Genomic DNA, 115,343 nt, shown 5'->3' with positions numbered 1-115,343 from the left:
ACGTGTTTAACTCCATAACCAGATATACAATTATTATCCCATCCATTTGAATAAATTGCACCGCGAAGTTACCTATTTTCATTATCTTCAATTGAAACGGATACAATATACAAATATAGTATGGGTAAAATAACGAAATTCACTCACTGACAGCTTTATCTTAACCCACTCCAGTAGCATTTCACTTGTTACAAGTACAGTGCGTTAAAGACCGAGCTGCAAAGCCTGTGCATATTAGCTTTACCTTTGAATGGCTAATATCGGTGATCATAGAAGAGCCTGTAATTATGACAAATATCTATCAGATAAGAAGAGAAGCTCTATTTAGACAACTACCGGAGAATAGCTTAATCATTCTTTCCGGCTACCAACAAAAAGTCAGAAGCAAAAATACTAAGTATCACTTCAGGCAAGACAACGACTTTCTTTACCTGACAGGCTTCGATGAGCCTGACGCTGTCGCCATACTCGTAGCCGATAAAAGTGCAGTATCGGGTTTTAGCTTTACCTTATTTTGCCGCCCTAAGGATCCGACCCAAGAGGTCAGCTTCGGTAAACGTGCCGGTATTGAAGGTGCCATTGCAAACTTCGGCGCCGATGACGCTTTCGATATCGCCGAGCTGAATAAAATTGTCTTATCAAAAATAGTCGACCATGAACATATCTATATCAGTGATGAGCTCAACCGTTTCTCTGCTCAGATAGTGGACTGGCTAAATCATCAAAGAGTGACGACCCCTTTTGATACGGTCAAACAGTACCGAAGCCTTACTCCGCTGGCGAAGTACTTACACCCCATGCGCGTTATTAAAAATGAGAAGGAAATTACACAGATAAAAGCCGCCGTTGCTGCATCGGTCGACGGCCATAAGGCGGTTATGCGCGCATGTAAGCCCGGTATAAATGAAGCACAGTTATCTGCTACGTTCGATTTTACCCTCTCTCAGTTCGGCTGCACCGATGTCGCTTATCCAAACATCGTCGCTTCGGGTAATAATGCCTGCTGTCTTCACTATGAGGAAAACTGCTGCACAGCAGAAGACGGACAGATATTGTTGATCGATGCCGGGGGTGAGTTAGACCATTACGCCTCCGATATTACCCGCAGCTACCCGGTGAACGGTAAATTTACCGACGCTCAGAAGACCATCTATCAACTCGTGTTGAGTGCACTCGACTCCGCCATCGCAAAAGTTCAGCCCGGTACCCCCTGGAATGAACTGTATGAAACCTGCGTTGAGGTGATGGCCAAAGGGCTGTTAGAGCTGGGATTCTTAAGTGGCAGTATCGAAGAGATAATGGAGAGCCAGAGTTATAAGCGTTTCACGGTACATAAGACCGGCCATTGGCTCGGCATGGACGTCCATGACGTCGGTCCTTATCACGACAGTGACGGTAATTGGCGCATGCTCGAACCCGGCATGGTGTTTACCATTGAACCCGGGATCTATATCCCGCTCGATGCCATCGACGTACCTTCGGCATACCGGGGTATGGGTATTCGTATCGAAGATGATATTTTAGTCACCGGATCCGGGCATGAAAATCTATCGGCTAATGCCCCCCGTACCATCGAAGAGATCCAAGCTATGATGATGAATTAGCCTCTCGCTCACCAAAGTTGGAGGCTTGCCTATTTGATGCCTCCACTAATTGTGAGTTATCCGCCTTGAATCGATAAACCAGATGCAGCCCTCTTTGACTCGGCTGAACCTTTATCGCACCGTATAGGCGTTGCACAATAAGGTTATATACAATCGACAGCCCCAATCCGGTCCCTCCCTTATCTCGAGCCGTCGTATAAAATGGTTCAAAAAGGTGTTCGACGCTGTTATCGGAAAGTCCAAAACCATTATCGATAAAATCGACCTCTATCTCATCTGCTGAGATCTGTTTTATCTCTATGGTGATTATATTGTCCTGCAGACCGTTAAAACCATGAAGTATGCTGTTATTGACAAGGTTAGTAATAATTTGTGCATGTAAACCCGGTAATGTCCTGATGAAAATATCCTCTGCACTCGAAAGGACGACTTTCACCTCTTTGGGACGGCATAATGGCTTCAGCGTTGTTAACATCTTTTGGTAATAGTCTTTAATATTGATTTTTTCTACTTCAAGATAGTGCTGTTCGGCAGCCATCCGTTTAAAAGATTCAATTAATTTTTTAGCCCTTATTAACGTATCCCCTTGTAACTGTAACGCTTGACCTGTTTTACTCAGATATTGATTCATATCATCGACTGATAATTGACCTTGAGTAATTTTTTTATCGAGACGGCTTAACTCAAGCTCCATCATGCTATGAGTGGTGATCGTTAATCCAAGCGGAGTATTAACTTCATGTGCGACACCGGCAATCAACTTACCTAATGCCGCCATTTTATCGGCTTCGACCAACTGATCCTGAGTCTGCTTCAGCTGAGTTATGACCTTCGACAAGTCTTCTGTACGCTGCTGAACTTTAAGATCTAAACTATCGTTAAGCCTTTGCAGTGACCTTTCATACTCGAGTCGTTCCATCTCCGCAGCAACACGGCCAGAGAAAATTTGAAACAGGGTGATTACCGACTCTTGTTTGATAATGGGGGCCTTGTATAAAGCGACAATGATCCCCATGACCTTCCCTTTGGAGTCATGCAGTGGCGTCCCTACATAGGCCTCTATCGCTAAGTCGATTAAAAACTGATCATCGGGATAAAGCGAGCACACTTTACTGGGGAAACAACAGACACTATTACTGGCAACATCGGCACATGGCGTATCAGTTAGCGAATAAATTAAATTATTAGCTAACTTGCCGTTTTCAACCAAGGTGATAGTTTTTGATTGGTGTTTATTCTCATCAATTTGCGCAATAAAAGTAAAATCTGCACCGATAACCTGATCGAGTTTTATTGTTAACCTTTCAAAAAAATCCAGGCCATAAGCGTTAGATACGCCTTCAATGATGTGCTTAACATGCTTTTCCATCAGTATTTCCTAATCCGGATAATCTTGTCTTATCTGCATCAAAACATCGAAATTCTCTATGGTCTTATCGACCAAGAAGGGGTCAAATTTTTTGCCTCTCTGCTCCTCGATATAAACCAGAATCTGCTCATTCGACCAGGCATCCTTATAACTCCGGTTAGAACCCAATGCATCTATCACATCGATAATCGCCATAATACGTGCTTCAATCGGAATATTAGTGTTGCTCAAGCCTTCAGGATAACCACTACCATCCCAATTTTCATGGTGGTAGCGGGCCAATCGAGAACCCAATCTGGCAACCGGTAGATTTGACTTCTCCAACAGCGTACCGCCAACGGCAGCATGGCTCTTCATCAACTCCCACTCACCTGGATTCAAGGTTCCCTGCTTATGTAAAATATTATCGGGAATGGCAACTTTGCCAATATCGTGCAGTGGTGCAGCCACTTTAAGCGCTTGAACAAATGAATGAGATAAACCCAGAGAAATGGCAAGCAGTTCACACATCAAAGATACACGTTTGACGTGTAAACCCGTTTCTTTACTACGGGCTTCAATAGCATCACCAACGATATAGAGCAGTTCGCGCTGGCTCTTATGAGTTTGTTGCTGCTGGACCAAGCTTTCCAGAGTCAGCGCAATATTGGTGGCATACATCTCCATCAAGCTCCTTTTAAAGTGTGTCGGAGCATAATCAAACTCGATATAAAGCACGCTCGATGCCTCTGCTGACGCCTGATAGAAACCAATAAAATGTTCCTGATTAAACTTGTTCTCTTTATTTGCAAATGCTTGCTGGATCTTATCGTTTACATTAGCGGGGATGCTATCTAAGCTTTGGGGCGTTTCACCAAATCGGCCGGTGCACGCCAAATATGTCTCTTGGCAATCGTCATAAAAATCGGTTTCCTGCCTGACGATGTAAACTGCTGAACTCTCTAATTTCATTAAGGTTAATAAATTATTAAGAGCCGCAGTGGCAAAATCTGCTAAATGGGTGACTTTTAGGACATTAGTAGATGATGTGATCAAACGCTGAAAGGCATTTTGGCTTTTTAAGATAGTCTTAATATCACGATAGCCGCGAATACCCGCATAGACCGAAGTGATCATCTTAGTTGCCGTAAATTCTGTCTTGGCTTTGTAGTCATTGATATCGTACTGGCTGATCACCTGCTCTTCGGGCGCTAATCCCGCTTGGCCGGTGCGTAAAATAATCCGGATACTGATGTTTTTTAACACCTCTCTTATCCAGGTTACTAATTGTAAACCAGCGTCATCACTTTCCATCACGACATCGACAAAGGTCATCGCGAATGGGATCTCAGACTCGAGTAAAGACTTAGCTTGTGCCGCGGAATAGGCACTGTGAAGTTGAATTTTCCGGCCTAATACCTCTAGATCAGCCAATATCAGGTGAGTCACATCATGGACAGCTTGATCATCATCGACGACGAGAATATGCCAAAACCGTTTTACAGGCTGGTCATTAACAGCATCAGAAACTTGAGAAACTGGCTGAAAAACAAATTTATTCATAGATATCCATATCGACAATAATGTATAGCAGAATAAACATATTTATTGATGTAAGCAAGCTTAAGGCAAGATTCAATAAACAGAGCTAGCTCATTGAATTTAATTGAGATAATAAAAATCTAATTAATGATTTTTGAATTTTTCATGTAGCAGTTTAGTCACCTGAATTTTGGTCTTTATAAGAAAGAAACAGCCAAAATTAAGGTATTAACATGAGTTTTACCTATGGCACATATCCCTACTCCCCCATAAACCCACGTGGCTATATCTACATTTACGTTTAATTGCAGACAGAGCCCATGTACTACACTAAAAGGAGAACATTTAAAGACAGATACCCGTTCTGATGAAACATACCGAGACCGGCCCTAAAGAGTTCCCCCTGGCCAGACGTATCGGCCTACCTTTACTGACATTTTATGGTCTGGGGACCATGCTTGGTGCAGGCATCTACGTTCTGGTGGGAAAAGTGGCTGCCAGCGCAGGCATGCTCACCCCTCTTGCTTTTATGGTCGCAGCAATCATCGCTTATTTTACCGCCCTGAGTTACTGTCAATTGGTTGCTCGCTACCCCTTAAGCGCCGGCGAGGCCTGTTATGTGGAACATGGGTTTAACAGCAAAAGATATGGCATTATCGTCGGCTATCTGGTCATTTTTACAGGAATCATCTCTTCCGCCACCTTGATCAATGGTTTCGTGGGTTACTTGACCCATTTTATCGACCTACCCGACTACGTGACTATAACCCTCATGCTCATATTATTGGGTCTTATCGCGGCATGGGGAATCGCTGAATCCCTGTGGCTGGCAGCCGTATTCACCGTAATCGAAGTGTTTGGCTTATTGTTAGTCATTGTCGTAGCCGGAGGTGCTTTACCAGACTCAATCCCCTGGCAACAGGCCTTTATTCCCGACAATACTCTCATCTGGGGAGGCGTATTAAGCGGCGCATTTTTGGCTTTTTATGCCTTTATCGGCTTCGAAGATATGGTGAATATTGCTGAAGAGGTTAAGGATCCCAGACAAACCATGCCCAGAGGAATAATATTGGCCCTCATCATCGCAAGCTTGCTTTATCTCATGGTGGCATTTGTCGCAGTTTTCTCACTCCCCCAGAGTGAACTTGCCGCCTCAGCTGCGCCGCTCAAAGATATACTCGAACCCCACCACCCTATGGCTGGTACCTTGATAAGCTTAATTAGCCTGTTCGCCATCCTCAACGGACTATTGGCTCAACTCATAATGGCCTCCAGAGTGCTGTACGGCATGGCATTTCAGGGGCGAGCTCCCGCTTTTCTCGCAGCGGTCGGTAAGAGGACACAGACGCCAATCATTGCAACGATAATCATCACCGCAGTGGTGTTGATTTTTGCCCTTTGGCTGCCTCTGGTCACGCTGGCCAAAACCACCAGCTTTATCATTTTGATCATTTTCGCCCTGATTAACCTTTCTCTATGGCGAATTCAGCGAAAAGAGCCTGAAGATAAGGCTCACAAGAAAGGTGGCTGGCCCCTCATCGGTACCCTACTCTGTCTGTTCTTGATAGGCGTACAGAGTTATAATCTTCTTTTTAGTGCAGGCTGAGCAACCACGGATAGAGGCTTAGTTTCTTCGCGCCCCATATGTTCAAAATTGTGCTCCCTAACACCGGAAACAAGCGCATCGAAGACAGTCATATCTTCTTCATTGATAACTTCAACTTTTACCCAAACTCCTCCAATGAGTATATAGCGCCCCAATAAACGGCTAAGTAATGTTTACAAAAATGGTGAAACCAAGCGGAACCGAGCAAGCTTTAGGTGTCCGCTATTTAATTGCTTTGTTTCATGACCCACTCAAAATGCACTTTTCCATTGCTCAGTATCGACGAACCACCGTTCCTCGTAGATTTTGTCACCTTCGAACTTGAACAAGACTGACAGTTGAGAGCCTGCAACCTTATCGGATTTCCACTCAACAATAGAGACGACTTCACCTTCTCCTTCAATCTGACGAAGCCCAGTGATTTCGAAACCTGGCGGAAGGATCTCCCCAAGGCCATCCAACGCAGAGCGAAATGCTTGCCGCCCCTCAAGGACATCGGCTTGACCCGGCATGATGAATGCCATCTCTTCCAGATAATCAGCCACTAAGGTATCGAAATCTCCGGCACCAACGGCTTCCCAACCACCTTGTACTATATTCGCTAAACTCATGACTTGTACCTCCTATATGATTTAGTAGGATCTAATTATAGGAGATATTAACTACTCTTTTGGTGGCACTGAAACATAAGGCTCATAGTTTATGAGCCGAAGACTTCATGTAACTGCTAGTTCTTTACTTAGGAGAGAGGAGGAGTTCGCTATTCGAACTCCAATCCAAGTGCCAGTTAATAATACCTAGGCTATTTACACTCGCACGCCAATCGAAACTGGAACCTCTGAAACAGGAATGTCTAATACTTGATGTTCCGTCTGCTATCAGCTATCAGCTTCGCATCAATTCAGCCATTTCAAGCAACGACTGCTCGATATAGAGTTGCATCTGCTCGAGTTTGTCCTGCATTGCGCTTCGACTCGTCATATTAAAACAGATGGAGTCATTGCGCTTAAAGTAGCGGATCCCGTAGCCGTCATCAACAATCGGCCCGTAACCCGCCAGCTCAACACCGTAGTCTGACGTGGTGCTGGTACAAACCACGCTGTGATTGAGTGTCTGGTATCCTTTATCAGTAAATATTTCTGGCAGCGTATCAATTCCGATGTTACGGCCAGCCTCTTTATAGCGATACTTTAACGCCAAAAAATGGGAGTAAACCCCTTGACCCAATCTGCACTCGTTTGCCCTTTCGATGTGCTTTCTGGCTGCTTTAATGAGTGAATCGATTTTAGTCTGCCTACTGCAGCCAGCGTCGAGTATATTGTGAATAAATGCCGTCGACTCGGGCGAAACGGTATACAAGACATCGATGCGTCCGTCGAGAAATGTTCTGGTCATCACGGCTTCATAGGCACTGTAGCACTTTCCATAAAGCTTATATTCAGCCAGCTGTAGTGCCAGCTGAACGAACGCATCGGGACTCACACCAAACTGCTTTATCTGATTTTTACCAAACTGAGTAAAATTTAAAACCCGGGTCTGGGTATTTGCCGTGTGTTGACTAAACGAATCTGCGGCGGTACGAATTGTCTGTTTCAGCGCATCATCTAAATCAAACTCAATTTCTTCGACGCTTGGGGAAACGGCCTGCATTGTCTGTGCAGAAACGATCCTTTCATCGAAAGAAACCTTATCAATCGTGTCATAGATATGTGCAATCAGGCGCAGCATCACAGAGCCGTCCACCCCGGTATGCTCGAAATTCACTCCGGTCTTACCGTTTTCGAAGATGATAAACTGCAGCGACTTATCGAAGAAGCGATCCCTGCCACCTCCATGAAGTAACTGTTTTGATACTTGGGTTATCTCTTCCGGGTCGCTTTCATCCAGGCATAAGACAAAAGCTGCTTCTTCGACAGCAGTCATCGCTTTTTTATTATTTGTCGAGATCTGCAGCAGATCTGCCCGGCTTGCTGCCCAGACATCTCGCTGCATTGTGGTTAGCAGACCTAAGTTTTGCCCTTTCCCCGGGATAGAGATAATGCATTCAAGATCGAATTCAATCGCCGCCGGAGTTCTGATACTCCCTGCTGTATCCAGAGTATCGATCTTATACATCCGCTGATTATGCATTACCACAATATGCTTTCTGGATGATGAAACCTTGAATTCATCTGTTCCCGGCTGCGCAATTCTGATTGAGGAAAAAAGATTGTTGTACTGATTCATGCAAAGCGGCAACTCTTTCTGCATGTCAACCGTAAGCTCTTCATTATCAACCAAAGCGATAAAGTTATAAACGCTGACAATAAGCGCGGCGGCAATATTTGCCTGTGAGCTGGCCTTCTCATCAAGCTTACTTTTCAGGTAATAAAATACATTGCTGTTAATCACCAGAGAATCTCGTGACTCCAGATAAAGATTACGCCAGACGGGCGCGGACCAGTTGGATTGAGCATGTTGATGACTCCATTCAATCAGTTCACTCTGCAGTTTTTCGCCCTCTCCGCCCGACTGCAGAAACAGCTCAATCACCTCTCTGGTCCTAATTGACTCTTCTTGCGTTAATAACGGTTCGGCCCATTCTATGAGTTTACGGCAGGTTATCTTTAAGTCCGGCACCGGCATTAGCGGTAACTCTTTTTGACTGCTAAATGTGTTTCCAATCAAGCTTACAACTCCTTGGTACAAAATAAATATTTTCTTGCAAACTCTCACAAATGAACGCTGACAAATGAACACTGATTGATGAACCCAGGCAAAATCACGCCTAATTTATGTTTGAGTGATATGCCGGGTTATTGGAAGTCATTCATTGAGCCTAGTTGATTACCCGGGGCTCAATGAATGTAGCTGCGGCTACTGGCAGCAAAGACGGTGAGTGTTCCTCTCTTTCCTTCCTCATGTTAATCAGCGCAGCCTGAGTGGTTTGCCTGGAATAAAGCCTACTGTCGAAATCGAATGTTTATCTACCACTTAACAAATAATTACAGCTAAAATAATTTTAGCTGTAATTACCGAGATATTTTCATACCTACAAAAACAACCTAAACCCCGTTTAAACCCTGTAAACCAGCGCGTTTCGAGCAGTATATTACGCTTTATCTGCTCCATTTCCACTTTAGTTGATTATTCCTCAACACTGATCACGTTCGAGCCTACACTTGATAGTTAGAGCACTAATCATTAGAATCGTTATTAATTGATTATTCAATTAATAACGCATTCAAGAATAAAATGAAGCTATTTATGCCGAGAACACCGATGAAATGCGTCCGACATCAGCAGCTTATTGATGAATAAAAACAGGCATTACTGATAAGGACGTCAGACGAAGTACAGTCCCCTACAACAAGTTCAGGGTACGCGGCCAGCCTAAGCGAAATGCGCGAAATGGCCTACTTAGCCAGGTTCAATCTTTCAGGGCTTAAGTATCGTTATCACGATACTTAAGGGTTGAGGGAATAAACCACCTTTAAAATTGCACTTAGCAATTTTAAACCAACAAAACAAGAAGTTAACTATGCTTTCCAACAATATCTATCCAGGGGTCAAATAATGACTACTTGGTTATCAATCGGCATTTTATTTACCTTTGCCGCAATTGCGTTTGTTATTTACCGTTGGGGAAATATCAAGTGCATTGGTGTCACCCCTGTACGTAAATTTACCTTCATCGCCATTCTCTTTACCTCTGGTTTAGATGTTGGATTAATCATGTTCCCGCTAACCGAATTTGCAGGTTATGCTGATTTGGCCACCAGCCCCGAATATGGTTTTAGTAACCCCTTAGCCATTGAGTTTGGTTTTTGGGCTTTCTTCATCTGGGCATTCTACTTTTTAACCTGTTTCTATTTTTGTGTTATTGAACCAAGAGTTAAGTTTTTCGAAATCCCTTTAATCAAGTTTATTAATAACTTAGTCATTATCGGTACCTGTGCCTTTACTGCCTACTTGTTACTCACTAACCTGCCCTGGTATTTACCTGACTTAGGTGACGGGGAAACCATTGTCGGCAGTTTTTACTTAATTGTATTTCTGGTTATTGCCGCAGCCGTGTATTCGAGTACAAATATTCGTTACGTCAGAATTTTAAGCCTGGGAAGCAGCTGGTTATTCTTAGGCTTAATCGCAATAATGTGGGCAGGTGCATTTTTATCTGATAACTCGAGTGTTGGTGAATTCTTCACTACGTTCGCTTTATTAGGCGACTACTTCACCAATCTGCATAACTTTATATTACCGATTAATGATTACCATGAGTTTTACCTATTCTGGTGGTTTGCCTGGAGCATCATGATTGGTCAATTTACCGCTCGTTTTGTTGGCGGAATGAGAACCTATCAGGTCTTAATCGCGATGATGGTATTCCCCTCCATACCGATCGCAATCTGGTTTACCGTACTCTATTACTACAGCGCGAACGCCATTCCGACAGCTGGTTTCTATAATCTGGCAATGGTGATTGTTGGTGTCACATTTGTCATCAACTCACTCGATTCTTTAGTTCGCCTGTATACCGACAACTTAAACCTGACCGTGCAGCGTTTCGGTAAAGTGCGTTATATCATCGGCAATATCGCTCTACTGAGCGGACTAACACTGCTGTTCAAATTAGATTTCCTACAAATTCAGTGGGTTGGAGCATTAGCCATAGGATTAATTTTAGGATGCTTTGGTTATATCCTATTGAGTCATTTTCAAAAGGTCGTTGAGATTGAGCGCTCACCAAAAGCGAACAAAATTGACTTTACTAAGATTGAACTTGCAAACTGACAAAGCTTATAGCCGTTGGGGTGTTGTTTTTAAACTGCCGGGATAAATTAGACTTTAACCCGGCATTTAAAGATAGAGGTAAGAGCAGTACTTTCTGCTTCACAAGCCTCTAGTTTATAAGCAAATTTTGTACATAGACTGAAAAATCAGAATAATGTCTGGCATTATTCTGTTTTTTTTAATTTTGCGCATGAGTCTTATGATAATTTCTGTTATTGTACGCAAAAATTCAGGGGGGATTATGGAAAAGTACGACCAACTATTAATTTCATTGCGCCGTGTGATCCGAGCTATCAGCATACACTCTCGGCAGTTAAATAAAGAATCTGGATTAACCGGTCCGCAATTAATGGTAATGCGCAAAATTGGTGAGCTTGACGCACCGCTTGCAAAACAGGTTGCTAAAGAGATCACCTTAAGCCCGGCAACCGTTACGACGATTCTAGATAGACTCGAAAGCCGTCATTTAGTCATCAGAACACGCAGTGAAACTGATAAACGTAAAGTGCATTTATCGTTAAGTGAAGCTGGCCAGACGTTATTAGTCGACTCACCAAGACCACTTCAAGAGCATTTTATTAAGCGCTATCAAAATCTTGAAGAGTGGGAGCAAAGCCAGTTGCTCTCAGCCGTAGAACGTATTGCTTCAATGATGGATGCAGACGAACTCGATGCTGCACCGGTATTATTGGTAGGACAAATTCAAGCCGATGAGACCTTGTAATAGATATTACAAAGACCGTCTACTTATGCAGCGGGTAATACACCCGCTTCAGTGATTAACAGCTTCCTCTTTAAGTTCTATTGTCAACTTATAAACATATCTCCTATGCAAAAGGTGGACAGAACCCTAGGCACCTAGCACCTAGCACCTAGCACCTAATTATTCTACGTGCATAGGGTCCCAGTTATAAAAGTTAAACACTTAACCAGTCCCGGTTATCACTTACCAAAATTACTTTCTTCGGCAAATTTCATTGCCCCTGCGCACAATTTGATTTTTTGCTCTTTATTTGAGGAGTCGAACTGTTTAATGAAGCGGTCTAACTCGGCACTGGTTTCTGCCGTCATCATCATTTTATCAATACCAGCGTCTCTATGTTCCGTTGCTGCTTGGCCAACAACAGAGCCTTCGACTAGCATATTCGTTTCGCTGTAAAAAGTGCTGCACATCATTAAGCTGGCCATACCAATCGCCACCTCTGATTCAAGATACTTTGCTGTCGCCGAACCGATAAATAGACAGCTGATAACACCGGCAAGTACTGCTTTTTTCATTAACTTTATTCCTTCCTATATGGGATTATTTGACCTGTTTTTTCCAGCGTTGTTTGCTAGAAGTTGCTTGCTTGAAATAGCCGCTGATGATGTTAGCACGGCCATATTTTTGGCGTATGTTACCTTGCGCAGACAGGGGGTAGGCGAATGATTTTTTCACAACAATTTAGATCTAAAAACTCCTGGCACTCCCCTTTTGACAAAGATTCAACCTTTTTGAGATAGAAGAACGGGGGTCAGCAAGTGCTCACAACCACAGAACTGGGTCAATGATTTCATGACATCCCTGCCTCTCGCTCAAAGCGGTCATTCGACCTTCGCCGTGCCTCCAGAAACATCTAAAATCGAACATTTCAAGTGTAGACATCAATGAAAAAGCTAGCCAAGTAATAAGAGTGATCTATTAGAGTGGAGGGATCTCAAACAAACTATTATGGGAGCTTAGTTATTTATCTCTTAGTCATTCATTAGTTTTGTCTTTGAACCTTGCTTTTGTCACTATTTGTAGCTTAAATAATATTTAACAATAATTTGTAAGGAAATGATTGTGCTTAAAAATATCATCCTCCTGTTACCCATTATCTTTTTATTTTCCTGTGCTAGTCTGCCGGACAATACCAGCAGTAAAAGTTACGCGATGAGTAAATCTCAAGAAAGTCAATTAACAATGGAACTTGATGAGGAACGTAGGCTGCTCGGCTTAAACAATGATGATGCGTTAATGATGCTGCTTGAAGATGGTGTTGATGCTTTTGTAGCTCGAGTTTCCCTGATTAATGCGGCGCAAAAGAGCGTCGATCTGCAATATTATCAATATCATTCTGACTTAAGTGGAAGACTATTAACGGCAGCCTTATGGCAGGCTGCTGAGCGAGGGGTGCGCATACGTTTACTTGTAGATGATATGGATTTAGCCGGCAAGGATATTGATATAGCTAAAGTAAATTCTCACCCAAATTTCGAAGTGCGCATTTTCAATCCGTTTCTACGTGACAAAAAGCGCACTCGGCAATTAATTACAGGCTTTGGTGCAGTAACACGTCGAATGCACAACAAAACATTCACGGTAGACAGCAGCATATCCATTTTGGGCGGGCGTAATGTAGGTGACCAATATTATGGCGCGCACTCAGATGTAGCTTTTGGAGATTTAGACATTGCTTTTACAGGCGGCGTTGTACAAGAGGTTCAAACTTCTTTTGACTTATATTGGAACAGTGAAATCACCTACGGCATCAATTTATTAAATGATTACCAACCATCAAAAAATGACGTGCATGAAGTCAGTCAAATTTTAGAGTCCTTTATAGAGGAGCAGAAAAACTCTCAATATGCACGCGCACTACGTAAAAACGACTTATTAAGTTTAGTAAAAAAAAATAAAGTAAATGAATATATAGGTAATGCAGAAGTCTTATATGATGATCCATTAAAAATTGTCTCTTCACGTGACAAAACTGAATACCACTTAACTCCCAAATTACGCCCTTACGTGGAAAATGCAAAAGATGAAATCGTAATCGTTTCACCTTACTTCGTGCCTGGGGATGAAGGTGTTGCACTATTTTGCGATCTGGTAAAAAAAGGCGTAAAAGTTAGAGTTTTAACCAACTCGATGAAATCTAATGATGTCACCATAGTACACTCTGGATATTCAAAGTATCGACAAGAATTATTATCGCTTGGTGTGGAATTATATGAAGTAGACAGTGCCCGTATAGGTATATTAAAAAAATATACAGATGAAGCAGATTCTTCAACCGCATCGAAACTCACCTTACATGCAAAGTATTTTGTCATTGACCGCAAAATTACTTTTATTGGGTCAATGAATCTCGACCCTCGTTCACGCAGTGAAAACACAGAAATTGGTGTAATTGCAGAGTCCAAAAAATTAGGTGCTTTTATTGTTGAAGATTTTGACAGTATCGTTAAAGATGGTGCTTTTACACTATCACTTAAAGAAGGTGAGATTATCTGGACTCAAAAGGTTGGAGACGAAATAAAGACCTATGACAATGATCCTTACAGCAGTTGGTGGGATCGCTTCAAAAACGGTTTATTGCAATGGTTACCTGTCGAGTCACAACTTTAAGGTATTAACCGTCATGAAGGTAGCATTCTGTCGAGAGGCATGGCGAATGAGGTATCTGAACTTGTTTCTGCCTCGAACTCTTACCAAAGCTCCATAAGCTTTTCATCTTGATTTTCAAGTAGAAGAGCAACTATACGCCTTGCAACCTTTGGATTTTGTTATTCTTAAGCATGTTTTCCGGGTGAAATCACGCGAGCTGTTTTCTATTCATTCCCGAAATATAAAGACGACATTGGTAATGCAAAGAAGAGAAATACCCCCTAAAATCTACTTATAATGAATTTTATTTGATTAGGTAGAATAATGAAACTGCTAGTCAAGTCAGCGCAACACTTTGCAACCCAAGCTCACACCCAAATAAACCACTTAAGGAAGTATACAAAACAGCCTTATCAAATGCATTTGAAGAGGGTGGCACAAACCGTATCTGAAATAACAGATGACCCAGAGATCATTGCAGCAGCCTGGTTGCATGATACCGTTGAAGACACCCCAGCAACATTTGAAGATATTGAATTAAATTTTGGTTCTCGGGTTGTACAGTTTGTTTTTGATCTGACTGATGTGAGTCGCCCAAGTGATGGCAGTCGTGCCCTACGTAAAGCAATAGACCGCGAACACCTTAGCCAAGCATCCCCTGCAGCCAAAACTATAAAACTTGCAGATTTAATAGATAATTGCGCCGACATTTGTAAACATGATGAACGATTTGGACGAGTGTTTGTTGTTGAAATGCAGCAATTATTGCCTCATTTAGTTGACGGGGATGAACGTCTTTATCGACGGGCAGAGCGCCTTTGCAGTAAGTGGGCTGAAAAATGGTCCATACCACCTTCTTCCGGGGCTGCATGGGTAGAGCCCCCTGCTCTCCATGCGACGAGAGATCTATTTTCAAATCGTAAATTACAACGGCTGTTTGGTGAAATGTTTAGCGCACGGGATGTTGCTGAATCTCTCCCTTCTTATGACTGGGATATTTCCGAAAATGAATTGTTGCATCTCCTGAACAACAGCGATATTTCTGTAATAGGTTTAAGGAAGTCAGGGTTTGTTTATGGTTATGTTTTGTTGGATGAAACAAACAAAAAGCCAGCATGTCTTAAACGACGTTTTATGGATGCCCAATTAGTTGATATAGATACCCCTTTATTAAATGTTATTGCCACTCTTGTGCATCATCAGTTTTGTTTTGTTAGCAGTATGGGACAGGTGGCAGGTGTTATTTCCAGAAATGATATTCAAAAACCTGCCGTCCGTATGTGGCTCTTTGGTTTAATCACCTTAACCGAACAATATATGGCCGAGCAGATTAAGCTTATTTGGCCTAATGATAAGTGGTTTAAGTTTACAAGCTCAGCTAGGCTAGCGAAAGCCAAAGAACTTAAAGAAGAGCGAGAACGTAGAGGGCAGAAGTGTGACTTGCTTGATTGTGTCCAGTTATCAGATAAAGCCCTCATTCTTATTGAAGACCCAGATTATATGGAACTATTTGGTTTTAGTTCAAGGCGAGAAGCCAAAACCGCAATTAAAGAAGTCGAATCTCTGCGCAATAATTTAGCTCACGGACAAGATATTATTTCATATGATTGGCCACAAATTATTAGAATGACATCAAGAGTAAATGAAACACTATCTAATCGTTAAGTTAAATATAGTGAATAACAGGGCTGCACAACAGTGACATCATCGATGGCGTCAATTTTCAAAGTGATTACCAACTGTAAAAATGACTTAAAGGAAGTCATACAAAAAACCATCCCTCATTGTACAACCTGTAAATTAAAATAGTTTCCAAGCACTACTTCTGTGCTCCCCTATAAGCCTCCAACTCTGTTAAAAGCCAATCCCGACTTTTTATTGAAGGTTTTTTGCTACAGTGAATTTTATAAAACTTACCAGACATCTTACTTTTTGTCGCTGAATACTTTATAAAGTCTTCAGCTGACTTAATATCATCGAAAAAATACTCATACTTTTTATTTATATGTTCAGCCGCTTCAGCCCCATTGTGCATAGTACCATTTCTCTCATATTTGCAGTCCGTCGCAGCCACAAAATTCATAAGGTGGTCAATTTCATCTTGAGTTGAGGCAAACAGATTTAAAGAAAATATAGATAACATAATTAATAATACTTTGTTCACCTTCAGCTCTCCATCTCGGTTATGTAAACCCGTAAAGTAATCGCATTATATTATAGTACTTTAACGGGCTGTAAATCGTATTATAGTTTGAATTAAGGCAAACAGTTTGGCGTTGTTGATCAAATACTCTTTTTAAACACAGTTTCCCCAAGGGTTTTAGCGGGTTGTGCTGCTTAGTTCCTAACCGAAACCCTTAATCCTATGACCTTAGAATTGTAGCAAGACCAGATCGGTTTCGACGATAAGCTTCATCATATCGGTGATGAATACGTGCATCATTGTTAGTATTGAGAATGTCCTCAAGGATCCTAAAGTCGGACATTGAGAATGTCCGGCTTTTAAGAAGTTAAGTTATGGTAACTTCGGAATATTCGCATTTTTTCGTTAAAAAAAATCAGTTCATCATATAAGTTATGTTGAGCGAATACATTTCACCTTCAAATCGAGACTCTGCGCTGTATTCTTTGGCGTAATTAAACGCAAGGTTCCATTGATTATTGAACCAATACGCAGCCTGTATGCCCACTCCATGTACTTCTGATTTATTCCCGATATCAGTGCCTAAGAGTTGATTCAAGTTGTTGAGGGTGGACGGCAGGTCATCCCTTTGCATTTGCCACTGACTGTAACCACGGATACCGATTTCAAATTGCGCGGTGAGATATTGGCTCCATCCATACTCGATGGTGAGGTGGTCACCCGGAGTCACGTTGGTCTCATCAACTTCGCTGTGAGTTTCATAGGTTGCGGCAAGCATTAAGGCTGTCGCCTGGTCCATCAGGTAATAATATCCGGCAAGTTGGAACTGAGTTGTCCACATATCTAAAGTCACGTCCTCATTACCCACTGGAGCGTATACGCCGATCCCCAGAGTCACGTCGTAATTCTTATTCAACCAGCTAAGCCAAATTGGTTGAATGTACAGGTCACCCAGTCCATGGTCTTCTTCGTCGTCGAAGTCGTTAGACAGGTAAACGGGGTTGAAGTAAAAGCTGTAACGTGCCCCAAGTACTTCCCTGTCAGTCACCCACAAAAACAATGGTGCGATACCGCCAGAGCTAAGTTCGGCATTGATATCTTTACCTGAGCTTGTGACGAGAGTGTCACTTGTGTAGTAAAAGTTGTACTGTTCGTATATAAAACCGGCTTGGTCAGGCACCGTAAGGTCACGGATATTGGCAATTGCCGGGGCATAATGGCCAGCACCTACGATTCCATCCGCAAGTGTAGGGCAGATAAAACCTGCAGCAAGCAGGCCGAGCAGCAGTTTCAGTTTATTACTTTGAGAAATGCGCGTGCCAGCCTTAATTTCTGTTTCTGTAAACCGTATGTTAATTATGCTCATACTTTTCCCTCAACCTACTTAAGTGATTATTTTAGTTTAAGCCATAATGAGGAAAGTATTAGCAAATTGAATATTTAAAGAACATTTAATGGTTTCATCGAGCAATGCCTGGCTCTTAAAAAAGGAAATAGATAAATCTTCCCTCCCTGAGCCTCCCTTACACCTATCTTCTGCATTGGCTTTTCACGCAGCTGATAGCCCGCATAAATCAAGAAATATCCATTAGCGGTAGGTGGCACTCTTTAACTCACTTTATGAGCAATAATCTATTGATATAATTCAAGCTCCCCCCCCTTTAACAAAGTCGTGATAAAGTCCATCACCCTTAAAAAGCTTTTGCCATTGAGTAACCGCTTCGACATCTGACCAAATTCAAACTGACTAAAGCTTTTCTTGATGTTGGCATCACTAATCCCTCTCTATAGCTTTAAATGAAGCCTGGTTGAGAGGGCACAAATCGACAATTATGGATGTCTTGGTTATTTATCCTGGTTATTTTATGTTCTTGCTTGTTGAAGTAACTTTATGCTGCCATATTAAACTGTCAGGGAAATAGACAATACCGAACCACAATCGGAGATTTTTTATCTCTGTTAGTCATTTCTTTCAAGGGCATTTAGATAGTTGCCTAAAATGTTAAGGTGTTAAAAATTGGCAGACAGATAACCTTGAGCCTTCTCAAGGTTGATGATGAATGTAAATAGACTCGAGTATGAGGTAGGTTATGAATGGTTGTACTTTAAATTATAATATGTACAAATTTCTTTTATCTAGTTCGTTAATTTTGTTTTCCAGTTCTTCTTTTGCCACTGAACCTTTGATGAAACCTGAAAATAACAGCTATTTTTCCGTTACTGGTGGTTCAGGTGTCTCACAAGTTAATGAGACTGATAACCGTGAAGACAATCGACAGCATTTACGCTCATTTGATATCCGCTTTGGGCAACACTTTTCCCCTAAATGGCGAATAGACTTAATTCACGCCAATGAAGGCCATCCTTATAATCATCATCGAGACGGTTTTGCCGTGCAAGCAGCTTATGTCTTTGATGCTTTTGAATCATTTCGTCTTGAAGTGGGCACGGGGCCTTATCTCTCTTTTGATACTTACAATGATGCCAATGGCGTTGAATTAAACGAGAAACGTTTGGGTCTCATGAGTACTGCTGGATTTGTATTTCCCGTTGATTTTCTAGGGGAAAATGGGCATTTCAAATTTCAATGGAATAACTATGTAATGTCAGCAAGACCCAATGCCAATTCATTTTTATTCGGTGTGGGCTTTGATATTGATAATAGTAAGTTTCAATATCAACCCAACCGTAAGTCATTTTTCAATGAAGCATGGCTATCTATTATTAACGCTAAAAATAACCATGGTGGCCCTGACACTACCGTAGGCGCAAGTATTGATGTAGCAAAACGGTTTGATAGTAATATTGCACTATCCGTGGGCTACATTTATGAGGGAGGATATAACGGTGCGACCGATCGCCAAGGTTTCTCGGCTCAAGTTTGGAAAGTCGTACCGTTAGCCAGTGGTTTTGAAGGTCGTTTAGGGATTGGCGGTTACTTTGCAAATGATAAAGTTGAAGATAAGCATGGTTATGATCTGAAAGGATTATTTACTTTCGGAATTAACTATTACCCTGAGTGGGAAGGTTACGATGGACTATATTTAGGTGGCAGCATTACCCGAGTAGCAGACCGCAAAGGTTATGAAGACGATGCAGATTTATTCCGTTTTAGTCTGGGTAAAAAATTCTGAGCCGCTGATTGAGTCATCATAAAAATGATGAGAAAAGACTGGCCTATATAAAACTATTATCGACATCGCAGCAAGAAACAGTGACAGCGCCTGTTATGTTTTTTGGTACACAAGATGAAATTCTCGATTTCCCGTACCGTCATACACGTAAATTAGATCAAATACCTTCACCGACTTTTTAGTAACCAAGCTTTTTATGCTGTCTTTTTCTTCCTGTGCAACTTCGCGAGCCGTGCTAAACGGAGTGAATACCCCTACCAAGAGAATACCTGGGCCGTTAGTTGATGCAATGGTCTGCATTGAACCTTTGTCATATTTTTTCTCAATGACAGTTAAAAGCGATTCTCTGAAAGTTTCTTCAGGCTCAACTATCAGCCGCCTACTATCAGGTATGTGAGTCACGTCGTCGGCTGCACCGGATGTAAGCCCTATGGCATGAACCTGATCCAAGAATGCATCAGTGACTTCAATCCAGTTTCTTTTCTGATTGATTTCGACTATTGCTTCTGGTGGCTCTGGCTTTTCCAGAATTTCCAATAGAGACCCCTGGGCCTTAAGGTACTCACCAAAGTCTCGGAGAACAGCGTCTTCATGAGCATATTTTAGATTTCTTCGACTAACCATTAATACCTCTTTCTTGCCGACTGAAAACATAACAATCATAATTCATGAGCCTTAGGTCTCATGGAACGGCTTGTTCTTGCTCTTTAGAAGTGATGACGGAGAAAGGAGCTTGTGGCGACTCAATCCGTGAGTTCACTTTCCATATCATGGCCATGCTCTTGGGCTGCCTTGAGGCCGCCTTGAGGCCGCCTGCGGCGTGAGGGAAGCATCGCTTTCATTTTTCAAGTACCCGCAATCAGATCTCGCAAAGATTAGCTTTACGAGCCTTAAACTGCCTTCAAGCTAACCTAAAATGGCTATTATCATCTGCTTTACTATCGCTTATATTGCTTACAATTTAGCATTTAGTTATCTGAATTTACGCCTGTTTTTCTCTTACCTCAATAGCAAAACACGCACCGTTTTACATTTTCGACCGAAAATCGGCCTAAATCAAATATGTGCAGATGCGGCTGCACATATTCTCGCAGGAAGCGCCAGATAACAATGAAGCTATGAGCTTCATTAACTAATCAACGAACGAACCAACTAACCAAACCTATCGATCCGATAGGGGCTCAAGTCGATATCCGGCTGCTTACCCGTCACCTCCTGAGTGAGCAGCTCGGCTGTGATTGCCGACCAGGTCAATCCCAGGTGTTGATGACCGAATGAGAAAAACACATTTGACTGCTTTTGGCTGCGACCAAGCACCGGCAAACTGTCCGGCAACGAGGGGCGAAAACCCATCCAGCGCTCACCGTCGGACGCAGACGCATCACGAAACAACTCAGGCAAGAGCGCTTTACCGTGAGGGAACAGGCAATCGGCACGGGCATCCACCGGCGGGGCCTTCAACCCGCCAAACTCCACGGTGCCGGCTAAACGGGTCCCCTCAGCCATAGGCGTGATGATAAACTTTCGATTATAGGAGGTTACCGTACGAGACAGCTTGCTCTTATGGGGCATCATCAGATGATAACCCCGCTCCGTCTCTAGCGGCACGGAATAACCTAACTGCTTGGCAAAAGGCTTAGACCAGGCGCCGGATGCGATAATAAGCCTGTCGGTATGCCTGCTGTCACCCGAGTTCATCTCCAGCGCTATGGTCGAGTTGATTTTAGCGGCTTTAATCTGTAATAACTCATCGGTCACCACTTGCCCACCTATCTCTTCGAACTTGGCTTGCAGAGCCAGGCATAATCGATAGGGATCTTCTGTGTGCCCGACATTAGCAAAATAGAATCCATGGGTGATATTTTCGCTTAAAGAGGGCTCAAGGGCTCTCACCTCATCGCCGCTGAGAAGCTGTACCTCGACACCAGCATCGACATAGGCTCGAAACTCTTTTTCTACTTCCGCAACAGGCGTGCCTTCAAATACCAACAGGCCACCATTGAGTGTCAGCAAGTGCTCACAACCACAGAACTCGGTCAATGACCTCATGGCATCGATGGCTCCAAGGTTCAGCGCCTTAATCGCGGCACTATTATGCGCCCTTCGACCCGGCATCATATTTTGCAAGAAGCGCATAAACCATGGCAGAGCCTTGAAAAAATAACGGGGCTGGATCCGAAAGGGTCCGAGTGGATCGAGCAACATCCCCGGCAGCTTAGGCAGCATAGTCGGATCGGCCAAAGGGAAGGTGTGCTCGGTCGCAAAATGCCCCGCGTTGCCCTTCGATGCGCCGGCGCCAGCGCCCTCTTTGTCTATAACCGTCACATTGAAGCCTGCACGCTGTAGCTGTATTGCGGCCGACAGTCCCACTATCCCTGCCCCTATCACGGTCAGAGATCCAAGCCCACTGGTGTTATTCATCTACTCTTCTCCACAGAATATTTACCACTGATTCTTCTGCATTTTTTACCGCAGATCCTTTCCACTCTTCTTTTTTTCACGATAACTCTTTCCACTCTCTTTTACCAAGCACTGTTTGCGCTAATTCTTTCGACTAATTCATTCAACTAACGCTCTCCAGAACGATTAGATTAACGCAGCATAAAACCATCCTGAAATAGGTCGTCGGGGTCGATGAGAAACTGATGATACCCGGTAATAAAGGAGCGGCCTGAAACCTCGGGGATCACCGATGTTTTACCATGGAATTCAGATTTTGACAGGGCACTGACTATCATTCTGCCATCGACGATACTCTCTATCATCAAGGGGGTGTTCAGTTCGACTTCACCTTTCGCGTGTAGCAGCGCAATTCGGGCGGCAACGCCGGTACCGGTGGGTGAGCGGTCCACCTCACCGTCGGCAAAGATACAGACATGACGCGAATGGGCTTCAGGATTGGTCACCTGCTTTGAGGTAAATATGGTGCCGTAGAGAAAACTCAAATCCTCCTCGAGCGGATGAACCAGAGGGTGAGCCGCCATCACGGCATGCTTAATCCGGCGGCCGACATCGATAAGCTGAGCCACATTATCCTGTGCGCAACTTATCCCGTGGGCATCGGCATCCACATAGGCATAATAGGCACCGCCGAATCCTATGTCGTAACCTACCTCACCTACCCCTTCTACCATAACGCTGCAATCGAGCGCCTCGGCCCAGGAGTCTACATTTTGAAAGCTAGCGTGGATTTTACCTTCACTGTCTCGGTGCGCCTTAGCGGTGATAAGTCCCGCAGGTGCATCTATCTTAATGACTCTGGCCTCCCCGGCCAGTTCGATAGCGCCCGTCTCACAAGCCACTTTTACCAGTGCCAGAATGCCATGACCACACATGCTGCTGTAGCCTTCGTTATGTAAGAAGAGTACGCCGAAGTCGGCCCCTTCAGTAATAGGCGGTGTAATGAGTGCACCGTACATATCGGCATGGCCTCTGGGCTCGTGCATCAATAGCTTTCTATAACGATCCAGATGCTCGGTGACATATTGACGCATCTCAAGGATGTTATTGCCCTTAAGCTCTGGGTAGCCAGAGGTGATGATACGCAGGGGTTCCCCCTCGGTGTGGGCATCGAGCGTTATGAATTGTTGACATCTGTCGGTGATTTCCGAGGGCAAATTGTTAAGCAACATGTCGTATTCCTTTCTTATACTTTGTATGCAATATATAGTATTTGGTAGTCGCGAATACAATTAAACATGAAATGGGGTTTTCTTTCGCGAATAATTGTATACAATATACCATAAGTTTTTGGAAGAATCCAAAATTCGACATGAGTTAATCTGTTTATATAAAGCACAAATAGCGCAAAGAGGTCTTAAACATGAAAGTAAATTGGCAAGGTGTATTCCCGGCAATCTCAACACAATTTAACGATGATGGTTCTATCAACTATGAATCGAATGCACGCATGCTCGAAGATCTCATTAACGATGGTATCGACGGCATTATTGCGTTGGGAACGATTGGTGAAAATGCCTCTTTGAGTCATGAAGAAAAGCGTGAATTTATCAAACATACCGTCGAAACCGTCAAAGGTCGTATTCTGGTACTTTCAGGTTGTACCGAAAACACCCCAGAACAAGCCTCTGTATACGCACAAGATGTCGAGAAGTTGGGTGTCGATGGTCTGATGTTACTTCCGGCCATGGTCTATCGCGGAACGGATCGTGAAGTTGTCGCCCATTATCAGTACGTCGCTCGCTCAACTTCGCTACCTATCATGATCTACAACAACCCTGTTGGATATGGCGTGGACATCAATCTTGAGATGACGGCCACTCTTGCCGAAGAGGAGAACATCGTCGCGATTAAAGAGTCGACGACCGATACTCGTCGTCTGACAGAACTGCAGACTCGTTTCGGTGAGCGCTTCAGCATTCTTTGTGGTGTGGATGATATTGCCCTTGAAAGTATCTTCCTGGGCGCAACGGGTTGGATCTCAGGCCTGACTAACGTCTTCCCTCGTGAATCTGTAACACTTTTCAAGTTGGCTCGTGCCGGCCGTATCGAAGAAGCCCGTGAAATCTACCGTTGGTTCATGCCTCTGCTACGCTTAGACACGATTCCGACTCTGGTTCAGTGCATCAAATTTGCGGAGCAAATTGTGGGACGCGGCAGTGAAAACGTACGTATGCCACGCATGACTTTGATTGGTGAAGAGCGTGCATACGTTGAAACACTGATCAAAGAAGCGATGGCAACCCGCATCGATCTGGATAAGTACAACTTAGACTAATTCTGAATCAGATTAAGATGTCAAAATTAGACTAATTCTAAAATAGCCAAAAGCCTGCTCCCCTCATTGAATATTGGGTGAATAAAATCAATAAACTATCACCCAATTTCACTGCTTACCCTACCTAAGGGGGAGAGGCAAAATGGAGTAAGAGTGAGATGTTAAAAGGTACCTTCTTTTGCGTCGATGCTCATACCTGCGGCAACCCGGTTCGTTTGGTCACCAGTGGCCATCCGAATCTTAAGGGTCGTACTATGAGTGAAAAGCGACAAGACTTTCTAAACCACTATGATTGGATCAGAAAGGCACTAATGTTCGAACCCAGAGGCCACGATATGATGTCGGGGGCTTTTTTGTATCCTCCCTGCAGTGACAATGCCGACGCCTCAATCCTCTTTATCGAAACCAGTGGTTGCCTGCCTATGTGTGGACACGGCACCATCGGCACCATTACCGCCGCCATCGAATCGGGTCAGTTAACGGCCAAAGAGCCGGGCAAACTGACGATAGATGTCCCCGCGGGTCAGATTAATATCGAGTATCAGCAAACCGGTGAAAAAGTCGACTGGGTCAAGATCTATAATGTCCCGGCTTATCTGGCTCACCGCGATGTGATCTTAGATATTCCAGGCCTTGGGCCACTTAAAGTAGATGTATCCTACGGTGGTAACTACTATGTCATCGTCGAACCTCAGACCAATTTCCCCGGTTTAAGGCAGTGGACCGCCGCAGATATTCTTCGCTGGAGTCCCGTCGTTCGTCAGGTGGCCCATGAACAACTCAGCTGTGTTCACCCGGATGACCCTACCGTCAACGGTATCTCTCACGTGCTTTGGACGGGAAATACCATCAGTGAAGGTTCCGACGGGGCTAATGCCGTTTTCTATGGCGAGAAAGCCATCGACCGCTCCCCTTGCGGAACCGGTACCAGTGCCAGACTCGCTCAGCTTTACGCCAAAGGTCAACTCGAGGTCGGCGCCCAATACACCCATGAAAGCATCATAGGCAGTCAGTTTATCGGCCGGATAGAAGCCGCTACAACCGTAGGTGAGTACAAAGGCATCATGCCCAGTATTCAGGGCTGGGCCAGGATCACCGGAAAAAATGCCATCACAGTCGATGACAGCGACCCCTACGCATTCGGGTTTCAAGTGGTATAGGCAGCACTCGCTTTTAAGTCGAACCCGACTACTCAAAAAAGAATAATCAGGAACTATTATGACAGACACAATAAAGAGAAGAATTACCGGACAACATTTTATCGATGGTGCTTGGACAGGTCAGGCCGATGCCTTTAATAGCTTCGACCCCGTCACTAACGCAAAGATCGATTGGCAGTTTGCTAACGCCTCTGAGACTGAGGTTGCCCAAGCAGCCACGGCGGCACACGCGGCCTTCACGCAATATCGCTCGAAGACACCGGCGCAGAGAGCCGATTTTCTAGAGGCCATTGCCGGTGAGATCCAGGCCGATATTGAGGCCATCACCGCAGCCGCGCACCGTGAGACCGGCCTTCCTATGGCGCGTCTGCAAGGTGAAACCGGCAGAACCTGTACTCAGCTAAAGCTGTTTGCCACTCGTCTGCGTGAGCCCCTCGAGCCGCGCTTTGTCGACTTGGCAAACCCGCAGCGTGCCCCGCTCCCCAAGGCCGATACCCGCTTAAGTGTGTTGCCTCTGGGTCCGGTCGCCGTATTTGGCGCATCAAACTTTCCGTTAGCCTTCTCTACCGCAGGTGGCGACACGGCATCGGCCTTGGCCGCCGGTTGTACCGTTGTGGTCAAGGGGCACCCGGCCCACGCCGCGACCAGTGAACTGGTGACTCGCGCCATCGAAAAGGCCATCGAGCGGTGTGATATGCCGCAAGGGGTATTTAGCCTGATTCAAGGCAGCACGCCGCAGGTGTCGACGGCGCTGGTCACCCATGGGGCAATCAAGGCGGTTGGCTTTACCGGTTCACTGAGAGTGGGCCGCATCTTGTCGGACTTATGTGCCGCCAGAGCCGAGCCGATCCCCTTTTATGGCGAGCTGGGATCGACCAACCCGCAATTTCTGTTATCAGGAATACTGTCTGCTCAGGCAGAGCAGTTAGCCACAACACAGGTTCAATCTATGTTGATGGGTCACGGCCAATTCTGCACCAGCCCCGGCGTGGTTGTGGCGCAAAAAGGGGAAGCGCTCAATCGCTATATCGCAACGATGACAGAAAACCTGGCCTCTCTGCCCGCTGCGGCCATGCTCACACCGGGAATTGCGTCGACCTATCAGGCACAACTCGAAGCGCTACTGAACCATTCCGCCGTTACCCTTATCGCTCAGGGTCAATCGGCAGAGGCTGGACATCATACCCGCCCGAGCGCGATTCGTGTGTCGGCTGATGATTACTTGGTGTCCAGCGAACTGCAACAGGAGATCTTTGGCCCATGTGCCGTCTTGGTTGAGTGTGAAAATCAGGCACAAATGCTGCAGATTGCCAATGCACTGGAGGGGCAGTTAACGGCCACCATTCATGGCAATGAAGAGGAGTTGGCACAACACCCTGAACTGATTGAAGCGGTCGCATACAAGGTCGGTCGTATAATCTTCAACCAGATGCCTACAGGTGTCGAGGTATGCCACTCGATGAATCACGGTGGCCCTTATCCCGCCAGCACCGATAGCCGCAGTACCTCTGTAGGCAGTGATGCGATGAAGCGCTTCGAGCGCCCAATTTGTTATCAGAATATGCCCCAGACCCTGCTGCCCGATGATCTAAAAACTGACAATCCTAAGGTCATCAGCTTTTAATCTCTTCTTCGCAGGTATCAAAATAGATAAAGGGAACACTGTTTCCCTTTATTTATACTTGCTTTAACGGTAATCTTAGACGGACTAAATAGAATAACGAATAGATAGAAACGGAAAATATGAGCCGATCTACACCAATTATCCATAAAACGCGCACGCAAGTCGTTGTAGAGGTCCTAAGGGAAAAAATTCTATCTGGTGATATTGCCGCTGGTGAACCCCTTCGTCAAAGTGCTTTAGCCGATGAGCTCAACGTCAGTCGGATCCCCGTCAGAGAAGCCTTATTACAATTAGAAGCCGAAGGCTTAGTCAAATTTGAAGCTCACAAAGGCGCTACCGCCACAAAGTTATCGGTTGAACAAGCCACCGAACTTTTTGAACTTCGCGCACTTATTGAAACTGACCTTCTGGCAAAGGCGATTCCTAAGCTGGAAGATGAAGATCTGCTTAAAGCAGAAAAAGTACTCGATGAGCTGGAATCTGCATTTAAGCAGGAAGATGCCGTCAGTACCTGGAGCGAGCTCAATACTCGCTTCCACACCTGCTTATATAGCCCGGCAGACCACCCTCATACACTGGAAGTGGTTCATGGCCTGAACACAAATTGTGATCGCTATATTCGTTTGCAGCTACTCCTTGCAGGCGGAATACCACAAGCAGAACAAGATCATAGAGAGTTGCTTAGTCTTTGCAAGAATAAAGAGATCGATAAGGCTGTCGAATTACTACGCGCGCATATTTTGCATGCCGCTAAAGCGATTCGTAAACTCGTCGCCCAACAAGTGGGTTAGATCACTGTTGGTTAGCTTACGACTTGCTAAGCTTTAGTTAATTACGTTTGATAAGGCAGAGCCAAGGTTCTGCCTTTTTTATTTGAGAGAACCACAGATGCAGTACGCCACTATTACAGGTTGGGGAAAATGTGTTCCGCCAGCCACCTTAACCAATCATGACCTTTCCACTTTTATTGAAACATCGGATGAATGGATAAAACCACGCACAGGCATCAGCCAGCGTCACATCAGCCATGTTGATACTTCTGAACTCGCATCGGTAGCGGCGCAGCGTGCCTTGGCCGCAGCCGGCATCGACGGCAGCGAGTTGGACATGATCATCCTTGCTACCGCAAGCCCGGATACCTTGATCCCAAACATCGCCTCTACGGTACAGGCTAATGTCGGCGCAACATGCGCAGCATTCGATATCAATGCCGCCTGTAGTGGTTTTTTATATGGACTCGGTCTGGGTAGTGCTCAGATTAAGAGTGGTCAATGTAAAAAGGTACTGGTTATCGGCGCCGAGCGTCTCTCTTTCTATCTTGATTGGTCACGTCGTGAAACTGCCGTACTGTTCGGTGATGGCGCGGGTGCCGTTGTGCTTGAGGCGACAGACGAAGCTATCGGCATTTTAGGCTACGAGCTTAACAATGATCCTGCCGGTCGCGATATCCTCAAAGCTGGCTTCGGTACTGCAATGGACAGATTCAATGCCGCGTCATTAGACTTCTATATCGAGTTTAACGGTCAGGAGATCTTCAAGCGCGCTATCTCTGGCATGGGTAAGCTGAGTAAGAAAGTCCTCGAGAAGTGTGATACTTCGATAGATGATATCGATTGGGTTATTCCTCATCAGGCGAACGAGCGTATTATCGATACCCTTATCAGCCGTATGAAGATCCCGAAAGAGAAAGCGATTGTGAACATTGCCAATTACGGCAATACATCGGCAGCCACAATTCCTATCGCCATCTGTGATGCGCTGGAGCAAGGTAAGATTAAGCCAGGTCAAACGATACTCTCTTGTGCATTTGGCGCGGGGCTTACCTCGGCTGCGGCATTGATTAAGTGGGGCGATAGAGTCACTCCAATTAATGAAAGCGATGCTGAGCTTCCTCCATGCGATAAAACCGGCATCGAGTTAGTCAGTAAGGCTGTGAAGCACTTCTGCGGCTAAACTCGTAGCTCGTAAGCATAAAAAAATACCAGCCTATGTGCTGGTGTTTTTTGTTTAGTCTTTAGAGCTTAGTGTTTAGAGCTGTCTGTTCGCGTCAGTTATATCCACGCACATAGATAGAGGTAACCTCATCACAGCAGAGAGTTTCATTAAAAAGGGTCGCCAATACCGGCTCCTCACTTTTAATCAGCGCACATTGAACAAACTCACTAATCTGATCGATTAAATGGTTATTCTGATCATTTTTTAAAATATGCTTGTTTTCCATGGTATCGCCTCTTAATAAGTGAAGTAATAGTTATACCAATCGGTATAAAGACGTGATCACTCAGCGAGAATTTAGCGCTTCTGAGGCAAGGCAACGAGTGAAGAACATAGTTATTCTACGTTTAAGTTCGTTAACACAGCATCGGATGCGCTAAAACTCGCCTTTCAGGAGTATTTTTGGCTGCCTACTTCTGTGTTGAATAACTTCAGAAGGGAGCACCATTCCCTCATCCATTCGCCTTGAATTAGTTTGCAAAAAAAACTCTGAGTAGCTCACTTTCTTATACCTATTGGTATTATGCCCTACTGATACCATCTCATTGATTCAACCAGGTTGATATCACACCAATTTAAACGTGAACTTAACTAAACAAATCTTAAAAAGTCAGTAAAAACATCGTGAGTTCAATCAGTAACTGGACAAGTGTCGAAGTTCAATTAAACATCAATACTCGAGAACTTTAAATACAAATTTTTAAAACTTTAGTTTTATTCACGTAAAACATATCGCGAAAAGTTTGAAAGCTATTTCAGGGAAGTTCCCGCTTTTTGAGACAAAAAAATGCCAGTCACTTGACTGGCATTCTTGTTCAACTCGACTATCTAACCAAAGAATCTAACCAAAGACTCTAAATTTTTAGATATTGGCTAAAATTTTGTTAACCGTTTCTTTAGCATCACCGAACAGCATTTCCGTGTTCTCTTTAAAGAAGAGCGGATTCTGTACTCCCGCATAACCTGTCGCCATAGAACGCTTAAAGACAACCACGTTATCAGCATTCCAGACTTCGAGTACCGGCATACCCGAAATTGGGCTACCAGGCTCTTTCGCTGCAGGGTTAACCGTGTCATTCGCACCAATAACCAAAACCACATCGGTATCGGCGAAATCATCGTTTATCTCATCCATCTCCATCACAATATCGTATGGCAGTTTGGCCTCAGCTAACAGTACGTTCATGTGGCCAGGCAAACGCCCCGCTACCGGATGGATAGCAAAACGCACATTCACACCACGCTTACGCAGTTTCTGAGTGATCTCTGCAACCGGATACTGAGCCTGCGCAACCGCCATACCATAACCAGGGGCTATGATAACGTTGCGTGCATTTTTCAGCATATCGGCGACATCATCGGCCTGAGTTTCGCGGTGCTCGCCTTGATCAGCAACCCGCTCTAGCACAGTACCACCTTCGGTGCCGAAACCACCTAAGATCACAGAGATAAATGAACGATTCATCGCTTTACACATGATGTAAGAGAGGATTGCACCCGAGCTACCGACTAACGCACCGGTAATGATCAATAGATCGTTACCTAACATGAAACCAGCTGCTGCCGCCGCCCAACCTGAGTAGGAGTTCAGCATAGAGACAACCACTGGCATATCTGCGCCACCAATGGCCGATACCAAGTTATAACCGAATACGAAGGCAATCAGCGTCATGATAACCAAGGCACCAATCGCATCGGTTTGCATGTAATAGGCACCTAAGATAACAGATGCGGCTATCATGCCAAGGTTCAACCAATGTGCGCCAGGCAGTGATTTAGGCGCGCTACTGACCAGGCCACGAAGCTTAGCAAAAGCCACGACTGAACCGGTAAAGGTCACCGCACCGATAAAGATACCCAGAAACACTTCAACATCATGAATGGTTTTAGCCACGGGATCGATATGACCCGTCACCGCATCCATCAAGGCACCATGATCCAGTGTGCTCGAGAAGCCTACCAGCACTGCCGCCATACCCACAAAGCTGTGCAAGATAGCCACCAGCTCAGGCATTTCGGTCATCTCAACTTTCAGTGCTAAACGCACACCGATAGCCGCACCTATGGCCATTGCACCGGTAACAATCCAGCTATTATCCCCAATTTGAGTACTGGCAAGGGTCGCGACAATCGCAATCACCATGCCGATAATACCCAAGATATTACCGCGTTGAGCGGTTTCTTGTTTACTTAAGCCTGCAAGACTGAAGATAAACAGGACTGCAGCAATCAAATAAGCTGCACTTAATAATCCTATAGACATATTCGTCAATCCCCTTAGTCTTTACGGAACATTTTCAGCATACGCTGAGTGACGGTGAAACCACCGGCAATGTTAATCGAGGCAATGAGTATCGCAATGCCAGACAAGACTAGCACCGCCGTACTATCACTGTTCATCTGCACTAAGGCACCAACAACGATAATGCCACTGATCGCATTGGTTACACTCATCAGAGGGGTATGCAGAGAATGGCTCACATTCCAAACGACGTAGTAACCGACGACACATGACAGCACAAATATGCTGAAGTGCTGCAGGAAGTCTGCTGGTGCCGAATTAGCGATTAAACCGAACAGGCCAGCTGCAACGGTTGCGATGAAAGGTTTGACCCAAGGGTTCTTTTTCTTCTCGACCACTTCGACAGCGGCTTCCGCTGCTTTAGCTTGAGGCTGAGCACTGACCTGAATTGCAGGTGGCGGGAAGGTGATTTCACCATCTTTAACCGCAGCCACACCACGGATAACCTCATCGTCGAAGTTAATCTCATAGTTGCCGTCTTTTTCCGGCACCATTAACTTAAGCAAGTTGACTAAGTTAGTACCGTAAAGCTGACTCGCTTGCGTAGGTAAGCGGCGTGAAAGCTCTGTATAACCGATAATGGTGACATTGTTGACCACAGCGACTTCACCAGGAACCGTCAGTTCACAGTTACCGCCATTGGCCGCAGCCAGATCGACGATGACACTGCCGGGCTTCATTAAGCCAACCATGTCTTCAAGGATCAGCTTGGGCGCTGGTTTGCCAGGAATAAGTGCGGTGGTAATGATAATATCGACATCTTTGGCCTGCTCACGGAACAGCGCCATTTCAGCATCGATAAACTCTTTACTCATGACTTTGGCGTAACCATCACCTGAACCCGATTCCTCTTCGAAATCAAGCTCCAGGAATTCGGCGCCCATGGAGTTAATCTGCTCTTTCACTTCGGGGCGAGTATCGAAGGCACGAACGATCGCCCCTAGGCTACCTGCAGCACCTAATGCTGAAAGACCGGCAACACCGGCACCGATAATCAATACTTTTGCCGGCGGTACTTTACCCGCGGCGGTGATTTGACCGGTAAAGAAGCGACCAAAATGGTTCGCCGCTTCGATGACAGCGCGATAGCCATCAACGTTGGCTAACGAGCTGCGCGCATCGAGAGACTGGGCACGTGAAATCCGTGGCACCATGTCCATAGCGAGCAGGTTAATCCCTTTAGCCTTAAACTTTTCCAGTAACTCTGGATTCTGGGCTGGCCATACAAAACTTGCCACTGTCGAACCGGCTTTCATTAAATCGGCTTCGTCAACGCCAGTGTCTGCATTAATACCAGGTGCATTGACCTTTAGTATGAGATCAGCCTGAAACGCTTGTTCGAGGCTAACAACCTCTGCACCCGCTTCTTGATACGCCTCATCTTTGAAGTTAGCCGCCTCTCCGGCACCGCTTTGTACCACAACACTGAAGCCTAATTTCTTAAGCTGTATCACAGTGGCAGGCGTCGCGGCTACCCGGCTCTCCTGCGCGAGGATCTCCCTTGGTATTCCGATTTGCATAGTTATTTCCTGGTGTCGATAGTAATGATTACAACTGCTGTTACCGATAAATCTAACTCGGTAATACAATTGCTAATATTTATATGTTTATGATCAAAGCAACCAAATAGGGTGAGTTGCTGCCGCTAAAAGTGACTAAGCATTCAGTCAAGCGCATCATAAAACCTATCAACAATACCAAGATATTTGCGTCATGGGTCAATAATTTTCAATTTTTGGAGATAAAATCAATTATTTTTCTGAGGATGTTTGTTAGTGACGCCCTGTCAATCACCTTCTGGTCTTAGTTATTAACAATTGTTATCAGTTTCATCCACATGGAGATGAATTTCATTTGGATTTTTAAGCGTAAATCGATTAAAGAGCAGATTAACTCAGCCATTGTTCTCAAAATCAGGTTAATCGGGATTTATGAGCAGCGCAGAAAAGAATTGAATAGAGTGTGAGTACGATATCACTCTGTGCTCAGAGATTGATTTTATAGCCTCAACGGTTAGAGGTGCAATTCATCCCAATAAATTTGCTGTTTGAAATGCGCGGCCAGACGAAGGTTTAGATCATTAAAGCTTGGGAGAGACTCCTCGAGCCCAACTATACCAGTCGGTATAAGAAAGTGATCTACTCAGAGTTTTTTTGGCAAACTAATTCAAGGCGAATGAATGAGGGAATGGTGATCCCTTCTGAAGTCATTCAACACAGAAGTAGGCAGCCAAAAACACTCCTGAAAGGCGAGTTTTAGCGCATCCGATGCTGTGTTAACGAGCTTAAACGTAGAATAACTATGTTCCTCACTCGCTGCCTTGCCTCAGAAGCGCTAAATTCTCGCTGAGCGATCACATCTTTATACCGATTGGTATTAAACACGACCAGACAAAACGATGGCAGTTATTGTCGAACAGGTCATATTCCCGATATTGAAAAATGGCTGCTTCGGCGCGCTCGAGTACACCGGCATCGATGAGTGGTTGATGATCATGGCTACAGGCGATATAGATCTTGGTCCCGGTTCTGCCCGCCAGAAAGCGGTTAGTTGAGACGGCTCGGATTAATCCGCTACCATGAAGTTCGATAAGAATATGGTCATCGAGCCAGATCCCTGTGTGTTCAATCATGCCATAGACGAAGCAGCAGATAATGGCGCCGGGTTGTGGCTTCACCTGTTTATGACCCGGATGCCACAGGCTCGGCTTCAGTGCGACATGCTGACCATCCTCAGGCATCGAGGGGGCCTTCCCCATGCGGCGATCATGCTCCAGTTGATGCCGTTTCTCTCGTCTGTCAGCCAACATCACTGCACCTAAGGTTGCCCCGCCAAGCCAGATTAAGGGTAATGCCATCTGTTGTACTCCTGCGATGCCAAAGTTCATGTCAGCCTTCACATTAATGGCTCCGATAGCACTTGTGAATGTCAAAAGTGTAACCAGACTTAATTGCGGTAACCTAAAACAACGCAGATTTTTTACTTAACAGACAGAAGTTCACCTATGGTCAGCTTTTGAGTGTCTCCCATCGCAGATGCTTGAGCTAACAAGAGCTCACCACAGGCAAGCGCATCGACCAAAGCATTATGGGCCGCATAGACAGGTAGACCATATCGGGCCCGACATGCTCCCAATCGCAATGTTCCCTCTTTCAATACATCTTGTTTACGAAGTAAACGTTTACGTTCAATCGCTAGGGTATCGATCGCCAGCAACTTTATCGACTCCCCCGTCACCTGTTTAATTGCCACCTGTAAAAAGCCTAAATCCAATGGCGAATGATGAGCAACCAACAATTTTCCTCTGGTACGCTCCATGAACCATTCAATAGCAGAATCGAGAGAGACACCTGCTTGTAGCTGATGGTCGACGATACCGTGTATGGTTGCACTGTGCCCGACACTGCCATTTATCTGAATCAACCGCTGTTCTGCACGATTCAGTTGCAACAGGCCTTTCTCTATGGGAATTAACCCTATGCTCAGTATCTGATCGCTATGCGTATCTAACCCTGTCATTTCAAGATCGACGGCCATTAGAGATGCCTCAGAAAATACCTGACTAACGGCAGGCATTTGAGAGCGGTAGTACTGTTTAGTCACATCGGAACGACTCACAAAGGCGCGCCAGCACAGTTGCGAGCGCAGAACGAATCCCATCACCTAAAAGGTCCTCGTAAATTTAAGCTTTATCCCGGCCTGAGCATCATGCACCACCTTAAATGCATCCCGTAACTGATGACGCACCAGTGAGGAGAGATTCTGTGGTTTCAGGTAATTAGACAGTTCTATCGAGTGAGTGTACTGATAACCTTGATTGGATAGACGCATATGGGCGATAAATTCATGGGCATCGGCGAGATTCAGTGCATCTTTACGATTAATGATATTGCTCTCCATTAATGCTCGAATACGTTTCGCCGTATTCACCTCTTTAATGCCGGCCGACAGCGCATAAACCCGGGCAATATCATTAATCAAGGCATTGCCCTTGTGTTTCAGATCGATCCCCTTCACCTCTCGTCCGTCGCGTTCAAGCACAAACTGTTTGAAAAACCCTAACGGCGGCGACTCCAGCAATGAGTTATTGGTCATTCCGGCAAGGAAGATATCATTGTCTTTAGTTTCCGCTAACACCTTGTCCTGCAGGCTATCAAACAGAGAGCTCGGTCCGTAGACAGAGCGCATATCGAAGAAGATACTCGCATGCATTAACGCCTTAGGCTCCGGAGTATTCACCCACTTACCGAAGCGCTGTTGCCATTGAGATAGGGTCAGGCGCCACTTAGGATTCTGCGCCATGATATCGCCGGGACAATAGATATAACCACATCTGTCCAGGCCGTTACATACCGCCTTGGTCAAGGCTTCAAAATAGCCGGCAGCCGCCTCATCGGGTTCATGAGCGAGCAACAAACCGTTGTCCTGATCCGAACATGCCGCCTGATCTTGCCGTCCCTGAGAACCGAATGCCAACCAGCAGAAGGCCATGGGGGCTTCTCCCAGGATCTGTTGGTTTAAGACGATGAGGCGTCGGGTCAAGGCATCGGTTACCGAGGTCAGTACCCGGCCAATCTCCTCGGCTCTGGCATCGGCGCTGATCAGATTCTGCAACAAGAGCGGGATCTGCTTACTGACACCGATTAAGCTTTCAAGATCATTTTGACGCTCTATCTCACCGATCAAAAGCAAAGGTTGTGAGCTTTGGCCACGTAAGATGTCGGTGCTGGTCAATACCCCCACGGCGCGCTCATCGTCAACGATGGGCAGATGATGAATACTATGCTCACTCATCAACAACATGGCTTCAAATACCAGCGAGTTTGATGTCAGGGTCTTGGGCTTTGTCGTCATGGCCTGATGAACGGGCAGACTTCCCTCTAACCCTTCCGCTAAGACTCTGTTTCTCAAGTCTCTGTCAGTCAAGATCCCGCTAAGCTTGTTATTATCTATCACTAAGACCGATGAGACCCGCGCCGAGCGCATTTTTCGGGCGGCATCACTCACCGTCGCATTAACGTCGATAACCAGAGGGTCGCCTGACATCAATGAGCTGACCCGATTGGTGGTGGTTAGCTCTTTGGCCTTGAAACGGGTCTGATGACGCAGGCGTTTAGCGAAGGCGCGGTTAAAAAAGCGATCGAATTGCCGACTCTCTACACGCAGGTAATCGAAGGTGTCGGGATCCAGGTGATACACCAGGCCATCTTCGAGGATCCGAACCCGGTTACTCACCTTTTCACCGGATAACAGGGAGGGAAAGCCGAAGTAATCCCCCTCGCCTAACCTGTCCAGCAACTCGCCATCATTATCTCTCACCTCGAAAGCGCCGCTGCGTACGATATAGAGCTGAGGGTGACTCTCATCGAGCGGCACAAACGCAGATAATTTACTGTAGTAGCCGACGCTCAGGCTTTTACAGCAACGTTCGAGTGTCGCGAGCTCAAGAGTATCGAAAGGCACCTGAGCCTTAATAAACTCGGTAATGGGTTGAAGTTCACTTGCATCCATAGACTGTCACCAGAAAAGCGGAGGTAGATACTGATAGTAAAACTATACCTAATTCAAAAAGGTACAGGTATTCGACTTATGGCGCAGTCATAACACTCATTAGATTACACTCACCTAGGCTTGGACACTTGAGAGAGCAATAAAACCCTGTTATTAACTAACAATCAAAAAGAATAGTTTATGACTTGTAAGCAGGGGGTATTCGATACGGTAGGCTCATAGTCATCACCCAGCAATTCATAGAGTCGATTCTGAGCTCGATAATATGTCTCAAGTCGCTCAAACGTATTGAAATATTTATACTGATAACCATTAAAGTTCTCTCGGAAATGCCTCACTTTCCGTACGCAGACCCGCAGCGCTATAAGTAAATCGCACAGGGATGCCGCATTTTCAACAGACATATCATTGAAAACAGCCTCGGCTTGTTTGGGGCTTTTCTGCGTAGAACCTAGAACAAATAGTGACCAGTAAAGCCTGCCAGCATTATAGCCAAGCTGACGTAAATTAGGATCGGTATATTGCTTGGCGATAAATTCCTCAAAATCATCTCTCACTCCATTATGATTTGAATCTATGCCTTCGAGAGACTGATGCCCACTTTTTTCATCTATTATGGACGCCTCGTCATCATCGAGAACCGACGCAAAAATATTAACTGGCAATAATAGGAAACAAAATAATATCCTTATCATTTGCAACTCCCTTTATAAAACTGTACTTAATTGGTAGATAGACATCAGGCTAACGCTTTATGGCTCCATACATAGAAATAGTGTCCTCCGCTGATAAAGGCCATCACGATCAGTGACCACATACCAACTTGAAAACTCAGCGGGGTAAGGAACGGGTAAACCTGATCGGTTAATAGCATCAGGGCAAAGGTTATCTGCACGAACGTACTCGCCTTTCCCCAGATACTCGGGGCTATCTCATAACGGCCAAACTGCCAGTGATAGAGAAGGGCGCCGCAGACGATTAAGAGATCTCTTATCACGACGACCGTGGCCACCCACCATGGCAGCAGGCCCACAATCGCAAAAGAGACATACACACTGACCAGTAATACTTTATCGGAAATAGGATCGACAATCGCACCGTAACGACTGACGGCATTTAATTTACGGGCTAAGAAGCCATCGACGCCGTCACTGAGTCCGGCAATAAATGCAATCCATATCACGCTGCCATAGTCTTCATTCAGGATCATCAGGCAGATAGGTATAGCCAAGATCAGGCGCAATGTCGTCAACATATTGGGAATCTGCTTGATTACTGAACTAGCCATAACTTATTAACCATCCTGGATTAAGTTTACCTATCCTTAGTATATCCGCTCCGACTCAAAGTGCTCATTTACGTCGCTTAGCGATAACCTCTCTTCGATTTTGCCATCTATTGATACTGACATCTACTGCATCGCCTTATCACTCTCTTATCGCCGCCTTAATAAATAGTGATGCGGCCCGGTTGAAAGTACTTACCGATAAAAAATCCGAACTCAGTAGATCAACTTGCCCTCAAGCTGATTTTTTAATGCCTGTACGGCGGGCATCAATTGACGATGAGTCGGCATAGTATTTATCGTGTTCAGGCCATTTTGATAGGCTGCTTGTGCGTCAACAAAGCGCATCTGCAGATAGTAGATATCTCCTTTCTTGAGTTGCCAACGAGGCAGAGCTTTGACACTGCCTGGCAAGCGTTCGATGGCCGAGAGCGCCAATTGAGTTTCGTCTTGCTCAAGGTAGCTGTCGACCAGAAGCTCTATTAAGGTGACGATCGGGCCGAGCCTGTCAATTCCATCGTTGAGCCCCTCAATGGCCTTGCTAAGCCCCTCGATCTCTATCGACTTGGCCATCATCGCACGCTCAATAAACTGATCCGGCGTGGGCCTGTTTAACAGGCTCATAAAACTATCCATCTCATCGGTCGCCAAATCGTACTCTTCCAGCGCTAAATAGGTTCTAGCGAGATTCAATCTGGCCGACTTATATCTGGGATCTAACGCTATCACCTTAGATAGCAAGATTTTCGCCTCATCCGGCATCCCCGCCTGTAGTCGCATGCGCCCCATATAAAACCAGATATCCAAACGTAAATTATCATCATGGGTGTTCTTAAGGGCACTTTGAAAATCACGCCAGGCCAACTCCCAATGCCGGTTTTCACCGTGCAGCTCTCCTCGCTGCAGATACAGATGAGCATCATCTGTCTGTGATAAGAGCAAGTCGTCATAGTGTTGCACACGTAAGTCGACCTCTACATGCGCCATAGATACGCCTGGACAATTCAGTGTCAGGAATAAGATTATTATCTTATAGAAGACTCTCATGGCTAGGGCACAATCACAGAGCCAGAGGTCATCTCGCCATCGAAGCTATCGCCTCCCCGCTCAATATTGGTGACGGTAAAAGAGAAAACGTCGCCGCTTTGAGCCGCCACCTTAGATAACTTCAAACTGACAGAGCCGTTTGCCCCCGTCGTCCCCGATACCATCTGCGGTGTACCATTGACTAAGGTCCAGTTGCCGCTCACCTCGGCGTTCGCTGCCGGGCTTCCCGAATCATCTATCACAGAGACCTGAGCCGTAATATCGTAGCTGCGCCCCTTCCTCTTAAGAGATAGAGAGACATCATCGGCCTGTAATTCCGTAGGTGCAGAGATAGTCGTCGTCACGGAGACCTCTTGTGAAACAGCCGACTCCTCGACACCATCGCTGGCCGATATAACATAGTAATAGCGGGTATCAGGCGCTACCGGACTATCGAGATAATTCGTCACGAACGATTGAACGGGCGAGTTATAGCCGCCAGAATCGAGTGAACGGTAGATGTTATAGCTAGTCGCCTGAGCCACACCTGACCAGCTAAGCTCAACATGAGTGCCATTGAAGCTGGCACTGAGATCCGTTGGCGCACTGATGCCATCACAGGCTGTGGCATCGGGGTAAATACAGTCACTGGTCTCAATGTTGTCACTCTCGAGGTAGGTGTAGCCAGTGAGACTCAGGGAGTTAACGGTGAAGATAAATTGACCACTGCTGTTCTTGTTTGCGTTGCCCGAGCTGAAGCTGACCTTGCCCTCACCCGATGTCACACCAGACACAGACTGTGTCGACAGGCCTGTCCAACCGCCCTGCACCGCGACGTTACCGATACCTGAGCCCATATTATCGACAACCCAGACCTCAGCCTGTGCTCTGAGCTTTTTCCGATTCACCGACTCGATAGCCATGGCTATCTGCTCGACATGTACCGAGGCCGCTATGGCATTGGTAGTGACATTCAGTGGCGCGCTGGGAGCGGATTCGTTATTGGCACCATCGAAAGCAATCACCTTATAGGCATAGTCTGTTGCTGGTGTTAAACCGCCATCATCGAAACTCGTTATCAATGATGTGGCTATCATCACATCGTCACGCAGTATCTTATAGCCGGCCACAGCGACATTATCGGTTGCCGCATTCCAGCTCATAGACGCACTTTCGGTAGTCACTGAACTGAGTTGCAAATTTTCAACCCGGCTCGGTGCTTCGCTATCCCCCTCTGGCTCAGGTAGGGAGTAAACCAGTGTTAATTTAGGGTGGAAACTCGTCGACTCGCTCGAATAAAAATCGGCACCATCTGAAGCCGAGGTGTTTGCGATGATAAAGCCATTATTGTTGACGGCGCCATCCACCCAGGACTGAACCACCTCGATCCCCGCTAAATTGAGGTTGGTGGTAAATAGCCCAGTCGATGGTGAAATTGAAGAGAGAACAATCGAGCCTCGATCGCTCCCGCCTTGTCCACCAGCCGACTCCCAAGCCATGCTGGCTCGATACTGCTGCCAGGTCACTTCACCTTCGACCCAAGGAGAATAAAGCGCGAAAACATCATAGCTACTAGCCGATGGGTTAAACACATCCAGGGTGATCGCCGCCGACTCGACAGTGGCATTACCTGGAATTTGACTAATATCCCATCTAAGAAGACTCGAAAGATCGACTCCGCCGCCATCATCACCATCGATAAACAGGCTCGAACTCGCCCCATAGTTAGTGTCACCATTGAGCTCACTGATATAGGCATCACTTGTACCGGCATAACCCGCGGCAGGACTGACTCCATCCTGAAATGCGACTGTGATTAGATTGATATAGGTAAATGTCTGCTGGGTATCGGCGACTATTGTGTTAAGCGAAATATCTTCGATGCCATTAACGGTCAGGGTGTAGAGCTGTGAAGGCGTCAGGGCCGAGGTCGTTAAGGTGACTTCTCGCTGATTTGCACTCAGCTGGGCCCAGAGCACCACTGCGCCGTTATCGAGTTGGTAATTTGCTGGATTATTTGCACTCGTAGAGGTGATATTTTCTGAAAAATCAACCCTGATCTGTATCGTTTCAATCGCCTCAACCGACACCAGCTCAGGAGGAAGGATATCCAGCCCTTTAGTGATGGTGAACTTATCCTGAACGGCATTGGTATTGTCGATAAACGTGGCCGTCAGCTCATTGGCTATCACCTCGACAATGAGCGATCCCAACCTATTGATTGAGGCGTACATGGCCGGGTGGTTAAGCGCTCCGCCCGATATCTTGCCAGAGCTTCCCGCAACCACATAGACGGCGCCATTATTGGCTTGTTGGATCTGCACCGTTTTCTGATAGCTGCCATCTCCGGTTTTCTGACCGTTACCGCCGTCCAGCTTCATCGTCTCACTGAAGGTCGTTGAACTGCCATAGTGACTATCGATAAGGTATGAACGTTCATAGGAGTGGCTGTGGCCAGATAGGACAAGATCGACGCCGTAAGACTCCAGAATTGGCAGCGCATTTTCACGCATCTCTATCAAGCGTGATTCAGAATCTGAGTTGTGTGAGCCCTTAGTGTAGGGAGGGTGATGCCAGTAAGCGATGATCCAGGGCTGACTGGTCGCCTCTAGATCGTTAACCAACCAGGTCAGCATGGCACCGTTACTTGCCCTGTCTGTTTCGTGGGACTCGAGGCAGATAAAGTGGATCTGGCCATAATCGAAAGAGTAATACGCTTCGGTTCCCGATGGAACGCCTCCCGCTTCACCGTTTGTCGGCAAGGTGAAAATATCGTAATAGGGTCCATCCTGTGACGCTGAATCAGCACTTGCTCCGTCGTGGTTACCTAACGTGGCCCACAGCGGAGATTGCTTCAACAGCTCGGGATAGAGATCAAACACCGCCGCTTGGTACTCATTGTCGGTGCCGGTTGAATAGGCATTATCACCCAGCATGATCCAAAGGTCGGTGTATTCACTTCCGGTCCGCGTCAAATAGGCATCTCGGACGGCTCGTGCATTACTGTCTGCGGTGCCGGAATCACCTATGACCCAAACACGGGTAAGCTCAGTGTTACCAAGGTTTGGAGAGGTATAGAAAAAATGGCTGCTATCACCGCCGGCAAGAACGCCGCCCGACTCATCGAGCAAAGCGTAATAGTAACGGGTATCGGGCTGTAAACCCGATATCAGGACACGATGATCCAACCCATCTGCCCCGGATGCGGTGCCACTCAAGTCATTCAGCTCTGTACCGTAAGTCACACTCGATGGGCTGGAGACATCGGTTCGCCATTTGACCGTCATGCTCTGCTGCGTACCCATTTGCAGATAGGGGCCACGGTTCAGGTTCTCGGCCCGAACGTCAAATACAGTTATAACAAGCAGTGAGCAGAGTAAACCACTAAGAAAGAGTCTGTTAATCGCAGGCTTACATGACTGGAATGATAAAAATGACAAGAATGAGCCGCTCATAAATACCACCACACCTTGCGGGCTCTTAGCTAGAAACAGAAGCGAGAGCAATAAGTAATGAGATAAGTATATGCACTAATACCGCATTGTGCCTGAGCTTGCACCTACATAATAGATGTGATACTGGGATCTGGTAAAGCAAAAAAAGAGCGCCGAAGCGCTCTTTTTTAATCTAACTTTGACTCTGAATTTAGATCAGAATTTGAATCAGTCTTTTAGTCAGACTTTTAATCAAAGATTAATGATCGTGCGCCTCGCCTGACCCTTTAGGGAAACGAATCGACTCAACCATATCAACAACATCCTGAGGTACCGCTGCCGTAACCTTACTTACTCCAAAGGCGACTGCAAAGTTAACCACCATACCCATCATACCAATGCCTTCGGGAGAGATCCCAAGGAACCAGTTGTCGGCGTTGTTCATTTCCGGATTCATGAACTTAAAGAACACGATATATGAGGCTGTGAACAGTAGACCAATCACCATACCGGAGATAGCGCCCTCTTTGTTAACCGTCTTAGAGAAGATGCCCATGATGATTGCCGGGAAGAGTGACGATGCCGCCAATCCGAATGCAATCGCAACGACCGCCGCAACGAAGCCCGGTGGATTAATACCGAAGTAACCCGCCATCACAATGCCTAAGGCTGCTGCGATACGTGCGAACATCAGCTCTTTCTTATCTGAGATATCGGGCATCAAGTTCTTCTTCAACAGGTCGTGAGACACCGAAGTCGAGATAACCAGCAACAGACCCGCCGAGGTTGATAGTGCCGCCGCTAAACCACCCGCTGCGACCAGTGCGATAACCCAAGCCGGTAAGTTAGCAATTTCAGGCGTTGCTAATACCATGATATCACGGTCAATCTTCATCTCACTTTCGGCGCCTTTGGCATAATAGATCTTGCCATCGGCATTTTTATCATCCCACTTAATCAGACCCGTCTTTTCCCAGTTCTTAATCCAATCCGGTGCAGTTTCATACGCAACACCTGTTGAATCCTGACCATTAATCGTCTCAATCATATTTACACGAGAGAACGCCGCTAATGCAGGAATCGTGGTGTACATGATAGCGATGAATACCAGTGCCCAACCCGCAGATACACGTGCATCTTTTACCCTAGGCACAGTGAAGAAACGTACGATAACATGAGGCAGACCCGCAGTACCAAACATCAAGGCACCAGTGATAAAGAACACGTCAATCATGCTCTTAGAGCCTTCGGTATATTGAGCAAAACCAAGCTCGGTCGATAGGCCATCTAACTTGTCGAGCAGATACACTCCTGTACCGTTACCCGCCGCATCGATAAGCTCAGCACCGAAACCAACTTGTGGCAGGATGTGACCCGTCATCATGACAGAGATAAATATAGCTGGAACCATGAAAGCGAAGATAAGTACACAGTATTGAGCCACTTGCGTGTAAGTAATGCCCTTCATTCCACCCAACACAGCATAGAAGAACACCACGGCCATACCTATATAAACACCGGTTTCGACATCAACTTCGAGGAACCTTGAGAATACAACTCCTACACCACGCATCTGACCCGCGATGTAAGTGAAGCAGATGAAGATGGCACAAATAACGGCTACGGTACGCGCTGCCTGAGAGTAGTAACGGTCACCGATAAAGTCGGGCACGGTAAACTTACCAAACTTACGTAGGTATGGTGCCATACACAGTGCAAGCAGTACGTAACCACCAGTCCAACCCATCAGGTAAACTGAACCATCATAACCAACAAACGAGACGATACCCGCCAGTGAAATAAATGACGCCGCCGACATCCAATCTGCCGCTGTCGCCATTCCGTTCATCACAGGGTGAACACCACCACCTGCCACATAAAATTCTTTGGTCGTTCCGGCTCTACTCCAGATCGCGATACCAATATATAGGGCAAACGTCACGCCCACGATTAAATAAGTTAATGTTTGTACATCCATCTCACGGCTCCTTTCTTAGGTTGAATGTTAGTCTTCGTGAACATCATATTTTTTGTCTAATGCGTTGGCCTTGGCCACATAGACAAAAATCAGCGCGACGAACACATACATTGCACCCTGCTGCGCAAACCAGAATCCTAATTTGAATCCCATGAAATGAACTTCATTTAGTACATCGACTAATAAGATGCCGCATCCAAATGATACAGCTGCCCAAATTGCTAATAACCCCAGGACTAAACGCAAATTCTCGCGCCAATACCCTTCTGCCTTTTCGTTACTTTCAAAACTCATAGTGACTCCCCTGTGCTGGTTTTTATATTAAAGTCATAGTTAATCTACCAAGCATCGAGGCAACAACAATCGCGACCTTAGTCTAACGTTGGCGGCAACTTAATTTAGAAAGTCAGAAAACCCTATATTTAACAGCGCCTTCAAAGTTGACGCCGACGTCAACCTGCAACAAAAGTACTCAAAGACCTTAGACTAAGGTAGGAGGAAAATTAGAGGATAATGAACAACATTTTGCAGTGCGCCGCCTAAAATGGGAAAGACAATCGTCATTCTTGGGAGTTTGAAGGGCTATAAATTCTCAACTAAGCGGCTTGGGCTCTGGTTAGATTCAGGCTTGGTGAGCTTGTAATGTAGCATATCGGCAAGCGTACCTGATTCGGTGAGAATGCTATCGGTTCGCTCACCGGTTTTATTTTTGTTCATTGCGATATATCAAATTAATCGTCGCAGCTTTCTCGCTACAAACGCGGCTCGCTGTTCGGCAATAATCAGATTGATTCTTCGCTCGGAGAGCCCATATTCACGAGATAACTGCTCCAGATTATCACCTTCAAATTCGCGCCAGATACGGATATCACGTAGGACGTCTTTGAGGGGTTCGCCGTTGGGGATATAGAGAACACGGTCACCAAGGTAAATGCTTAATGTGGTGGCTAAGGCTTCGCTGATGGCCAGTGCATTGCGTACCTTTTGTCCCTCTAAGGTGACCCGCATCAGCTCACATAGGCTTTGTAGGGACGATGGCCAGCGCTTGATAAAATCGGAACGCTCATCAGGTTTGAGTGTTTGCAGGGTTTCTAATACTTGTTCCAGCTCAAAATCACTGCTATGAATTAAATCCATTTGCTCTTCATGCATCATCTTATTCACAAGATAGCCCTCCGTTGGCTTGAGTTAAATATAGCTCAACAATTGCGGTGTGGCTGGCTAATAATACCAATCGGTATAAAGGTGTGGTTACTCAGCGAGAGTTTAGCGCTTGTGAGGCAAGGCAACGAGTGAAGAACATAGTTATTCTACGTTTAAGCTCGTTAACGCTGTATCGCAAGCGCTAAAACTCGCCTTTCAGGAGTGTTTTTGGCAGCCTACTTCTGTGTTGAATGAGTTCAAAAGGGATCACCATTCCCTCACTCTTTCGCCTTGAATTATGCAGCCAAAAATAACTCTGAGTTGACCACGTTCTTATACCGATTGGTATTAAACATGCAGTAATAGATACTGATTATCCACTTTCTTTTAGACCTTGGATTAGCACACGTTTATGCCAGTTTTTAAGGCATAGCGGACTAAGTTATGTTGGTTAGTGATCGATGACAGAATAGAGTGGGCGTTTGCGCAAATTAAAAGTAGAAGCCATTATTCTTAGACGGTTATCTGGCCTGACAATAACTAAAAAGCCCGCTAAATGCGGGCTTTGACTCTTTATCATCCATAGCAAGGTGAGCAGAGGATCTTAGTTTTCGGCTTCCAGCGACGACAGATAGCTCACCAACTCGGCCAACTCCTCGGCCGTGCGATGCTTAGACTTGATCAGGTATCGACCATTAACTAATAACGATGGTACGCCACGAATTCCGGCCAACTGAGCCTGAGTGTCATAATTAGAGATGGCAAGACTGGCATCGGCCGAACTCATCGCTTTCTCAACCTTGTCGGCACTGACGCCTTGCTGCACGAAATAATCTCTTAATTGCTCAGGACGTGTAAACGCCCCCTCCTTCTCATGTATACGTCTAAAAATATTGCCATGAACCTGCGGCGTTAATTTAAACTTTTGAGCCAGGTAGTAGGCTTCCTGGCTTAAGATCCAACTCGGGCGACCGGCACCGATAGGGGTTCTGCTAAACTCCATCTTGTCACCGAGGAGCTCGACCGTTTTCTCGAACAAAGGATCCTGACGGTAGCAATGACCACAATTATATGAGAAAAACTCTCTGACAATAGGAGACTTAGCCTCGGGGATCCCTCTGACTTGCACATAGTCGACCCCTTCGACAAAGCTCTGGGCCTCTACTCTGTTGAACATCATCGTATTGGCAGCAACGAAAAGCAGTAATGTGGTTAAAGGCCACTTTAAAAAATTCATCGTCTCTTCCTAAGTTAATTCCTGAGTTAATACCTAAATTAATAGCTAAGTTCAGATTAGTTACATTCACCAAGCATAGCTAAAGGGTCGTTATAGCGATATTGAAAGCCTAATTCTGTAGAAATTTTAGTGCCGTCGATGCACTTACCGACTTGCCCGACTTGCGACTCCTCGCTGAATGTCGGCACCTCGAGAGATAAGTCTTTAGCCGCCGCCGAATAGAAGGCTTCCCGGCCAGGATGTTGATTCGCACAAATATTATAAACGGGGGATAGAGAGTTACCCGATAACAGACAAGACACGGCGCCGATGCAGTCGTCCAAATGCACCAGATTAACCGGTGACTCTCGACCAGGTAAATTTTGTTTTCCCGCCAAGAAGCGCCCCGGATGTCGTCCCGGCCCGACTAAACCGGCAAACCGGATAACGCAGCTGTTAGGCTGCTCGCTGAACAGATTCTCCGCCTCAAGCAAAACCTCACTCGATGGCGAGTGCGGCGTAGCATCACTTTCTCTTACGGGCTTTTCTGAGGAAGGGTAGACCCCCGTGGTGCTGACAAAGATGATCCTCATATACTCATGCTGAGCCATCAGGCGCTTGAGGAAACTCAAACGTTGCTGGTAAGCACCGGGAGATTTTACAATTGCAGGAGGAATATTGATGATGATGGCATGGGTATGAAGCCTTTGATGTAGCATAGCTAACGTCGATTCATCGAATCCAGGCTCACACTCTCCAATCACACTCCCATTGAATTGCTGCTTATCGAGATCCAGACTAAAGCCTGCAATACCTTCATGAGTTAACGCTGCCGCCGCTTCCATCGAGCGCTTGCTACCGCTAACAATATAACCCTGTTTAACTAATGCCTGTGCCAGCGGTAATCCCAACCATCCACAACCCACAATACTGACTGTTTTAATCTTCAAGGTTACTCTTTCCTAAACGTTTATTATTATTTCTAGATATTTATAACATCATATATAAAAAAGGCGAATATCTTCACTATTTCGGCACACCACTGAAATAGAAACTGATGCCCATATCGGCCTGCAGAGCCCTCATAGCCCCCTCAGATAGCTCTTCAAGCTTTAAGACCTTCTCAACGAACACGTCCTCCTGGGTAAGAAAACGCAACGCCGGCTCGCTACCGTCGGCATTACAGGCCCAGACTTGGGGCTGCTTAACCTCTTTGGTGGTCATCATGACCTTGCCTACGGTTTGGTCAGAAAGCTCTACAACTGTACCCGGCGGATAGATACCTAAAATTTTAACCAGGACGGCAATCAGTGACTCGGCGTGCTTACCTGCCCTATTCTTAAACAAGTAGCCCAAAGCGACCTGTGGAGAGCGTAGTTCATCGGTCCAAAGTTGCCTGTCATAATCATTTGCCAGACTGACTATCTGAGTCACTATAGGGATCTTATTTCCTTTCAAGCCATCGGGGAACCCGGTTCCATCGATAAACTCATGATGATGCAGAATAATATTTAAGACCATCTCAGGGTACAGGCCCGTCTTATAGAGCATATCGTAGCCAAAATTGGGGTGTTTTTTCATGAAGTTAGCTTCATGTTCGGTTAGTGGCCCCTTCTTGCGACGAATAAGATCGGGCACCTTAAGCTTACCGATATCATGATAGAGGCAGCCTAAGGCGATATCTCTCATATCCGATTTAGAAAGCTCCATCGCCTTGGCAATCATCAGGGCGACAACCGCTACCGAGATCCCATGTTGGGTGATGCTCGCATCACTCTCACCCGCGCTCACCAAGGCAAGAAATGGCGTTTCCACGTCATGCATATGTTCGAGCAGATCTTCAACCAGGGCGGCCGAATTACGATAGGCACCTTCTGGATCACTCGCAATCTTGCTAAATGATGAGCGACTCTCGTTGACACATTTAATAAACCTCTGCTGACTGAGCCTCAATGACTTTCGGATCAGCATCTTGTGATCCACTTCAACCTTAACTTCTTCGACCTCCTCGACTTCGACCAGTGCAGCATCGGCTTGCTCGATTATCTCTTCGCCGGAAAGCAAGATCACATAGGTAACACCTAAACTCTTGATTAGCTCAATTTGCGCTTCTTCTTTAATTTCGACACGATTAAACAGGAAAGGATGATTCTTCCAAGAGAGGGGTAATTTTACTGTGATCCCGATCTGTAGCTTATCTACGGGTAAATGTATCTGCTCGGCTTTAGCCACCAATGAACTCCTGCACCTGAAACCTTGAATTAAACAAGATATCGTTCCCTATTTTAGTCTCAGTATAAGGTTACAAACACTATCATATGTGAAAACCTACTGAACTTAATGACATAACTATAGAGCATTAGCAAAAAATCTTAAGTAAAAAATATCAAATTTATTACAAATAACCACTTTTTTAGGCTAAATAGCCCTATATATATCCTAAAAATAGTTCATTGTAGCGATGAACAGCGCACTAATTGTTATCATTTAGTGAGAATGAGTCACTTTCATTGCCAACATAAAACTCAATACTCTCACCAGACAGCAAGAATAATAATGAGAAAGCAGATAAAAGCAGATATTAGTTATTCCAACTCAAGAGCAGGAAAGTGGCAATTACTCCCAAATAGATATTGCATACAATATCCAAGAGCCATATAGTGAACATATTCTTTGAGGAGGCATTGCCCCCGTCAATGTCCCTTTGAAGAGTGTTGCTGTCAATTGTCCTTTATTATTAAAAAGGCCACCTACCGCTAAAGTTAGGTGATTAATTTAATAATTTCGATTGAACCCCTGGATCGAAATACAAGTATGTAGTCTGTATTACATGATTCTTTGGCGCTGCATTTTGCAGCGCCTTTTTTTATCTTAACTTTCCATGGAAAACCGAACTCTGAACGAGTATGAACCGGATTAGACCTTACCCGGAAACCTCTGTTCTTTGGGCCAATCATCGAAGTAATAACTTAGCCTTTTAGATTTAAACAGATAGATCAAACTCCAAAAAAGCAGTAATGCATCTAACCCCATGCTCCAGTTATAGAGATAGTGAGAATTAATAGTTCGTTCAATTAACAATCCACCATCGATGGACAATAACAATAACAACACCCATTTCAGCTGACCAAATATCGGCCTCACCCATATCGGCGAACGTTTCCGTTCGGCAATCACCACCCCATAGACCAGTAGAGCACCAAAGCCCGCCATCAAGGCCATGATAAAATCACTTTTATGAGGATAAAAGAGTGCAACCAGTCCGGCGCGATCGCTAGATTGGGTCAGGGAGGCGATAAAGATACACCAGCCACGCGCAATATAGACCAGTATCAGATAGAGATAGAGGGGAGGTTTAATATGCCCTTTGTCATCGAGCCAGGTGATATTGCTGAAATTCACAGAGTTGCCTTAAATTATCTTTCTACACAGTGATATGGAGCCATAAAAAGATAATTCAATGCTAATATTCAAACCGGACTCAGAGAAGGGGCATTTATTGTTAAAATGACCGATTGCTCAGATGCCTCTCTGGCTCCCAGCTTTACTGTCGAAATAGGGCACTTAGGATGCCATTCTTTGACATCCTAACTCTAACTAAATCTAATTAGGACAGGCTATAACCGACTAACGACAATAGGCGGTGAGTTACTCGCCACTCAATACGGCTAACAGACCATCTTCATCGATCACCTTAACACCCAGATCCTGAGCCTTGGTCAGCTTAGAACCTGCCGCCTCGCCCGCCACTAAGCAATCGGTATTTTTAGAGACACTACCGGCCACTTTAGCCCCAAGCGCCTGCAACTTAGCTTTAGCATCGTTACGGTTTAGCTTAGTTAAGGTTCCCGTGAGCACCCAGGTCTGTCCCTTAAGCGATAACGCCTCCTCGGACACGGCTTCAATTTCAGGCCAATGAACACCGGCTTGTACCAGATTATCGACCACCTCGAGGTTGTGAGGTTGGGCAAAAAAGTAGGTCAGGTGCTGAGCAACAATCGCGCCGACATCATCCACCTTGATAAACTCATCCGCATCGGCAGACTTTAACCTGTCCAGGTTTTTAAAGTAGTTGGCCAAGTTCGCCGCCGTCGCTTCTCCCACTTCACGGATCCCCAATCCATACAGGAATCGGGCAAAGGTCGTTTGCTTAGCGTCTTCGATAGCAGCCACCAGTTTAGTGGCCGATTTCATCCCCATTCTGTCAAGCATGGTCATCGCAGAGGCAGTTAACTTAAAGAGATCGGCGGGACTTGCCACCAGCTCTTTATCGATAAGCTGCTCAACCACCTTATCACCCATGCCATCGACATTGAGCGCCTTACGGGATGCAAAATGTTTAATAGCTTCTTTACGCTGCGCCTCACAGAACAGACCGCCGGTACATCTGGCAACCGCCTCTCCCTCGGTGCGTTCAACCATGCTGTCACACACAGGACAGGTCTGAGGAAACAGAATATCGCTTGCACTATCCGGACGCTTCTCGGCGACAATAGCCACGATTTGAGGGATCACGTCTCCGGCTCGCCGCACTATCACTGTGTCGCCTACTTTCACGCCGAGCCTGGCGATTTCATCGGCATTATGCAGCGTCGCATTAGACACAGTCACGCCGCCGACAAACACAGGCTTGAGTCTGGCCACTGGAGTCACCGCTCCGGTTCGACCAACCTGAAAATCAACGCCTTCGAGCAGGGTCATCTCCTCCTGAGCGGGAAACTTAAATGCCGTAGCCCATCGGGGGGCTTTCGCCACAAACCCCAATTGAAGCTGATGCTCAATGCTATCGACCTTAATCACCACGCCGTCAATTTCATAGTCCAGCGCATCACGGCGGGTGAGAATATCGTTATAATAATCGATCACAGATTTGACATCACCGCGCAGCTTAACTTCACTGCTCACCGGGAAGCCCCAGGATTTAAGCTGCATCAATTGCTCGTGATGTCCCTTACCTAAAGGCCAGCTTTCAGGCTCGACGACCCCCAAGGCATAGGCATAAAACCCCAGTGCACGACTCGCGGTTATTTTGCTGTCCAACTGACGCAGGCTGCCAGCTGCGGCATTACGCGGGTTAACAAACAACTTCTCACCTTTCGCTCTGGCTCTGTCGTTGAGTGAATCAAAGGCTTTTTTCGGCATGATCACTTCCCCTCTGACTTCGAGCAGAGGGGGAAAATCGCTACCACGTAACTTAAGCGGAATAGAGAGGATGGTACGTACGTTTTCGGTGATATCTTCGCCGACGCTACCATCGCCTCGAGTCGCTGCACGCTCATACACACCGTCGCGATAGAGGATACTGACCGCTAAACCATCGAGTTTAGGCTCACAGCAAAAAGTCGGCGTCTCACTGGTTTTATCGCTGATGCGCTTATAGAAGGCATCAAACTCATCTTCGCTGAAGACGTTATCCAGACTCAGCATAGGCTTAAGGTGAGTGATTTGATTGAACTTGGCTAACGGCGCGCCCCCGACTCTCTGTGTCGGTGAGTCCGGCAGGCAAAGCTCTGGGTTTTCTGCTTCAAGCTGCTTTAATCGGTTGATTAAACGATCATATTCAGCATCGGGTACACTCGGTGCGTCATCGACATAGTAGCGATAGTTGTGCTCATTAAGCACTGAGGTCAGTTGTTTAATCTCTTCTTGAATAGCGTGCATCTTGTTATATCCGAATAAACGTGAGAAAGGCCGCAAAGGCGGCCTTTCAAAAATAAGTCTTTAATTTTGTCGCCGAATAAAAGCCGGCAGTTAAGAATTCTGTGTGCGAATACGCTGCAGATAGTTTAGCTTAGTGTTTTCACACCAGGCAACACGACCACCATCGAGAAGCTGACCACCCAGGTCATCGGCCAGTTGGTGAGCTGAATTTAACATGATAGAGAAATTCATCAAGGGCTCGCCATGACAAGGCAGCGTCATAAATAATACAACGCCCTCGGTAGTGAACTGTTCCATATCATCGAGGTTAAACACACCAGGTTTCACCATATTCGCCAGTGAAAACAGTGTTTTCCCGGTACCAGCATTGTCTTCATGACGATGGAAGATACTCATGTCGCCAAACTTAAAGTTCAGAGACAATAGAGAGGGTAGCAGTTCGGCACCACTAAGCTCTTCCCCTTCGGAGGCGACCACATGCAATACCAATACATCTTGTGGCTCGGGCAAGGTTTCAGGCTCTTGAGCAACCACCTTTGGCTCGGGCACAGACTCTGACACAGGTTCTGGTACTTCAATCGAAGGCTCAGGAGAAAGCGCTGGCTCAGTCGCCTCAAACAATGAACTTTGGTTAGGTGCAGTTTCTTGGCCCAGTCCCAACTCCATCTGATTGATCTCCTCCTGCTGATGCACTTCGGCAGACAACACAGGCTCCTGTCTCTGACGTGATGCTTTCTGTTTAGGCTGATCTGACAGAGAAAAGTCATCACCGGCCTCTGCAACATCTTCATCTTCACGAACAGGGCTGTCCACCTGGCCCTCGGAGGTCAGAGTAGGCTCTTTTGGTGCAAAGTCGATTTCATCTTCGCCGCGATCGTCATCAGAAATGGGAGACCCTTTTCTGATTCTTACCTGCCCAATACCATCGGCATCAAACCCTTGGTGATCTCGACTCGCGTCCTGATCTTTATAGAAGCCCGTCATGGGGCTCTCTTTTAATGATTTAGGTTGTTGTTTTCTAATGGACCAAAAACCATGCACAAGTACCGCGACGATTGCAATCGCACCTAACACAAACAATACCAGTTGCAAATTTTCCATTGGTTACCTTGTCTTTCCTATGGTTAAACAGCGTCGGCTAGAGCCACCGCTTCATCAATATCTACAGCGACTATGCGAGAAACACCCGGCTCATGCATAGTGACGCCTATCAGTTGGTCAGCCAATTCCATGGTGATCTTGTTATGACTGATATATATAAATTGCACACTTTGTGACATCTCTTTGACCAGCCGACAGAATCTGTCGACATTGGCATCATCTAAAGGTGCATCAACCTCATCCAACATACAAAAAGGTGCAGGATTCAGTCTAAAAATCGCAAACACCAATGATAAAGCGGTTAACGCTTTTTCTCCACCGGAAAGAAGATGAATTGTACTATTCTTTTTACCCGGTGGCCTCGCCATAATCGTCACTCCGGTCTCGAGCAAGTCATCATGGGTCAATGCCAGTTGTGCACTGCCTCCGCCAAATACTTTCGGAAAGAGTACACCTAAATCTTGGTTCACTTTATCAAAGGTCTCTTTAAAACGACTCTTCGTCTCTCTATCTATCTTACGAATCGCCTCTTCGAGGCTAGTCAGCGCAGAAGTGAGATCTGCATCCTGACTATCTAAATATGATTTTCGTTCACTTTGCTGCTCATATTCCTCGATGGCGGCTAAGTTGATCGCCCCCAGATGAGTAATGCGGGCACGTACTCGCTCTAACTCTCTTTGGCGGGCCTGCGAACTCTTATTCATATCTAAAGAGAGCTTAACTTCATCGAGCTTAATCTCTTGCTCATTAAGCTGCATCAACTGGCTGTCAGCCTGACCTTTTAAACCCTCGCGACGTAACTTTAACGTGCTGATAGACTGAGTCAAGTGTTCTATCTTTCCAAGCTGTTGTTTTTTCGTTAATCCTGCGCTATCACTCGCTTCTTGCAGTCGGTTTTGTTCTTTACGCAGTATCGAAAGCTCGGTCTGTTTCTGCTCCTGCTTCGCCAGCGCTTTCACAAGCTGTTCATTTAACGCACTAAGCTGGCCGTCTTGGTTGCCAGCATCTTGTTCTGCCAACTGGTTTTCAAGTGCCGACTTAGCCAGGCTCAGCTCTTCGATACGGGTTTGTTGTTGAGTGATGGACTGGGCGTTGAGGGCTATTTTAGTCTTCAATGCCTGCATCACCGAGTTGGACTCATTAAGCTTTAACTGCTGCGAAACACCCTGCTCTTTTAACGCTTTGATCTGTTCGGCTTTCAGCTGAAGTTGCTGTACGAATCGGACTTGTTCGGTTTCTGCCGTTTGTAATTTACTTAAGCCGACTTCCAGCTTTTCACTGAGGCTTGTTTGGGTGGCCAACAACTCGTCCAGCGTTAACTTAAGCTGTTCAAATTCCAGGTTTAGTCGCTTACCTCTCGCCTCGCACTCCTGTGCCCTGTGCTCCGCGGCGCTTATCTGTGAACTTAACCCCGCAATAGAGAGTCTCAACTGCTGCAGACGTTCATTACCCGATTGGAGCGATAACTTCAAAGGTTCGATAATGGCGTGTAGCTCATGGCTCTGTGATAGCACATCGCTTAACAGCGCCTCCGAACCGGTAATGCTTAATTCAAGCGCATCCTGTTCCCGTTTTAACTGCACCAGAGAGCCCGAATCCGTGCCCTTTCTGATCACGAAACCTTTGCCAAGCAGGTAACCGTCGGCGGTGGCGATACGTTCATTGTCACCTAAACCGGCGAGTAGTGGCTTAGCGGCATCGATACTTTCCGCCCACTGAACATTAGATAGCCAAGGTGAGAGGTTGGCACTGCAGCTGACAACGGACCAGTCTTGCTGTTTCCATGAGCTAAACCCTTCCCACCCCTCTTCCTCCTGACTCTCATCTGCATCGACGCCGACAGGTGTCTTAAGCAGTCCATCAAACAGAAGTTCGACAGCTTTCTCCCAACCGGGTTTCACTTCGAGTAACTGCCACAGGGCTTTTTCGCCCTCGAGTTCGGTCTCATCCGGCAATAACTTAGAGACCAGAGCTAAGCGCCCTCTCTCTTCGGCAAGGGACTGACTCAGCGCTTCCTGTTTGGCTCGTAATTGGGCTTGTTCTTGGGTAGCGGTAGTGAGTCTCGATTCAGACTCTTCATTGATCTCTTGCTGAAGATCCGCCTCTGTCGTTAACTGCTCGAGTTCTGACGCCTGCTGCTGATTATTCTGACTCGATTGTTCGGCCTCAACTTCTGCGCTCAGCTTTCGATTATCTTCTATCCGCTGATTTTTCTGCTCAACCATCACCTGAAGGTGGGTCAGTTTTGAGCGCGAAACCTCATGCTCTAAGCGATACGCCGAGACCTGCTCTTTGTGCAGGTTTAAAGATGTGGAAAGCCGCTCCCCTTCGCCTTCGAGCCCGTTGAGTCGAATTGTTAAATCATTCGATGAGGTGGCCAAGGTGTCGACTAAAGGCGTCTGATTATCAAATTCTAAGGTCAGGGCGCCCTTTAACACTTCATCCGTAGTTAATTTGGTATTGTGGTTATCGAGCTTAGTCACTATCGCCGAGATACGCTGGTCGATATGAGCGTCCTGCTGCTGCCTGTGCTTAAGATTTTGCTCGAGCTTACCTATCTGGTTTCCGCATTGGTAAAAATCTTCTACCCGCTTGTGCTCTTCACGTTCGAGCTCCACCAGCTGCACACTCAGCTGAGTTATGGCTAATTCGGTTTTCTCTTTTTCGGCATCGAGCTCGGCCTTATCCACTTCAAGCTTGTTAACCTCCAGGGTCAACTTTTCGGTTTGATTGGTTAACTCAATATAACGGCTGACAGAAAGCTCTGAGTCCAGTATTCGTTCAGATTGCTTAAACTCGCGATATTGCTTCGCCGCGGCCGCCTGCTCAGCCAACTTCTCCAGCTGACGTCCCAGTTCGGTTCGAATATCGCCGAGTCTCTCGAGGTTCTCTCTGGTATGACGGATCCGGTTTTCGGTCTCGCGTCGCCGCTCTTTATAACGGGAGATCCCTGCCGCCTCTTCGATGAACACTCTCAACTCTTGAGGTTTAGACTCAATCAGTCGGGAGATGGTCCCCTGCTCGATAATCGCGTAGCTTCGAGGCCCTAGGCCCGTGCCCATAAAGAGATCGGTAATATCCTTACGACGACATTTCTGTCCATTGAGAAAATAGGAGGAATCACCATCTCTTGACACCTGACGCTTTACCGAGATCTCCTGATAGCTGGCATATTGCCCCGTAAGGCGGCCATCCTTATTTTCGAAAGAGAGCTCGACACTGGCGACCGATACGGGTCTTCTGGCGGAGGAGCCATTAAAGATAACGTCGGCCATGGAGTCACCACGCAGATGCTTAGCCGAGCTTTCGCCCAGCACCCAGCGCACGGCATCGATGACATTAGATTTACCACAACCATTAGGACCAATGATCGCGCTTAGCGGGCTGAGAAAAGGGATCTTAGTTGAATCGACAAACGACTTAAATCCAGCAAGTTTTATCTGTTTGAGTCTCATGGTGCCAGTTAGGTCGTTTTCAGCAAATACGTTTTGCCGAACAGAGCTTATTTAGAGTTGATTTTCTGGGGGCTACTTTAACAAAGCGGGCAGTCTTTTGTAACGTTTTTATTAATCATTCCTCTATATATCTCTTGTCATCGGAAACTGACTGGAACACAATTCAGATAGTTTTTTCTTATGCCTAATATAGACGTGTCTACTTATGAATCAAACAACTAAAACACCCCACAAGAGTGGGATGGACTACTTTCTCTTCGGATTTAGCCTGATAAAACAAAAAGGGCTAAGAACTTTTGTGTTTATTCCACTGATGATAAATTTGCTGCTTTTCTCCGGCGTTATCTATTTCGCCATCGGTCAGCTGGAAAATGCCTTCGGTTGGATCTCGGCCCAGCTCCCCGATTATCTGAGTTGGCTCAACTTCCTCCTCTGGCCATTAGCGGTCATCACCCTGTTGGTGGTGCTCTCATTTATCTTCACCTCTGTGATGAACTGGATAGCCGCCCCCTTTAACGGCCTGCTGGCCGAAAAAGTCGAGCAACACCTGACAGGCAAAGATCTCAACACCGGCACCACCGTCGACTTGATAAAGGATCTGCCGCGGATATTCGGGCGGGAATGGATAAAGCTCAAATACTATCTGCCCAGAGCCATCATCTGTCTTATCCTGTTCTGGATCCCCTTCTTGGGCCAAACCTTCGCCCCAATCATCTGGTTCCTGTTCAGCGCCTGGATGATGGCCATTCAGTATTGTGATTATCCCTTCGATAACCACAAGGTGCCCTTCTCTGACATGAAATTTGCCCTCAATCAGACCAAAGGCACCAGCTTCACCTTCGGCGCCTCTGTCACCCTGTTCTCGATGATCCCGATCGTCAACTTTATCGTCATGCCGGTAGCCATTTGCGGCGCAACGGCCATGTGGGTAGATAAGTATCGCGAGGCGTATAAACACCCAGAAATAGCACCGGATTAACTGCGGTGGTTGAGTAGTGTATTGCAGAGGCCGTTCATCAAACCCAGCGTAAGGCTTTAATAATCCGTCTTACACTAGCCTAAGCCAACGACTCACGTTAAAACCACACTCATTAAAAAGGGCAGCGCCAGCTGCCCTTTTTGGCCTATCGGCTTAGCCCACCGACGCCCCACATAAAAAGCCCTCCGTAACCGCAGTAAAACAAGCTGGATAGATAACCTGAAATGACAATTTTGAATGTCTAAGTTATTAAGCATATTTATAAATATTAGTTCTATACCTCAGTGAGAAACCGCTCAGTTAAAAACCTAAGTCATGGCCCCTGCCTCTCAATTTATAACTTTATCGAAAGAAGTTGCACTTTTTCATAGTGAGTCCCACCTAGACGAACGATTACTATTATTTTGCCAAAAGGTGAAATGAATAATAACGAAACCAAATTAATCACAAATTGCTATGAAATAAATTATCTAGCAAGGAGATATGATGAACTTTATGAAAAAGGCTTTGCTGCCGACGCTGCTGACTGCATTAATAGCTGGGTGTGGAAGTGATGATGACTCAACGGTAGAGCAACCTGTTCAACCAATAAAAGAGACAAAACCAGAGTACTTGGACGTTGATGTAAATCCTAACTCGATAAACCAGGGTCACATCAAAGTGATGTTAGGTGAATATGATGACAACATTAAAACCTGGTTGTTGAGTGATTCAGCTAAAGATCTGGATGATGATGGAAAAATTGGTATTTTAGATGCGCATATTGCAGGCGTATATAATGATGAAAAAACCATCTACAGTATTTCACTTACTGACATAGGTGAAGTTTTAGCGTCAAACCCGGATGGATTGGGCGCGGGTACCGCCAGGCCCGATATATTCAAACCCGGTCATTATTCAGCATTTGACCTATTGCGTTATCTGTCCTTCACTCGAGACGACTTAACACTCTCAAATGTCGTCCATCATGAAAACACTGGGCTAGGCACATTTACGTTCAATGTTTCTATGGATGTGAATGGTGATGGCATTCTATCAGCGAATGACGGTGATATTGTAGACAGTGATGATTGGTATTTTCGTTTTAATACCGATGGCGGCATATTCACCAGGGCAAGGGGCAGCATGCAGGGGTTCTCTCCCAGCGGTGAAGCCACCTACGTTCGAATTGACGAGTATTGGCTTCAACAAGATAGTTTGATTACTTTGCAACCATTTTCGAATGAAATGACCGCCAGACGTCAATGGATTCAACGTCAGGAAGTTGAGAAATTTCAGGCAAACGGCAATAAAGTTATTATCCCTAAAGTTGTTGCAGTTGAATATGGCCGCGTTGAAAACAATGGCGTCGTGGCTTATGCCGACAACATTGAGGTGACACCGGTAGGCCATCGAGATGACATCTTCCAGCCGGGTGTCATTACCGTTATGGATGCGATGATCGCTGCACAAGATAAGCTTGGAAAGGTGAGCTTTTCCTATTGGGACAGTCTGTCTACCGGTGCCGACGTCGGCCATTTCGCGCTGTCTGGTATTGGTGAGTTAAGGAACTCGGGCTTAAGAGGATGGTTTACTCATTTTTACAATCCGTCAAAACAGTTCCCGGACGGAGACTTTAATAAATCCCCGACGTGTAACTGGTCTATTGATGGCAGCCCTGATGGTGAGACTCGGGTGAGTAAGGAGGTCTGCGAAAAGGACTGGGGCGGCCCGTTTGGAGGCGAACACATTCACTTAATGCAGGATGTATATCCGATCCGCTTCGGTTATATGGATCTATACTGGGCCTATGGCAATATGCATGACTACTTTGGTCCTAAAGAGCGAAATGGACAAGAGACGATTCAATGGAACTTTGCCAATGATAGTTCACCCGATATTTCGGTGGTTAGGACTCTGCAGCTCCCCAAAGATGCGACAGGAAGTGCACCAATTCTCAATCAAGACCATTTTGGCTGGAAGATTGCTGATTGTACTCAATGCCATAACCAAGAGGTCAATCCCCTTGGACACGGTGGACATGCTTGGCCTATCAACTCAAGCGACGGGTTTGATATCACTCAGCCTTATTACTGTGCCAGCTGCCATGGTTCAAATGGTGCTCCAAAGGCTCATGGCGAAGATGCACGCTGTTTCTTTTGTCATGCGGGCGAAAAGCAACCACAAAGTCATAATGATGCTTCGACCAAAATCCTCTATAAAGGGGCTGATAAACTAAAGGCAAATTCATCTTACGGTAACTTCGATCCGTTCCAGGCAGTTCCAGCCGATGTGTTTGGTAACCACAAGCCTTATACCGAGGTTTGGGAGAGCAAAAATAATGACTGGGAAATGAGTAAAGTATTCCCAGACCCGTATGCATGTCTGACATGTCATATAAATAAAAAATAAGCCGATACCTTAATAGGGATGGGGGGTTTACTGCCCCCCTTTGTACCCATTATGATGAATACACCCCAAACTGATTAATTGATGACGCCATGAAAAATCTTATATTATCCGGTTCATCAATTGTTAACACTCTGAAAAAAGAGTTAATGACCTATGGGTTCAATGGGTTTTGCTATCATTTGCCATTGGAAAACAACTACATTTCAGATGTCGACCTTCCCAAGCTTAAAGATTTTCGGCCGGAACTGATTAAGCGTGAAAAGTTTGTCGTTGCTTCCGATAAACGGGCGATAAATGTCAGAGAATATTACTTCAGGCTTTTTGCCGACAAGATGGACAGCGGCCTAGCTAAGAAGAAGAAATTAGGACCAAACCTCTGGGATGGACCTAATCTGGCGACTTCATCAGGCGTTCAGCTCCAGCGGTTCCTACATCTCAACGATGTACACACCGTCATTAATTGGTTAGTCCCCTTGCATTGCCCTTGGTCTGGTATGTTCACCTTGTTCACATCCGAGAATAAAGACGACATATTGAACACCGCTAATGACAATCATGATGCGATCGATGCGCTCCTTTGTCTGTACGCCGGGCATTTTACATCGAAGTTTATTGTAGAGCTCAATCCTATCGCCAATCATGGCTTATTGAGTAAGAAATCACTCAAGATACTGGCATTCATTTCACAAGGGGACTCAATCGAAACCATAAGTGAAAATGAAAACCTTTCTATCAGAGGCGTTTGTTATCATGTTGACCGGATTAAAAACATATTGAAGTGCAGCAACCGCAGTCAAATGGTATATAAGGCGACAAAATTGGGGTTAATCAGGTAAGCGAATGTGCTCTTCACATAGAGTACAGTTATGGGTGCCTTAATTTTTCAGATGGTGCTCTTTTATACCAATTGCATTAAGTACCTGACCATTCAGCGAGAATTCAAAGCTCTGTAGGCAAGTAGGATGATTGAAGCTAATAGTTATTCTATATCGAAAGCATCCAGTGAAGCATAAAGGGCTTTGAATTGAAAATCCTGAGGGGCTCTGAATTGGTTAATTATTTAGTGCAACTGGTATTACTTCAGCTCAGTGATGCACTGGATAACCTCATACCCTACGGCATCACAGTAAAAAACAATAAAATCTATGCCCTTTCATAATCTGGAGGAAGGTGAAGGATGCCATGTTTTCACATCAGGAAATACCGGCCTTCGCCTTCACAGCTTCCTCTGAATCGGCATACTCTTGTGATATGACATAATACTCATCAGCAATCTCCATAAAAGCATCAACCATATCGGGATCAAAGTGTTCACCTTTACCTTCCAGGATGATGGCTACCGCTTTTTCATGGGGAAAGGGGGGCTTGTATACACGGCGGCTGACTAGAGCATCATACACATCCCCCACCGCCATTAAGCGTGCAGCAATTGGGATATCATCCCCCGCCAATCCCTCTGGATATCCTGAGCCGTTCCACTTTTCCTGATGGGCGTAGGCGATCTCCTTGGCAAAGACAAGGAAATTATCCGCTACAGAGATGTTCTGCTCTGCGGCGGAAATGGCATCACGACCATAGGTCGTATGTTTTTTCATCTCATCAAACTCTTCATCGGTTAACTTACCCGGCTTGAGAAGAATATGATCTGCCACCCCTACCTTGCCGATGTCGTGTAGCGGCGCCGATTTATAGAGCCAAGTGATATTCTCTGGAGTCAAGAAATGACTAAAGCGCGGATGATCTTTGAGTTTTTGTGCTAGCAATTTCACATAACGTTGAGTCCGTCGGATGTGGTTACCGGTTTCTGGATCGCGAGCCTCCGCCAGCGAACCCATCGCCACCATGGTGACATCCTGCAACTCCTCCATTTGCCGGGTGCGCTCAATCACCTTCTCCTCAAGGATCTCGTTTTGGCGTTTCAAAAAGTCACGCGCACTCTTTAACTCTAGATGAGTCTTGACGCGCTCAATGAGAATGGGTGGACTAATGGGTTTTGTTATGTAATCAACCGCCCCCAATTCAAGCCCTCTGGTTTCATCCTCCACCTCAGCTTTGGCGGTCAGGAAGATGACAGGTATGTCACGTGTCGCCTCATCGGCTTTGAGTTTCTGGCACACCTCATAACCATCCATACCGGGCATCATAATATCGAGCAGGATGAGATCTGGTTTATGCCTTTCAATGATCTTCAAGGCCATCAGACCATTGACGGCGGCTTGAACAAAATAGCGACCAGACAACACTCCCTTTACAACATCAATATTAGCGGGAGTGTCATCAACCGCGAGAATGGTTAATCTGGATGTATCCTTACTCATTGTCATTCTCCATTACTCACACATTACTCATACAATAGACTTAATCACTGTCACTTGATGCATTACCTATCCGCAACACTCTTCATTATCTCGCCTACGAGGGTTGAAGCGGCATCAAAATCATAATCGCCGAGATAACGCTGTAACTTACTCAGTGAACCATGAAGCTCAACTTCATCTATCCCCAGCAGTAGATCTTCTACGGCCTCTTCGACTGTGGAATCAAAGTCATCGATGCGCTCGGAGATTTTTCTCAATGCATCTAACACATCAATTTCTACTACGGTATTTGACTTACCCTGAACAGATCCCTTCATATCAGACTGCAGGGCGTCACTAATTGTCACCATAGCTTCATTCAACGCTCGCCCGGTCACGGTTATGCACTCCGTTTCTGGCTGTTCCTCTAAGAGGACGGCTTCCAGTTTGCTCGCCTCAGCATGCAAAGCGTTAGCCCCAATATTTCCAGCTACGCCCTTCAAGGTATGTGCAATGCGTACGGCGCTCTCCCGGTCGCTTTCAATCAAACTCTGACTAATCCGCTCCATGGCATCGGCCTCAGACTCCAGAACCTTAGTCAAGGTCCTGCGATAGGCCCGCGCACTGCCGCCCATACGAGCCATCGCCTTATCTACATCAAAGCCGGGGAGTTCCAGTGGCGACTCGTCTCCCCCTTTGTTGAATTCAGCCAGCCGTTGCAGCAGTTCGACAGGGACTTCACGCTCACCGGGTTCAATCCACTGCGCCAGTGTACGATACATCTCTTTGGGGTCGATGGGCTTGGACACATGGTCATTCATACCAGCTTCCAGACACTTATCACTGTCTGTAGCCATAGCATTGGCGGTCATGGCTATGATAGGAAGTTCTTTGAATTTTGGATCTTGACGGATTTCACGCGTAGCAGTATAACCATCCATTATCGGCATCTGGATATCCATCAGTACTAGATCAAACTCTTTCTCTTTTACCTTTTCAATGGCAACTTGTCCATTCTCAGCTACTGTCACAACCATCTGGGCTAATTCAAGTAATTCGGTCGCTACCTGTTGGTTTACTTCATTATCTTCTACCAACAAAATACGTGCCCCGCGAATTGCTGCTACTATCTCTATTCCCAATTCACTTGTGACTTTAGCCAAGTTCAGTGCTTCGAACCCCATGGCCACCATAGTTGCATCCAACAGGGTAGAGGCTGATACCGGCTTGCTTAAAAAACCGTCCAGTTTGACTCCATCGGCCTGTAGTAACATTTCATCCCGGTCATAGGCTGAGACCATCACCACTTTGGGTACTGCGGTCAACTTGGTATCAGATTTGATCTGACGGCTGGTTTCAATACCATCCATTCCCGGCATTTTCCAATCCATTATGACCAATTTGAAGGGAGTTCCCGACTGATCGGCTTCACGTATCTGCTCTATTGCTTCTTTACCACTGCCGACTATCGCTACTTTGAAGGAAAGGCGCTCGGCTATGTGTTGCAATATTTCCCGAGCAGATTGACTGTCATCAACCACCAGCACTGAAAGGTCGCGCAAATCCGGTTTTGGTAGTGGTAAAGAGCTATAGCTCTCGCCCGATAGTCCAAAATTGGCGGTAAAAATAAAGCTACTGCCTTTTCCTGGACTGCTTTCAACCCAAATCTTGCCCTCCATCATCTCAGTCAGCGTTTTGCTGATGGTCAAACCTAAACCTGTACCACCATATTTTCGGGTAGTGGATGCATCTGCCTGGCTGAAGGACTGAAACAGTTTTTTCATCTGCTCTTCAGTCATACCAATGCCGCTGTCAATGACTGAAAATTGCAAGGTAACCTGATCTTGGGTTGAAGCTATATTTTCAATACTAATGATAATTTCACCCGTTTCAGTGAATTTGACGGCATTGTTGGCAAGGTTAATAATAACCTGACTCAGGCGCAGTGGATCGCCGACCAAACCATTGGGCACATCCAGATGGGTATCTATTAGCAGTTCCAAACCTTTTTCACGGGTCTTGACGGTGAGCAGGTGACTCAGGTTTTCCAGTGTTTCATTTAGGTTGAAGGGAACCGATTCCATCTCCATCTTGCCTGCCTCAATTTTGGAAAAATCGAGGATATCGTTGATGATGCCTAATAGTGCGTTGGCAGCACTGGAGGTTTTATTGATGTAATCACTTTGCTTCGGCGAGAGATCCGTTTGCAGAGCGAGATGACTCATACCGATGATAGCGTTCATAGGAGTGCGTATCTCATGGCTCATATTGGCTAGGAAGTCAGATTTAGATTGAGTCGCTGCTTCCGCGATATTCTTTGCCTCTTCCGCTGCATCCTTAGCCTTTCTAAGCCGATCTTCCATGACCTTTCTATCGGATACGTCCATGTGAATGCCCATCATTCTCACGGCTGCACCGTTTGGATCTCGTTCAATGACCTTACCCATGTCTAAAATCCACTTCCATGTGCCGTCGCCGCACTTTACGCGATACTCCGCACTGTATTCATCGGATTCACCATTAAGGTGTGACCGACTCAACTTTTCTTTATTTACCAGATCGTCCGGATGAATGATTGACGACCAGTATTTCATGCCATTCTTGATTTTTGCCCAATCGTCATCCGATTCTCGAATGTCATCCGGTTCATAGTTCAATTGTGTTGCGAAGATGCGGTTTACAAAGATATTATTCCGTTGCGGATAATAATCCCACAAGCCCAAATTTGCATTGGCCGAAGCCAGAGCGAGACGAGTTTCATTTTCCTTGATCTCTTGTGTGCGCTCACTGACAAGTTTTTCGAGACGTTTCCGCTTACTCCGTTGAGATTGAACAAACCAAAAAATAAGACCTGCCAGAGCCATGCAGTACAACGTATATGCCCACCAGGTTTTCCATGCAGGAGGAAGGATTTTGATTTTTATAGCAGCGCCCGCTTCGTTCCAAACTCCGTCTTTGTTACTTGCTTTTACCCGAAAAGTATAATCACCACTGGCCATTGTTGTATAGGTTGCTCGACGATTTTTTGCATCTGTTTTTATCCAGTTTTGGTCAAAACCTTCAAGCTTGTATTCATACTGATTATTTATGGGACTTGCAAAATGCAATGCTGCAAATTCTAAGGAAAAAACTGACTGCTCGTAGTTCAGTATTATTGCTGACGTTTCAGATATTGTCTTTTGAAGCGGTGAGTCAGGGTTAGAGCCTTTCAAAGGTACAGATTTGTTGAATAACAGAAAATCTGTAAAAACAACCTCAGGTTTCTGAGCGTCGTCTTTGATAAACTCCGGAAAAAAGCGGTTGAACCCATTGATCCCACCAAAAAACAACTCTCCGCTTTGGCTTCGAAAATAGGCGCCAGTATTGAACTCATTACTTTGTAAACCATCTTGCTTGTTGTAATTTTTGAAGGTTTCGGTTGTTGGATTAAACTTAGAGAGACCTTTGTTAGTACTGATCCATAGATGACCCGTTCCGTCTTCAAGAATTCCATAAATGGTATCGTTGGCAAGACCTTGTTTTTGTCGGTAGTGTTTGAATTGTTCGTTTTGACGATTAAACTTATTCAAACCGCCGCCAAAAGTCCCGATCCAAAGATCCCCCTTTTTATCCTCGTAGATGGAACTGACTCGATCATTACTCAAGCTGTTGGGGTTTGAGCTTTCGTGACGAAAAGAGGTGAATTGCTCACTAGTAACATCAAATTTATTCAATCCACCATAAGTTGCGATCCAAAGAGTCCCTGTTCGGTCCTCATAGATGGATAAAACTTCGTTACTACTCAAACTGTTGGGATCCGAGTCATTGTGGCGGAAACGGCTGAAGCGCTTGGTTGATGCATCGAATTTGCTCAATCCGCCACCCCAAGTTCCAATCCAAAGCATTCCCGCTCGATCCTCATAAATAGCGTAGACATAATTATGAGTCAAGCTGTAGGGTTCTGTAGGATCGTGGCGAAAATGGATGAAGCGTTCAAGTGTGGCATCGAACTTGTTCAATCCACCGCCATCAGTCCCGATCCAAAGTACCCCTTTTCGATCCTGGTAAATGGAATTGACGCGATCTTCACTCAAACTGTAAGGATCCGAGTCATTGTGGCGGAAATGGGTAAAGCGCTCAGTTAGGGCGTCGAATTTATTCAATCCGCCATATCCCCCGATCCAAAGTGTCCCTCCTCGGTCTTCAAAGATGGATCGGGTATAATCATAGCTCAAACTGTGGGGGTCGGTGGAGTCGTGACGAAAATGGGTAAAGCGTTCAAGCGAGGCATCGAACTTATTCAATCCACCACCATAAGTTCCGATCCAAAGTGTCCCCGTTTTGTCCTTATAGATGGAATTGACGAGGTCAGTACTCAAACTTTGGGGATCCGAGTTATTGTGGCGGAAATGAGTAAAGCGCTCCGTTGAGACATCAAACTTATTCAAGCCACCGCCATAACTCCCAATCCAAAGCGTTTCAGCTCGATCCTCAACTATGAAAAGAACAGAATCATGACTCAGGCTGTAGGGATCTGCGTCATCGTGGCGAAAATGGGTGAAACGCTCAGTTGAGGCATCAAACTTGTTCAAGCCACCACTATTTGTTCCAATCCAAAGCGTACCCCTTCGATCCTCATGGATGGCTCTGACACTATTATCACTCAAGCTATGGGGATCGGTGTCATCGTGGCGAAAATGGGTGAAGCGGTTTGCTGAAGGATCGAACTTGTTCAAGCCACCGCCAAAAGTCCCAACCCAAAGAATTCCCGTTCGATCCTCATGGATCAAACTAACATTATCGTCACTCAAACTGTGAGGATCTGCGTCATCATGACGGAAATGGGTAAAGCGCCCAGTTGAGGTATCGAACTTGTTCAAGCCACCGCCATAAGTTCCAACCCAAATAGTCCCAGCTTGATCCTCATAGATGGAACTAACATTATCGTCACTCAAACTGTGAGGATCCGAGTCATCATGGCGAAAATGGGAAAAACGCTCCGTTGAGGCATCGAATTTATTCAAGCCACCGCCATAAGTCCCTATCCAAAGCGCCCCCGCTCGGTCCTTGATCATTGACCAAGCATAATTATTAGACAGAGATGTTGAATCCTCCGGATTGTGCCGGTAAACTTTAAATTCGTAACCATCGTATCGATTCAGGCCATCTTGAGTGGCAAACCACAAAAATCCTTTGTTGTCCTGAACTATGCTGTTAACGCTGACTTGTGATAGACCCTCCTCAAGGGAAAGTCGCTCAAACCGGGTGACTTTTCCAGCCTGAGCATATACTGTTTGCATAAAGATCAAACTAATGAGCCAGCAGCAGAACATTACTTTACAAACAATGTTTTTTTTAATACGGAAGCTTTCTTTTACCATCATATTTCCATTTCGGCTCAACAGACAGGTTTGCCTTTTTAGTATTTTGAATATTAGCGTGAATTCACCCTATTTTTTGCCAGCCTTCGCCTTTACAGCTTCCTCTGAATCGGCAAACTCTTGTGATATGACATAATACTCATCAGCAATCTCCATAAAGGCATCAACCATATCCGGGTCAAAATGATTACCTTTACCCTCCAGGATAATGGCTACCGCTTTTTCATGGGGAAAGGGGGGTTTATACACTCGTCGGCTGATTAGAGCATCATAGACATCTGCCACCGCCATCAGGCGTGCGGAAATTGGGATATCATCCCCCGCCAACCCCTCTGGATAGCCTGAGCCGTTCCACTTTTCCTGATGGGCGTAGGCAATCTCCTTGGCAAAGACGAGGAAGTTATCCGCTACTGAGATGCGCTGTTCCGCAGCGGCAATGGCATCACGACCATAGGTCGTATGCTTTTTCATCTCATCAAATTCTTCATCGGTTAACTTACCCGGCTTGAGAAGAATATGATCTGCCACCCCTACCTTGCCGATGTCGTGTAGCGGCGCCGATTTATAGAGCCAAGTGATATTCTCTGGGGTCAAGAAATGACTAAAGCGCGGATGTTCTTTGAGTTTTTGTGCTAGCAATTTCACATAACGTTGAGTCCGTCGAATGTGGTTACCGGTTTCTGGATCGCGAGCCTCCGCCAGCGATCCCATCGCCACCATGGAGACATCCTGCAACTCCTCCATTTGCCGGGTGCGCTCAATCACCTTCTCTTCAAGGATCTCGTTTTGGCGTTTCAAAAAGTCACGCGCACTCTTTAACTCTAGATGAGTCTTGACGCGCTCAATGAGAATGGGTGGACTAATGGGTTTTGTTATGTAATCAACCGCCCCCAATTCTAGCCCTCTGGTTTCATCCTCCACCTCAGCCTTGGCGGTCAGGAAGATGACAGGTATGCCACGTGTCGCCTCATCGGCTTTGAGTTTCTGGCACACCTCATAACCATCCATACCGGGCATCATAATATCGAGCAGGATGAGATCAGGTTTATTCTTTTCAATGATCTTCAAGGCCATCTGACCATTGATGGCGGCTTGAACAAAATAGCGTTCAGACAACACCCCCTTTACAACATCAATATTAGCGGGTGTGTCATCAACCGCGAGAATGGTTAATCTGGATGTATCCTTACTCATTGTATCTCTCCATTACTCATATATTACTCATACAATGGACTTAATCCACTGTCACTTGATGCATTACCTATCCGCAACACTCTTCATTATCTCGTCTACGAGGGTTGAAGCGGCATCAAAATTATAATCGCCGAGATAACGCTGTAACTTACTCAGTGAACCATGAAGTTCAACTTCGTCTATCCCCAGCAGTAGATCTTCTACGGCCTCTTCGACTGTGGAATCAAAATCATCGATGCGCTCGGAGATTTTTCTCAATGCATCTAACATATCAATTCCTGCTACGATATTTGACTTATCCTGGACAGATCCCTTCATATCAGACTGCAGGGCGTCACTAATAGTCTCCATAGCTTCATTCAGCGCTCGCCCGGTCACTGTCATACACTCCGTTTCTGGCTGTTCCTCTAAGAGGACGGCTTCCAGTTTGCTCGCCTCAGCATGCAAAGTGTTAGCCCCAATATTTCCAGCTACGCCCTTCAAGGTATGTGCAATGCGTACGGCGCTCTCCCTGTCGCTTTCAATCAAACTCTGACTAATCCGCTCCATGGCATCGGCCTCAGACTCCAGAACCTTAGTCAAGGTCCTGCGATAGGCCCGCGCACTGCCGCCCATACGAGCCATCGCCTTATCTACATCAAAGCCGGGGAGTTCCAGTGGCGACTCGTCTCCCCCTTTGTTGAATTCAGCCAGCCGTTGCAGCAGTTCGACGGGGACTTCACGCTCACCGGGTTCAATCCACTGCGCCAGTGTACGATACATCTCTTTGGGGTCGATGGGCTTGGACACATGGTCATTCATCCCGGCCGCCAGACATTTCTCCCGATCACTCGTCATGGCATTGGCCGTCATTGCTATGATGGGGAGTTCTATGAGTTTGGGATCTTGACGCATCTCACGGGTGGCGGTGTAACCATCCATGACTGGCATCTGAATATCCATCAGCACCGCATCGAAGGGGGCCTGCTTCACCTTGTCGATAGCATCCTTGCCATTCTCTGCGATGGTGACGACCATTTGTGCCAGTTCCAGCAACTCCTTCGCTACCTGCTGGTTGACCTCATTGTCCTCCACCAGAAGGATCCGTGCTCCTCGCATCTCTGCCACGACCTCAACCCCCAGGTCGCTTGAAACCGTCAGGGGCTTAAGCTCTTCATATCCCATGGCAACCATGGTGGCATCGAGCAGGGTAGAGTTGGAGACGGGCTTGTTCAGTACCCCCTCCACCTGCACGTCATCTAGCTGCTGCTGCAGTTCATCACGGTCATAGGCCGTCACCATAACAACCTTGGGAGGAGTATTTAGACGGGTATCTGTCTTAATATGCCGACTCGCCTCAACGCCATCCATGCCAGGCATCTTCCAATCCATAAATACCAGTTTAAAGGGAGTACCTGCCTGTTCTGCCTGCTGGACTCTCTCCCAGGCCTCCGCGCCATTGCTGGCTAACTCCACCCGGAAACCGAGTCTTTCAGCCAGATGTTGCATGATCTCTCTGGCCGCAGGACTGTCATCCACCACCAATACAGGAAGCCCCGATAAATCAACTTTTGGCACTTCCAGTATAGGTGCATCTGCCAAGCCGAAATTGGCGCTAAAGATGAAGGCACTGCCTTTTCCGTAACTGCTCTCGACCTTAATCTCTCCGCCCATCATCTCAGTTAAAGTCTTGCTGATGGTCAAGCCTAAACCCGTTCCTCCATATTTACGGGTGGTGGAGGTATCGGCTTGGCTGAACGACTGGAACAACTTATTGACCTGCTCTTCTGTCATGCCGATACCGCTGTCTATTACGGAGAACTGCAGCGTTACCAGCTCCTCTGAGGATGCCAGCGCTTCGACACGGATCAGTATCTCGCCCTGCTCGGTAAATTTAACGGCATTGTTGGCGAGATTAATCAGTATCTGACCGAGGCGGAGCGGATCTCCTAACAACCCATCCGGCACAGTGGGGGCAATGTCTATTAGCAGCTCCAGTCCCTTTTCCCGCATCTTGACTGTAATTACGTGAGTCAGATGTTCCAGTGTCTCACCCAAACGGAACGGCACTGACTCCATCTCCAATTTTCCGGCCTCAATCTTGGAGAAATCCAGAATATCGTTGATGATGCCCAGCAGTGAGTTGGCCGCGCTGTGTATTTTATTGACATAGTCTTGTTGCTTTCGGTTCAAGTCTGTCGTCAAAGCGAGGTGGCTCATGCCGATGATGGCATTCATAGGCGTGCGGATTTCGTGGCTCATATTAGCCAAAAAGTCGGACTTTGCCTTGGTGGCGTACTCCGCCTCCTCCTTGGCATTCAAAAGCGCTATTTCGACATCTTTTCGAGCGCTGATATCTCTAGTGAAGGCAACAATTAATTCTTTTCCGTTGAATTCAGTCAAGAAGAAGGTGCCCTCAGTCGGAAACGTATGACCATCCTTGTGACGCTGTACACTCTCAAGTGTGACGTAGGGATTAGATTTCAAAGACTCAACCCAGTCTTCCCATTGCTCCATAGGAAATCCAGGTTCAATATCTTGAACACTCATGACATTAAGCTCTTCACGGGTATAACCTAGAACTTCACACGCAGTATCATTGGCATAATCAAAACTAGCATCTTCGGGGCGAACCCAGAATGCGCAGTCGGCGGCATGGTCCACAGCATATTGGGTGAAACTGAGACGTTCCTGGCTCTCTAACAGCTTGCTCTGAGCTTCCTTTCGCTGTGTGATGTCCGTTTGAATAGAGATGTAACGCTCCACTCCAGTATCACCCATAAAAGGAACAATGGACGCATCGACCCAATAGTAGGTTCCATCTTTCGCCTTGTTGCAAAGCTCACCGTGCCAGACACGACCGCCACGAACGGTTTTAGATATAGCGGTGTATAGGCTATTTCGATGAACATCTGATTTAACGATGTCGAGATTTTCCCCCATCAGTTCATTTTCTGTATAGCCACTGGCCTCACAGAAGCGAGAATTAACATAGGTGATATTGCCATCGGAATCGGTCATGCTGACGATGGCGTGCTGATCCAGTGCAAATTGCTGAAAGTTTATCTCTTTCAACGAGTCGGTTAGTTTCGCGGTCCGATTCTCAACGCGTTCTTCTAATTCATCTCGGGCGCGGCGCATTGCACGTGTCGCCCGCTCACTTAACATCAGTGTCACAAGAAGAGCCGTAATGGTCAGTAGTAAGGTAATTCCTGTGATGACCAGCAGACTCTGACGCAGGCTATAATACCCAGCCATTGACTCATCCAGATCAATTTCGGTTGTCATGCCTAGTTCCAGATAGTGACTCCAGATCCCGGCCCCCATCACCTGTACACCTCTATAGTCTCGATATCCTTTAGTACCGACAATAATTTCAGAGTGCTGTTCCTGATCCCCGGTATCCTTACCATTAGCTAACTGGAGCAGTTCGCCTGCCATTCGGGTGTAAGGTAGATCAGAGCGAGGAAGTTTTGTGCGGAATCCCTCAAGCATGTTGCCACCCGGATTACGAACCTCGAGCTTCTCCCCTTCGATGAGCAGCCCAATATCATATAGCTGCTTTTTGAAACGGCTTTCAGTGACCATGGCTCCTTCATGGTTGATAATGTAACTCTCACCCGATTGGCCAATACGTCCCGACTGCAACATTTTAGAGAGTTCACCTTCAGGCAGTAGCCGCTGAGTCAGAACAGCAAGCACTGTACCTTTAGAGTCACGAATTGGTGCTGCAAAAAACATTGTTAGTGGTTTTTTATCTGAGGCGCTATCGTCTGTGATATTTACATCTGAACGAATGGGAGGAACAAAGACCGATTCGCCATTAAATACCCGATCCAAAAGTTCTGGCTTCTGTTGAGCGATAAGGTTCTCTGTCCCGAGGTTGCTATCACGTCCAGAGGCAATGCTAATACCATTAGCATCAATAATGAAGAATCCAATCTTGCCAAACTCCGACTCTCTCTCGATAAAAAACTGACGGGCACGTTCAAGTGTTTCCGACTGCTTGAGAGTGTCAGGCGTACGGGCAGTGGCTAGCAATTGCTCGGTGATCTCAAACAGCTCAGGATCCCTACCCAGCAGCGTTAGAAAACTCTTGCTCTGCGCAACCCAGGCGTCTACCCGTCCTATAGTGCCTTTGAGGGTAACTCTTAGGTCACTACGCGTGTTTTCGACGGCTGTTTTTCTGTTTTCTTGCAATGTTTGCCAGACCAAAATGACAACCATCCCCGCGATTAAACTCATCACCATCAAGCTAATTATGCGAAATTTTTTTGATCCGAAATTGCGTTCCAGTATATCTTCAGAGAAGAATCGAGGTAACAGCAGTGCCAGGGCCAGCAATATTATAAATACTGAAATAATACTAATAAACAACTGTGATATTGAGTTGTCTGTTTTTTCTATTCTGACATCACTGACCTCTCTTGAGGCACTATCAGAGGCTTCCCTACGCTTTTCACCTAGCCATTTGCTTTTAATTTTATTGAGTTCTTCCCGTTTAATAGCATTCATGCCTTTGTTCAGAATCGATGCCAATACCGGAAGATCCTTTCGTGTGGCAATATTGAGCAGACTTAATTCGCGATCTCCAAACTTAATTTCACCGGTGACTGAAACATCCGTCATCATATGTTGACTGATAAGGTAATTAAGTACAGCCATCTCACCCAAGGCCGCATCGGCTTTGCCAAAGCTGACAGCGTTTATAGTCTCGCGCGTATTCTTGACTGGCAAAACATTGATTTCAGGATATTCGCGAGCGAGAACCTCTTCATAAAAGAAGCCCTTTGTCACCGCGACGGTTTTTCCGAATAGCTCTTCAAGCGTGTGGTAAGGCGTATCTTTCTTACTCAGGATAGTGTTGGGGTTCTCAACATAGTGTGGCGTATAGAGAAGGTATTTCTGGCGCTCAGGCGTTTTTACTATGTTGAGCATCACATCTAGATCACCACTCTTCATCATCTCGAGGAATTCGTTCCAGCTAGGACCTGAGACATACTCGACCTCCACCCCCACCTTGCTGGCCAGCAAATCCATGTAATCGATGGAGAGTCCTCGTGCTTCCCCCTTCTCATTAAAGTCGAAGGGTGGCCAGTCCATTTCGTTATGAATGCGAATCTTGGGGTTTACCTTAATCCACTCGATTTCCTTACCCGTTAACTCAACAGAATGCTTATCATCAGGGCTGGGCAGGGCCATCCACCTGCTTTCAAGTTGCATAAGTTCATCAAGACGCAACGAATCCATGGCCTTTTCCAGAATTGATACGAAAATTGGCCAGTCTTTTCGCACCGCTAGCCGATATTGCTGGTCCCGATCACCAAGAGCTTCAACTTCCATTGCGACCTTGAGATTGGTTAGTGACAATTGGCGAATGTAGTGGGCTGCTACAGGAAGCTCCAATATGGTCGCAACAGCCTTGCCAGTGCTTACAGCCTTTAACAGGCTTGTGTAGTTGTCAAAATAAAGGTACTGGGCATCGGGAACGAGTTTCGGAATGATTTGGGCCACGGAATCCCCCCTTACCAAGCCTACTGTTCTCGAGCTCAGATCCTCCAGCTTGTTGATTCCGGTGATGCCATCCCGGATAATTATTGCATTAATCACTTGTTTATAAGGTTTGGTAAAGCTCAGGTATTCTTGGCGCTCCGCAGGTGAGTTGAAAATCGTGTGGACGAGGTCCAGCTCCTTGTTTTTGGCTTTCTTTAGAAGATTAGCCCAAGTATCTGTGACGAACTCAAGTCGAATACCAAGACGCTCGGCCAACAGTTTTACATAGTCAGTAGAATAACCGGCCGGTTTGCCATCAATCTGGTAGTCAAAGGGGGCGTAATCAGGCTCGCTTGAAACCCTCATCACCGGATGTTCCTTGAGCCAGGCTTTCTCTTTGACAGACAAGTCAATTTCTCTGACTTTACTCTGACTAGCCGAAGTGTAAACAATCCATCTATCGCGTATGCGCTTATGTTGTTCCTTGCTGATAGAAGCGAACACCTTGTCAAGAATGGTGACAAGTTCTGGCCAATCTTTTCGGACACCGTAGCCAAACCCCAGGCTGCTGATATCAGCGACAGAATCCTGCCGGATGGTGGCAAGGCCATGTTTCAGGATCAGGTGATTGGCGACAGCAAAGTTTGTAATAGCTGCATCCACTTTGCCGTCCGCCAGGGCTTTTATCGCCTCTAGTGGTGACTTTACGAAATAGGGAATGATCTCTGGATATTTATTACGGATCTCTTCTACGTAGTAATAGTTCTTGACCATGGCCAGCCTGGCACCGGCCAAGTCATCAAAGTCACTCACAGAGGACTGATCCTTACGAGTCAGGAATACCGTTGGAAAAGTCATGTAGGGTTGAGTAAAGTTCAGATAGGTGCTGCGTTCCTTGGTCTTGCCAATGGCAGGTAGCGCATCGATCTTACTTCGCTTCGCCCGTTTTATCACCTCGCTCCAAGCCAGTCCGGGAACGATATGCATATTTGTTTCAAGTCGTTCATTGATCAATGCAAGATAATCAGCAGCCATACCCACGTAGTCCCCATTCCTACCGATAAACTCGAAAGGAGGGTAGCTAGGGTCGATGCCAAGACGGATCTCCTGATGGGCTTTAAGCCAGGACTGTTCTTCATCCGTCAGTAATACTTTCTGTTGAACCTGCGCCTGCTGGTTATTTTCTAATTTTCCCAATAACTTCATGGAAGTTGTTAAGAGGCTTTGCATGCCTTGAGTGAGTATTGTCTTGTTTGTGCTGTAATCCTCTGTCTCCATCATCTTTCTTGCTTTTAAGAGCTCACCTTGATTGATGGCATCCAGCATCTCCCCCTCTATACGATATAGCTGGATAGCGGCGTCATTAATCATTGCGGCTGAGGAGATATCCAAAATTTGATCACTTTTTTTAATCTCAGCAAGTGTCGCATCAAATATTTCAGCTGCAGCCTTGTAGCGTTGCAGCCATTTATCCTCCTTGGTATACGAATAACGCCTCATTGAGGTTGTTAGCACCTCATCCTGATATTGAATTTCATGAGCTAATTCACTCAGGCGAGTTATACTCGGCGGGTTCGCAACGTTATCTGTAGCCTGGGCCTGCACAGGTGAAATCAAGACAGAAAGTAGCAAAAGGCAGAGCTGCCAATGGAAGCACTTAATTTTCAATGCTTTCGTCATCGTGGTAGCAATACAAAAACGCATTCGCATGGTGATCCTAAAATTAATCAATCGTTCATTTACAGTGAGAAATTAACAAACTGGTAGGAAGCTCTGGTTTGCATTAATTCCCATCTTAATTCGTGCCAACGCACACCATAATCTCTTATGGTGATAAGGACTTTTTTGAAAACTGGAATTGATGCGGCCATTTAAACTGGATAAAAATCTTCTCAGCTGCAGCAGCTTGAGCGGGGACAGAGACAATAATAAGCCGCGGGGACAGCAGTAAAAGTGTTGATATTGCTGTAATGCGGTTGATGCCAGTTAGCGAGGCACAAATGGCTAAAAGCTGGTGTAGGCAGTTCACTACTTTCACTTGTGATCCTTGGACACTCAAATCATTGCTCGAATACTAAACATTACACGTATAGCCACACAAAACAATTAAAAAATCCATACATATTCACAACATACATAAACAAATTCGATTACTTAGGTTTAGATGGTTATAAACAGGGGTCATTCCTGCTCCTCCTTGAAGAGATGTCCGTATCTAAAAGCCTGCTAGAGGCTATAAATTGACATAAAAGTTCGACCTTCAGCATCTCATCCAATACACAAAGCCCAAACAAAGCATTTGATTAGACCTTAATTCGAAGGCAGATAACATTTGTAACAAATTAGACTCGCCTTGAGCACCACCTTTCTGTCACAATTCGCACACAAAAATAACAATAAAATTCAGCAGTAAAATAATGAAAATTAGCAGAATAATGAAATTCAGCTCTCTAATAAAATTCAAGCTCCCTTTATCCACTCAATTATTGAGCCTGTTACTGGCTTCCGCTATCGGCTCTTTTTCTGCTTTCTCCGCTTATGCCGGCAGCAGTCACCAGTTTAGTCTTAGCATCCCTACCCTCGAAGATGGCGCGACCATCGATGGGCATCTCGACGAGGTGCAGTGGCAAAACGCTGCTATCGCCGAGCTTAAATATGAGACCAGTCCGGGGGAGAATATTTTGGCTCCGGTGGGGACGACCGCCAAGATATTTTCGACCGGTGAGAGTTTGTTTATCTCTTTTGTTGCCAACGATCCCGATTCCAGCGTCGATGACAATATTATTCGCGCGAATCTCAACGACAGGGATGATACTTGGGGCGACGATCTGGTGGGTATTAAGCTCGATACCTTCAATGACTCAAGGCTGGCTTATCAGTTCTTCGTTAACCCCTATGGCGTACAGACCGACTCTATCGAGAATGAGCTGACCGGTAATGAGAGTAACGCCTGGGATGGGATCTGGTACACCAGTGCCCGCAAGACCGAGCAAGGTTATCAAGTCGAGATAGAGCTGCCACTGAGACTGTTTAACTTCGACAGCCAGTTATCACAGCAGACCTGGGGGGTCGAGTTTATCCGTTTCTATCCCAGAGATCAGGTCCGTCGATTATCGACCCATCAGATAGACAGAAATAACAGCTGTCAGCTCTGCCAGCTGGGCACGGCGACCGGGCTCGAGGGCCTTGAGCCCAGTCAGGACCTGCAGTTAACCCCCTCGCTGGTGTTTAATCGAAACAGTCAGCGCGACCCAGAGCCCGGCGCCGATTGGGACAGTGACAACTCGATCGAGCCCGGACTGGATATTCGCTGGGGGATCACCCCAAGTACCCTACTAAGTGCGACCATCAACCCAGACTTTTCACAAGTCGAGGCCGATGCTGGCCAGTTAGATATCAACAGTACCTTCGCGCTGTTTTATCCCGAGAAGCGCGCCTTCTTTCTGGACAATAAAGATTACTTCGATACTCAGCTTCAGCTGCTACATACCCGAAATATCGTCTCGCCCGACTATGGGCTGAAACTCACCAGCAAGGTCGATAATCATACCTTCGCCGTGATGGTGAGCAATGACACCAAAACCAACTTTCTGGTTCCCGGAAACCTGAGTTCTGATATCGCCAGTCTCGATGAGGAGAGTGTTAACCTTGCCGGCCGCTATCGGGCCGATATCAGTAATGAACTCTCCCTGGGCACCTTAATCACGGCTAAGCGCAGTGACCAATATCATAATTACCTTGCCAGCGGCGATCTTAAATATCAGCCCACACCTCAGGACACCTTCACGGCGCAATATGTGTTCTCCTCGACCCAATATCCGGATGAACTCTATAAAGAGTTTTGCTCCGGCAGTGATTGTCAGCCGGACATCAATTGTGAGCTCTCGGACTGCGGTGTCAATGAGCGGGTGTTGCGCACCAAGCAAGAGGGTGAATTCAGTGACAGCTTTTATCACCTCAAGTACATACATGAGCGCCGAAACTGGTATGCGTTTACCCAGTATGAATCGGCGGGTGATGACTTCAGGGCGGACTTAGGGTTTATCAGTAGAGTCGATGTCAACAAGTTGGTTGCCGGGGGTGGCTATACCTGGTACCCGCAGGGCTCCTCGATTAGCCGTGTCGAACTGGGAGGCGATTGGGATATCAGCCACAATCAGGCCGGTGAACTGCTGGAGCAGGAGCTGGAAGCGAGAGTCGAATTTGAAGGTTCGATGCAGAGCTATACCGCCTTTGGCGTCGTGGCCAGAGAGCGTGTGGGTAGACGACACGATAGCTCACAGCTTGCCATCGACGGCAACACCCAGCTATTTAATGAGACCAAGGGTTGGGGTTACAGTAAGATCATTCCAACCCGAGCTCTGACTCTGGATCTCGACCTCAGCTATGGCGATAACATCGACTTTGCCAATGACCAGTTAGGAACAGAGTTGTTTGTTAATCCTGGGGTGGAGTGGAATATTTCTGATTCTGTGTCGTTGGACGTCTCACATCTCTACCGAGCATTAGATGTCGACGATGGCAGGCTCTTCACCGCAAACTTGAGTGACATTCGCCTGAACTGGCACATCAATGTGCGTAACTTTATCCGAATTTCCAGCATCTACACTCATATCGAGCGCGATCCTTCGCTTTACCTCTATAGCTCACCGGATGCGAAAGAGCAGCAACTGGGTAATGAGGTGTTATACGGGTATAAGCTCAATCCCCAGAGTGTATTTTATTTAGGCTACTCAGATGGGTTAAACCGTGATGATGAGATCGATGCATTGACCCGCACCGAACAGACCTACTTTATGAAGTTGAGTTACGCCTGGTTGTTATAGCGCTTGTAGAAACAGACTTGGGCGATAACGCATCGCCTGTAGTTTCAAGCTGGTTTCAAGATAGTTTCAAAATGACTTCGGGGCAGTTTCTTCATCAAACTAATCGGCACAGCCCGGCTTGATAGATAAGCTGGGCTATGGTTTTCGCCCCCAAGACCTGCTTTAGCTGGCTGATGTGATAGTCCACGCCCCGCATCGTAAGCTTGAGCTTTCGGGACACATCCTCCCTGTCCTCCCCCGATGCCAGATAACCAAGTACCAAGGCCGAAACCGGCGTCACTATGTTGTAATCCACTAAGGGATTAATCTTGTCACCGTAATTGATCACTATGTTCATCTGAAGCTCCGACAGATGTTTTTCGACATCGTCCATCCGCTCCAGCAACGCCTCAAGTTGTTCCTGACTGTCCAGTAGCAACATAAATCGCCCCGACAACTTAGGGGAAAAGAGGCAAGGTACTGAGATAGTCACCAAGCTCGCCACCCCGGATTGTTCGATGCAAACCTGCAACCTCGATGGCATCTTGCTTTTGGGCCACACATAGACTGGCAGGGAGAAAAGTCTGGTGACCTCGTCACTCATCTTAGTGTAATAGAATGCCTTCTTGCGCCATAAACAGAGCGCCTTGGCAGAACTTGCAAACAATTGCCTGCGTTTCTCGAACAGCTTCATCATTTTAACGCCATCTTTGATACGACAGCGCCAGTCATCCGGGCTATTGATATCATAGCAATAGCAGATATCAGCCACGCCAAGATGATCCCGACTCTTTCTAAGCTGAGCCGTTAATCCGTGTTCCAGTGATACTCGGGTCACGAGCCTCTCCTTAACCGCTAATACCAATCGGTATAATAGTGATGAGCCAATTGATGGCGACCAACAGATAGAAACCATTGGCCGCCTGTCAGCTTACAAGATCACACTCTTTTATTAGGCTGAATAAACTTCTGCCAGCTCATGACAAACAAAACCAAGGCCGGTAAGCCAAATGATATCAAGCCCATTGCACCCGATTGGGGCTCCCCCTCGGCAAACGAGCCCCAAGACCAGCCGATGCAGATCCAGGCGAAACCAAAGGCTGAAAATAAGCCCAAATTAGCTTTCCAGCCGAGTTGGTAGCGACCTCGCAGACTGAGATAAGCCCATAGGGCAGCCGTAGTGCCCATGCCCATCAAAAACCACATTAAACCCATCATATGTTTACTTCCTTAGGTGAAATCACCGCTAAAACCACTACGCCAGAATTTCTTGACCGCCTTCTCATCGTTGACATTGCCATAGCCAAACAGGATATCGGCTTGCTTCATCATGCTATGCACGGCGCCGCCGGTGAAGGTGTTGGAGCCGTCGATCAAACTGTGGTGCCAGAAGTCCGGTTTATTCCAGGGACAGGAGCTAATACAGGCACCGCAATCACCGCCGTTATCAGACCAGAACTTGAAACATTTCTTAGCATCGTTATGAAATTTGCGTATGCCTGGCTGGCCCTGCCAGTTGTAATCCGGGTCATCATGGCCTGGGAGTGTGGATCCCATAGAGGGCTTATCATCCATGCTGATAGCCTTGCCCGGGCAAGACTCGGCGCAACGCTTGCAATTTTCACAGAATGACAAGATGCCGAAGTCCCGCGGCTTGTCGTAGGCGGCGTCATCGAGTTCAAGATTGGTATATACCTTGGAGATACGTACCCTTGGACCTAGGCCTGGCGCAATTATCTGACCATTACGCGCTCCCTCACCGAGTCCGGCGGAAATCGCATAGGCAACCGAGTTCCCTAAGTCATTACCGGAACCAACGGCCGGGTAACCAAGCCTTCGCAGGAACTTAGCCATAGCGCCGGCCTGCAAGGTATTATGGCTATAGCCCATAGCCGCAGTAGCGGATGCCGGGATCATCGGAGCACAAGCCATTGCCTCATAGTCCATATCGGTTAGCATCACGATGACCGATTTAGGCTCGAACGGAAAATCCTCTTCCCAGCTGAGGGTTTTTTCTTGAGTGGCATCATAGAGAGGATCATAGTTCCAACGCTTGTCAGCCCGGCAAATACCCACTCTGACGGCGCCGAATGTCTTAGCTGCGGTCTTAATCGCGCTGATCATCTCTACCGAATCTTCAAACGGGTACTTCTGATGTGCGACATCGGACTGATCCCAGCCGAACATCCCTTGATTAGGGAAACCGAATGCCTGCATCGGTGCCATCTGGTTCATACCTTCCCAGCATGCTTCTTCGAGGGCATAATCCAGTTGGGTATATCCAACCTTGGTATTATCGGCTCGCTCGGGGGCAGTAAGGAAATTCTGACAGTGCTGTTGGAAATTAAACGCTTTTTCGCCCGGTTTAATCGGACCCGCACTTTCCATACTAAAACTCAGGTTACGCTCTGGATGCTTTGCGGCCAATGCCGGACTGCAGGCAAAAGTAAGCAGCACATCTCGCTGATCTTTGGGCTTTAATTCAGGCGAAATTTCAACTGGATAGCCATCTTGCTCGACACCTTCAACTTTATGTTTGATCCAGCTACCGGCTCCTGCCACGACGCCGACACCGGCTATGGTGCCTGCACCGATTTTTAATAGCTGACGCCGACTCTCGTCGACACCTTGTTTCTCTTGTTCGCTCATGCTTATCCCTACATCTTTGAGAGTTGGTCGAAACCAAAAAAACCGTTAATGTTGAGATAAATTGTATACAGCCCATGCATCTTAATGTAGCGCAATATTCTGGAAGCACCTTCGCAAAAACTGCATAGTATAATTGCCGTTTTCAAGAGGCTTATCGCAAATATATATAATAAAGTGACGCAGCATCACAAAAACATGCAATTACATTATGATTGAGAATTAAATTTATTAATAAATACCACTCAAAAATGACTTCTAAATTAATAATTTAAAATACACCTGTAAATTTGAAATCCACAAGTTGACCGTAACAAATAACAGCGTATAGCCTCTGCCTGGTTAAAACCTGATCAACATTCAATTAAACAGGAATCAATCCAGATAAGGAAGAATGCGGGTTACTGGGAGGAAGGTCACCCAAGAAATGAAGTCGTCAAGGCGCTAGGGGGATGCATTAAATCAATGGAAGAAAGACAATGGTTATCCGGAAATGGCCATGTGCTGTTACAAGCAGCTCAACAAGGTCCGCTCATGCTTGCCCCTACATCTTTGAGAATTGGTCGAAACCAAAAAACGGTTAATAGTGAGATAATTTGTATCTAGACTATGCATATTGATGTATCCCAATATGCTGGAAGCACCTTCGCAATAACTGCATAGTATAATTTCCGCTTTCAAGATGCTTCTCACAAATGCATATAATAAAGTGACGCAGTATCACAAAAACATGCAGTCACGTTATAATTAAAAATTAGTTTTTTTAATAAACACCAGTGAAAAATGACTTATAACTTAATAATCAAAAAACACACCTGCAAATTAAAAACCCATGAGTTGACCGTAAATAAATGACAGAGTATGGTCTCTACCAAGTTAACGTTTTATCAAAACGAAATTAAGCAGGAATCAATCAATACAATAGAAGACAAGCCAACATAATTAATAACTAATAACTAATAACCAAAATGTCAAACGCCTTAAAATGACACCTCAAAGTCACAATGATTTTATTCACAGTGGCAGACAAGTCATGGGTTTTTAAATGTTTCTAATGGCATTTTAATAAAGAATAGTCTAACCAGGAGAGATAAATTGAAAAACTATAAAAGTTCGCTACTGTGCCTAGCCGGAATAGCCGGTCTTGTTTTGAATGCCTCAACCGCCGTAGCGGCAACCTCGGGCTCCCATTACCCACTGGGAGGAGAAGGCGTCGCCGCAGGTTCTCCGCCACCACCCGGCTTGCATTACCGTATGTACAACACCTGGTACAACGCCGATACCCTGACGGATAATAATGGCGATGATGTCGGCTTGGATTTTGATTTAAGTGCCTATGCTCAAATACATAGATTTGTTCATATAACAGAAAAGAAAATCTGGGGTGCAAACTGGGGCTATAACGCCCTCATTCCAATGGTGAACAAAGACATCTCGATTGATCCCATTGGCGTCGATGCCAGCACTTCTTTCGCGTTAGGCGATGTGATTCTGGAACCTCTGGCCCTATTCTGGTACCGAGAACGTTATGATGCCATTCTGACATTGGCAGTGATTGCCCCCACTGGTGACTATGACGTCAGTGATGCGGCCTCACCCGGTTTAGGATACTGGTCGGGCATGTTAACCGCGGGCGGAACTTATTATATGGATACAGAGAAATCCTGGACCATCAGTGCACTGACCCGCACACTGGTTCACACTGAGCAGGATGATACCAATGTCCGTCCGGGATCCGAATTTACCATCGAAGGTGGCATAGGCAAGCAATTTATGGTCGACAACCAGTGGCTGGTTCGACCCGGTATAAATTATTGCGCCACATGGCAGATTAGCGACGACAGCCAGGATGGCCCAGGAACGATTGCTAATGAACGTAAGGAAGCCTATGGCATTGGCGCTGAGCTCAACATGTTGTATTTACCTTGGTTGCTGCAGGGGAACATGCGCTATGTGCATGAGTTTGGTGCCAAGAACACCGCAGAAGGTTCTTCGTTCGTCTTTACCCTGACCAAATCTTTTTAACCACTAGCATTTATCTGCGTGGTATCAGCTTTCCAGGCTGATACCACATCATGCCACTACTGCATTTGCGACAATTCCTGTTGAAAGAATTCCAACACCAGACGTACTCTATGTGGTAGATAATGACGACTGGAGTAGAGTCCCCAAATGTCCACATCACAGGTAAACTTGTCACCAAAAACCTGTTGTAATCGCCCCTCATTGAGGTATTTTTGGCACATAGCCGGCGGCACCCAGGCCACTCCAGCACCGTTAACGGCAGCGGTAATACACAGCTCATTAGTTTCCGATTCCAGCGGACCATCGACCTCTACGCTATGGGACTGTTGCTGTTCACTCCACAGCCAAATATTGGCAGGCTGTGCCCCTTTTGCCGAGAGCAGGCAAGGATAATCGCCCAGCTGGCTGGGATGAGTAAGATATGGGTTTTTGACAATAAAATCTGGACTGGCGATAAAACTTCGTTTTATCGATGTTAGTTTATGGCCAATAAACGAGCTGTCAGGCGGGTTCCCATGACAAACAAACAGTACCAGATCGGCCTTCACATCCATTGGGTTTTGTCTGCTCTGATAGGAGATGAATTTCATTCTTAACTTTGGATGGCGCTGATGAAAATTATTCAGTGCATCGCTGCAGGCTAGGTTGATAAAGTCCAATGGGGCGGCGATGGTTACAGCACCTTCCGGCTTCAACTGTAACTGGCCCACACTCAGCTCCAGCGCTTCGACTTCGGCAAGAATATTTTTGCTCCTTTCCAGCAATTCAATGCCCGCTTCGGTCAGTGCCAGAGTACGAGTCGTTCGGTCCAGCAACCGGGTGCCAAGATGCTCCTCTAAATGACAAATGTTACGGCTAATTGTTGAGACGGGAATACCCAAGGCTCTCGCCGCCGCACTCTGGCTTTGATATTCGACAACCTGATTAAATAATGCAAGATCTTCGGTTTTCATGGCGGCAATTGGCTTAGCAGTTAAAAATAAGTATCGTTATTATCAAGATTTGTGGTCATAAATAACATGACCTGACTCAGGCTTTACTCGATTAAAAATATCATTTTTCTATTACCGGATTTAAATCACAGGAGTTCATACCAAACCAGCATCATTACCATCAAGCCCAAAACACTTTTAATTCGACCACGAGTTACTCCAACGTATTAAAAATATAGAAAGTCATATTACCTGATAACAACCTGAGTTCGCTTAAGTTAAATTCAGGGTGAAATAGTACAACAATATTATCGATATAATTAGAGTAAGTGATGATTCGAACCCAATAAGTCCCTCACCAGATAAGAGTTGTATAGATGAATTCTGTATTTATCACTTTATGTAGGGGGCATCAATTATCTGATACTTTTATCTTTAGTACATGTAATCAATACCAAACCTAAATAGACTGTAAATAATAACTTATTAAAATATATATAAAACATAGTAAGGACTACCTTCCTCAGCCTGAAAGATATCCTATGAATTAAGCCAAGAAGATAACAACGCCGGACAGTATCAGAGTTACCATTCAGGATTTAGTCCGTTCTACTCATGATCAGACTCGGTACAGATCAGGTTGCGACCCGCTTCTTTAGCATCATACAAGGCTTTATCGGCGCGCTGGATAAGGGTATCTAAACTCTCTTCACTGTCCAGGCTCTCATCATCGCTAAGAGACGCGATTCCTGCGCTGACGGTTACTGACAACTCTCCCCTACTGGTTGATATTGGTGTACTTTCCAGTTGAGAGCGGAACTTATCCATCAAGGCAAAGGACTTCACTTCATTAAGTCCTCTGAATGCGACAATAAACTCCTCTCCACCAAAGCGGGAAACGGTAAAGTGTTGACCAAAAGAACGTTTTAACCGTGCGGCGAACTCCACTAAGACCTCGTCACCCACATCATGACCATAGGTGTCATTCACTTCCTTAAACAGATCTATATCGAGCAGAGCCAGTGTCAAGGACCCTCTTTTTTGTTTTTTCAGTACGATCAGCTCTTCATACTGGTTAAAGAAATAACGGCGGTTGTAAACTCCGGTCAGATAATCGAGATTTGCCTGATCCCAGAGTTTACGGATCATATCCAGTGAATCTAATGTGTTGAGCACACGGCAGTGAAACTCTTCATGCACAAACGGCTTCTGCAGGAAGTCATTAGCCCCGTTTTTTATAAACCGTGCCGAGAGACTCTCATCATCGTCACTGGACAGGCCAATAATGGCGAGTTCCTCTCGACTGAATTTCTCTCTCACCTTTAAAATAAGACCAAAACCGTCCAGGCCCGGCATATTATAATCGGTGATCAAGAGTTGAATATCCGGCTGGTTTTGCAGGACCTCCCAGGCAGAGTTCCCATCATCGGCCTCTACAACCTGATACAGATGCTGCTCGAGTAGGCTTCTGACAAATTTGCGACTGACCACTGAATCATCTGCGACCAACACCTTGACGGTTTGATTACGCTGAAGCCTATTGACCAGCCTCACCACATATTCATAGCTGAAACGGTTTTCTTTTAAAATATAATCGACGATACCCAGCTGTAATAAACGCTTACGTTGCTGTGCATCTAAACTTCCGGTCAGTACTATGCAAGGGGTCTGCTTAGAAAGCACTAACTTAACGATCTCACCTTCATTTGCATCGGGTAGGTTTAGATCGGTAATCGCGACAAAATACTCTTTTTGTTCTAATAGTTGTTTAGCACTGGCCAGATCTTCTGCGAAATCGACATCGCAGCCCAACTCCTGAGCGATAAGATGCTGTAAAATACGGGACACTACTTTACTGTCCTCAACCACTAAAATACGCAATCTTTTCTCCTAAATATTACAACGTTCAGATATAAACTGAACTTCATTACAGAGCCTTTACTTTGAGAAAGACAACTTATCTCAGATTTCATGAAACCGTTGCTAATCATTGCCTAAAAACACTGAACTGATTAAAATCATCCCTATTTCAGACCGTTTTTTTAATCGGTTTATTGCATCAGCGCAAACGCAATAGTTTTCCCGACGACTGACTCTTAACCATAGAGCTTATCTTTCCAATCGACAACTCTGCTCCTGAAAGCAGCCATAAAAAAGTCTCGAATGGTTCTTAGTCTGCACTCAGTCAGTATGCTTCTGGTTAAATAATGGCTCTATATAGGAAAGCGTCACCATAGACTCATCCCTTTGTTTGGTGAGGTCGATCACCACGGTCGCTGAGATCTTATCTTGTATGGCCTGCCTGTTGGCATCCCAATAGATCTGCAAGAAACCCAACAGTCCGGTAGCGAACCCTGCGCCATAGCCACCATATCGACCGAAAGCGTCCCACAAGGAGAGCCCGGTACCATCGAGTTGGATCACCCGAATACGGAATAACTTCTTGCCTAAGGTCTGCCCATCAAACCAGGCGGTAAACACAGTAAAATAAAATGCTGCCCACCCAAACCCTAAGCCCAGATCATTTAGAATGCCTTTAGCCCAAGAGATGAGACTGTATTCTCCTTCAGCGTCATCTTCATCCAGCTTCTCAAGATGTGACTCGCCCTCCTCTGTTTGTTTCGCGATCCCGGTCAATGGGTGAGTTAACGCTTCTTCTATATCAACAGCCTCGGTTGATACAAACTCCTCTTCTACGAGCCATTTCTCAGATTCATCCGGATGAATCGTATTCACTTCATTCTTTTGTTGAACGCCTTGTTCAACGTCGGGATCAATTTCTGGTTGGACTTCTTGTTCGATAGCCTGTTCTGGATAGGCTTGGCTGATATCACGCTGCAGTTGCCCTTTCTCATCATCGGTTAGCGCCAACTCTTTGATGGAGCCGAAGAGTATCGCCTTCTGTTCCGCTTCAGCCAGATTCGTCTGTTTAAGCACCTTTATTAAAGAGTCTAACTCCGTTTGTGCACAAGTCAGCTCTTCACACATGCTGAATCTGATGATCTCAGGCAGATAACCTATCACCTCGCCAACAGAGGGAGCCATTATATAAGTTTCTTCTTCCTGAGCTTGTCCATCTGAACGGGTAGAAACCAAGTTCTCAAACGTCACCCACAGCATCATCACAAACATCGACAGATACAAGCCCCACTTCAACACCTTGCCAAGCTCATGGCTTTTTCTCTGTATCAATAGGGTTAACCCCACCAGCAGGATAAACACCCAACCCGCCTGCTCAGCCAAAACAGAGATCAACAGTCCGTCGACGGCCATTGCCATTCCGCGTTTAAGTGGAGAGGCCAAAGGGGTATAGAGCACCTGAGGGGCAATCTCAAATGCGAAGGGTGTAACCATTGTTTTTGGATCTGTCTCTTTAATCGTCTTAGTCATATCAAGCCGTTATCTTTTATTTTTGATTATTAACAGGTTAATTTACACACGGAACTACTAACGGTTTTATCCAAAATGCTCTATATTCAACTATCAAGCTTTAGGTACTCATTCGCGTCAGAATAGTGCTTACAGACAAGAGGTTAACACTTTTGTCACATCCTTCACCCATGGTTTGTTAATAAAAATGAGTTCATTAATAACCAAATGGAATAACGAAGAACAAACAATCACTTCTAAAGCCGCTAAAGACGATTATTATTTACTTACTAAATTGATTGGAGCAAGCAAGCCATGAGCAACATTTTCGAAGATAATTCTTATACCATTGGTAACACCCCTCTTGTTCGTCTAAAACGCGTTAGTAAAGGTAATGTTTTAGCCAAGGTAGAAGCCAGAAATCCAAGTTTTAGCGTCAAGTGCCGTATCGGTGCCAATATGATTTGGGATGCTGAGAAAAAAGGCCTGCTTACTTCAGACAGAGAGATAATTGAGCCAACATCGGGTAATACCGGTATCGCTCTGGCTTATGTCGCTGCAGCCCGTGGTTACAAGCTAACTCTCACCATGCCAAATACCATGAGCCTCGAGCGTCGTAAGCTGCTAAAAGCACTCGGTGCCAATCTAGTGCTGACCGAAGGCGCTAAGGGGATGAAAGGCGCTATCGATAAGGCGGAAGAGATCCGCCAATCGGCACCAGAGAAGTATCTGCTTCTACAGCAGTTCGATAATCCGGCTAATCCAGAGATCCATGAGAAAACCACTGGGCCAGAGATTTGGAACGATACCGACGGTGAAGTTGATGTGGTTGTCGCAGGCGTTGGTACCGGTGGTACTATCACAGGTGTTAGTCGTTACATAAAAAATACCCAAGGAAAGGCCATCACTTCGGTTGCCGTAGAGCCAGCAGACTCGCCGGTTATCCAGCAGACTCTGTCTGGCCAAGCACTTCAACCCGGTCCTCACAAGATACAGGGAATTGGTGCAGGATTTATCCCGGGTAACCTGGATCTCGAGATGATTGACCGCGTAGAAGCCGTGACGAACGAAGAGTCTATCGAGATGGCTCAACGCATCATGAAAGAGGAAGGTATTCTGGTTGGTATCTCATCGGGTGCGGCCGTTGTCGCGGCCAATAGAATTGCTGAGCTACCTGAGTTTGAAGGAAAGAACATCGTTGTTATTCTTCCTTCGGCCGCTGAACGTTATCTCTCTTCAGTGCTTTTTCAGGGTGAATTCAGCGACGCTGAAAACATCCAGTAACCTCTTAAGATAGTAATGTGATAAACAAAAACCCGAATCTGATTCGGGTTTTATTTTTTGGGCTTGCTGATGATTTCATCCTCTTGGGATAAGAGTGGCTCTATTCAATAGCATTAATAATATTGTGCACAGTAGAGGTCACGATATGCTCTAACTGCTGATCATCTTCATCAGCCCCCTCTATCAGAACATATTTATATTCCAGGTATTTGATCAAGGCCAATAGCTGATGAGCATCTGACATTGAGTTCGTCGATCCCAGCAGTTTAAAAAAACGCTCTATCGTCGATAGGAATGAGTCATTCAGGCGTTTAATCGCATCGGCTAATTGAATATTTCTCAACGCTTCCTCGTGAAACGCTGCCTCCAATATTCGATTATCACGATGAGAGATCTGCTCACGAATATGCTCACTGATAAACTGGGCTAAATTGGCAACCAGCAACTCATTGTTCTTTTCCTCTTTAGACAGCCCATCGAGCTCTTTGAGTAATTCAAAGCTACGATTTTCAAGCTCCTCATTCATCCATAATGTTCTTTCAGCAAAATAGGTTAACGAATCACTGATCAGATCTTTAATATCTTTAAAGTAGTAAGTCGTCGACGCCAGTGGTACATCGGCCTCCTTGGCCACGGCACGATGCCGAACGCCGCGGATCCCATCTCTCACTATCAACCTCAAGGCTGCTTCGAGTATGACCAGCCTTCTGGCTTCTCCATCACTTCGGCTCGTCTGCCGTCCAACATAGGTCAATGGGTGAGTCATAAGTAATCCTTTTCGCTGATTGCGATAACTTGTGGCTTCTCCCCCGAGGAGCCACAACATCTCTAACAAAATGTAACACTAAGCAACACCATTATATCCATAAACCCTCTTTTTCATTTCATTAGTTTTCATTTTTTATCCAACAAATGAATAAATTCCGTCTAATCTTATAAATGAAGGCCTAATAAATTAAATGAGCGGCATCAATTGTCTAAGATACTGAGCGCATAAGATGACTGTGGTATGACGAGCAAATGCGTTAGTTGCATTCAAGGAGTGAGATATGGAATCGATAAAAATTTCAGATTACATGAGCAAACGTCCTGTTATTTTTACCGCCAACATGCCGATTGCACAGGCCGTTGAACTCTTTTTACAGGCAGGTCAAATTGGCGGTCCCGTTGTAGATGAAAACAAGCATGTGATAGGTTTTATATCCGAACAGGATTGCCTGATCAAGATGCTGGAAGCCACCTACCTGAATGAAAACCATTATACCGTGGGTGATGTCATGCATGTCGAACCACTTACCGCACGCCCGGAAGGCTCGGTTTTCGATCTGGCCCAGCTCATGACCAGTGCCAAACCAAAAATCTTTCCGGTGATTGACGACAATGATCAACTCATCGGTATTATCACCCGCTCAGACGTACTTAGAGCCATCGATGATCAACTCAGGGCTATGTATAAGCAAGGCCATGAACGGCTGGTGTAAAATTAATCATTACTGTAATAGTTCTCTCACGCAGGGAGAAGCTGATGATCAACACAGAGGCGTCTATAAGCAAGGCCATGAACGGCTGGTGTAAACTAAAAATGATCTAAACAGAGCATTCATATTGAGAACTGGTCACAGGAACTTTCATCTTTGGAAATGAAAGTTCCTGCTTTATAACCGATATTCGAAAAACGTTACCCATTGCCCATTGCTCCTTAAAAAAAGAGACCGTCGGTGAAATACCCTAAGGGGTTCACAAGTTCGAAAAATCCCCCTGGTTTCATTGCAAATCTAGCTACAATTTTATTTCATCATGCTATCTTATGGCTACTTCCCGATGATGGTGAGTTTAACCAGCCTCTGCAGTTAATTTTCCTCTGTTGAGCTGTCAGTACCGTCGGAGAAATAGTACAAATAAATACCAACTCAGCAATAAACCTTTCATTTTGAAAGCGCTTAGTTCAAACCAAGAAAACCGCTACTTACTACCGAGAATGAGCTAAAAATAATTATGTCTTTTTACCAGTCCCCGTTAGATGTCACCGCCTTCGATGCGAAGTTTGAAGCACAAAAGATTGCCTTCGCACCAATCAGCTTTCAAGTTGCCCGATGCTTACTTAAATTTGGAATACTCGCTCACATCGATGAGGCCGGTGAAGAGGGCTGTTCACTCGAGGATATAGTAGAGAGAAGTCAGCTATCTGAATACGCCTGCAGCGTGCTATTGGATATGGGGCTGAGCATGAGATTAATCTGGCAAAATGACACTCATTTTATATTAGATAAGATTGGTCATTTTCTGCTTCAAGATGATATGGCAAAGGTCAACTTAAACTTCGTCCATGATGTCTGTTATGAAGGGCTATTTGAACTCGAGTCTTCATTGAAGGAAGGTAAGCCTAATGGACTCAAGGTATTCGGTGATTGGGAAACCATCTATCCGACATTAAGTGAGCTACCGGAACAGGTTAAAAAGAGTTGGTTTGAGTTTGATCACTACTACTCAGATCATGCTTTTGGCCAGCTATTACCGCTGATTTTTAAGAGCCAGCCTAAACATATTGTCGATGTAGGCGGTAATACCGGTAAGTGGGCTTTAGCCTGTACAAGCTACGACCCGGATGTTTACGTAACGATTATGGACCTACCGGGGCAACTAAAAGTCGCCCTCAAAAATGCTGAGGAGAAAGGTGTAGGAGACAGAGTCGAGGGATACCAATGTGACTTGCTCGATGAAGAGCAGGCATTCTGCGATTCCGGCGATCTCTATTGGATGAGCCAGTTCTTAGACTGTTTCTCTAAAGCTCAGATCCTGAGCATCCTCAAACGTACGGCTCAAAGCATGACTGCCAATAGTGAACTGTGCATTCTGGAAACCTACTGGGACCGTCAGCCCTTCGAAGCCGGCGCATTTTGTGTCAATGCAACCTCCATCTACTTTACTGCGATGGCGAATGGAAATAGCCGAATGTATCACTCAAAAGATATGCTAAGCCTTATCTCACAGGCAGGCCTATTTGTAGATGAAGATATCGATGACATAGGTCTGGGCCATACTCTGCTGCGCTGTAAATTAAAGCCTTAGTTCGCCTAACAAGCTTGATTAAATAAAACTTACGATGTGATTAAACAGGATCAAATTTTCTTAACAGCCCTATCCCCTTAACATAAGTGCATAAACTCACTTTAAGGGGAATAGGGATGAAAGCCACTATAACCAAACTCTCAAATCACGTATCTCGCCTACCAACACCTATGGCAGGTCTGGCTCTGGCTATCGCCAGTCTCGGCTGGGCATGGGACAGCATGCTACCCAATATGGATGGTCGCGGACAGATCATAGGCGCCGTCGTCGCTGCGGTACTACTCATGTCTCTGGTCGTAAAATTTGTTATTCACCCAAAGATATTAAAAGAAGATCTATCTCATCCCGTAGTGGGCAGTGTGATCCCGACATTTGCCATGGGGCTCATGGTTGTATCTAATGCTTTAGGACAATACTTGCCAGCACAGGGACGTTATCTGTGGTTGTTCGCTATCATGGTCCATATCCTGTTTTTAGGAATGTTCATCTTCTACCGGGCTATCGACTTCAAGCTGGAACACATGGTACCAAGCTGGTTTGTGCCACCTATCGGTATCATAGTCGCTGCCGTTAGTTTTCCAGGAGATCAATATGAATGGATTGCAAGCGCAACGCTCAACTTCGGTATGGCCTGCTACCTCATCATGTTGCCGGTCATGTTATACAGACTCATATTTTGTGCGCCAATCAGCGACGCTGCCAAACCGACGATAGCTATCATGGCGGCGCCTGCCAGTTTATCTTTAGCCGGCTACTTAACCATTAACAGTAATCCATCAATCGTTGTTGTCGCACTATTACTGAGTATTGCGGTGTTGATGACCAGTGTTATCTACCTGGCCTTCTTTCATTTGATGAGACTCCCTTTCTCACCAGGATATGCAGCCTTTACCTTCCCCATGGTTATTGGCGCAACTGCCTTGATTAAAGCGGGTCACTGGTTAATTCAGAACTTCGGAGAGAGTCAGTTTACTGATTTAATCGAACAAGCCGCAAAGGGAGAATTATTTATATCAACGGCTGTAGTCTTATATGTCATATATCGGTACATGTCACATTATCGACCTATAACGCTAAAGGCTTAACACACGTAACATGACACGATAAGGACATAAACCTATAACATTTGAGTCGATTAAGTGTCCATCTAAATTGTAAATGGCCATTTAACTGCTTACATATCAAGCAACAAACAAAATATGCTTTTAAACACAAAACACGATCCATTTCACATATAACGCGCATTTGTTTCATTGAGGCATTTATTTTAAATTTAGTTGTTAACAAACTTGTTAATGAAACACGATAAAATAACAATGTTATCTTTTGTATATCAACGTAAATAATATAAAGCTGGCACGTCAATCGCTCTTCCCTAATGAAATCTCGATATAACTCATTGATTAACACTTTGTTAACCGCTTAATTGTTAATGAATTAGCCCACTTATGTTGCGCGATTGGCTTTCGCCCCGATAATTTGAAGTGTATCCCCTTTATTGCAGATGTTAGTTTTGTGTGCTTATATCTCTCCCTTAGTAATACTTTCTGATAGTTATTAACATGTGTAAAAACTATTACAGTATCTGCTAAATAAAAATAAACAATTGAACATCTAATAATTAAAAACCGATGTAAGTGTCAGGGAGAAAACAAAATGTTGCCGAATTCTAAATTGGCTAAAGCTGTTCGTTTTGCATTAATTACTGGGGCAGCTACTGCCGCATTAAGTGCACCTGCAGTATATGCCGCAAGTGATGAAGAGTCAGTAGAACGTATTCAAGTTACAGGTTCTCGTATTAAGCGTACCGATATGGAAACAGCGACGCCTGTTACCGTACTAAGCGCAGATGATATGGCGAAGCAAGGCTTCACCAATATTCAAGATGCGCTAGAGAGTCTAACCTCTACTACAAGTGCGATGACAACTCAGTCTGTTCATGGTTTCACACCTGCAGCATCATCTATCAGTCTACGTGGCGCAGGCGCTAACCGTACATTGACACTTATCGATGGCAAGCGTTTGAACCAGTATCCTAAACCAGCTGGCGGTACCGATAACTTCGTCGATACAGCAAACCTTCCAATGGAAGCCGTTCAGCGTATCGAGATCCTCCAATCGGGTGGTTCGGCTGTTTACGGTGCCGATGCCGTTGGTGGTGTGATTAACATCATCCTAAAGAAAGATTTCGAAGGTGTTGCACTTAAGTATCGCCATGGTGATACATCTGAAGGTGGCGGAGGAAGTGACCGTGTTGCACTATCTCTAGGTTCATCATCTGATCGTGGTAACGTTTCAACTTTCATCGAATTTACAACTAACGAGCAGTTAAAAGCAACTGACCGTGAAAACTTCGGCCTTCATACCGATAAAGTTCCTTACAGCGAATACTCACAGTACAGTTCATACGGTGCACGTATCGCAGGTGGCAGTGGTGCTAAAGCTCTGACTCCTGAAGAGTGTACTGCAGGCGGTTGGTTCTGGGATGCAGCTCGCAGCATCTGTGGTTTCGATCGTTCACAGTGGCGTGACCTTGAGCCTGAAAGCACACGTTTCATCAGCTCAACAAATTTCAACTATGAGCTTGCCGATGACGTGACCTTTGTTGGTCGTCTTGATTTTGCAGAAGCAAAATCGACTACCCGCATCGAGCCTATGGCAATCAACGACTATGACATCAATGTCGCCGGTGACAACGTTACCGTTAGTGCAGGTGATCTAAGCAAGACATTCAACAACAAAGCAACCGCGCTAGGTGGTGACTTTGCCAATGCTGAAGATGGCGATTACTACTATGTCCGCCGTCTACATGAGTTTGGCAACCGTATGGGTGAAACAAAAACCCGTAACTACTTCTTCACAGCCGGTCTTCAAGGTGTACTAGCTGATGAATATGATTGGGACGCCTCAGTTAACTACGGCCGTACCAATGTCGACGTTTTCCGTGGTGGATACGCTACTATAGCTGGTATGTTTGACTACATCACAGATGGTGAAAACGGCAACTCACTGCTTAAAAACATGAATGCTGAAGATGTAGAGGCTGCTTCTTACACGCCATTCGAGCGAGCTCAGTCAACTCAGAAAAACGTACAGGCAAACATCACAGGTACTGCATTTGAAATGCCTGAAGGGGACGCACTGTTCTCATTTGGTGCCGAATACACAGAGCAAGATTACGAGACTGAGTCAGATTCTGAATCTGCGAAAGGTAACATCTTGACTACCGGTGGGTCTTCAGGTGCCGGTGATCGCTCTTACTGGGCAAGTTACGCCGAACTAAGCATTCCTGTACTTGAGGTGCTGACTATCGATGCGGCAGTTCGTTATGATAACTACAGTGACTTCGGTGGTAATTTATCACCTCAAATCGCTATTGAATATCGTCCAATGGATGAGTTACTTGTTCGTAGTTCTATCAGTTCTGTATTCCGTGCACCAGATATGCACCGTGTATATGGCGATGCGACCAATGGTTTCACTCAGGTTATCGATTTCAAGCAGTGTCTGGCTATGGGTGGCACACCAGCTCAAACTCATCCGGATCCAAGGATCAACGAGATATGTAATGAGCTACATATCGACACAACGACCGGTGCTAACAAAGAACTTGAAGCTGAAACTGGCTACACAGCTAACATAGGTGCTGTATGGGGTGGTGATTCACTCAATGCTTCATTCGACCTTTGGGAGTGGAAGCTTGACGATATGGTTAGCGATATCAGCGCCAGCAAAGCAGCACGTGAATATGAGCAATATGAAGACATGATCACTCGTGATGATGAAGGCACTATTACTCATGTTAACGCAGTTGCACAAAACCTTGCATTCCAAAAAGTTCGTGGTATCGATATGACTGCCGGTTACGCTTGGGATCTTAACGAGTTTGGTGAGCTAAAACTAAACTTCAACGGTACCTACATTCTATTGTCTGAAGGCCAACTAGCGCCAACTGATCCTGTAGAAGATGATATCGATAATGGCGGTCTACCTCAGTACCGTGCAAACTTGATACTTGGTTACTTCATCGAAGACTTCGAAACAACACTTGGCGCATACCATACAGCTCGCATGCACGGTATGCAGTACAAGTCATTCAAAGAGTCTGCGGGTGATGACTTTGACGAAAGTGCACATGAAGTTGCTTCACAGACTAAGTGGAACCTGACTGCTGGTTATAGCATCACTGATGACATAAAAGTAAAAGCAGGTGTTGTTAACCTGTTTGACGCCGGTCCAAACTTTGATCCAACAGCAACTAGCTGGCCTCACTACCAGCGTTCAGTATATAACGCACGTGGTCGTGAGTGGTTCTTAGAAGGTGAAGTTAAGTTCTAATCAATAGATTAAACTGACGTTCTAACCAGAACTAACTTGTAATAACAACGGCATCATTAGATGCCGTTTTTTTATGTCATTAAACCGTTATAAATATCTGCTCACATACCCTGTCACAATCTGTTCAGCATTTTAATTACCAACACCTATATGTTTAAACTCACCTCATTTATGCTCGAGACTGTCTCACACGCTCGTTATAACGCTTAGGCTCGAGTATGCTTCATATTTTATGCCTAAGCGACTAGGACCGTAGTTAGTTAGGTTTAGCGCCATAGCGTTAAAACTCGCCTCTCTGGAGTATTTTCCGGAAGCTTCCTTCTGCGCTGAATTCACTCGACAGGGTTCACCATTCATTCTCTGATCATAAATAGCCAGATAACGTGTAGATTCTCTCACTTTCTTAAACCTATTGGCGATGACTGATAAAGTGCTAGTTTGGGAGATAAACAGACTGAAGATTGGCAACAATTACTCATAAAAAAACGGCATCCTAAGATGCCGTTCTTACAAACTGATTAAGCTTAGGCCTATCACCTCAATTAGCTAAACCCCATATAGTGGGCTCCCACAACGACCACACTAGACAGGATAAACAGCGCTAACATCAACCTCGAGATAAACTTAAGGCTGTCACCTCAATCGCCCCACAGACTTCAATGTCCTAATTAGCTAAATCCCATATAGTGGGCTCCCACAACGACCACACTGGACACGACAAACAGGGCTAACATAAACCGCCAGATAAACTTAAGCCAATCCCCCCAATCGACCCGGCATACACCTAAAGTGGCCATAAGTGACGCCGATGTCGGCACGAGTACATTAGTAAAGCCATCCCCCAATTGAAATGCCAACACGGCGACCTGTCTTGTCACGCCGACGATATCGGCAAGAGGCGCCATCAGGGGCATGGTTAAGGCCGCCTGGCCCGAGCCCGAAGTCACAAAGAAGTTGAACACCGACTGAAACAGCAACATAAACCAGGCTGACAGAGCATCTGGCAGATAACCGATAACATTACCGGCACTGTTTAAAATCGTATTAAGCACACTGTTTTCAGTCGGCCCGCCTCCTCCGAGTAGGATCAATATTCCCGACGCACACCCGACCAGAACAGCCGGCTCAAGCATCGTCGCCGCGCCCTGCTTAAAACTCACCGCAATTTGGTTAACGGTCAAGCCGTTCAGTTTAAACAAGACCCCTATTATGCCAACCACAATACCCATGGTAAAAAACTGACTGGCAATCTCAGGAATAAACCAGGCTTGGGCTACGACGCCCCAGATAACCCAAACAACGGTAGCGACTATGGTGAACAGCACTAAAAAGTCACCTAGGTTAAAACGGCTGTCTAAACTGGCTTTACTCTGGTTTTCTCGAAAAAAAGCATCGCTGTGATAACTATAGGAACGCTCGGGGGTCAGCCTGATGTTATTGGCATAACGCATGGTAAAAATCAGCCCCATCAAGGTAAACCCGGCCCACATTATGACTCTCACTCCGGAGCCAGAAAGTACCGGCACGCCAGCGATCCCCTGAGCAATCGCGACACTGAAAGGGTTCATCCAGGAGCTCGCAAACCCTACCTGAGTGGCGACGTAGGTGACCATCACAGTGGTGATACCATCGTATCCCAGCCGTATCATCAAGGGGCAGATGATGATAGCAAATGCGATGGCTTCCTCTCCCATTCCAAAAACGGCGCCACCGAGAGAGAAGAGAATAAATATCACCGGAATAAACAGCATCTCATTGCCGCGGGTTTTATCGATAAGTCTTAGGATACCGTTATCTATGGTACCTGTGGCCATCACAACGCCGAAGGAGCCGCCTATCACTAACATAAACATGATAACGCCGATGGCACTGCCCCACTTTGAGCCGGACACTAACCCCTCGAAGGCAAAGTTAAAGAACCCCGTCCCTCCTCCGCCTTCAAACAGAGCAACCGGTGCCAGTTTTGGCTCGCCCGCTTCATTCAACGCATATGAAAATGAGCTTGGGTCGATAACACTCCGGCTTTTCTCTACACCATCGGCGAGATAGCTGACATCCTGAGTTTGAAACGATCCTGTCGGAACAATATAGGTGAGCAGTGCTGCAGCCAGTGCCACAAAAAAGATGATGACCAGTGTATCCGGCATCTGCCAACGAGTAGCGGCGCTTGAAGTGTGATCGTGAGGAGATGTTGAAGCAGATGTGTCCATGGTGGGCCCATTGTTATTATTATATGGCCGCAAATATAAACTAATTCGGGGTGGGTTCAAAGCCTAAATCGAGCAATTAGCCTGGTCCATCGGACGCCGATAAGACCCCCGCATCGGAATACCTAATTGTGAGGATGCCCCCGTATACCTATGTACAAGGGGCGGAGTGAAAAGAACTAGCTTACAGTTTCCGCACTTAGCTTACGGCGAATCATCATTGTTGAAAAATGTGACAACAGCATAACCACAAGGGATACCGACAGGGCCGGAACAATGGGATGGACGCCCCACATAAACAGAGGATTAAACTGCAAAGCTAAGTAACTGATTAAACCGGAAACCATAGACAAGAGTGCGCTATGACCTTTTAACTCTTTGAAAAAAACGCCAGCTATAATTGGCCAGAGAAAAACCGCCTGCAGCGCGCCAAATGCAGCCAGATTAATCCAGACTATCATCTGTGGCGGCTCGATTGCCCAGTAGGTGGCAATGGCCGTGATAATCAACATAGCGACGCGCGTTAGCATAACTTGTTTCGCGGGCCTCATGTCAGGACTTATCCTGACAGCCCCATCTCTCACCAGACTCACAGCAGACTGGAGTAACATAGAATCGACAGAAGACATGACGGCGGCGATGGGAGCGGCCAGTAGAACACTTGCCCAGAACGGATTCATTAGACCGGAAATCAATGTTGGCATGATCTCATCGGGCACGGTCAAATCTGGATAAAGCGCCCTACCCAATACGCCACACACATGAGGAATAAACGTCATCAGAAAACAGATAATCGTCCCCCACACCATGCCTCTCCTAAGTGAAGCTTTATCTTTTACCGCCAACAAACGCACCAGAGTATGGGGTAAGCCCATGGTACCAAAACAGATAAGTATCCAAAATGACAACATCATGGGCCAACCAAGATAATCATTTACACCGTGAGGGCTCAGCATGTCAGGGGACTGTTTACTGACCTCACCCATCAACTCCGGTAAAGAGCCCTGGCTCAACACAACCGCAAATAACACGATTAAACCAAGCAACATGATCATTCCCTGAAGCGCATCTGTGATGACCACGGCCCTGAAGCCTCCCGTCAGGGTATAAGCCAGCACAGTGATAACAAATAAACCCAACCCTAGCTCATAACTGATACCACTGACCCCGGAGAACATTCTGGCTCCGCCGATAAACTGCACCGAGATCATCGCCACAAAGCCTACAACCAGACTAATTATGGCCAACCAACTTAACCAGCGATTGTGATAACGGTCTTCGAGCCATTCAATTAACGTCGAATGCTGCTTTTTTCGCTGACTTAAAAACTTGGGGCCAAGCACGCCTAAGGTCAGTATCGCCACCGGGACTTGGATAAGGGCTAACCATACCCAACCCAACCCCATCTTATAGGCGGCTCCCGGACCTCCGATAAATGAGCTGGCACTGGTATAAGTGGCGACTAAGGTTAGCGCCAACATGGGGCCATTGAGAAACTGTCCCCCGATAAAAAATCGTTTCGCTCTGTCCTGATATAGCGTACCTGAGGCTTTAGCACCTGTAGCGCTCCAGCAACGAGTGACGATAAGACTCAAGATAAGGTAGATAAATACCGGCAATAGATTAATCATCAATTTTGCCTATAAGCTTGATGAGTAGCGCAATCAGCATCAATGGAGCGCCGATACAAGACAGCCAAAACCATAGCGGCACGCCATACCAAAGCGCATGGCTGTCGAATAACAGTGGGCCTGTGCACCATAAACAGAAGTAACCAAAGGTTAGGGTTAACGCAGTTTTGGAAAGTGAAGACATAATGAAAACAGGAAATAAATCAGATGGACGATTCTAGTCAAAACAGGATATTCAGGCCAGTTTTATTCATCGTAATTGAGAGGATGTTCCCTTTCTTCCTTTGCTAACTAAGAGTGTTCCGTGACTCTGGCCATGTTTTATAACCCTTTGTTCTCGGTAATGTCGATAAAATAGACGGCAATTGGCACTAATAATAGGAAGATTTTAGTGTCTGCTTAATTTGAACTTAGGCAATTTTGAATTCGCTCCGATGACAAGTTACAAAAAGCTAAAGTCAGATACACTCGATAGAATGATTAACTTCTCTATATGTATTTAATTGATGAAAATCCGTATTTTCATATGCGACTTTTACATCTGCTTCTCAAAGAGGAGGTCACTATTCAGTTCTTTGATGACCACATCCTCAAGGATGTTCCAAAATATAAAGTGATGTTAGTGTCGATAAGTTGTGGAAAAATTAAGGTAAATTTAATATTCAGCCTCAACAAGCCACTCACAAGTCTAAAAACAGTGAACCCTCTCTAACTTCTGCATTCCCGATATCGAGTTCGCTTGTGAATAGATGAAACAGGCTCTAAAATCAAAGCTTAACAGTATCAATTTTATTGATAGTTTCATTTTATATAAATTTCAGATAGGGAAGCCCACTCACCAGATGAAGTATTCACTCAAGCAAATCAGCGTTTTTGATGCCGTAGCCAGTCTAGAGAGCGTTAGTGCTGCCGCAAGAAAACTTTCAATGACACAGTCTGCCGTGAGTATGTCTCTGGGGCAGCTGGAAAATTTGCTAGGCCGACCACTTTTTATCCGTCAGGGAAATCGGCTGACCTTAAGCCACTGGGGAAATTGGCTACGCCCTAAGGCAAGGCGTTTACTTCAAGATGCACAACAAATTGAATTAGGCCTTCACGAACAACACCTTATAAGTGGTAGATTCAGATTATGCTCGAGCCAAACAGCGGCAGAGCATCTTTTACCCGAACTCATCAGTCGAATTGATACGGATTTCCCTGAACTTCGAATCGATTTAACGGTAGAAAATACCGAAAATGTCGTCGACGGCCTGCTAAATTATGAATTCGATTTAGGGATCATCGAAGGGCGCAATGATGACAGTCGACTGCATCAGGAGCAGTGGATAGATGATCACCTCGTTGTGATTGCATCGCCTCACCATCCTTATGCTAAATACGAAAGCACGAGCCTGTCTCAACTTGAACAGGCAAAGTGGGTATTACGCGAACAAGGCGCCGGCACACGACGAATCTTTGAGGGCGCCATTCATGGTGTCATCGAAAAACTAACGGTATGGAAAGAGTATGAACACGTGCCTCTATTGAAGTCACTGGTTAAAAACGGATTATATCTGAGCAGCCTCCCCTTCCTAGATGTAGAAAAAGATGTGGCAAACGGCGAGTTAGTTATTCTATCGACGCCTCAGTTAAATATGCAGCGGCATCTCTCTTTTGTCTGGCGCAACGACTCGGGCGAAAATCCGCTACGTGATTGCATTATTACCGAGGCACGCCGCTTGAGCCGCAGCCGCCAAATTAGAAATCAGGGTTAAAAGCAGCCATTACTTTAGTGGCGAACCCATTTTATATGTTGAAATACATGCGCGAATGACGAATTAGTTTATCTATCGACATCACAATCTAATATGCAGCGGCATCTCTCATTTGTCTGGCGCAACGACTCGGGCGAGAATCCGCTACGTGATTGCATTATTACCGAGGCACGCCGATTGAGCCGCAGCCGCCAAATTAGAAATCAGGTTAAAAACACTTAGCTCAGAAATCAAAACTAAAAAAAGGGCTGCCTATTTCAATTAGGCAGCCCTTCGTTCCAGAGAATAAATGTCACTTCAAAGCATTACACCTTATAAATATCACACACCTTCTGCGCAATCGCTTCACGGGTAATAACACCGCAAAGCACGCCCTTATCTACCACCGGAAATGCACTGGGTTTGCTGGCAGAGGCAAAGCGCAGGCGCTCTTCATAGCTCTTATAGGTAGTGCCCATTAAAATGCCGCTGTCGTTAACGGGGAACAGTTTACTGCGATCGACCACCATCAACTCGATTAATTCTGATACCGAATCCTGAGGCGATACCGTTAACACCTCCGTCTGCATCAGGTCACTCACCTTATCAGACACACCTCTGGCAAACTCTTCAGACCATAGGCGTCGAAGCAGGTCCTGTTGCGACACAAACCCAAGCAGGCGCTGCTTATCATCTAATACCGCCGCACTGCGACTATTTTCATCGGTAAGCAGCTTTAAACCCGCATAAACGGATAACTCAGGTGAGATCGTCATTGGCTTAGGATCCATCAGATCTTGCACACGTAGTTTTTGAATGGTTTTTGGCATTTTTGGCAGTTCTCCAGAACTAGAAACGGAATATAGATGTGTAGGGCTAGTAAGTTGTGTAAAGCATTTAGCAAGGGGTTGTTGCTCAGGTTTAACGGCATGTTCAATCAACCAGTAACCTAACCCGACAAACGCCCCCCCCCCGACAATATTTCCTAATGTCACGGGAATAAGGTTGTTAAAAATAAAATGTTTGAGCGTTAAATCAGAATATTGTGCAGCCGTGACCCCCAAGGAAGTGAAGAACTCAGGGGAGGCTAAATGTTGAATCGAGATCCCAAGTGGCACCATAAACAGGTTGGCAATACTATGTTCGAACCCACTGCTGACAAACATCGCCACGGGTAACATGAGGAGTATGGCTTTCGTCAGCGCATCACGACTGGCAAACGTCATCCAAACTCCGAGACAAACCAACATGTTACAAAGCACTCCCAGCACAAAAGCCTGGAACCAACCGTGATGTAATTTATGTTGCGCTATGTTCAACGCATTCAAGCCCCAACGGCCTCCATCGAGTTCATACATGCGTGCTGCCATAATGAGGGTCAGCATCAGCAAGGCGCCCAAGAGGTTCCCCAGATAGACTCTCAGCCAACATTTAAGCAACTCTCGGGTAGAGACTTGCTTCTGCGCCCAAGCCACACTACTTAGTACCGTGCTGGTAAACAGCTCTCCACCACAGATCACCACAAGCATTAAACCCAGACTAAACGCCAAGCCTCCTACCAGACGGACCATTCCCCAAGGACTGGTGCTGCTGCCAGTCGTCACTGTGATATAAAAAACAAAGGCTAAAGCGATGAAAGCGCCAGCAAAGGCTGCAAGTCCAAACGATTGCCAGACCGCCTTTACCACTTTTGACTGCCCGTAAGTCTCTGCTTGTTGGTAGAGAGATAGCATTGGCTTCTTATTCTCAACACCATTTGGTGTAACAAGAGGGATCGCGCTTACTTTTTGTTGAGACGTCATTTACACACCTGCCCGTGTAAATACTCGTGAGTGGAACTTGCTAACTGGCATAGAGCTCTCCTGTTAATTCTTTAACCTGCTATGTAGGGCTAAAACGTTAACGTGAACAGAGAGTGAATAAAATTTGATAATTATGATGGTCGCCATCAGCAAAATTGATAGCCAACTTAAAATGTTTCAATTTGTTAAAGTTTTCGCCACTAGAAAAGCATCAGTAATACATTGTTTATTAACAGTTTTACTTGTTTGACATCAACAGTAGTTTAGTAGCCCTTTTTATAACCAGGCCAAACTAACCGCTCGCCTTCAAGCTCTGACATCAGCAGAAACAAGCTCAATTGATGGGTTATAAGTTGTTTTGATGGAAAAAACGAGTGAACAGTAAGCCATTGAAATTTTGCAGATTTAAAGAATTACCCGGCCATAAAAACCGCAGAATAGTGAGCGCAGTCACAAATTGCCACCGACTCATGCCGCCCAAGCTCACACTTCGAGCGAGCACGGTGATCGCGCACAGGTAAAAGCACCAAAAACCGCAGACTTCACAAACTTCTGCCCAGTGTGAGCCCGCAATAAGCAATATGCATGCCTATGCGATGATTATTTAGCGATCACTATATAAGTTGTTAAGTGGCTCCCAATTAGCCTAATCGACTGATTCAAGATTATTGATACTTAATGATGAGCCAGAATAGGTGTGTTAATATCTATGAGGTAAATTGGTCTTACCAATTTAACAAGTTTGTAAGGGACTATAGCTGTATGGATGATAAATTCGAGGACATTCGTGTTTATCTGACATTGCAGATGAGTTAACTATGTCGATAAGTCAACTACACTTAATCGGACTGCTTAAGTTCACTCTCAAGGATCACTCAAAGTTGTCATCACATCAGATGAATCACTATGTTCTTCTCGGAGAATGAGAAACTATGTCAGAAACAGTGAAAAACGAAGAAACAGAAGCCTCAAATCAGACCTATAAAGAGCTTCATCGCCCAGCCTCCGAGTTTGAAACTCGTGAAGAGTATCTGGACCACGAGCTAAAGATCATGAAACCCAAGCGCTGGGGATTAAACCTTCCGGGACGAGATTTTCGTTTTGAATGGGAAGATCTGGTTCCAGCCATTGCCGGCACCATAGGTATTACCGTGATGTATTCAGCTGTGATGGCTGCCTGGGCTTCCGGCCTTACTGAAAAATGGGATCACATCAATCTGGGCGCAGAATTTGCGATTCAGGTTGTACGAGTAGAAATGCTTATCCCTGCATTACTGTTCTGCATCATCAGTTCAGGGTTTATCAATCCCAGAGCCAACCTTGCCGGTAACCACGGCCCGATGATCCCACTTATCGGTGCTATCGCACTCGCCGGAGCTCACCCGTTGGCATTAGCCATTTTACTGGGTATCTTTGGACTCCTGCTCAGTTACGTTAAAGGAGGGTCCCGACTGGTGAACCTGACCAGTAGCGGAGTAGCAGGCGGTTTGCTGGTCTTCTTGGGCTTTATGGGCGCTAAGAGCCAGATAACCTCCCTGTTTGACTGGGCCGGTAGTCTGCAATCTAAACATGAACTCGATTACAGCCTGGGTTATGTCGCATTCTTTATTTTACTCGTTAATGTCATTCTTTATGCTTATCTTGCAAAAGTAGGTAAACGTTGGTTGGCAATTCCTTTGTGTTCGATTGCCGCTATTGCGCTTGCATTCGGCCTGGGAGCGGGACTGGATCTACAATTTGTGACCGAACCTGGTATCCCTAACCTTAACCCGGTTTACTGGTGGGGTTCGACCGAACAAGGCTGGCAACTAGGTTTGCCTAATACGGCTCACTTCATTGCATCATTGCCATTTGCCATTCTGGCCGTGGCGATGTGGTCTCCGGATTTCCTTGGACATCGAATTTTCCAAGAGCTTAACTATCCTAAGGGCACTGAAAAAGTATTGATGGATGTCGATGACACAATGACAACCTGTTCACTGCGTCAAATTGTCGGTACGGCGGTAGGTGGCGGTAACATCACCTCTTCATGGGGTACTTACATGATCCCCGCGGCGATTGCTAAACGTCCAATTCCGGCTGGTGCTATCTTACTCGGTTTATTGTGTATTATCGTTGCTGTACTCGGTTACCCAATGGATGTCACTGTATGGCGCCCGGTTATGTCTATCGCCCTTCTGGTTGGTGTTTTCTTGCCATTGCTTGAAGCTGGTATGCAGATGGTGAAAGACACTCAGAACAGCCAAGCGGCTGGTATCTGTATCTTTGCTGCATTTGTTGCCAACCCGGTATTGGCTTGGGCATTAACCATGTTACTGGATAATAACGGTCTGATTGGTGATAAAGAGAGAGCCAAAACCCTCTCGGTAGCCGACCGCTTAATCATCCCCGGTCTTGCATTCACAATCTGTCTTATCGCGATGCTTGCGGTAGGTATGATTAAAGGAATACCTGCTTTCCTATAACACTTTTGGGAACAGCTTCGGGCGAGGATGAATTCCTTCATTCCTCGCCCTTTTTCTCTTCTATAATTAATATCAGCTTTAGTGATAGCAAGAATAAATATTCGTTGCATACGCTCTGCACATTTTACCAAATCGATTCCATCTCACTTCCTGATTCGAACAGACAAGGGTCAGAAATCGAATTTTCAGGCGAGTCAGCATGATTGATTTGGTATGTGATCAGCTTAATAACTGACATTAACTCTGTATGCAAACACTAATTTGAGTGAAAACTGTTGGCTGGCTAACACTTTTTGAATTAACCGACCAAAACTCGGCCTATTTAAGATGCGGCGAATGTTTGCGTATGTTAATATTAGCCTGGTTAATTGGTCTTACCAATTATCTGGTAGCCGAAATTGTTATTAATGACGAGTGTCATATTATCGGTTAGCAAACAATCAGATTCTTCCGAAACTAAAACTTCGGAAAACAGTTCCCATCATCAGGGCGACACCATGAGGGGAGCTTTTTTAAGACTTAGCTATTGGTATATCGCTACCCTTGCTTTCAAAGCTTAAAGTCGATAACCAATAACCTCTATCTCAACGAGAAGGTATTTGTACGATGACCGAAAAAACTGAACAGTTTGCCAACGCATGGACAGGTTTCGCTTCTGGCGATTGGAAAACTGAAGTCAACGTTCGTGACTTTATTCAAGCCAACTACACTCCATATGAGGGTGATGAAGCATTCCTAGCCGAAGCAACTCCAGCGACCACCCAACTTTGGGATAAAGTGATGGTTGGGATCAAACAGGAAAACAGCACTCACGCTCCTGTTGATTTCGATACTAAAAAAGTATCAACAATTACATCACACGAAGCGGGTTACATCGAGCAAGAGCTTGAAACTATCGTCGGCTTACAAACCGAAGCTCCACTAAAACGCGCCATGCTTCCAAATGGCGGCATCCGTATGGTTGAAGGTTCTTGTAAAGCCTACGGCCGTGAACTGGACTCAGATGTTAAATACGTCTATTCAGAGCTACGTAAAACTCATAACCAAGGTGTATTCGATATCTACACACCTGAAATCATGCGTTGTCGTAAGTCTGGTGTCTTAACTGGTTTGCCTGATGCTTATGGCCGTGGTCGTATCATCGGTGATTACCGTCGTATCGCCCTTTATGGTATCGATTACCTGATGGCCGATAAGTTTGCTCAGTTTGGCTCACTTCAGGCTGGTTTCGAAACAGGTGTAGACTTGTCTTCAACGATGCAGCTTCGTGAAGAGATTGCAGAGCAGCATCGTGCACTAGGTCAGATGAAGCAGATGGCAGCCAGCTATGGTTTCGACATCTCTATGCCTGCAACTAACGCACAAGAAGCGATTCAGTGGACTTACTTCGGTTATTTAGCTGCAGTTAAGAGCCAAAATGGCGCAGCCATGTCTCTTGGTCGTACTTCAAGCTTCCTCGATGTCTTCATCGAACGTGACCTTAAAAATGGCACACTAACTGAAGAACAAGCTCAAGAGATGGTTGACCATTTCGTGATGAAGCTACGTATGGTTCGTTTCCTACGTACTCCTGAATACGATGAGTTATTCTCTGGTGACCCAATCTGGGCAACTGAATCTATCGCTGGTATGGGTGTTGACGGACGTACTCTGGTTACTAAATCGAGCTTCCGTTTCTTGCACACTCTATACAACATGGGTGCAAGTCCAGAGCCAAACATCACTGTATTGTGGTCAGAGAAGCTGCCATTACCTTTCAAAAAGTACTGTGCAAAAGTCTCTATCGACACTAGCTCAATCCAGTACGAAAATGATGATTTGATGCGTCCTGATTTCGCGTCAGATGACTATGCTATCGCATGTTGTGTTAGCCCTATGGTTGTAGGTCAGCACATGCAGTTCTTCGGAGCTCGAGCTAACCTTGCAAAAACAATGCTTTACGCTATCAATGGCGGCTTGGATGAAAAACTTAAGACTCAGATCGGTCCTAAGTTCGATGCCATCACATCTGAAGTTTTAGACTTTGATGACGTTATGGGTCGCCTTGACACCATGATGGATTGGTTAGCGACACAGTATGTCACTGCGCTTAACTCTATCCACTACATGCACGACAAGTACTCTTATGAAGCAGCCCTAATGGCACTTCATGACCGTGACGTTCGTCGTACTATGGCGTGTGGTATTGCCGGTCTTTCTATTGCTGCCGATTCACTTTCAGCAATCAAGTTTGCAACAGTTAAGCCAATCCGTGACGAGCACGGTATTGCTGTCGATTTCGACATCGAAGGTGATTATCCTAAGTTCGGTAACAACGATGCACGCGTCGATGACTTAGCGACAGAGCTTGTAGAGCGCTTTATGGCTAAAATCCGTAGCATGAAGATGTACCGTAACGCGATCCCTACTCAGTCAATTCTAACCATCACCTCTAACGTTGTGTACGGTAAGAAAACAGGTACGACTCCAGACGGTCGTCCAGCTGGCGCACCATTTGCTCCGGGTGCAAACCCTATGCATGGTCGTGACGAGAAAGGTGCGGTTGCATCACTAACTTCTGTTGCTAAACTGCCATTTGCTCACGCTCAGGATGGTATCTCATATACTTTCTCTATCGTTCCAAATGCGTTAGGTAAAGATGAAGACGGACGTCGCGCTAACTTAGCAGCTCTGATGGACGGTTACTTCGCTCATAATGACAGCCGCGAAGGTGGTCAGCACCTGAACGTTAACGTTATGAACCGTGAAATGCTTGAAGATGCAGTGGTTAACCCAGATAAATACCCACAGCTTACGATTCGAGTGTCAGGCTATGCAGTTCGCTTCAATGCATTGACTCCAGAGCAACAACAAGACGTTATCACTCGTACCTTTACTAAAGGTATGTAATACCCGATATCTTTATAGATAAACGGTAGATTTTTAACGTGATTAGACTAGGCTGTACGATACTTTAGTACAGCCTAATTTATAAAGAAGGAATCACAATGACAGTAAAAGGTCGGATCCACTCTCTGGAATCCTTTGGTACCGTAGATGGTCCAGGCATAAGGTTTATCACTTTTATGCAGGGATGTTTGATGCGTTGTCAGTACTGTCACAATAGAGATACATGGGACCTTCAAGGTGGCCGTGAAATTGAAGTAGATGAGTTGATGACACAGATTATCAGCTATCGACCATTTCTCGAAGCCAGTGGTGGCGGCGTCACAGCAAGTGGTGGTGAAGCCATACTGCAAGCTGAATTTGTCTCTTCTCTTTTCGAAGCCTGTAAGAAAGAGGGCATTCACACCTGCCTCGATACTAACGGCTTTGTCAGAAAATACACCCCGATAATCGATGAACTTCTCGATAATACAGATCTTGTGTTACTCGACATCAAGCATATTGACGATCAAAGACATATCGACCTCACTAGAGTCAGTAATCACCGCACCCTGCAGTTTGCAGAGCACCTAAATAAACGACAACAAAAAACCTGGATTCGTTATGTCGTTGTAGGCGGTTTTACCGATGACCTACCGTCGGCAAAAAAATTAGCCGAGTTTATCAAGCCAATGAAAAACGTGGAAAAAGTAGAGCTTCTACCCTACCACGAACTCGGAAAACACAAATGGGAAGCCATGGGTGAAGAGTATGAGCTGAACGACATATCTCCTCCCAGCAGTGAAACGATGGAAAAGATTAAACAAGTATTTATCGATGCAGGTATAAATGCCATTTACTAAATGTTTTAGATAACAATGTTGTCGAGGGATCACCAACTATAATAATTAAAGTTCTTCCCAATAATGTTCATCTAAACGTTCGAAAGCAGACTTTAAAATTAACGCCATGTCGAGATAACAAGCTCTCGGCCCCAGAGGACGACAATGGATCCCCATACTCGTTAGTTTAGTCGTCAGCTGATCGCACCAATCGAGTAGCGTTAACGGCAGAGGATGGCGAGCACGCCAACCAAGCCAGAGCAAACCTTGAATTGGCAGACTGATAAAAAATAGCGCGATAGTGATAGCTTGGGGCAAAAAAGCCCAACCATGAATATAGAGCTGACTCGATGCGGCCAACAGAGCAAGAAGTGGCATCAAGGGTACGGCTATCTGGGTAGCGCGAATGACGCGATACTCTGGAAAGTAGAAACTAAGTTGTCTGACCATAGGCCAAGTCTTCATATATCGATGACCTTCGCCCAGAGTTTTGAAAACTTTAATGCTCAATTTTACACCTAATTTATTGGGATACTGCTTTTACCATAGCACAAGCTGCAATAGAGCCCCAAGGCCTTGTAGTTGCTTAGTGAGTAGTTCCCGGCTCTGATATCAGAGCATATCTAGCGACTTCGACAATAATTGTCAATGAAGTCATTGTTGTTCAGTGGCTTTAAGCTCACTACTTTGCAAAAGGTTTAAACATGTCAAACAAACTGGTATTGGTACTTAACTGCGGTAGCTCGTCATTAAAATTTGCGATTATCGACGCCCTTACAGGTGATGACCAGATCTCGGGTCTTGCCGAATGCTTCGGTCTTGAAGACTCTCGTATCAAATGGAAAGTCGATGGCAAGAAACAGGAAGCGAGCTTAGGTGCATTCACCGCTCACCGTGAAGCCGTCGAATATATCGTTAACAAGATTCTGGGTGATCACCCACAAATTGCCGAGCAGATCCATGCTATCGGACATCGAATTGTACACGGTGGCGAGAAGTTCACTCAGTCTGTGATCATCGATGAGTCCGTTGTTCAAGGCATCGAAGATTGTGCGGCCCTGGCACCACTTCATAACCCAGCTCACCTTATCGGTATTCGTGCATCTCAAGCTTCTTTCCCTGAGCTTCCACAGGTCGCCGTGTTTGATACTGCGTTCCATCAAACCATGCCGGAAAAAGCCTTTATCTATGCCCTTCCTTACAAACTTTACCGTGAAAATGCTATTCGTCGTTATGGCATGCACGGTACGAGTCACCTGTTCGTTAGCCGTGAAGCGGCTAAAGCTATCGGTAAGGATATCGCAGACACTAACATTATCTGCGCTCACTTAGGCAACGGTGCTTCGGTTACTGCTATCAAAGGCGGAAAGAGTGTCGATACCTCTATGGGTATGACACCACTGGAAGGTTTGGTCATGGGTACACGTTGTGGTGATATCGACCCATCGATCATTCATCACTTGGTCAGCCGTCTGGGTTACACCTTAGATGAAGTTAACAACCTGATGAACAAGCAAAGTGGCCTATTAGGTATTTCAGAACTCACCAACGATTGCCGTGGCATCGAAGAGGGTTATGAGAATGGTCATAAAGGTGCAACATTAGCACTGGAGATCTTCTGCTACCGTCTGGCTAAATATATCGCTTCTTATACTGTCCCATTAGGAAAATTAGATGCTCTAGTATTCACTGGTGGTATCGGTGAAAACTCTGATCTAATTAGAGCTAAGGTGCTTAACCTACTTGAAATCTTTAACTTTGAAGTTGATGACGAACGTAACAAGGCGGCACGCTTCGGTAAGCAAGGTCAAATTACCACCGACAATGGCCCTATTGCTCTGGTTATCCCAACCAACGAAGAGTGGGTTATCGCAGAAGACGCAATGAGCCTTCTAAGCAAGTAAAGTATATGCCGACCACGAACTGAATGGTCGTCAGCAAACAGTTAGGCGTACCGAAAGTACGCCTTCAAAGCGTCACAAAGAGGTTTTTATGTCTCGCAACATTATGTTAATTCCTATCGGCACGGGTGTCGGTCTAACTTCTATCAGTTTGGGACTCGTTCGTGCTTTCGAACATCACGGCGTTAAAGTTCGTTTTTTCAAGCCTATTGCACAGCAACGTCCACATGATACTGGGCCAGAGCGCTCAACCACTATCTTAAGTAAGTCACCCACAGTTAACCCACTTGAACCATTTGATATGGCGCATGCGGAAAGTTTAATTCGTGGCGATCAAACTGATACCCTGATGGAGCAGATCATTGCTCGTGTCACCGAATATGCAGATGAAAGCGAGACGCTTGTCGTGGAAGGTCTGGTTCAAACCAGAAACCACCCATTCTCGAGCGAGATAAACTACGCCATTGCCAAGGCACTCGATGCGGATATCATTTTTGTCGCAACACCTGGTAATGAAAGTGCAACAGCACTGATGAACCGTCTTGAAATTGCTCATAATTCATGGGGCGGAAGCAAGAATAAACGTATTATTGGCGCGATTGTCAATAAGATTGGTGCACCGGTAGATAACGAAGGTCGCGCACGTCCGGACCTATCTGAAGTATTTGATCATCAAGACGTACAGCGTCCAGACGCTGCGAGTATGTTCCAACTTCCAGGAAAGAGCTCACTTCGTATTCTTGGTAGCGTGCCATATAATTTAGATCTTGTTGCACCACGTGCATCCGATCTGGCCAAGCACCTCAGTGCTAAGCTCATCAACGCCGGCGAAATGAACACGCGTCGCCTGCGTAAAGTGACTTTCTGTGCCCGAAGCATTCCAAATATGGTCACTCATATTAAGACCGATTCTCTGCTCGTGACCTCTGGCGACCGTTCAGATGTCATCGTATCAGCCTGTCTTGCAGCGATGAACGGCGTTAAGGTTGGCGCACTATTGCTGACGGGTAGTTATGAGCCTGAGCCTGAGATCATGGCTCTGTGTGAACAAGCCTTCGAAACGGGTCTGCCTGTATTCTTAATCGATACCAACACATGGCAAACGTCGCTTAATATCCAACGTTTCGATCATGAAGTTCCTGTCGATGATGCCGTACGTATCGAAGAGGTTCAGGAGTACGTTGCCAGCCATATTGACCAAAACTGGATTGCTACAGTCACTAAGAACTCACCTCGAGAGCACCGTTTATCACCACCAGCATTCAGATACAAACTGACTGAATTGGCACGTGAAGCCCGAAAAACGGTTGTATTACCGGAAGGTGCCGATCCACGTACCATCGAAGCGGCCAGTATCTGTTCTGAACGTGGTATAGCTAAGTGTGTGTTACTTGGTAATCGCGAAGAGATTGAGCGCATTGCCGTACGCCAAGGCGTTGTGTTGGGTGAAGGCGTTGAGATCATCGAGCCATCATCGGCGCGCGAACGTTATGTCGAGCCAATGCTTGAACTGCGTCGCCATAAAGGGCTGACAGAAGTCGTTGCACGTGAGCAGTTGGAAGACAACATGGTGCTGGGCACTATGATGCTGGCGCAAAGTGAAGTCGATGGCATTGTATCGGGTGCAGTTAACACCACAGCTCATACTATTCGTCCTCCACTGCAATTAATTAAAACGGCACCGGGCTCAAGCTTAGTCTCATCAATCTTCTTTATGTTGATGCCAGATCAAGTGCTTGTTTATGGTGATTGTGCGATTAACCCAGATCCAAACGCTGAACAGCTGGCAGACATCGCTATTCAATCAGCCGAGTCTGCTGCAGCCTTCGGTATCGAGCCAAGAGTCGCGATGATCAGCTACTCTACCGGTAGTTCGGGTACGGGATCAGATGTTGATAAGGTACGTGAAGCGACTCGTATAGCCAAAGAGAAGCGTCCGGACCTGATTATCGATGGACCGCTGCAATATGACGCTGCAGTCATGCCAAACGTGGCTCAGTCTAAAGCGCCTAACAGCCCTGTAGCGGGTCAAGCAACGGTATTTGTATTCCCAGACTTGAATACGGGTAATACGACGTACAAAGCGGTTCAACGAAGCGCAGACCTTATTAGTATTGGTCCAATGCTTCAAGGTATGCGTAAACCGGTCAATGACCTCTCTCGTGGTGCCCTGGTCGATGATATTGTCTATACCATTGCACTCACCGCCATTCAGGCATCTCAACAGAAATAAAGGTCACTCTTTATTGTCTGAGAGCCAGACACAAAGCCAATTTCTATCCATCCATGGGAAATTGGCATAAATGTTCCAGACATAAAAAAGCCTGTCATTGACAGGCTTTTTTTTACGCTAAAATAACTTGAAGCTGTACAAATACTGAATAAAACACTCAAACAGATGAATGCGTCACTTTTTAACCAGGCAATTAAAACCTTTAAAATCAACGGGTTAAAAGTTATGCATCTAGTCTTCAACATAGTTGTCCACAGATTTTGTGGATAACCATTAAAAGTTATCCATTCAGATATGCCTCATTTATCGAGCCGGGTCAAGCTTTATAAAAAATTTTTACACCTAAGCTTACTTGCCAATTCTAATAACAAT

At 45.8% G+C, this 115,343-nt stretch carries 77 protein-coding genes and 2 pseudogenes (1 of these 79 only partly in view); 30 read left to right on the top strand and 49 right to left on the bottom strand.

Annotated features, from left to right (window positions below; all coding sequences use genetic code 11):
* On the bottom strand, positions 1-2 hold a 2-nt sliver of the coding sequence (gene gmhB, locus EKG38_RS16730; protein WP_185826888.1) for a D-glycero-beta-D-manno-heptose 1,7-bisphosphate 7-phosphatase. Its footprint begins 550 nt before the window's first position; a 2-nt sliver of its 552-nt coding sequence is all that appears in the window; the start codon is cut by the window's left edge — 2 of its three bases fall inside, at positions 1-2; the stop codon falls past the left edge of the window.
* A gap of 285 nt (positions 3-287) precedes the next feature.
* Here gmhB and EKG38_RS16725 point away from each other — a divergent pair, with 285 nt between their 5' ends.
* Positions 288-1,604: an aminopeptidase P N-terminal domain-containing protein gene (locus EKG38_RS16725; RefSeq protein ID WP_126521357.1), complete on the top strand. Its 1,317-nt coding sequence runs from the start codon at positions 288-290 to the stop codon at positions 1,602-1,604.
* Here the strand turns inward: EKG38_RS16725 and EKG38_RS16720 are convergent.
* Together EKG38_RS16720 and EKG38_RS16715 are read right to left on the bottom strand one after the other, a co-directional pair.
* Positions 1,588-2,973: a sensor histidine kinase gene (locus tag EKG38_RS16720; protein WP_126521356.1), complete on the bottom strand. Its 1,386-nt coding sequence runs from the start codon at positions 2,971-2,973 to the stop codon at positions 1,588-1,590. The two genes, EKG38_RS16725 and EKG38_RS16720, sit on opposite strands and share 17 nt — an antisense overlap.
* Positions 2,974-2,982: 9 nt before the next feature.
* Entirely contained in the window at positions 2,983-4,515 is a 1,533-nt protein-coding gene (locus EKG38_RS16715; RefSeq protein ID WP_126521355.1) for an HD domain-containing phosphohydrolase, read from the bottom strand.
* A gap of 346 nt (positions 4,516-4,861) precedes the next feature.
* Here EKG38_RS16715 and EKG38_RS16710 point away from each other — a divergent pair, with 346 nt between their 5' ends.
* Positions 4,862-6,100 carry an APC family permease gene (locus EKG38_RS16710; RefSeq protein ID WP_126521354.1) on the top strand — a complete coding sequence of 413 codons (1,239 nt, stop codon included), beginning with the start codon at positions 4,862-4,864 and terminating at the stop codon, positions 6,098-6,100.
* 251 nt (positions 6,101-6,351) lie between these two features.
* On the opposite strand, the gene EKG38_RS16705 is transcribed toward EKG38_RS16710, so the two are convergent.
* Positions 6,352-6,711 (bottom strand): nuclear transport factor 2 family protein, encoded by a 360-nt coding sequence (locus EKG38_RS16705; protein ID WP_126521353.1) that lies wholly within the window; start codon positions 6,709-6,711, stop codon positions 6,352-6,354.
* 274 nt (positions 6,712-6,985) lie between these two features.
* A complete protein-coding gene (locus EKG38_RS16700; RefSeq protein WP_246033197.1) occupies positions 6,986-8,767 on the bottom strand; it encodes a choline/carnitine O-acyltransferase in 1,782 nt (593 codons plus the stop codon).
* Between the two features lie 888 nt (positions 8,768-9,655).
* Between EKG38_RS16700 and EKG38_RS16695 the strand changes: the two genes are divergently transcribed.
* Positions 9,656-10,873 carry a BCCT family transporter gene (locus EKG38_RS16695; RefSeq protein WP_126521352.1) on the top strand — a complete coding sequence of 406 codons (1,218 nt, stop codon included), beginning with the start codon at positions 9,656-9,658 and terminating at the stop codon, positions 10,871-10,873.
* A gap of 241 nt (positions 10,874-11,114) precedes the next feature.
* Positions 11,115-11,597 carry a MarR family winged helix-turn-helix transcriptional regulator gene (locus EKG38_RS16690; protein ID WP_012142119.1) on the top strand — a complete coding sequence of 161 codons (483 nt, stop codon included), beginning with the start codon at positions 11,115-11,117 and terminating at the stop codon, positions 11,595-11,597.
* Between the two features lie 218 nt (positions 11,598-11,815).
* Here the strand turns inward: EKG38_RS16690 and EKG38_RS16685 are convergent, their stop codons facing one another.
* Positions 11,816-12,151: a hypothetical protein gene (locus tag EKG38_RS16685; protein WP_126521351.1), complete on the bottom strand. Its 336-nt coding sequence runs from the start codon at positions 12,149-12,151 to the stop codon at positions 11,816-11,818.
* Positions 12,152-12,698: 547 nt separating this feature from the next.
* On the opposite strand from EKG38_RS16685, the gene EKG38_RS16680 reads away from it, so the two are divergent.
* Together EKG38_RS16680 and EKG38_RS16675 are read left to right on the top strand one after the other, a co-directional pair.
* A complete protein-coding gene (locus EKG38_RS16680; RefSeq protein ID WP_185826887.1) occupies positions 12,699-14,246 on the top strand; it encodes a phospholipase D family protein in 1,548 nt (515 codons plus the stop codon).
* Between the two features lie 303 nt (positions 14,247-14,549).
* Positions 14,550-15,890, top strand: coding sequence for an HD domain-containing protein (locus EKG38_RS16675; protein ID WP_126521349.1), 1,341 nt, complete (start codon positions 14,550-14,552; stop codon positions 15,888-15,890).
* Between the two features lie 154 nt (positions 15,891-16,044).
* On the opposite strand, the gene EKG38_RS16670 is transcribed toward EKG38_RS16675, so the two are convergent.
* Positions 16,045-16,389, bottom strand: coding sequence for a DUF5329 family protein (locus EKG38_RS16670; RefSeq protein WP_246033196.1), 345 nt, complete (start codon positions 16,387-16,389; stop codon positions 16,045-16,047).
* Between the two features lie 394 nt (positions 16,390-16,783).
* On the bottom strand, positions 16,784-17,734 hold the full coding sequence (locus EKG38_RS16665; RefSeq protein WP_126521348.1) for a SphA family protein: 951 nt from the start codon (positions 17,732-17,734) through the stop codon (positions 16,784-16,786).
* 724 nt (positions 17,735-18,458) lie between these two features.
* Between EKG38_RS16665 and EKG38_RS16660 the strand changes: the two genes are divergently transcribed.
* On the top strand, positions 18,459-19,502 hold the full coding sequence (locus EKG38_RS16660; RefSeq protein WP_126521347.1) for a hypothetical protein: 1,044 nt from the start codon (positions 18,459-18,461) through the stop codon (positions 19,500-19,502).
* Between the two features lie 93 nt (positions 19,503-19,595).
* Here the strand turns inward: EKG38_RS16660 and EKG38_RS16655 are convergent, their stop codons facing one another.
* From EKG38_RS16655 to EKG38_RS16645, 3 genes are all read right to left on the bottom strand, one after another.
* The gene (locus EKG38_RS16655; RefSeq protein ID WP_126521346.1) at positions 19,596-20,165 is read right to left on the bottom strand and encodes a hypothetical protein; all 570 of its coding nucleotides are present in this window, start codon (positions 20,163-20,165) and stop codon (positions 19,596-19,598) included.
* Positions 20,166-20,654: 489 nt separating this feature from the next.
* Entirely contained in the window at positions 20,655-21,923 is a 1,269-nt protein-coding gene (locus EKG38_RS16650) for an NAD(P)/FAD-dependent oxidoreductase (protein ID WP_126521345.1), read from the bottom strand.
* Positions 21,924-22,093: 170 nt separating this feature from the next.
* Entirely contained in the window at positions 22,094-23,134 is a 1,041-nt protein-coding gene (locus EKG38_RS16645; protein WP_126521344.1) for a proline racemase family protein, read from the bottom strand.
* Between the two features lie 191 nt (positions 23,135-23,325).
* On the opposite strand from EKG38_RS16645, the gene dapA reads away from it, so the two are divergent.
* The 5 genes from dapA to EKG38_RS16620 all read left to right on the top strand — a co-directional run bounded on the left by dapA (position 23,326) and on the right by EKG38_RS16620 (position 28,977).
* Positions 23,326-24,240 carry a 4-hydroxy-tetrahydrodipicolinate synthase gene (gene dapA, locus EKG38_RS16640; protein ID WP_126521343.1) on the top strand — a complete coding sequence of 305 codons (915 nt, stop codon included), beginning with the start codon at positions 23,326-23,328 and terminating at the stop codon, positions 24,238-24,240.
* A gap of 158 nt (positions 24,241-24,398) precedes the next feature.
* On the top strand, positions 24,399-25,400 hold the full coding sequence (locus tag EKG38_RS16635) for a 4-hydroxyproline epimerase (protein ID WP_126521342.1): 1,002 nt from the start codon (positions 24,399-24,401) through the stop codon (positions 25,398-25,400).
* 58 nt (positions 25,401-25,458) lie between these two features.
* Positions 25,459-27,024: an aldehyde dehydrogenase (NADP(+)) gene (locus tag EKG38_RS16630; RefSeq protein WP_126521341.1), complete on the top strand. Its 1,566-nt coding sequence runs from the start codon at positions 25,459-25,461 to the stop codon at positions 27,022-27,024.
* Between the two features lie 119 nt (positions 27,025-27,143).
* Complete coding sequence (locus EKG38_RS16625) at positions 27,144-27,815, top strand: GntR family transcriptional regulator (RefSeq protein ID WP_126521340.1); 672 nt, start codon at positions 27,144-27,146, stop codon at positions 27,813-27,815.
* Between the two features lie 97 nt (positions 27,816-27,912).
* On the top strand, positions 27,913-28,977 hold the full coding sequence (locus EKG38_RS16620; RefSeq protein ID WP_126521339.1) for a ketoacyl-ACP synthase III: 1,065 nt from the start codon (positions 27,913-27,915) through the stop codon (positions 28,975-28,977).
* 94 nt (positions 28,978-29,071) lie between these two features.
* On the opposite strand, the gene EKG38_RS24990 is transcribed toward EKG38_RS16620, so the two are convergent.
* The 21 genes from EKG38_RS24990 to EKG38_RS16510 form a co-directional block, all read right to left on the bottom strand.
* On the bottom strand, positions 29,072-29,245 hold the full coding sequence (locus EKG38_RS24990; protein WP_185826886.1) for a hypothetical protein: 174 nt from the start codon (positions 29,243-29,245) through the stop codon (positions 29,072-29,074).
* Positions 29,246-29,881: 636 nt separating this feature from the next.
* Positions 29,882-31,282: a Re/Si-specific NAD(P)(+) transhydrogenase subunit beta gene (pntB, locus tag EKG38_RS16610; RefSeq protein ID WP_126521338.1), complete on the bottom strand. Its 1,401-nt coding sequence runs from the start codon at positions 31,280-31,282 to the stop codon at positions 29,882-29,884.
* A 14-nt stretch (positions 31,283-31,296) separates the two neighbouring features.
* Complete coding sequence (locus EKG38_RS16605; RefSeq protein WP_126521337.1) at positions 31,297-32,841, bottom strand: Re/Si-specific NAD(P)(+) transhydrogenase subunit alpha; 1,545 nt, start codon at positions 32,839-32,841, stop codon at positions 31,297-31,299.
* 833 nt (positions 32,842-33,674) lie between these two features.
* Positions 33,675-34,178: a C40 family peptidase gene (locus EKG38_RS16595; RefSeq protein WP_246033200.1), complete on the bottom strand. Its 504-nt coding sequence runs from the start codon at positions 34,176-34,178 to the stop codon at positions 33,675-33,677.
* 122 nt (positions 34,179-34,300) lie between these two features.
* Positions 34,301-34,984, bottom strand: a complete 684-nt coding sequence (locus EKG38_RS16590; protein WP_439332664.1) for an exonuclease domain-containing protein — start codon at positions 34,982-34,984, stop codon at positions 34,301-34,303.
* Positions 34,985-36,832 carry a DUF294 nucleotidyltransferase-like domain-containing protein gene (locus EKG38_RS16585; protein ID WP_126521336.1) on the bottom strand — a complete coding sequence of 616 codons (1,848 nt, stop codon included), beginning with the start codon at positions 36,830-36,832 and terminating at the stop codon, positions 34,985-34,987.
* A 164-nt stretch (positions 36,833-36,996) separates the two neighbouring features.
* A complete protein-coding gene (locus tag EKG38_RS16580; RefSeq protein ID WP_126521335.1) occupies positions 36,997-37,527 on the bottom strand; it encodes a hypothetical protein in 531 nt (176 codons plus the stop codon).
* 44 nt (positions 37,528-37,571) lie between these two features.
* Positions 37,572-38,120, bottom strand: coding sequence for a CDP-alcohol phosphatidyltransferase family protein (locus EKG38_RS16575; RefSeq protein ID WP_126521334.1), 549 nt, complete (start codon positions 38,118-38,120; stop codon positions 37,572-37,574).
* Between the two features lie 213 nt (positions 38,121-38,333).
* On the bottom strand, positions 38,334-39,104 hold the full coding sequence (locus tag EKG38_RS16570) for a tetratricopeptide repeat protein (protein ID WP_246033195.1): 771 nt from the start codon (positions 39,102-39,104) through the stop codon (positions 38,334-38,336).
* 62 nt (positions 39,105-39,166) lie between these two features.
* Positions 39,167-42,598, bottom strand: coding sequence for a DNRLRE domain-containing protein (locus EKG38_RS16565; RefSeq protein ID WP_126521332.1), 3,432 nt, complete (start codon positions 42,596-42,598; stop codon positions 39,167-39,169).
* Positions 42,599-42,836: 238 nt separating this feature from the next.
* Complete coding sequence (locus EKG38_RS16560; RefSeq protein ID WP_126521331.1) at positions 42,837-44,555, bottom strand: sodium:solute symporter family protein; 1,719 nt, start codon at positions 44,553-44,555, stop codon at positions 42,837-42,839.
* Between the two features lie 27 nt (positions 44,556-44,582).
* Entirely contained in the window at positions 44,583-44,849 is a 267-nt protein-coding gene (locus EKG38_RS16555; protein ID WP_012142092.1) for a DUF4212 domain-containing protein, read from the bottom strand.
* Positions 44,850-45,137: 288 nt separating this feature from the next.
* The gene (locus EKG38_RS25370; RefSeq protein WP_281277006.1) at positions 45,138-45,272 is read right to left on the bottom strand and encodes a hypothetical protein; all 135 of its coding nucleotides are present in this window, start codon (positions 45,270-45,272) and stop codon (positions 45,138-45,140) included.
* 9 nt (positions 45,273-45,281) lie between these two features.
* On the bottom strand, positions 45,282-45,710 hold the full coding sequence (locus tag EKG38_RS16550) for a Mor transcription activator family protein (RefSeq protein ID WP_126521364.1): 429 nt from the start codon (positions 45,708-45,710) through the stop codon (positions 45,282-45,284).
* A gap of 592 nt (positions 45,711-46,302) precedes the next feature.
* Positions 46,303-46,935 (bottom strand): thiol:disulfide interchange protein DsbA/DsbL, encoded by a 633-nt coding sequence (locus tag EKG38_RS16540; protein ID WP_126521330.1) that lies wholly within the window; start codon positions 46,933-46,935, stop codon positions 46,303-46,305.
* A 56-nt stretch (positions 46,936-46,991) separates the two neighbouring features.
* Positions 46,992-47,864, bottom strand: coding sequence for a Rossmann-fold NAD(P)-binding domain-containing protein (locus EKG38_RS16535; protein WP_126521329.1), 873 nt, complete (start codon positions 47,862-47,864; stop codon positions 46,992-46,994).
* A gap of 76 nt (positions 47,865-47,940) precedes the next feature.
* Positions 47,941-49,146, bottom strand: coding sequence for an HD-GYP domain-containing protein (locus EKG38_RS16530; RefSeq protein ID WP_126521328.1), 1,206 nt, complete (start codon positions 49,144-49,146; stop codon positions 47,941-47,943).
* 684 nt (positions 49,147-49,830) lie between these two features.
* Positions 49,831-50,316 carry a DUF2919 domain-containing protein gene (locus EKG38_RS16525; RefSeq protein ID WP_126521327.1) on the bottom strand — a complete coding sequence of 162 codons (486 nt, stop codon included), beginning with the start codon at positions 50,314-50,316 and terminating at the stop codon, positions 49,831-49,833.
* Positions 50,317-50,562: 246 nt separating this feature from the next.
* Positions 50,563-52,575, bottom strand: a complete 2,013-nt coding sequence (ligA, locus tag EKG38_RS16520; protein ID WP_126521326.1) for an NAD-dependent DNA ligase LigA — start codon at positions 52,573-52,575, stop codon at positions 50,563-50,565.
* Between the two features lie 90 nt (positions 52,576-52,665).
* Positions 52,666-53,676 carry a cell division protein ZipA gene (zipA, locus tag EKG38_RS16515; RefSeq protein ID WP_126521325.1) on the bottom strand — a complete coding sequence of 337 codons (1,011 nt, stop codon included), beginning with the start codon at positions 53,674-53,676 and terminating at the stop codon, positions 52,666-52,668.
* Between the two features lie 23 nt (positions 53,677-53,699).
* Positions 53,700-57,131 (bottom strand): chromosome segregation protein SMC, encoded by a 3,432-nt coding sequence (locus tag EKG38_RS16510; RefSeq protein ID WP_126521324.1) that lies wholly within the window; start codon positions 57,129-57,131, stop codon positions 53,700-53,702.
* Between the two features lie 205 nt (positions 57,132-57,336).
* Between EKG38_RS16510 and cysZ the strand changes: the two genes are divergently transcribed.
* From cysZ to EKG38_RS16495, 3 genes are all read left to right on the top strand, one after another.
* The gene (cysZ, locus tag EKG38_RS16505; RefSeq protein ID WP_126521323.1) at positions 57,337-58,110 is read left to right on the top strand and encodes a sulfate transporter CysZ; all 774 of its coding nucleotides are present in this window, start codon (positions 57,337-57,339) and stop codon (positions 58,108-58,110) included.
* A gap of 486 nt (positions 58,111-58,596) precedes the next feature.
* The gene (locus EKG38_RS16500; protein ID WP_185826885.1) at positions 58,597-60,501 is read left to right on the top strand and encodes a hypothetical protein; all 1,905 of its coding nucleotides are present in this window, start codon (positions 58,597-58,599) and stop codon (positions 60,499-60,501) included.
* An 89-nt stretch (positions 60,502-60,590) separates the two neighbouring features.
* A complete protein-coding gene (locus EKG38_RS16495; RefSeq protein ID WP_126521321.1) occupies positions 60,591-61,337 on the top strand; it encodes a response regulator transcription factor in 747 nt (248 codons plus the stop codon).
* Between the two features lie 357 nt (positions 61,338-61,694).
* Here EKG38_RS16495 and EKG38_RS16490 read toward each other — a convergent pair whose 3' ends face one another.
* The 5 genes from EKG38_RS16490 to EKG38_RS16470 form a co-directional block, all read right to left on the bottom strand.
* Complete coding sequence (locus EKG38_RS16490) at positions 61,695-62,819, bottom strand: response regulator (RefSeq protein WP_342775857.1); 1,125 nt, start codon at positions 62,817-62,819, stop codon at positions 61,695-61,697.
* Positions 62,820-62,881: 62 nt separating this feature from the next.
* The gene (locus tag EKG38_RS16485) at positions 62,882-68,161 is read right to left on the bottom strand and encodes a two-component regulator propeller domain-containing protein (RefSeq protein ID WP_126521319.1); all 5,280 of its coding nucleotides are present in this window, start codon (positions 68,159-68,161) and stop codon (positions 62,882-62,884) included.
* 66 nt (positions 68,162-68,227) lie between these two features.
* Positions 68,228-69,352, bottom strand: a complete 1,125-nt coding sequence (locus tag EKG38_RS16480; RefSeq protein WP_126521318.1) for a response regulator — start codon at positions 69,350-69,352, stop codon at positions 68,228-68,230.
* A gap of 63 nt (positions 69,353-69,415) precedes the next feature.
* The gene (locus EKG38_RS16475; RefSeq protein WP_126521317.1) at positions 69,416-76,534 is read right to left on the bottom strand and encodes a transporter substrate-binding domain-containing protein; all 7,119 of its coding nucleotides are present in this window, start codon (positions 76,532-76,534) and stop codon (positions 69,416-69,418) included.
* Positions 76,535-76,649: 115 nt separating this feature from the next.
* Complete coding sequence (locus tag EKG38_RS16470; RefSeq protein WP_126521316.1) at positions 76,650-76,862, bottom strand: hypothetical protein; 213 nt, start codon at positions 76,860-76,862, stop codon at positions 76,650-76,652.
* Between the two features lie 397 nt (positions 76,863-77,259).
* Here EKG38_RS16470 and EKG38_RS16465 point away from each other — a divergent pair, with 397 nt between their 5' ends.
* Entirely contained in the window at positions 77,260-79,650 is a 2,391-nt protein-coding gene (locus EKG38_RS16465; RefSeq protein WP_185826884.1) for a carbohydrate binding family 9 domain-containing protein, read from the top strand.
* Positions 79,651-79,744: 94 nt separating this feature from the next.
* Here EKG38_RS16465 and EKG38_RS16460 read toward each other — a convergent pair whose 3' ends face one another.
* The 3 genes from EKG38_RS16460 to EKG38_RS16450 form a co-directional block, all read right to left on the bottom strand.
* Positions 79,745-80,467, bottom strand: coding sequence for a helix-turn-helix transcriptional regulator (locus EKG38_RS16460; protein ID WP_185826883.1), 723 nt, complete (start codon positions 80,465-80,467; stop codon positions 79,745-79,747).
* Positions 80,468-80,568: 101 nt separating this feature from the next.
* Positions 80,569-80,847, bottom strand: a complete 279-nt coding sequence (locus tag EKG38_RS16455) for a VcrB family reductive dehalogenase putative membrane anchor (RefSeq protein ID WP_246033194.1) — start codon at positions 80,845-80,847, stop codon at positions 80,569-80,571.
* A 12-nt stretch (positions 80,848-80,859) separates the two neighbouring features.
* Positions 80,860-82,278 (bottom strand): reductive dehalogenase, encoded by a 1,419-nt coding sequence (locus EKG38_RS16450; protein WP_126521314.1) that lies wholly within the window; start codon positions 82,276-82,278, stop codon positions 80,860-80,862.
* Positions 82,279-82,650: 372 nt separating this feature from the next.
* On the opposite strand from EKG38_RS16450, the pseudogene EKG38_RS25245 reads away from it, so the two are divergent.
* Both EKG38_RS25245 and EKG38_RS16440 read left to right on the top strand, forming a co-directional pair.
* Positions 82,651-82,795: pseudogene (locus EKG38_RS25245) on the top strand (IS5/IS1182 family transposase); the annotation flags it as partial.
* A 575-nt stretch (positions 82,796-83,370) separates the two neighbouring features.
* Entirely contained in the window at positions 83,371-84,300 is a 930-nt protein-coding gene (locus EKG38_RS16440) for a SphA family protein (RefSeq protein WP_246033193.1), read from the top strand.
* Positions 84,301-84,356: 56 nt separating this feature from the next.
* Here EKG38_RS16440 and EKG38_RS16435 read toward each other — a convergent pair whose 3' ends face one another.
* From EKG38_RS16435 to EKG38_RS16425, 3 genes are all read right to left on the bottom strand, one after another.
* The gene (locus EKG38_RS16435; protein WP_126521313.1) at positions 84,357-85,253 is read right to left on the bottom strand and encodes a LysR family transcriptional regulator; all 897 of its coding nucleotides are present in this window, start codon (positions 85,251-85,253) and stop codon (positions 84,357-84,359) included.
* 588 nt (positions 85,254-85,841) lie between these two features.
* Positions 85,842-87,113 (bottom strand): response regulator, encoded by a 1,272-nt coding sequence (locus EKG38_RS16430; protein ID WP_126521312.1) that lies wholly within the window; start codon positions 87,111-87,113, stop codon positions 85,842-85,844.
* Positions 87,114-87,413: 300 nt separating this feature from the next.
* Positions 87,414-88,622, bottom strand: a complete 1,209-nt coding sequence (locus EKG38_RS16425) for an RDD family protein (RefSeq protein WP_126521311.1) — start codon at positions 88,620-88,622, stop codon at positions 87,414-87,416.
* 294 nt (positions 88,623-88,916) lie between these two features.
* Here EKG38_RS16425 and cysK point away from each other — a divergent pair, with 294 nt between their 5' ends.
* Complete coding sequence (gene cysK / locus EKG38_RS16420) at positions 88,917-89,885, top strand: cysteine synthase A (protein ID WP_012142068.1); 969 nt, start codon at positions 88,917-88,919, stop codon at positions 89,883-89,885.
* A gap of 100 nt (positions 89,886-89,985) precedes the next feature.
* On the opposite strand, the gene EKG38_RS16415 is transcribed toward cysK, so the two are convergent.
* Positions 89,986-90,651 (bottom strand): TetR/AcrR family transcriptional regulator, encoded by a 666-nt coding sequence (locus EKG38_RS16415; protein ID WP_126521310.1) that lies wholly within the window; start codon positions 90,649-90,651, stop codon positions 89,986-89,988.
* 283 nt (positions 90,652-90,934) lie between these two features.
* Here EKG38_RS16415 and EKG38_RS16410 point away from each other — a divergent pair, with 283 nt between their 5' ends.
* The 4 genes from EKG38_RS16410 (at position 90,935) to EKG38_RS16395 (ending at position 97,292) form a co-directional block, all read left to right on the top strand.
* A complete protein-coding gene (locus EKG38_RS16410) occupies positions 90,935-91,366 on the top strand; it encodes a CBS domain-containing protein (protein WP_126521309.1) in 432 nt (143 codons plus the stop codon).
* A 514-nt stretch (positions 91,367-91,880) separates the two neighbouring features.
* Positions 91,881-92,954 (top strand): methyltransferase, encoded by a 1,074-nt coding sequence (locus tag EKG38_RS16405; RefSeq protein WP_126521308.1) that lies wholly within the window; start codon positions 91,881-91,883, stop codon positions 92,952-92,954.
* A 116-nt stretch (positions 92,955-93,070) separates the two neighbouring features.
* On the top strand, positions 93,071-94,039 hold the full coding sequence (locus EKG38_RS16400; RefSeq protein WP_126521307.1) for a TDT family transporter: 969 nt from the start codon (positions 93,071-93,073) through the stop codon (positions 94,037-94,039).
* Between the two features lie 571 nt (positions 94,040-94,610).
* The gene (locus tag EKG38_RS16395; protein ID WP_126521306.1) at positions 94,611-97,292 is read left to right on the top strand and encodes a TonB-dependent receptor; all 2,682 of its coding nucleotides are present in this window, start codon (positions 94,611-94,613) and stop codon (positions 97,290-97,292) included.
* A gap of 668 nt (positions 97,293-97,960) precedes the next feature.
* Here EKG38_RS16395 and yfcC read toward each other — a convergent pair.
* The 3 genes from yfcC to EKG38_RS16380 form a co-directional block, all read right to left on the bottom strand.
* Positions 97,961-99,502, bottom strand: coding sequence for a putative basic amino acid antiporter YfcC (gene yfcC / locus EKG38_RS16390; RefSeq protein WP_126521305.1), 1,542 nt, complete (start codon positions 99,500-99,502; stop codon positions 97,961-97,963).
* Positions 99,503-99,678: 176 nt separating this feature from the next.
* Positions 99,679-101,130: a sodium/pantothenate symporter gene (panF, locus tag EKG38_RS16385; RefSeq protein ID WP_126521304.1), complete on the bottom strand. Its 1,452-nt coding sequence runs from the start codon at positions 101,128-101,130 to the stop codon at positions 99,679-99,681.
* Complete coding sequence (locus EKG38_RS16380) at positions 101,123-101,314, bottom strand: YhdT family protein (protein ID WP_126521303.1); 192 nt, start codon at positions 101,312-101,314, stop codon at positions 101,123-101,125. Before EKG38_RS16380 ends, panF begins: the two co-directional genes overlap by 8 nt.
* 658 nt (positions 101,315-101,972) lie before the next feature.
* On the opposite strand from EKG38_RS16380, the gene EKG38_RS16375 reads away from it, so the two are divergent.
* Together EKG38_RS16375 and EKG38_RS25240 are read left to right on the top strand one after the other, a co-directional pair.
* Positions 101,973-102,884 carry a LysR family transcriptional regulator gene (locus EKG38_RS16375; RefSeq protein WP_126521302.1) on the top strand — a complete coding sequence of 304 codons (912 nt, stop codon included), beginning with the start codon at positions 101,973-101,975 and terminating at the stop codon, positions 102,882-102,884.
* Positions 102,868-103,106, top strand: a pseudogene (locus tag EKG38_RS25240) (LysR family transcriptional regulator); the annotation flags it as partial. The gene EKG38_RS16375 and the pseudogene EKG38_RS25240, both read left to right, overlap by 17 nt.
* Before the next feature lie 83 nt (positions 103,107-103,189).
* Here the strand turns inward: EKG38_RS25240 and focA are convergent.
* Positions 103,190-104,665 carry a formate transporter FocA gene (focA, locus tag EKG38_RS16365; protein ID WP_126521301.1) on the bottom strand — a complete coding sequence of 492 codons (1,476 nt, stop codon included), beginning with the start codon at positions 104,663-104,665 and terminating at the stop codon, positions 103,190-103,192.
* 932 nt (positions 104,666-105,597) lie between these two features.
* Here focA and EKG38_RS16360 point away from each other — a divergent pair.
* The 3 genes from EKG38_RS16360 to pflA all read left to right on the top strand — a co-directional run bounded on the left by EKG38_RS16360 (position 105,598) and on the right by pflA (position 110,858).
* The gene (locus EKG38_RS16360) at positions 105,598-107,130 is read left to right on the top strand and encodes a DUF3360 family protein (RefSeq protein ID WP_126521300.1); all 1,533 of its coding nucleotides are present in this window, start codon (positions 105,598-105,600) and stop codon (positions 107,128-107,130) included.
* Positions 107,131-107,736: 606 nt separating this feature from the next.
* A complete protein-coding gene (gene pflB, locus EKG38_RS16355) occupies positions 107,737-110,019 on the top strand; it encodes a formate C-acetyltransferase (RefSeq protein WP_126521299.1) in 2,283 nt (760 codons plus the stop codon).
* Positions 110,020-110,117: 98 nt separating this feature from the next.
* Complete coding sequence (pflA, locus tag EKG38_RS16350) at positions 110,118-110,858, top strand: pyruvate formate lyase 1-activating protein (protein ID WP_126521298.1); 741 nt, start codon at positions 110,118-110,120, stop codon at positions 110,856-110,858.
* A 45-nt stretch (positions 110,859-110,903) separates the two neighbouring features.
* Here the strand turns inward: pflA and yfbV are convergent, their stop codons facing one another.
* Entirely contained in the window at positions 110,904-111,347 is a 444-nt protein-coding gene (gene yfbV, locus EKG38_RS16345; RefSeq protein WP_126521297.1) for a terminus macrodomain insulation protein YfbV, read from the bottom strand.
* A gap of 194 nt (positions 111,348-111,541) precedes the next feature.
* Here yfbV and ackA point away from each other — a divergent pair, with 194 nt between their 5' ends.
* Together ackA and pta are read left to right on the top strand one after the other, a co-directional pair.
* Entirely contained in the window at positions 111,542-112,741 is a 1,200-nt protein-coding gene (gene ackA, locus EKG38_RS16340; RefSeq protein ID WP_126521296.1) for an acetate kinase, read from the top strand.
* An 88-nt stretch (positions 112,742-112,829) separates the two neighbouring features.
* Positions 112,830-114,971 (top strand): phosphate acetyltransferase, encoded by a 2,142-nt coding sequence (gene pta, locus EKG38_RS16335; RefSeq protein ID WP_126521295.1) that lies wholly within the window; start codon positions 112,830-112,832, stop codon positions 114,969-114,971.
* Positions 114,972-115,343 lie beyond the last annotated feature (372 nt).

The organism is Shewanella canadensis (genome assembly GCF_003966225.1).
GTDB lineage: Bacteria > Pseudomonadota > Gammaproteobacteria > Enterobacterales > Shewanellaceae > Shewanella > Shewanella canadensis.
The sequence above is the reverse complement of the archived record's forward strand: the minus strand, read 5'-3'. Positions and strand labels throughout refer to the sequence as shown.

What these genes read in the sequence shown, in the direction of transcription:
- cysZ (WP_126521323.1), top strand. Translation starts at nt 57,337, where the DNA reads ATGAATCAAACAACTAAAACACCCCACAAGAGTGGGATGGACTACTTT.
- EKG38_RS16710 (WP_126521354.1), top strand. Translation starts at nt 4,862, where the DNA reads ATGAAACATACCGAGACCGGCCCTAAAGAGTTCCCCCTGGCCAGACGT.
- EKG38_RS16485 (WP_126521319.1), bottom strand. Translation starts at nt 68,161, where the DNA reads ATGATGGTAAAAGAAAGCTTCCGTATTAAAAAAAACATTGTTTGTAAA.
- EKG38_RS16685 (WP_126521351.1), bottom strand. Translation starts at nt 12,151, where the DNA reads ATGAAAAAAGCAGTACTTGCCGGTGTTATCAGCTGTCTATTTATCGGT.
- EKG38_RS16435 (WP_126521313.1), bottom strand. Translation starts at nt 85,253, where the DNA reads ATGAAAACCGAAGATCTTGCATTATTTAATCAGGTTGTCGAATATCAA.
- EKG38_RS16510 (WP_126521324.1), bottom strand. Translation starts at nt 57,131, where the DNA reads ATGAGACTCAAACAGATAAAACTTGCTGGATTTAAGTCGTTTGTCGAT.
- EKG38_RS16570 (WP_246033195.1), bottom strand. Translation starts at nt 39,104, where the DNA reads ATGGCGCATGTAGAGGTCGACTTACGTGTGCAACACTATGACGACTTG.
- EKG38_RS16425 (WP_126521311.1), bottom strand. Translation starts at nt 88,622, where the DNA reads ATGACTAAGACGATTAAAGAGACAGATCCAAAAACAATGGTTACACCC.
- EKG38_RS16375 (WP_126521302.1), top strand. Translation starts at nt 101,973, where the DNA reads ATGAAGTATTCACTCAAGCAAATCAGCGTTTTTGATGCCGTAGCCAGT.
- EKG38_RS16665 (WP_126521348.1), bottom strand. Translation starts at nt 17,734, where the DNA reads ATGAGCATAATTAACATACGGTTTACAGAAACAGAAATTAAGGCTGGC.
- EKG38_RS16550 (WP_126521364.1), bottom strand. Translation starts at nt 45,710, where the DNA reads ATGATGCATGAAGAGCAAATGGATTTAATTCATAGCAGTGATTTTGAG.
- EKG38_RS16625 (WP_126521340.1), top strand. Translation starts at nt 27,144, where the DNA reads ATGAGCCGATCTACACCAATTATCCATAAAACGCGCACGCAAGTCGTT.
- dapA (WP_126521343.1), top strand. Translation starts at nt 23,326, where the DNA reads ATGAAAGTAAATTGGCAAGGTGTATTCCCGGCAATCTCAACACAATTT.
- EKG38_RS16455 (WP_246033194.1), bottom strand. Translation starts at nt 80,847, where the DNA reads ATGATGGGTTTAATGTGGTTTTTGATGGGCATGGGCACTACGGCTGCC.
- pta (WP_126521295.1), top strand. Translation starts at nt 112,830, where the DNA reads ATGTCTCGCAACATTATGTTAATTCCTATCGGCACGGGTGTCGGTCTA.
- EKG38_RS16415 (WP_126521310.1), bottom strand. Translation starts at nt 90,651, where the DNA reads ATGACTCACCCATTGACCTATGTTGGACGGCAGACGAGCCGAAGTGAT.
- EKG38_RS16695 (WP_126521352.1), top strand. Translation starts at nt 9,656, where the DNA reads ATGACTACTTGGTTATCAATCGGCATTTTATTTACCTTTGCCGCAATT.
- EKG38_RS16725 (WP_126521357.1), top strand. Translation starts at nt 288, where the DNA reads ATGACAAATATCTATCAGATAAGAAGAGAAGCTCTATTTAGACAACTA.
- EKG38_RS16580 (WP_126521335.1), bottom strand. Translation starts at nt 37,527, where the DNA reads ATGATAAGGATATTATTTTGTTTCCTATTATTGCCAGTTAATATTTTT.
- pflB (WP_126521299.1), top strand. Translation starts at nt 107,737, where the DNA reads ATGACCGAAAAAACTGAACAGTTTGCCAACGCATGGACAGGTTTCGCT.
- EKG38_RS16555 (WP_012142092.1), bottom strand. Translation starts at nt 44,849, where the DNA reads ATGAGTTTTGAAAGTAACGAAAAGGCAGAAGGGTATTGGCGCGAGAAT.
- EKG38_RS16395 (WP_126521306.1), top strand. Translation starts at nt 94,611, where the DNA reads ATGTTGCCGAATTCTAAATTGGCTAAAGCTGTTCGTTTTGCATTAATT.
- ligA (WP_126521326.1), bottom strand. Translation starts at nt 52,575, where the DNA reads ATGCACGCTATTCAAGAAGAGATTAAACAACTGACCTCAGTGCTTAAT.
- EKG38_RS16465 (WP_185826884.1), top strand. Translation starts at nt 77,260, where the DNA reads ATGAAATTCAGCTCTCTAATAAAATTCAAGCTCCCTTTATCCACTCAA.
- EKG38_RS16500 (WP_185826885.1), top strand. Translation starts at nt 58,597, where the DNA reads ATGAACTTTATGAAAAAGGCTTTGCTGCCGACGCTGCTGACTGCATTA.
- EKG38_RS16660 (WP_126521347.1), top strand. Translation starts at nt 18,459, where the DNA reads ATGAATGGTTGTACTTTAAATTATAATATGTACAAATTTCTTTTATCT.
- EKG38_RS24990 (WP_185826886.1), bottom strand. Translation starts at nt 29,245, where the DNA reads ATGGAAAACAAGCATATTTTAAAAAATGATCAGAATAACCATTTAATC.
- EKG38_RS16715 (WP_126521355.1), bottom strand. Translation starts at nt 4,515, where the DNA reads ATGAATAAATTTGTTTTTCAGCCAGTTTCTCAAGTTTCTGATGCTGTT.
- cysK (WP_012142068.1), top strand. Translation starts at nt 88,917, where the DNA reads ATGAGCAACATTTTCGAAGATAATTCTTATACCATTGGTAACACCCCT.
- EKG38_RS16655 (WP_126521346.1), bottom strand. Translation starts at nt 20,165, where the DNA reads ATGATTGTTATGTTTTCAGTCGGCAAGAAAGAGGTATTAATGGTTAGT.
- EKG38_RS16400 (WP_126521307.1), top strand. Translation starts at nt 93,071, where the DNA reads ATGAAAGCCACTATAACCAAACTCTCAAATCACGTATCTCGCCTACCA.
- zipA (WP_126521325.1), bottom strand. Translation starts at nt 53,676, where the DNA reads ATGGAAAATTTGCAACTGGTATTGTTTGTGTTAGGTGCGATTGCAATC.
- EKG38_RS16405 (WP_126521308.1), top strand. Translation starts at nt 91,881, where the DNA reads ATGTCTTTTTACCAGTCCCCGTTAGATGTCACCGCCTTCGATGCGAAG.
- EKG38_RS16630 (WP_126521341.1), top strand. Translation starts at nt 25,459, where the DNA reads ATGACAGACACAATAAAGAGAAGAATTACCGGACAACATTTTATCGAT.
- EKG38_RS16645 (WP_126521344.1), bottom strand. Translation starts at nt 23,134, where the DNA reads ATGTTGCTTAACAATTTGCCCTCGGAAATCACCGACAGATGTCAACAA.
- panF (WP_126521304.1), bottom strand. Translation starts at nt 101,130, where the DNA reads ATGATTAATCTATTGCCGGTATTTATCTACCTTATCTTGAGTCTTATC.
- EKG38_RS16690 (WP_012142119.1), top strand. Translation starts at nt 11,115, where the DNA reads ATGGAAAAGTACGACCAACTATTAATTTCATTGCGCCGTGTGATCCGA.
- EKG38_RS16560 (WP_126521331.1), bottom strand. Translation starts at nt 44,555, where the DNA reads ATGGATGTACAAACATTAACTTATTTAATCGTGGGCGTGACGTTTGCC.
- EKG38_RS16575 (WP_126521334.1), bottom strand. Translation starts at nt 38,120, where the DNA reads ATGGCTAGTTCAGTAATCAAGCAGATTCCCAATATGTTGACGACATTG.
- EKG38_RS16475 (WP_126521317.1), bottom strand. Translation starts at nt 76,534, where the DNA reads ATGCGAATGCGTTTTTGTATTGCTACCACGATGACGAAAGCATTGAAA.
- EKG38_RS16495 (WP_126521321.1), top strand. Translation starts at nt 60,591, where the DNA reads ATGAAAAATCTTATATTATCCGGTTCATCAATTGTTAACACTCTGAAA.
- EKG38_RS16620 (WP_126521339.1), top strand. Translation starts at nt 27,913, where the DNA reads ATGCAGTACGCCACTATTACAGGTTGGGGAAAATGTGTTCCGCCAGCC.
- EKG38_RS16450 (WP_126521314.1), bottom strand. Translation starts at nt 82,278, where the DNA reads ATGAGCGAACAAGAGAAACAAGGTGTCGACGAGAGTCGGCGTCAGCTA.
- focA (WP_126521301.1), bottom strand. Translation starts at nt 104,665, where the DNA reads ATGACGTCTCAACAAAAAGTAAGCGCGATCCCTCTTGTTACACCAAAT.
- EKG38_RS16490 (WP_342775857.1), bottom strand. Translation starts at nt 62,819, where the DNA reads ATGAGTAAGGATACATCCAGATTAACCATTCTCGCGGTTGATGACACT.
- pntB (WP_126521338.1), bottom strand. Translation starts at nt 31,282, where the DNA reads ATGTCTATAGGATTATTAAGTGCAGCTTATTTGATTGCTGCAGTCCTG.
- EKG38_RS16605 (WP_126521337.1), bottom strand. Translation starts at nt 32,841, where the DNA reads ATGCAAATCGGAATACCAAGGGAGATCCTCGCGCAGGAGAGCCGGGTA.
- EKG38_RS25370 (WP_281277006.1), bottom strand. Translation starts at nt 45,272, where the DNA reads ATGAACAAAAATAAAACCGGTGAGCGAACCGATAGCATTCTCACCGAA.
- EKG38_RS16540 (WP_126521330.1), bottom strand. Translation starts at nt 46,935, where the DNA reads ATGAATTTTTTAAAGTGGCCTTTAACCACATTACTGCTTTTCGTTGCT.
- EKG38_RS16480 (WP_126521318.1), bottom strand. Translation starts at nt 69,352, where the DNA reads ATGAGTAAGGATACATCCAGATTAACCATTCTCGCGGTTGATGACACA.
- EKG38_RS16360 (WP_126521300.1), top strand. Translation starts at nt 105,598, where the DNA reads ATGTCAGAAACAGTGAAAAACGAAGAAACAGAAGCCTCAAATCAGACC.
- EKG38_RS16720 (WP_126521356.1), bottom strand. Translation starts at nt 2,973, where the DNA reads ATGGAAAAGCATGTTAAGCACATCATTGAAGGCGTATCTAACGCTTAT.
- EKG38_RS16585 (WP_126521336.1), bottom strand. Translation starts at nt 36,832, where the DNA reads ATGGATGCAAGTGAACTTCAACCCATTACCGAGTTTATTAAGGCTCAG.
- EKG38_RS16650 (WP_126521345.1), bottom strand. Translation starts at nt 21,923, where the DNA reads ATGAATAACACCAGTGGGCTTGGATCTCTGACCGTGATAGGGGCAGGG.
- EKG38_RS16705 (WP_126521353.1), bottom strand. Translation starts at nt 6,711, where the DNA reads ATGAGTTTAGCGAATATAGTACAAGGTGGTTGGGAAGCCGTTGGTGCC.
- EKG38_RS16675 (WP_126521349.1), top strand. Translation starts at nt 14,550, where the DNA reads ATGAAACTGCTAGTCAAGTCAGCGCAACACTTTGCAACCCAAGCTCAC.
- EKG38_RS16565 (WP_126521332.1), bottom strand. Translation starts at nt 42,598, where the DNA reads ATGAGCGGCTCATTCTTGTCATTTTTATCATTCCAGTCATGTAAGCCT.
- pflA (WP_126521298.1), top strand. Translation starts at nt 110,118, where the DNA reads ATGACAGTAAAAGGTCGGATCCACTCTCTGGAATCCTTTGGTACCGTA.
- ackA (WP_126521296.1), top strand. Translation starts at nt 111,542, where the DNA reads ATGTCAAACAAACTGGTATTGGTACTTAACTGCGGTAGCTCGTCATTA.
- EKG38_RS16595 (WP_246033200.1), bottom strand. Translation starts at nt 34,178, where the DNA reads ATGGCATTACCCTTAATCTGGCTTGGCGGGGCAACCTTAGGTGCAGTG.
- EKG38_RS16380 (WP_126521303.1), bottom strand. Translation starts at nt 101,314, where the DNA reads ATGTCTTCACTTTCCAAAACTGCGTTAACCCTAACCTTTGGTTACTTC.
- EKG38_RS16635 (WP_126521342.1), top strand. Translation starts at nt 24,399, where the DNA reads ATGTTAAAAGGTACCTTCTTTTGCGTCGATGCTCATACCTGCGGCAAC.
- EKG38_RS16410 (WP_126521309.1), top strand. Translation starts at nt 90,935, where the DNA reads ATGGAATCGATAAAAATTTCAGATTACATGAGCAAACGTCCTGTTATT.
- yfcC (WP_126521305.1), bottom strand. Translation starts at nt 99,502, where the DNA reads ATGGACACATCTGCTTCAACATCTCCTCACGATCACACTTCAAGCGCC.